The sequence below is a fragment of the Paenibacillus sp. B2(2019) genome, from assembly GCF_008370385.1.
Lineage (GTDB): Bacteria > Bacillota > Bacilli > Paenibacillales > Paenibacillaceae > Paenibacillus_AQ.
In genome coordinates, this window is record NZ_VTZR01000021.1 from 173,014 (window position 1) to 288,356 (window position 115,343).

Below are 115,343 nucleotides of genomic sequence, written 5' to 3' on the forward strand. Positions count from 1 at the left end.
AGGATTGGAGTTCACTACTTCTAGTTCTGTAGCAGGTAAATATGAAGCATTATCCCTACAGTGGAAGTATAAAAAACCAACCGTAGAGCGTGTTCGTGAACTTCCCGTGAAGGTACTCGAGCTGGAGTACGCGCATCATACGCGCATTCTGAGCGATACTTGCTGCTTTTATGTTGAGAAGCATCTGGAATTGTTGAAGACGGCTGAAACGGTTGAAGAAGCAGAGGCACTACGAAGTAAAGGCCAGCATAGTGAAGCTCACGAAATGCTTAATCGACATGCGGATAAGATGTTGCTACTCGCAGTACGCTCTGGAGATCCTTTGCTGCTTAAAGAGGCTGAAATGTTGTATAAACAGATCGGGTTCGAGCATCAGCAACGAAGTAAAGCCGTTGGTGGAATTTAATATAGGACTCACTGCACGAGGATGCACATAAGCGAAAAAAGACCTATACATAAATTGGATTTTTCAGCGGATTCGGCGGAAAATTATAAGAAGAATTGTAATATAAAATGTGGTAACATAGTAAAAAAGTTCTATCACAATTTTACTTTTTTTCATAAAATAATGGGTCTATTTAACCATAAATCAAGGGGAACTGAATATGACAGACCGATTAATCCGACTGATGCGCATTATTACACTTGTTCAAGCCAAGCCTGGGATATTAGCCCGTGAATTGGCGGAACGCTGCGGCAACAGCGAGAGAACGATTTACCGGGATATGGACGCGCTTAGCGCCATGCATATTCCCATAACCCACCTGGGGCATGGAAAAGGTTATGCTTTTATTGGGAATTTTGCACTCTATCCCTTGGATTGGTCGGAAGAAGAAGCAAACGCATTTTCGCAATTACGCTATATTATGGAAGATATAAAACCAGCATTACCCATAGATTTTGAAAGCGCGTATGAAAAAATAGTCGCAGCTGAATATAAACGAAAGGCGGAGAGAGAAGAAACAATAGAACGTGCAAGAAGAGAAGTAGGGGTGGGGTGGGCAGAAAGAAACAGTTCGCATATGGAACAACACTCATTTCTTACTCCGATCCTGGAGGCTTTATTAAAACAAAAGAGTATTCAAGCGAATTATAGTGAGAATGCATTAGAAGAGAAAGGGATCACCATTGATCCTTATTGTCTGGTCCCGCTGGAAAGTCGTTTTCATCTCATTGGATTTTGTCATCGACAGGGTGTTATTCGTACATATCATATCAACGATTTTTCTAATGTGAAGCCATTAAATCGTTTTTTTTCGAAGGAAGCGTTTGATGTGCAAGCCTTTATGAAGCAGAAATGGTCACTCGATAGGGATAGTTTACAGGTAGAATTCAAAGTGAAATTCTCGGAACGGGTAATGGAAGGAATTAAGAAGGACGAATTGCCTTTTAAGCCAAGTAAAGTGGATCGTCAATCTAGATGTTTTCACTTTAAGGTTGCCGTGGAACAAGATATAGGATTTGTCCGCTGGATTAAGAGATTCGAAGAGGAAGCGGAAATCATTGAACCGTACTATTATCGTGAAGTAATCAGGCAGCAGTTGGAAAAATGGAGTTCGCACTATAAATAGTGATACGCTCATTTGACCTTCGTTCAATTCGAAAGATGGGGTGCTTGAGCAACCATTTAAATGGTTGCCGGAGGCATCCTTTTTTTGCGAGTAAGTCCAAGATACTCATTTCTAACTATCTAATTATAACAATATATAACTAAACATATCCAAACACAACTCAATCTATAGAAAATCGAAAAAACGTATGCTAGAATAGCATCTACATATATACATGTGAAAATGGGAGGAATGGAAATGTTTAAGAAATGGTCAGTCAGGATCTTTGGTGTATTAGCAATTTTTTTGGTTGTGAATTTATCTGCGGGCGCAGGGGTAGAGGTAGAGGCAGCCGCCAAAAAGACAGAGATTATAGTATCCGCTGCAGCCAGCTTGCAAGATAGCTTAGATAAAATGGCGCTTCTCTATGAGAAGAAGCATCCCGATATTGATTTGGTCTTTAATTATGCTGCATCTGGCACATTACAGAAGCAGATTGAGCAGGGTGCTCCGGCGGATCTGTTCTTCTCTGCAGGGGATAAACAGATGAATGCGTTAGTGGATGCTGGACTGATCTCTGACCATAAGGTTCTGCTTAAGAATCAGTTGGTTCTAGTCGTACCTTCGAATTCAAAAGCTTCATTAAATACAATCACTCAACTTACGGATAAATCCTTTAAGAAGGTAGCGGTAGGGCAGCCTGAATCTGTGCCCGCTGGCCAATATGCTCAGCAATCATTATCTGCGAAGAAGGTATGGGATACGCTGCAAAACAAACTTGTATTTGCGAAGGATGTACGTCAGGTTCTGTCTTACGTCGAAACGGGGAATGTCGATGCAGGCTTTGTATATAAGACAGATGCATTGACTTCAAAAAAGACGAAGATCGCCCTTACTGTAGGCCCGCATGTTCACAAAGCCATAAATTATCCGGCGGGTATCGTGAAGGATTCGAAGAATCAGAAGGAAGCTAAAGAATTTTACAATTATCTTCAAAGCAAAGAGGCTAGTGATATTTTTGCAAGCTATGGCTTCTTGCTTCCTTAAATAAGAAATCATGAGTAGAAGCGGGGTGAATAAGGATGGAAATAAATTGGACTGATTTCTTCGCCCCGGTATGGCTTTCCGTTAAAATTTCTGTAATTACCAGCATCATTGTATTTATTCTTGCAACGGCCGCGGCCAAGGCTATGGCGGGTCGGAAATTTCCTGGTTATAGCTTGGTTGAGACTGTAATGCTTCTTCCTCTCGTATTGCCGCCGACAGTTGTCGGATTTGTATTATTGGTCGTCTTAGGTCGTCGCAGCTGGATTGGCAGATGGTATGAACAAATGACGGAGCATACGATTCTTTTTACATGGGGGGCTGCGGTTATCGCCGCGGTTGTCGTAGCTTTTCCTCTCGTTTACCGTACGGTGAAGGCGGGCTTTGAAGGCGTGGAAGCGGATCTTGAAGATGCGGCGCGTGCGCAGGGAGCGAGCGAACTGCAGGTACTGCGTTATGTCACATTGCCCCTTGCAGGTCGGTCACTCGCTGCTGGGTATGTTCTAGGTTTTGCCCGCGGTTTAGGAGAATTTGGCGCAACGATCATGGTAGCTGGAAATATTCCTGGCCGCACGCAGACTGTACCTACAGCGATCTATGTCGCGGTGGATGGCGGCAACATGACCCTTGCTTGGATGTGGGTGTGCTCCATTATTGTTATGTCTGCTGTGATGTTGATGTTTGTGAACCGACGTACTTAATTATGCTCGAGTGAGATCGCTCCGCTGACTTCAGTGGGAATGTCGATTGGAAATCTTGATAAATTAAAAAGCCTAGCCCATCCAGAAGTAACCTGGGATGGACTAGGTTTTTTTTTAGAAACGCACCGTTAAAACAAAACCTCTTTAATAAGAAGCAAGCAAGCCTGTGACTATCAGGTTTCGTAAATAATCGTCCCGGTTTCCGTGAGATCATATCCGTGAATGGACCCAAGCTCACTTTGAAAGGCTGGCGAGCGTAAAATATCAATCACGGTGGCGATCCATTGCTCATGCTCCGGTTTCTTAAGCATCACTAGATCGTAAGACTCCTGAATCAAGGGAATGAAATCAATGCCATCGACAATCTTAGCAGCTTTCTCGGTACCGATGGCCACATCAGCTTCCCCTCGTGCCACTTTACCGGCGACCGCTAAATGGCTATTCTCCTCCTGCTCATATCCAGATAGGCTTGTAGCAGGAATGCCGTGCAATCGGAGTTGTTCATCCAATAACACACGTGCACCAGCGCCTCGTTCTCTATTGATCAGTTTAAGTCCATCCTGTTGTAAATGAGACCATTCATAGAGACCTCTAGGATTTCCCTTTTGAACATATAATCCTGCACTTCGGGTCAACAGACGGACTACAACATAAGAGAAGCCCACAAGTATTTTACGAATATAGGGAAGGTTATATTCTCCAGTATCCCCATCGAGCAGATGCGTACTGACGATGTCCGATTCGCCCTGATACATGGCAATCAGACTATCTAGACTGCCAGCGTAAGAACGAAGAGGGCGCTCAGTGGGCAGGCAACGCTCCAAATAGGTGGCTAGAATATCGAGTGACATATCCTGACCCGTAATCACGAGGCTGTGCCCTGTAGCTTTACTATTAAATTGGCCAGAATGTGTGGCAACTTGTGTTAGATTTGCTCCAGCAAAAGTCAGCGGCGATGTCGATAGGGTCATGCCACTTCGAGCATTCTGTTTGTAGGCTTCTAAATCGGATTGATCCACACGCATCTGTTTTCCTACACGGTAGGAGGGAAGCTCCCCTTTTTTAATCAGATCATATACTTTTAATTTCGAGATCTTCAGTAAACGGGCAATTTCCTCAGTCGTATAGGATATGTTATCAGACATGACAAAAGCCTCCAGAACTTCATAATAGGACAAGACTACCTTATTTTGAAGTCCTGTGCAATTAGGCTATTGTGCTTTACCTGCCTGCTGTGTATTGGATAATTTGATTAATTCTGAAACGGTGACAAATCGAAAACCTTGCTTTTCTAATTCCGGCAAAATAATTTTGAGCGCTTCTCTGGTTTGAGATTGTCCATGCACATGATCATGAAAAAGGACGATATCACCATTATGTGCATTTCGAATAACCTTGTTCGCGATACTCTGCACGCCAGGGCGATTCCAGTCACGTGTATCTTGATGCCAGGACCATAAAATAGGCTTTAGGCCCATATTGTTTGAAGTATCAACTAGTGTCTCGTCATACATGCCACCCGGGGGTCTGAACAAAGCACTATGCTTTCCAGAAACCTTTATGATTTCTTCTTCGGTTAAATTAAGCTCCCGCTCAAACTGGGCTTTATTAATAGGTTTTCTAAAATAGACGTGATTGTAGGTATGGTTAGCTAATTCATGTCCTTCGGAAATGACTCGTTTCGCCACATCTGGATATGCTGCAATTCTTTTTCCTATGGCAAAGAAGGTGCATTTCGCATGATATTGACTCAATACCTTTAATATTTGATCGGTTTCAGAAGGGTCAGGACCGTCATCAAACGTTAATGCAATCACTTTTTGGTTAGTATGTACTTCCCAAATCATGTCTCCTCTTTTTTCGTAGTAGTCGCGGTTCTTGCTCGGGCTACCTAGAGCGGAGTTCGTGAAGCATAACAAGAGAGAGAGGGTAGTCATCATAATTTTGCTGCTAGTTTTCATGAATTCACCTGTTTTTTTTATTTTAGAATGCTCCTTTGGAGGGTCGAAATATTCATAGTTTCAGTTTTGTAAAGACAATCAGCCTTTTTTCATGTTCTTTCTTCTTTCTGCTATATCTCCCTGTACAAGTAATAAGATTCATTCTGGCTTCAGTAGACTTTCCAAAGATTCGTTCCAAAGGTGCTTCAGCGGTGGCGAAGATTTCTACAGACTCTACAATATAAGTTAGTTTTCGCCCGTCCGCATTGGATACCGTTATTTCATCACCCTGCTTAAGCTTTTTGAGGTTGAAAAAAATAGCTGGACCTATATAACTATCCACATGCCCGTCTAAAATCACATTTCCTTTAGCACCTGGTAATATTCCTGGGTACAGAATTCCTGCAATATTGCTGTCCTTAGGGACGTCCATTTGTCCATCTGGAAGCAACGTAACGGTCTCTATTTTGGCGCTTACTTTAATAGCTGGAATGCTAAGCTGAGTAGGCAGGATAGTTTTGGGTAATGATGGTTTAATATCGATCTTTTGAATAGCTTTAGTAGGAGTTAGCGTTTCTTGCTGCTGTGTTTGTAGTGACCTCGTTTCTGGTCTGCTTTCCTGCGAATGTGAGTCAGTACAACTGGCAGTGGTTAAAGTGATGAAGGTTAATATAAATAAAGATATCCATTTTTTCATATTTAAGAAAAGAAAGAGGGGATTCCCCCCTCTTTCATCCTCCCTATTCAGTTTGTTCGCTAGCACCGCCATGGCCTGTTTTTGGCATTTTTGTTGCTTTCATGTGAATGCTCTTAGTGTTAATGCTTTTAGCCTTCATGCTCTTTGCATGAATTCCTTTAGTGGAGTGGCTCTTCATATGCATTTTCTTTTCATGCATTTTATGTTCTTTTTCTTTCTTCATTTTCTCAGCATGTACTTTTTTCTCATGTTTCGTTTCGGTTGGTGCAGCAGAAGCAGAAGCCGCAGAAGCAACGGATAGCATCAAGCAAGTGGATAAAAGAGCTACGGACAATTTCTTCATAATCATTTAGTGGATTCCTCCTAGATGTTTTTTGCCTACGAAGATTAATATCTCCATTTCAATTGCTTTTAGATTGGTGGATTGCTTCCATTGCAGTTTGGGATTGGTATAACGTTTGTATTTTGAAGTGAAAATTGTTATGAAAATGCCTTATAATGAAGTTCAATATATAGACATTTGGTTAGGGGTGGGAATATGACACTTATTGAAAAAAGAGAACACCGGCAATATCCGGAAATTACCCGCCTAGAAACGTCGAGAGCTGCTTATGAGCGTGATTATTCACGCTTGATTCATTCGCCTACTTTTCGTAGGCTGCAAGGCAAATCTCAAGTGTTCGGGGCTGGCACGGGTGATTATTACCGGACGCGTCTAACTCATTCACTTGAAGTCGCTCAGATTGCTCGTGAGGCAGCGAAAAGTCTGCTTAGATCTTATCCAGAGGTGGAGACAAGTAAAGCTGAGAACCCAGGACTTGTAATAGATCCAGAGGTTGTAGAATGCGCGGCCATTGCTCATGATTTTGGTCATCCTCCTTTCGGGCATAAAGGGGAAGAGGTACTGGATAACATTCTGGACCAGCTTATTGAAAAGAAGACGAATGAGGCTACCCTGCAATCTGGAGCAACGGGTGCAGATAGGCTGCTCATTCATGAACAGATGAAGCAGCGCTATGAGCACTTTGAAGGCAATGCTCATAATTATCGGCTGATTATGTTTCTGGAGAAGCGTGAGAACATTGATGGATTAAATCTGTCGGATGCAGTGCTTCTCGGAATTAATAAATATCCGTTTCCTGGCACCTCACTGAAGAAGGGGATGTACCTTCACGAATGGGCATATATTTCGGAGATTCGCAAAGAGTGGGGAATTCCAGCAGGTAAGAAAACGTTGGAAGCTCAGCTGATGGACCTTTGCGACGATATTGCTTATTCTGCACATGATTTGGAGGATGGAATTAAGGCTGGAAAGATTGAAGTGCATGAACACTTTATGCATGATTCCTATATTCAGCGGCTGATCGTAGAAAAAATTACAACGTTAGAGGATTTCTTCTGGAAGGGTTGGGAGGAGGAAGGTATCCGCGCTAAGGTCGAAGAGGTGCTTAGTTCATTTCTTCGAGTATGGATGGAAAAGATGCCAACCTGCGAGAACGACTATTCCAGAACTCGGCGTGAAGTTAAGGCTTATTGGGTTAGCACCTTTGTCGCAAGTCTTGGGGTGATTCCTGATGGAGACTGGAAGAAGGTCACCTTTATAAAGGAAGGAAAAGAAGATGAGGATATGCTACGGACCGTAAGTGTGCTGAAAAGCTTCGCTTGGGTCACGATGATTCGTGATTTACGAGTACAGCGGCTTCAGAAACGTAGTGAATGGATTCTGCGCCGTCTATGGGGAGCTTTTCTTGATCCGCAGACATCCAAAGCCATTATTCCATCGGACTGGCTGCAACGCTTTGAGAAGGATCAGAAACAAGCGAATCCTATTTGGACGTGGGAACATATGGTGATTGATTATATCGCAGGGATGACGGATGCCTTTGCTGAGAAAATATACAATGAGCTATACGGATTGAAAGTCGGATCGATTTATGACTTGGATTAGATAAAAGAGAAGATTAAGTTAAGGCCAGCCTCCAATTCATTGGAGACTGGCCTTTTGTTTGTTTTTTATAGAACGCGGAATATTTTGTTAGTTTTTTTTGTTATTATTTATTCGACTATATTTATGTTTGTTAACACTGATATTCAGTGTTTTTTATAACAAAATAGCTATTTATAAAAATAAGTTATTGTTTGTATGCTACTTTAGTGCTAATATAATAACTAAAATGTTATTGGTAATAAATGGGGAGGTTGATAAAGAAGCCAAATCTTCTGTTTGAGTAATAATGAAAACCTTTACAAAACGGGAGGGTAAAACGAATGAAGAGGTTCAAAAAAAGCTTTGCTCTATTTCTTACAGCAGTAATGCTCGTTACAATGGCTGTGCCTGCGCTAGCTAACGGAAAAACAAATGAAAACCTCAAGGCGCACTGGGCTGGAGAAAGTGTAGAGAAGTGGCAGGGTAATGGTGTTATTCAAGGTTATCCGGACGGCTCTTTTAAGCCGGATCATAAAGTAACGCGTGCTGAGCTTGTAAGTATTATTAATAAGCTATTTGGATTTAGCACTCTTTCGGAAATGTCATTCTCGGATGTACCTGCTAAAGCTTGGTTTGCAAGCGCTTTATCTATAGCGAAGCAAGCTGGCTATTACAAAGGTTTTCCTGATAATAAAGCGAAAGCGGATACTGAAGTAACTCGTCAAGATGCTGCAACATTAATTGCTTCTGTTTTTTCACTGGAGCCAGGCACTAAAGCGAGTGCCTTTACAGACCAAGCATCCATCAGCGCCTACGCTAAAGAGGCTATCGGGGCATTGAGTGGAATTCTATCCGGATATCCAGATGGTACATTTCGTCCGAACGATCCAATTACAAGGGCGGAGGTAGTCACTATCGTTGACAGACTGATTAGCGGCTACTACAACACAGCCGGTACATTCACTGGGGGAGATATCCATGGGAATATTGTCATTAACCAAAGTGGGGTTGAACTAAAGAATGTAGCTGCATCAGGCAACCTTTATTTTACCTCCGGTATTGGTGATGGTGAGGGTGTCTTGGAGAATGTAACAGTACAAGGTAATGTACTTATATCTGGTGGTGGCGAGCATTCGATTCATTTAAAAAATTCTAAATTGGCTGCTGTAAAAGTGAATCGTCCTGAAGGAAAAGTTCGGGTCGTTATAGAGGATCGTACGGTCATCACTCAACTGACTATTGATAGTGCTTCTATTATAGAAGTAGGCTCAGGTTCTACAATCGATCAGCTTGTGATTGGTAACGGTGCAACGGGAACGTTGATTACAACAAAAGGTACCATTAGCAAGCTTGTAGTAAGTGCTTCCTCTGTAGTCTTAAATGGAGTGACTATAGTAGAAGGAACATACACTGTGAAGGATGGAGTTCTTGTAGGACAGGGAACAAGTGCACCGGCGCCTGGGGGCTCAGGTGGTACTAGTGTAGAGCCTACAGCAACGCCAGTACCGACGGCTACTCCGGAACCTACAGCAACGGCTGCTCCAACGGCAACACCGGAAGCTGGGGTTCATATCGTTGACGTAGATGCATCGGCTGCTACCAAATCGTTATTTGTTTATCTGGATAGCATGAGCGGTAAACAAGTTATGTTCGGTCATCAGCATGATACTACCGTCTCTTTTGCCGGAAAAGATAAGAACGGAAATGTTATTTCTGACGTATACAGCTCCACTGGTGATTATCCTGGGGTTTTTGGTTGGGACACCCTTAGTTTAGATGGATATGAGAATCCTCCTGGAGTTAGCGGAGATTATGAAGCGAGTAGATTAGGATTATCTGCTGCCATGAAGCAGGCTCATGATTTGGGTGGTATTGTAACGCTAAGTACACATCCGTACAATTTTGTTACGGGTGGAAGCTTTAACGATACAGGGAATTCCAAAGGAGCAACGCGCTCGGTAGTATCACGTATTTTGCCAGGCGGAGATAAGAATGGAGAGTTTAATAAATATCTGGATCGCATCTCTGATTTTGCGAACAATCTTAAGGATGACGATGGCAACCTGATTCCAGTTCTGTTCCGTCCTTTCCACGAACAAAATGGAGGTTGGTTCTGGTGGGGTGCGGCTACAACGACAAAGAGTGAATACGCGGAACTGTACAGATATACAGTTGAATACCTACGTGATGTTAAAGGCGTTCATAACTTCCTTTATGTATTCTCACCAAACGGATCTTTTAATGGAAATGAAAGTGAATATTTAACGACTTATCCAGGTGATCAATTTGTTGATATTCTTGGAATGGATCAGTATGACAACAAGGAGAATGCCGGTTCGGAGGCTTTCCTCAATGGTCTTGTTAAAGACCTTAAGATGATTTCTCAGCTTGCTCAAGACAAAGGTAAGATTGTTACCCTATCTGAGTATGGTTATAGTGCTGCTGGTATGAAAACAACAGGCAATAATGAGCTGGAATGGTTCACTAAAGTATTGAATGCGATCAAGGCTGACCCTGATGCGGCAAAAATATCTTATATGCTGACTTGGGCGAACTTTGGTGAAGGTAATAATCTGTATGTTCCTTATAAGAATGTTCCTAACAAAGCAGATCATGAGTTGCTTCCTGATTTTGTGAATTTCTATAAAGATGATTTCACGGCTTTTGCGAGCGATGTGAAAGATGATAATAAGTACAATCTCGAGGTTGAAGTGGCAGGAAAGAAACCTTTCCTCCACATTGTAACTCCGAATAATATCAGTACAGTAACAGATGCCGTAACCGTCATTCGGGCCAAGGTATTAAATGCAGTGCCTAGCAAAGTGACTTATACTGTGGGTGATTCTGGAGTAGAGGTGGAAATGACGCTCGGTGCGGACGGTTACTATAGCGCTTCATGGCAGCCAGACGCTAGTCTGAATGGCAGTTCAGCAGAGATTACAGTGAGGGCATATGGAACTGGAGATGCTACACTTACACAGACTAATTCTGTATTCTTAAAAATCAATGAAGCGCCAATAAAGGTACTTACTTTTGATACTGACAAGGATTTGGAGCAAATCCAAAACAATGGTACTTGGTCAGGGCTCGCCAATAACGCAGAGACGATCAAGACGGTCTTGCAGCATGCGTCACTAGATGCTGACGGTAAGCTTGTTATTAACATTACAGAAGGGCTGTCTGCTGAGGATACTTGGCAGGAACTGAAGCTGCAATTGAATGATCTTGCACTGGATGGAGTGGACCTGTCTCAAGTTACACGTGTGAAGTTCTCCGTGTTAATTCCGGAGGCTGCTCAGAATGAGGCAAACAATGCTGCGGTACGCAGTGTGATTCAGTTGCCACCAGATTGGGATACAAAGTATGGCATGGACTCATCCTATAAATCTTTGTCCGATCTTGAGAAAGTTAACGTGGGTGGATCACAGTATTATAAATTTGATGTTTCGATTGATCTGGATAATGCCGCTAAATCAACCGAAGCCACTGGTCTAGCGATATCTCTGGTTGGCAGTGGTTTGGAAGTGAAAGGTGAATTGCCAATCTATGTAGATAATATCGGTCTTTATAATACGTATACTGCACCTGTTGCTGACAAAGCACTGGTAGATAATTTTGAATCTTATGGCTCAAGTGATGAAGCACTGGTAGCCAAATATCCTAAGGCTGGCGGAGATGATGTGAGCGTATCTTTAAGCTCCGAGCATAAGGCATCCGGGGATTACGGAATGAAACTGCACTATACGATTAATAATGCAGGTTATACCGGAGTAGGTAAAAGTCTGGGTTCGCTGGACTGGTCCGACTATAATGCACTCAGTATGTGGGTAGCTTCCGATGGAGACAACGCTTATGCTGAGAAAGGTGAGCCGCTTAAGCTAGTGGTGCAGCTTGTCATTGATGGCGGATATTTCGAGGCCTATCCGGTCATTAATCCAGACAAGAACGGTAAAATAGTATTAAGTTTGAAGAATTTGACGGAGATGAGCTGGGGAAAAGCCGGAGAGCTTACACAGGAAAGATTGAAGCAAGTTCAGAGCTTTAATTTGTATGTGAATGCGATGGACGGACAGAGCCACGAAGGTTCGCTCTACTTTGACGATATTCAAGCAGTCTATGACGGGACACTTCCGGATATGTCGGAAGAAGGAAATGGAGGTTCCCAAGGACATGAGCCTGGCGTGTTGTACGCCTTCGCTACAGAAGCTGATATTGCAGGATGGGCTATAACAAATGGTTCGTCTGCCAACGCTCAACCTCCAATATTTGATGCCAATGAAGAAGCGGCAAGTGTACAATTTGATTTGATTAATACTGGCAATGATACAAATGGCAGCTCCAAAGAATCCTTTGAACTTGCTATTAATCCTGAGAAGCTGAATATTATAGGGCTGGATACGATCAGCGCTAAGGTTAAGCTCTCGAGTGGTGCAGCTAAAGCGCGTCTATTCATCAAGACAGGTGCGGACTGGAAATGGAGCGACAGCGGTGATCCTGTGCCTGTAGATTCTAAGGGTTATACGACCTTATCTATTTCACTGCCAACTGCAGCAGCAGGGGTGGGCGTAGATTTGGCTGCTGTAAAGACGATTGGGATTAAAATTGAGGATGTTTCCAATGATGGAGGAACTGCGAAGCTTTATTTGAAGGAAGTATCCCTGGAGAAAGCTGTCCCGGATGTTCACTATGGCTTCGAGACGGGGAATGACGGTTGGGCTATCAATTCTGGTACAGCCACAGTATCTTCCGATGTATATGCTGAAGGTAATCAATCTTTGAAGCTTGATTTCGCATGGAATGGAGAGGATAAAGATCCTTTTATAGCAGCATCAAAAGTAGCTGCACTTGATCTGAGCTCATTCTCCAAGCTTACTGCTAAAGTTAGAATCGTCTCTGACCAGCCTGATGTTCAAGCGAAGCTGTTTCTTCAATTAGGTGGCTATGCAGTATGGGTAGATTCGGGTGCGAAGATAGCTGCTCAGGATGGATTCACGGAGTTCACGATTGATCTCAGCAACAATTCCAATCTATCGCCTGAGAATTTGAAGAAAGTGGATGCCATTGGCATTCAGTTTGTTACACCTTCTACTGCTGGAACCGCTACAGCTTATATTGACGAGATCATAGCTTCTAATTAAGCGCGCTGCGATCCAGGTGTGAAATAAGGGTCCCTGCATGTCCATTAGGATTGCCTAATAGACATGCAGGGACTATTTTGTCTGATCAGTTTATAGTTAATGATTTGAATAGCATTCAAGCGCTGTTCTTTCTAGTTCGGTGACAAATGCTTCTTTCCCATCCATATAAGCTTCAATGTCCTTCGGAAATTGATTCGCAAGATCCTCTTTTAGATTACCGTATTGTTCTGCTGCCTCTGGATGTGATCTAAGGTAGTCCCTTACTGCCAAATGACGATCGATGTCTATCTTGTTATCGATTTGAAAGACATGAATGTGATGAGTTCTATTCGTAACAGAAGTGCTGCCAATATGGTGAATATCAATAAGTGCATCAGCGAAGATCTCTTTAATCTTACGAGATTCTTCTTGGAAGATAAGATTCCATTCCTCATTGTATTGTGTGACAGTAACATCCATTTCGCTAGCCTTTCTTTATGTTTGATTCCTGGATTTTTTTATTATAGAACAAGTGTTCTTAATAATCAAATACTAAATTTAATATTGGCGGGCATAATCAACGAGATTTAGGGATGGAGTGCCAGTAGATAAATAGGAATTTATATTTTCGGTAAAAATATTTACGATTCGATTAGCGTATTGATCGGTTATGCCAGCAGAATGAGGAGTGATGACTACCTGCTCCATAGTCCAAAGTGGATGATCCTGCGGGAGAGGTTCGGTTTCGAATACATCCAATCCCGCACCACGAAGCTGATCGCGATTCAGTGCGTGGATTAGAGCCTCAGTATCAGTAGTCGCTCCACGTCCAACGTTAATGTAATAGGAGCCTTGTTTAAAGGCAGAGAAGATCGCAGTATTAAATAATTGCTTAGTTTCATCGGTGATAGGGAGTATATTGATGATGAAGTCGCCTTGGCTCACAGCTTCTGGCAGATGGTCAGTGGTATATACTTGATCAAAATCAGCGAGTGGCTTGCCTGAGCGGCTTACTCCGATCGTCTTCATCCGGAAAGCTTTAGCGATTCTGGCAGTTTCACTGCCGATGGCTCCAGTTCCAACAATAACGGCTGTCTTTCCGAACAATTCACTCTCACTTCCGTCAGAATTCCAGTAGCGGTTCATCTGATTGCGAACGGCTGTATGTAAATTACGTGTGAAGAGAAGCATGAAGCCAAAGATTACCGCAGAAATAGGCTCGGCATGCACTCCGCTCCCACTAGTCAATAGGATTCCACGTTCCTTAAAACGCTCTAACGGGAGCTTCTCAATTCCAGCAGACCAGGATTGGACCCAGCGAAGGGGCGAATCTGGACGAAGAAGCGTATCGGCGATACCTTTAGCCCAGCCAATTACGATTTCAGCATCAGCTAGCAGCTGTAAATCCGGATTTTTGCCGTCACCTTGTATGAATGTATAACCGGGGGCTGCTGCTTTGATCCTTTCTTGTTGCTCGGCTGTAAGTGGTTGTAGACATACTATGGACTTAGTCATGATGTATTCCTCCTGCTCTAAGGTTTGATGAAAATGGATAATGTTATAGGATAAGGATACCAAATCTATAGGAGAAGGTGAAATTGATATGGATGCTAAAGTGTCGGATAAAGATTCAGAACGATTATTTATTGCTGTGAAATTACCCTCAGAACTTCAACAAGTCGTGGCGGAAGAGTGCTCTAACCTATCTCAAAAGTTTCATTTTGCAAAATGGACTCATCCAGAGGATTATCATATTACCCTGCAATTTTTAGGAGACACCCCAAAGACGAAAATCCCGGATTTAATCATGTCGTTGAAGCAGATGTCAGAGCAATGCAGCCCCTTCAAACTATCCTTAGACAAATGGAATACATTTGGTCTGCCAAAGGCTCCAAAAGTTTTATGGGTAGGGGTTTCTGGCGAACTAGAAGAGCTGAATTTACTGGCTGCGAGAGTACACACTGCTACACTTCCTTTAGGTTTTTCGGCCGAATCCAGGGAGTACAAACCACATCTCACAGTGGCTCGAAAGTACCTTGGAAAAATTTCATTTGATGATAAATTGCTGGAAAATTTACTGAAATTGGATGATGAAAAAAGATCAAAAATCTTTCATAGAGACTGGACGATTGATAGTTTTGTGTTGTATGCTACCAGAATGTATGCCATTCCTATGTATGAAATGATTGAAAATATTACATTTTAAAATCGGTATTTAAGTTTTCAAAGCTTCCGTTTTCGGTTACATACAATAGGAATGTGCCGTGAAATAGGAGGAATATCATGTTAATCTTTAAACAAAACCGCTGTATCGCGTTGCTTGTTGGCGTTATACTAGTGTGTTTCTCTGCCATAAGCTTAATGCAGCCTAATCAGGTTGCCGAGGGGAAAATAGATAATCTGCAGATGGATAAGCTGCAATCCACCAGCCGAGCATCGGTAATTAATTATTTGCAAGAAGAATCAAAATCTAGTAAGACGAGGGGCACTACAAAAGTTTCACAAACGAATAAGCTTTACAGCACAGTTAACCTGTTCAGTTCCACTTGGAAACCAGAGCAGAGTGTAGAATGGCTTAGTAAGAATAAAATAAAGCCACAAAATACATCGCAGGCTTCCATAGTTCGGGTAAAGGCTGATGTAGCACAATCTAATTCAGCTGCGCAGAAAGCGACAGCGAAAAAGAGCGCTCAGACTGTAGTTAAGACAGTCTCGGCATCTCAGAAAAATCCCCTCACAACATTATACTTCTCTCGGACCGAGCTATTAAGCCAGGAGCAGCAAAGTAAAGCAACCCGGCGCTACGCAGTATCCGAAGAAGAACTGCTTCTGCTACAAAAAATTGTAATGGCAGAGGCGGAAGGTGAACCGTACCAGGGCAAGGTGGCAGTTGCCAACGTTGTTCTGAATAGGCTACGGTCAGCCAATTTCCCCGACACGATATATAAGGTCATTTATCAAAAGCATCAATTCAGTCCTGTAGCTAACGGGCGTCTTAAACGTGTCAAGCCTAATGATGATAGTATTAAAGCGGTGAACGCGGCGCTCTCTGGGGTGAAGGAAGTTCCCGATAGTACTTATTTTTTCCTATCGCTTAAGCTTGCGCAGGATCTTACCGTACATCATTCGCAGGAGTATGTGAAGACCATTGGTAATCATACGTTTTATAAATAATTGACCTTATCTGTGAACCTCAGCTATTTATAGGGTAAACTAGACTATATAACCCTGGAGGTGGAAGAATTGTCATGAAGATCACTTATTACGGACACTCAGCGCTGCTGGTAGAAACAGAGCAAGCGAAAGTTATTATTGACCCTTTTTTGTCAGGAAATCCGAACTCCGGTATTTCACCTGATGACATTACTGTAGATGCTGTCCTGCTGACTCACGGTCACTCGGATCATTTAGGTGATGCTGTGCAAATTGCCAAACAGAATGATTGTCCGATCTTTGCTGTTTTTGAGCTTGCAGAATACTGCCGAATGAAGGGTGCCAAGGTAAAACATATGAATATAGGCGGCAGTCATATTTATGATGCCATTAACGTTAAATATACTCAGGCGTTTCATTCCTCATCGATTCAGGAAGGCGACGTTTGGATTTATGCTGGACAGCCCGCAGGTATTTTATTGACGATTGAGGGGAAGACGTTATTCCATGCAGGTGATACCGCACTATTCAGCGATCTGCGTCTGATTGGTGAAAGAACTGCGATTGATTTGGCGGCTCTGCCAATTGGCGATATGCTGACCATGGGACCGGATGATGCGCTCCTTGCTGCGCGCTGGCTTCAAGCGGACAAGGTCATACCACTTCATTACAATACATTTCCGGATATTGCTCAGGATGCTATGGATTTCTGTAATCGTCTGCGACAAGAGGGGATAGAGGGATTCCCGCTTAAAGCTGGTGAAAGTATAGAAATTTAATAAATCCTAATTACATGTTTACACAAAAAAGCAGGTAGCCGGGGATTTCCCTGGCTACCTGCTTTTCTTTATGGTGTAATGCACACAGGCTCTTCGCCTCGGGCTTGAGATCTTGCTCCTCTGATATCAGCTGTTTTGTCTGCGGGGTTGCCTAACATCTGCAGAACGGTAGTCGCGCAACTTTGCGGTTGATGTTTATCAGGGGCTAGACGGCGTTTACGCTGTTCTTCGAGAACAGAATACTCACGAAGCATCATAGAGAACCATTTGTTCACTACCTCACAGTCAAGTACCTCTGCTAGTCCTAGCTCTACGAAATATTGGCAGTTTTTCTCTTCCTGACCTGGAATAGCTTTATAGAAGAGCATTGGAATTCCCTTAGCCTGACCTTCGGTACAGGTCATACCGCCAGGCTTTGTGATTAGAAGGTCGGAAGCATCCATAAGTTTATTGATTTCACTGGTGTATCCAAGAATCTTGACGTTAGGATGATTAAGCCTTGGATTGGACTTCATTTTAGCTATAAGCTTCTCGTTACTGCCCATACAGAAGATAAGTTGGATGTTATCCATTCTGGCTGTGAGTGAATTCATAATCTCTTTGCCGAACATCAGTCCCCAGCCTCCACCCATTATGAGAACAGTAGGGATATCGGCTAGACCTAGTTCCTTGCGGAGCAGCGTCTTGTTGGATCGTTCCCAGAACTTCGGATGCACAGGAATGCCCGTGACCGTTACAAGCTCAGGAGCAATCCCTCGGCCTGTTAGAATTGATTTGACGCGTGGGGTAGAGACGAGATATCGATTGACCTCGGAATTTACCCAGCTACCATGTGCATCATAATCTGTAATTAACGTATACAGCGGAACCTCCAATCCACGACGCTTTAGTCTGGAAATGACAGCGGCCGGAATGGGGTGTGTGCAAATAATCAAATCAGGCTTTAGCTGTTCGATCACTTGAGAGGCATGTGTATAAAAAATCCGATGAAGTGCCATCTTAGTCAACGGGTTCAATGATTTATGATATTGTGTCTTATACATCATGCCGACCAGCTTAGGCTGGCTGCTAACTGTTTTTCGGTAAGCGGAAAGAATCCATGGGGCGACCATCGGGTTAAGAAATTTACCTAGCTCGATGACTCGGCACTGGACATCCGGATTCAGCAGCTTTATTCCTTCGGCCAGAGCATAGGCTGCTCCTGTGTGGCCCGTACCGAAGCCTTCCGAAAACAGCAGTACTCTTTTCTTTCGCATAAGTTCACCTGCTACTTTCCTTTTCAATAGAAATGCGGAATTTCTTCTTAAATAGATGAGGGAAAACTGTTCTCTACTCACATTATACAAATAAGACGTAAATAGAAAGTTAAAACCCTGCAATAAATAAAAAAATAAAAGATTTTCTAAAGTATTGCAAACTGCAAAGCTACATGTTAAAGTAATGAATGACCAATTGACCGGATTAGTAAAGTGGTCAGATAGTCAGCGGTAATGATATTTTCTGGAGAAAGGAAGTGGGCACAGGTGGCAGTGGTGGATCGAAGACAGCAGGTGCTTCAGGCCGCAGCAAAATCATTTTCATTATTCGGCTATAAGGCGACTACCATGGATCAGGTTGCTAAGATCGCAAATGTCGGGAAAGGAACCATCTACACCTTTTTTACAAACAAAGAGCAATTGTTTGATGAGATCCTGCGCGATATGATGGTAGAAATGAAGATGATTGCTGATCGCGAGATCAGGCGAGACAGACCTTTCTTTGATAACCTGCATCGTGTGCTGGATGCCCTGCTGGAATTTCGAAGTGAGCAGGAGCTATTCATCAAGCTTTCCCAGGAGAGTCGCGAATTCGGAACGCCGCAGGCAGGAGAAGGGCTCGAGAAGATCGAGAACTTAGTTTTAGAATATTTAGAACGGGAGGTGCAACAAGCCCTTGAAAAGGGAGAAATCAAACCTTGCGATCCTAAAATCGTATCTGTAGTCATGTTCAGGCTATATATTGTATTGACTGCTGAACTGAATAAAACACATACTCCCTTGGACAAGGAACAGATCAAGATGTACTTTCATTTGTTTCTCGCCGAAGGATTGGCACAGTAAGCGTTGATTCAGGATAGGGATGGCGTGATCAGATTGCTTTCCCTTAACAACTTCCAAACTGTTTTAGGCATTGAAGAAGAGCCGAAAGGCGTTTTTTTATCCCCTGAATTGACCAGATGGGGAAAATGGTCACCTAGTGTTACGTAATATTTCGCAAACAAAGCATTTTAAAGAGAGCATAAGCTCATAAGGAGAGAACCAGAATGAAATCATTATCCGTATTTACCAAGGATCTTGGCGCAGCACTGAGAAATCCAAAGGTGCTGATTCCGATGATTGCCATCCTATTTATTCCGGTGATGTATAGCGGATTCTTCCTAAAGGCATTCTGGGATCCGTATGGCAAGATGAATGAGTTACCGGTTGCTGTGGTCAACCAAGACGTCGGTGCTAATTATGAAGGAAAACAACTTCAGGCCGGAGATGATCTGGTTGAGGAGCTTAAGGTAACCGATGGCTTTCAATGGAACTTTGTTTCACTAGAAGAAGCGCAAGCAGGAATGAAGGACAATACCTATTATATGGCGATTATTGTTCCAGAAGACTTCTCTGCTAAAGCAACAACGCTTTTGGATGATGAACCACAACCGGCAAAAATTATTTATGAGCCAAATGAAGGCTACAACTTCCTGGCCGGTCAAATCGGTGGGACGGCTGTAGCAGAAATTAAAAATAAAGTATCTGCTAAAGTAACAGAAGCTTATGTGGAGTCTGTATTCAATCAGATTACAGAAGTATCTGATGGATTGGGCGAAGCAGGAGATGGAGCTTCCAAGATCGCAGATGGCGCTGGTAAGCTAGATGACGGAGCCTTGAAGCTGAAAGATAATCTTCTTGTACTGACAGATGGTACAGGTAAACTTCAAAATGGTGTAGAACCCCTTACACAAGGTGTGACTGATTTGAATGCAGGTGCTACGGCGCTTAAAACAGGATCAACCACGTTGGCAAGCGGATTGCAACAACTGTCTACTGCACATACGCAGCTTCAAGACGGAGTTGCTCAAAGCGCTGCCGGCAGTAAACAGCTTAGTGATGGCTTGAAGCAAGCTGTAACAGGTGCCACACAGCTTCAAGCAGGAACGAAGTCTGCTGTGGATGGTACTACTAAACTACAAGCAGGAACACAATCTTTAGTTGACGGCAGCGCGAAGCTGGAAGCAGGTTTAACCTCTTCCGTTGATGGCAGCGCGAAGCTAGAAGCAGGCTTGCAGGCTTCCGCAGAAGGTAGCACAAAGGTTACTGAGGGCGCTAAAGCGGTCGCTCAAGGGTTGCAGCAATTGGCACAGGCTAGTCCTGAGCTGGCACAGAATCCAGCCGTACAGAAGCTCCTAGCAGCTAGTGCAGCTGTTGCACAAGGTAGTGAGCAACTGCAACAAAGCCAAGAGCAACTGGCACAGGGTGCTACTGCACTCCACAGTGGGCAAGAGCAACTGGCACAAGGTGCAACTCAACTGCATTCGGGTTCACAGCAGGTAGCTGATGGTGTAACTCAGTTGCATGATGGAGCACAGCAATTAAATGCTGGTAGCACACAGCTTTTGACAGGACAACAAAAACTGGCACAAGGCGCATCTGCACTTGTAACGGGTGGCGATAAGCTGAATGCAGGGATGCAACAATTTGGTGCGAAGCTTAAAGAAGCTGCAGCTGGAGGCAGCAAGCTGGCTGAAGGCGGTAAAGCACTTGGCGATGGTACCTCAAAACTGCTAAGCGGTGTAGGCGAACTAGGTTCCGGTATCAGTGCTGTAGCAGATGGTTCGAAAAAACTGGCTGACGGTGCAGGCGAGCTGAAAGATGGTATGGATGATCTGAAATCTGGATCAACAGAACTGGCAACTAAGCTTGGAGATGCTGCTGAGAAAACAGGCAGTGTGAATAAGTCAGATAAAATGATGGAAATGTTCGCACAACCGGTTGTGGTTGAGGATCAAGTTGTAAATCATGTACCAAACTACGGAACAGGATTTGCTCCTTACTTCTTATCTCTTGGGTTGTTTGTAGGTGCTCTGATTTCTACGATTGTTATTCCAATGCGTGAATCAGCTGTAATAGGCGCAAGCCGTATGAATCGTTTTATCAGCCGTACGCTTACGTTCTCAATCATGAGCTTTATCCAGTCTATGCTGGCTGCTGTGGTTGTATTGTACGGACTTGGACTAGAAGTACAAAGTGTACCGCTATTCTTCCTATTTACATTCTTGACTAGTCTAGTTTACACATGGGTAATTCAATCCATTGTTACTTGGCTGGATCAACCGGGACGTTTTGTTGTTATCGTTATTCTTATTTTCCAATTAACAACTAGTGCCGGAACATTCCCACTTGAATTGATCCCGAACTGGATGAAATTCTTTAACCCACTGCTTCCTATGACTTACACAGTTAGTGGTCTTAAATCAGTAATTTCTACAGGGGACTTCAGTGCAATGTGGAGTGACGTAGGTGTGCTTGCAATCTTCGGTCTTGGGTTCCTTGCTCTTACTTTCGCTTACTTCATGACCCGCAGTCGGGACAATGAAGCTGGAATGAATAGTGAACAAGCTATGACTGTATAATTTTAAAAAAAGTAATTAAAAAGCGTCTCCTCCGGGGGGCGCTTTTTTTGAGTTTAAATCATAGCACCCTTTTTCTTGCAAACATTCAAGGGTAATGAAAATTCTTGAAACGCTTTCATTGCATAAGTTCTTATGCGTCATTTATGCATAATTATACATAGATGAGTTTTTTTAAACTTTTGTCCACTAAAGCTGTGTCGCAAAAAGAAATGTTAATCAGCATCATAAAAAAGTTTAAATTGCGCTGTTGTCACCTCGGTGATAAAATAATAGCACTAATCTGGCTTGAATAATTATTAAAATTTTAATCTGAAAAATTTTCCAAAGATTACGCCATACTTTATAATAGAAAGGTTGCGTTCGATGAGACACACTGAACTGCCCGGAAAACAGGGCCTGTATGATCCCCAGTTCGAAAAAGATGCTTGCGGCATGGGATTTGTAGCCCATATTAAAGGCAAACCGTCCCATGATATTGTTAGTAACGCTTTAACAATGCTCTTTAATATGGAGCATCGTGGCGGACAAGGTAGCGAACCCAACTCTGGTGACGGAGCAGGTATCATGCTTCAAATTCCGCACCGTTTCTTTGCTAGTGAAGCCCAAAATCTTGGCTTTGCTTTGCCGGAACAAGGCCATTATGGCGTAGGTATGATTTTTCTATCTCATAACGAGAAAGTTCGGGCTCAACATGAGGCACTCTTAAGCAAAATTATTGCTGAAGAAGGTCAGGAAGTACTCGGCTATCGTGATGTACCTACCTATGATGAAATGCTTGGCAAAACCGCGAAGGCTGCAAAACCTTTTGTGCGCCAAGTGTTTATCGGTCGCTCGGCCTCGGTTACGAACGAATTGTCTTTTGAACGTAAGCTTTATGTCATCCGCAAACGTGCAGAGCTTGCGATTCGCTACGGTGGTGTAGAAGAGGCTGAAGCCTTCTATATCCCAAGCTTGTCATGTCGTAAGATCGTGTACAAAGGCATGCTGACTACAGAACAAGTCGGACAATTCTACCTGGATTTGCAGAACGAAGAGCTGGAATCAGCAATCGCGTTAGTTCACTCCCGTTTCAGTACGAATACCTTCCCAAGCTGGGAACGTGCGCATCCCTACCGCTTTATGATCCACAATGGTGAGATCAATACCTTGCGCGGAAATGTGAACTGGATGCATGCCCGCCAGTCGCTGTTCAAGAGTGAAGTGTTCGGCGAAGATCTGAGCAAGATCAAACCTGTTATAAACCCGGATGGATCGGACACTGCAATGTTCGATAATACCTTTGAGTTTCTTTATTTGAGCGGACGCTCCTTGACACAAGTAGCCATGATGATGGTTCCTGAACCATGGAGCAATCATGACAGTATGGACGCCGACAAGAAAGCTTTTTACGAATACCACAGCACTTTGATGGAGCCATGGGACGGACCTGCTGCAATGGGCTTTACAGATGGTGTGCAAATCGGCGCTATTCTCGACCGTAACGGCTTGCGACCTGCTCGTTATTATGTAACAAAGGACGACATGATTATTCTATCCTCCGAAGCGGGTGTACTGGACATTCCAGCAGAGGACATCTTATATAAAGACCGCCTGAAGCCTGGACGCATGCTGCTCGTGGATACGAAGGAAGGCCGTATTATCTCCGATGAGGAAGTCAAATCGGCTATCGCCACTGAGAAGCCTTACCGCCAGTGGCTGGATGAGCATTTGATTAGTCTCGAAGAGCTTCCAGATGCGCCTGAGCTACCAAATCCTAAGCATGACAATGTTCAGCAGCTGCAGCAAGCGTTCGGCTATACTTTTGAGGACTTGCGCAAGGTGCTTGAACCAATGGCATCTACTGGCGCTGAAGCTGTAGGTTCCATGGGTTATGATGCGCCGCTCGCTGTGCTTTCAGACCGTCCGCAACGTCTATATAACTATTTCAAACAAATGTTTGCTCAGGTAACGAATCCACCAATCGATGCTATTCGCGAAGAGCTGGTTACCTCTACTACGACTACGATTGGACCAGAGCGTAACTTGCTTAAACCAGAACCAGAAAGCTGTCGCCAAATCTCGCTGCACACACCGATTCTTTCGAATGAAGATTTTGCTAAAATTCGTCATGTTCGTCGTGCAGGCTTCAAGTCGATGTCTATTCCGATTCTTTTCCCAGCTGAGCTCGGAGCAGAAGGAATGCGTATCGCGCTTGAGCGTATGAATGAGGCTGCTGATCGCGTTATGGCTAAAGGTCATAACATTCTGATTCTGACGGACCGCGGTGTGGACCGTGAGAATGCTGCAATTCCAGCTCTACTTGCGGTATCAAGTCTACATCACCATCTGATCCGTCAAGGAACACGGACAAAAGTTAGTATTTTACTCGAATCCGGTGAACCTCGTGAAGTCCATCATTATGCACTTCTGCTTGGTTATGGTGTGAGTGCAGTCAATCCGTATCTGGCCTTTGAAAGCTTGGATGATATGATCGGCCAAGGTTTACTGCGGGGAATCTCGCATGAGAAGGCTGTGAAGAACTATATTAAAGCTGCGACTAAGAGCGTAGTTAAGATTCTTTCCAAAATGGGGATTTCGACTATTCAATCCTACCGGGGCGCGCAGATCTTTGAAGCTGTGGGTCTGAACTCGGAATTCGTGGATCGTTACTTTACTTGGACACCTTCCCGCATTGGCGGTATTGGTCTGGAGGAAGTAGCAACTGAGGCACTTATCCATCATAACCGTGCTTTCACGGAAAAAGACGGAAATGATAAAGTGCTTGATTCCGGTGGTGATTATCAATGGCGAAACGATGGGGAAGATCATTTGTTCAACCCACAGACCATACATCTGCTTCAGCACTCCGTGCGTAGTGGGGATTATAAGTTGTATAAGAAATATGCTGCACTTGTTCAAGGTGAAAGTGAGAAGCATCTGACAATTCGTTCCTTGTTGCAGTTCAAGTCAGCTTATGAACCTATTCCATTAGAAGAAGTAGAACCAGTAGAGTCCATTATGAAACGGTTTAAGACGGGTGCGATGTCCTTTGGTTCCATTAGTAAGGAAGCACATGAGACCCTCGCTATTGCGATGAACCGGATCGGTGGTAAGAGCAATACTGGTGAGGGCGGAGAAGATCCAGCCCGCTATATCCCGGACAGCAACGGCGATTCCCGCCGCAGTGCGATTAAACAAGTAGCCTCCGGACGTTTTGGAGTTACATCTAACTATCTTGTTAACGCTGATGAGATCCAGATTAAGATGGCTCAGGGTGCTAAACCAGGGGAAGGCGGACAGCTTCCAGGACGTAAAGTTTATCCATGGGTGGCTGAAGTGCGCGGTTCAACAGCTGGTGTGGGCTTGATTTCACCTCCGCCGCATCATGATATTTATTCGATTGAGGATTTGGCAGAGCTGATCTACGATCTGAAGAATGCCAATCCACGTGCAAATATTAATGTTAAGCTCGTCTCTGAGGTCGGAGTAGGTACGATTGCTGCTGGCGTAGCCAAAGGGCGCGCTGATATTATCCTGGTAAGTGGCTATGACGGGGGGACAGGTGCATCTCCGATGAACTCCATTCGTCATGCAGGTCTGCCATGGGAACTTGGCTTGGCCGAAACGCATCAGACGTTGATGCTGAACAATCTGCGTGACCGCGTTGTACTGGAAACAGACGGAAAAATGCTTAGCGGACGCGATCTAGCCGTAGCTGTATTACTGGGTGCTGAAGAGTATGGCTTCGCTACTGCTCCGTTAGTAGCTGTGGGTTGTATCATGATGCGTGTCTGCCAAATGGATACTTGTCCGGTTGGTGTAGCGACACAAAATCCAGATCTTCGTAAGAACTTTACGGGTGATCCACAGCATGTAGTTAACTTTATGACCTTTGTGGCACAGGATTTACGCGAAATTATGGCGAGTCTTGGCTTCCGTACGATTGAAGAGATGGTTGGCCGTACAGATTGCTTAGACGCTGCTCAAGCTTCGCAGCATTGGAAGAAGAAGGGCGTAGATTTGAGTAGTCTGCTGCATGTGCCGGAAATGCCAGAGGGAAGCACACGCTTCTGCAGTAAACGTCAGAATCATGGTCTGGAAGAGACGCTTGATGTCTCTAAACTGCTGGATCTGGCTGCACCTGCACTGGAATCTGGAACGGCTGTAGAAGCATCGTTACCGATTACGAACGTTAATCGTGCCGTTGGAACCATCCTCGGTAGCGAGCTGACACGTAAATACGGGGCAGCTGGTTTGCCTGATGATACGATTCGTCTTCATTTCACCGGTTCTGCTGGTCAAAGCTTAGGTGCATTCGTGCCTAAGGGGATCACACTTACGGTGGAAGGCGATTCCAATGACTACGTTGGTAAGGGACTGTCGGGTGGTAAGATTATTATCAAACCATCTCCAAAAGCTACCTTTGCAGCTGAGGACAATATCATTATCGGAAATACTGCATTCTACGGAGCAACAGCTGGAGAAGCTTATATCAACGGTATCGCCGGTGAACGCTTTGCCGTTCGTAATTCTGGAGCGAAGGTTGTTGTAGAAGGTGTGGGTGACCACGGTTGTGAATACATGACTGGAGGCCGTGTGGTTGTTCTTGGTGAAACAGGCCGTAACTTTGCGGCAGGGATGTCAGGTGGTATCGCTTATGTTTACGACCCAGAGAGATCCTTCATCGGCCGTTGCAATCTCGAGATGGTACTTCTCGAGAGAGTGGAAGAGCCAGAAGAGATCGAAGAGCTGCGCGAGCTGATTAGCCGTCATGTAGAGCTTACAGGCAGTAAGGCGGGAGCGCGGGTATTGGATCAGTGGGCAGATAGCTTGCCGAAGTTTGTTCGTGTCATTCCGAAGGATTACAAACGGATGATGGAGCAGATTCGCAAAGTGGAGCAAACCGGATTGACCGGCGAGGCTGCTTTGATGGCTGCATTTGAAGCGAATATGCGCGAGCTTGCACGTGTAGGTGGCTAAATACCTGCATTCTGAAAACAGGTAATATTGTATGAAGTGATATAAGGGACTTGGACTCTTTCGTTTGCGGGAGGCCAGGTCCTTTTTTGTTCAAATCGAATCGAATCCTTGGTCTAAAGAACGTTAGACTGTTTCTTTTTTGTAATTTTCTGAAAAAAACGGTATGGTAAACTTGTTTGTAAATGAAAGGGAGTGATACTGTGTCAAATACAGAAATACTGTCTGAACCTGTTGCCCGTCTGAAGGGAGTTACCAAGAAAATAGGCTCTAAGACGCTGGTGAGCGATTTAACGCTGGATATCCCACCGGGTCAAATATTCGGGTTTTTGGGACCAAACGGAGCAGGGAAGACGACAACAATACGAATGATGGTGGGATTAATTTCCATTAGCAGTGGGGACGTCCTGATTAGTGGTCATAGTATTAAAAATAATTATAAAGAGGCTATTGCAAGTGTTGGGGCTATTGTTGAGAATCCTGAAATGTACAAGTTTCTGTCCGGGTATCAGAATCTTAGACAATTTGCACGGATGGTACCGGGAGTCAGTAAGCAACGGATTGATGAGGTTGTGGAGCTGGTCGGGCTTGGTCAAAGAATTCATGACAAAGTGAAGACTTATTCCCTAGGTATGCGTCAGAGACTTGGAGTAGCTCAGGCGCTACTAAACCGACCAAAGCTACTGGTTCTAGATGAGCCAACCAATGGGCTTGATCCACAAGGTATACGTGAGCTTCGTGACTATCTGCGCCTACTCTGTCGTGAAGAAGGAACAACCGTATTTGTCTCCAGCCATTTACTTTCCGAAATGGAGCTCATGTGTGACAGTGTAGCTATTATTCAGAATGGGCAACTGCTTGAGGTAAAACAGCTAAAAGAGGTAGGCAATGTTACAATGCCTATCGGAGAAACCTTGTTTGAGGTTGACGATGCCGAAGCTGCACTTGCTCTCATTGGACAAGGAACATTAAAGAGCGGTGGGCTTGTAGTTGAGGCCGCACGTGAAGAAATTGCTGAGTTTAATGCCAGACTAGTGGCTGGTGGGATTAAAGTGTACAGTATCAAATCACTTGCCCGTACGCTAGAGGATCAATTCTTAGAGGTTACAGGAGGTGAAGGAATTGAGTAATTTTACAGCGTTGATACATAATGAGAACATCAAGATATATAGTCGTGCTCGCACATGGATTATGCTGATTATTCTAGCAGTGTTTAGTGCGTTTCTTCCGGCTCTTATGTATTTCACAACGGATAACCCTGCATCGCGCTTAGGCGTTTGGGACAGCTTCCAAATGATAGTGAGTGTTGTATTCTTCCTGAATACGATCTTCGTTGTTGTTATAGCCGCTGACTCCGTAGCGGGCGAATTTACCTGGGGAACCATCAAAATGCTGCTGATTCGCCCGTGGAGCCGTTCCCAGATCTTGCTCTCGAAATACATTAGCATTGTGTTGTTTAGCTTGCTTTGTACTGCAGTATTGATTGTTTTTGGTTTAGCTTCATCGTTTATTTTCGCCTCACCAACTGGAGACACACTGTCTTCGATTACAGCTTGGAGTCCTGCTGAGTATTCCTTTATAGATCTCCTATGCCGCTATGTCACTCTTTTCTTGACAGTTACGCTTGCTTTTATGATCTCCTCTGTATTCCGTGCAAGTGGATTGGCGATAGGGTTATCTATGTTTATCATGTTTGCCCAAGGTATTTTCGCTGCTTTGCTTAATCCGGATGTGTTCGAATGGGCCAGATATTTAATTTTCACTCATATGGATCTAAGGGTCTACATGGGATCTGATGTTGGTCCAGGTGGTGCTACATTAGGCTTCTCCATTGCTGTGCTGGCAGTGTATTATGTTATATTCTTAGCAGTTTCCTGGTTTGTCTTCCGTAAACGGGACGTTGCTGGATAAAAATAGGATTAACCGGCTTCAAGCGTTTCTTCTGCTTTGGAGGAACGTTTTGCTGTCTTGTCCTTTTTCTTATTACTTTTGAGCTCACCTGCTTGTTCAGAGGTGGGCTGTTCTTGCATGGCGATGGACCCATTAAGCAGGCTGCCCTCCATAATACTTAGTGCTCCTGCAGAAATATTACCGTGCAGCTCGCCAGTACCAGTCATAATGAGCCTACGGTCTGCGGTAACATCTCCATATACTTTACCGGCGATAACGATCTCTTCTGCCCTAATACTGGAGCGCACCGTGCCTTCCTCACCTACAGTGACTATACCACTGCATATAATTTCTCCGCTAAAGGTACCTTCAATCCTCAGGTTCGTATCACAATGTACTTTACCCTCGAGCGTACCTCCATGCCCAATCAGAGAGTCAGTAGACTTGATAGAGGCACGCTGCTGCCGCTTATTCCACATGTATAAATTCCTCCTATTTCATATATTTTGACATTAACGTTTAGGGTTTAACATAATCCAATGGATCCACAGTTTTATTCTGCTTCACTACCTGGAAATGAAGATGAGGTCCTGTGCTTCGACCAGTGTTTCCAAGCAAGCCGATCTTCTGCCCCTTATTAACCTTGTCTCCCGCAGATACATTCATTGCCTGCAGATGCATATACCAGGTTTCAAGCCCGTTCGAATGCTTGATCACGACATACTTGCCTCTCGCACCCATCTGCTCGGAGGTAACGACCTCCCCGTCTAAGGCGGCATATACAGGATCGCCTAAGTTCCCGGCAATATCGACACCTGAATGGAAAGCGGATAAGCCTTTGAAAGGATCTGTTCGGTAGCCGAAGCTTGAGGAGATGACCCTAGAATCGGTAGGCCAGAGTACCGCTGCATTTTGTCTGGCTTTTTCGGCTTGAGCTTTTTTTGCCTGTTGATTTGCTTGAACGTTATTCGCATGCTCCGCCAGAGTGATAGTTTGAGTAATACTTTCCACCATTTCATCGAGCATACCGTGGATCTCTTCGAAATCGTCTTTTGTTTCCTCCACTAGATTCAGCGATTCGTTCTGATAAGACGCGATATATTCTCCGCCTACCTGTGATGTGATTGTAGCTTTAAAAGATGTCTCATTTGGGATTGGCACAGCGTTACGGCTCGATAAGCCTAAGGTTGAGTTTGAAGCGGTTGATCCCGTTTTTGATTCTTTTGTTTCAGCGGCGGAGCCTTTGCTTTTGTTAATCAAAGACTGCAACTCCTGTTCCAGCGCATTTACACTCTTCAGCTTATCTTTAATATGATCTGCCTCTTCTGATAGCTCGCTGACTTGAGTACGAAGCTGCATAAGATCCTTATCCTTGTCAGCGACCTTCATTTCCATGCGGAGATTGGTTAGTGATAGTGCGGCTGCCTCAGCTTCCAGTTGTGAGATCGACTGCGAGGCATGGAAATGCATAGAGGTGACCAGACTGGAGAGGGACAGGGCTGCTGCTGCCGGTAGGGCGAACGCAAGTGGCTTGGAGATCTGAAGTTGTTTGACTGGGCGTCCGGCATCCCTTACGACGAGCAGCGTAATCCGGTTATGATCTGGCTGACTCTTCATGGCTTCTCCTTTCTGCGGCATATGGCAGCCGCCTTACGATACACGAAGCTAACGACCTTACTTCCAATAGGCTCATCCCGAATTGTCTTACTACTCTATGTATTCCATATCTTTCAGGAACATGACAACGGTTTGTTTGAATAAAGAAAGAGAGTTACGGCAAAACCAGTAATAGAATCGTCGCAGCGAGTCTATTGGTAACTGTTTTATTAATGAAGGGGGTAGTGAATTGAAGATCTTTGCGATAATTCTAAGTCTTTTTGTTATTCAGGTCGCAGTAATTGTATTTATGGAGTTTCGTCGCCCGCAAAGAGCATTGGCGTGGTTGTTCATTTCATTCTGTTGTCCGCCGCTGGGTCTGGCATTCTATTATTTTCTGGGCCGTGATTATAGACAGAATCGAAAATTAAACAAAAGATGTACTACACTATTTCGTGAAATTCGTTCGCATGTCTCTGGCAATATTAAGGTAGTAAAGGATGTTACTGAGAGTGGGAACGATCAGCTTGAGAATAATAAGGGTCTAATGGGTTTGCTTTCTAAGATCGCAGAAGGACCAATTACTGGTCATAACAAGAGCAGGGTATTATCATCTGCGAGAGAAGCGTATGATGCTATGCTGGAAGCTATGGAAGAAGCGAAAGAACATATACATATGGAATTTTATATTTATCGTGATGATGAGATCGGTGAGCAATTTCAAGATGTTATGATTCGGAAGGCGCGTCAAGGCGTTAAGGTACGCTTGCTTTGTGATGGTCTGGGCAGTCATAAATTAAGTCGTAGGTTTATTCACACGATGAGAAATGCTGGGGTGGAGTTCCACTTTTTTTTACCTCTGATTAGTTCTCTAGTGGACCGTCGTTTTAATTTCCGCAATCATCGGAAGATCCTGGTGGTCGATGGGCTCGTTGGCTTCACAGGTGGCATGAATATAGGGGATGATTATTTGGGAAAGGATCCTAAAATGGGATATTGGCGTGATACCCATCTGCGTCTCGAAGGAGACTCGGTATATTATATTCAGTATGTCTTCTTAAAGGATTGGAGACTGGCCTCTGGCGAAAGTATGAGCCATCCGCGTCTGTTCCCAAAACATAATTGTGAGTCACAAGAAGCCGTGAAGATTGTTGGGAGTGGTCCGGATGCTGCAATAGACGCCTCTCAAGAGATGTATTTTGCCGCCTTATGTGCAGCTAATCAGCGGATTTGGATTACTTCACCGTATTTTATTCCTGATCCTGCCATCTGCCGGGCCTTGAAAAGTGCAGTACTTCGTGGAGTGGATGTAAGAATTATCATTCCGGCGAAGCCTGACAATGTGCTTGTCTATCATGCTTCTTTGTCTTATTTAGAAAATTTACAAGACGCTGGAGTGAAATTCTACCGCTATACTAAAGGATTTATGCATGCCAAAATCATGATTATCGATAATCTGCTCGCTACAGTGGGGAGTGCAAATCTGGATATGCGCAGCTTTTATTCTAACTTTGAATTGACTGCTGTGCTGCTACATCCTGATGCTATATCCCCACTAGTCACAGGGTTTGAGAAGGATCAAAAGCACAGTGAATTTATTGATCCTGTAAAGTTTAAGGAGAGAGGGCGAATTGTCAAACTCGGTGAAGGGCTGTGTCAGTTGTTATCTCCGCTATTATGAGCGGAAAGAGGACTAAATCTGAATTTTTCGAAGGATATAACGTGTTCCAATCATTATTAGGGCTTATTTTGTGATATAATAATTGTATAAGAAGAAATGTAAGAAAGTATAGATTATAATTATACTTCCGAATGTTTCAACACTATACTGTTAAATTGTAGGGGGAGTTCTATGAATGTGAGTCCACAAATGATTGCCAAAGAGGAAAAGAACAAGCTGCAGAAGACCGGAACACATAAAATGGCTAAGTTCGCGCAGCGAATGATCATGTTATCCATTGGGGCAGCAATGATGGCTGTTGCACTTGAGATATTCCTCGTACCGAATCAAATGATTGATGGTGGGATTACCGGTATCTCCATTATTTTATCACATCTATTCGACATTCCTCTGGGGATTTTATTGACGCTGTTAAACCTTCCGTTCTTGTTAATCGGTTATAAGCAAATCGGTAAGACCTTTGCCTTATCTACCTTATATGCAATTGTGCTTATGTCTATTGGTACTTCAATGTTGCATCATGTGAATGCTTTTACGGTTGAGCCAATGCTTGCTGCCGTTTTTGGGGGGATCATTCTTGGTGTAGGTGTGGGGCTAGTTGTACGTTTTGGCGGATCTCTAGATGGTACAGAAATTGTTGCGATTCTAGTAGCCAAGAAGCTTCCCTTCTCTGTAGGTGAAGTTGTTATGTTCTTCAACCTGTTCATCTTATCCGGAGCTGGATTTGTGTTCGGTTGGAATAATGCGATGTTCTCACTAATTGCTTATTACATTGCATTCAAGGTAATTGACATTACACTTGAGGGTCTGGATCAGTCGAAATCGGTATGGATTATTAGTGATAAATTCCGTGATATCGGTGAAGCCTTGACGGAACGTCTTGGACGTGGTGTTACTTATTTAGATGGAGAAGGCGGATTTTCCGGGGAGAATAAGAAAGTGATCTTCGTGGTTATCACCCGTTTGGAAGAAGCCAAGCTTAAATCCATTGTTGAGGATTGGGATACTGGTGCATTCATCGCAATAGGTAACATTCATGATGTTAAAGGTGGCCGTTTCAAGAAGAAAGCAATTCATTAGCTTACCATCCTAAAAGGACGCCGCAGGCGTTTTAGCTGGGCACTTTAGTACTATTAACTGAAAGAAGGTATTTTTACGAATAATGGAGCAATAAATACGGTGAACAAGACTCGATATGCCGTATTCTTATACAATATACCTTCTGTCCTTGAGTGGGACGCCTGATAAGCCCGTAGCATGAAATGATGCTGCGGGCTTATTGCTGTTTTTGGGCGCATTATTCGTGGCATTCCATCCCTATGGAAGCTTAGCAATGAGTTGTTTGACGGGCTGCGGTGGCACTTTTTCCAAAAGATCTCCCATCTGTTGCAGGCGTTCCTCAATATTGAGCAGATGAAAATCAGTAGGAGATACGTTTTGCTGAACCTCTTTCCAGAGTAATGGTGTGGATACTGTAGCAAGCGGCCTGGCACGTGGTGTGTAAGGTGCAGCTAATGTTTTGCCACTGTAATGCTGGAGGTAGTCAAAATAGATTTTATCTCCCCGATTCTTCTTCAGACGCTCCAAGGTGAATAAATCGGGGTGCTTTTCAGTGACATAACGACCCACAAAGTGTCCGATTTTTCGCAATCCATCAAAAGTAACGCCAGTCTCGATAGGAACGATGATCTGCACCCCGGTAGCGCCAGAGGTTTTGGGCACAGAGGATAAACCAAGGGAGGTTAGGACCGTGCCTACGATTGCAGTTGCTTCCATGATACGGGGCTCGACCTCACGTGACGGGTCTAGATCAATCATCCATTCACAAGGCAGCTCGCTACCTACATAATGCAAAGAAGGATGAAACTCCAAAGCAGCCAGATTACCCAGCCAGATCAGCTCAGGTAAACCTTGCAGCTTGATATAGTTAATATTCTCGTGAACAGCGGTCTGGACAAAGGCTGGAAGAGGATCAGGTGCATTTTTCTGATAAAAGGACATTCCAGAGATACCATGCGGATAACGTATTACGGTTAGCAGCCGATCTCGACAATAACGCAGCAGGTAGGGAGAGAGGGCGGCGAGCTTTTCCAGATAGATCCGCTTCGTAATCCCGCAATCCGGCCATAGCAGCTTCTCTGGGTTGGTGATGGTTATCTCTTGGCCGTCTACAGTAATTGTGCCTTTGATGGCTGCTGGCATCCTGAACCTCCTCTCTGTTATAGGAATGAGGGTATTATGTGCCAGTCTGTTCCTTTTCATGAAAAAAATATTTCCAAAGTGTCCCTTTTGGATAATCATAAGAGTTATAAGGTTATACGGTTATGTGAAAGGGGAGTTTGCTGATTTTGGACGGGATCGAACACACCGTCGTTCGGGTACAGGCAGGCGAGGTAGAGTCCTATGCCCTTATCGTCGAAGCTTTTCAAAAGCCGATTTACCGCTATTGCTGCCGGCTGCTTGGGAGTCGAACAGAAGCGGAGGATGCGGTACAGGATATTCTAGTGAAGGCATATCAGCATATAGGCACATATCGCCCTATCGCGAGCTTTTCTTCCTGGCTATATAAAATTGCCTATCATCATTGCCTCAGTCTGATCCGCAAACGCCAAAGACATTTGAAGATTATGGCGCTTTTTCAACCGGATCCTCCTGCAGAAAGCCCGGAACAGTTGATGGACCGTTACATATTTAACGAACATCTCACCTTTGCCCTCTTGAAATTGAAATTAGATGAACGAAATCTGTTAGTTCTGCGAATCTTTGAGGAACAGAGCTTCCTGGAGATTGCGGAGATCCTCGATAAGAATACTGATGCTGTGAAGAAGAAATACAGGCGTACGATTACGAAGCTTGGCAAAATGATGGATGCTCAAAAAGGGGGGACGGAATGGTGGGGCAACGAAGCTGTGTTGAAGAGAAAATGATAAAGAAAATGGACGCATTGGGGAACTGCGACGAACTAGATGTAAAAGCAGCAGTTATGAATCGGGTAAGGGCAATTCATGATCAACAAAAAACGATGGACGGAGAAATGACGAACCTCAGAGACGAGCTGGAGTCATTCGGAGAACCGGGAGCTCCCGTTATGCAGACGCAAGAGAAGACTATCCCGCTTCCATCTAAATTTAGGAAAAGACTTCTCTCAGGAGTCTCCGCAGCTATATTGCTGGGGATGATCGGGTTTGGTGCCTTTCAGCTGTCTGGCCTTGGAAGTTTAACGGAACGTGATAGCCAGTCTGCAATTGATATCACCAAGCCTTCGGATGGAGCTATTACACTAGTGAACAGCGGAGGGAAGGCTGTTGTGAAGACGGTGCACTATAATACCCCTGTTCCTTCGACCTCTCCTGCGATAGAGAAGTATCTGAGTTTATTAGCGACTTATAAAGAGCAGGTGCTTGCTCACTTGAATGCTGGAGAAATGGCTGCTTATTATGTGAATGATACTGAGTTTACTAAGTTGGCCAAAGGTTTAGGCTATGGAAATCAATTGCAGTTCGCTTTCAGTTCTCCGGTGTATTCTAAATATCAAGATTTCGTAAAAGAATTAAAAGGGACTGGCGATTTCTGGCCCGAGCTGCCTTCCATACTCGCTAATGGTTATGAATTTGAGTACGCCACTTTTAAAGCCGCTCCTCCTTACTGGCCGATAGACAAGGAATATAAAGAAATGCTTGAACAATTTCAAAAAAAAGCAAAGGTCGATAAAACAGGCCAAAAGCTGTTTATGGAGAAGATCGCTGTGAATGCCATAGAGAGTGCTGAGGTTTCCTACCATAAGGAGGATCAAACAATTGAACTATCCTTAAGTCAGAGCGCCTATATGGGTGGTATAACGCAAGTGTCTATCTTGGAAGGTCAGACTGCCGAAAAATGGTCTGTGACAGGCACGGGGAAAGAGGCAGTATTTATCGCGGCGGGTACTGAAAAAGGGTCGAAAGGTTGGTCTTCCCAGAATCGTTTGTATTGGTATGATGAAGCCAGCCAGACGATTCGTAGTCTAAATGATGGATTGAATAACAGTTTAACTCGTGAACAATGGCAAGTGATTGCCAATAGTTTTATTCGCTAGCTACTGTTGTTCTATCCGTACAATATGAGAAGCTGTCTCAAAAGTTGTGAAATCTACTTGGGAGGCAGCTTTTTTTATGGAATAGGAAAAGTAATGGATGATTTTACTGTGCCATGTGACGATATGCCACGCGTAGTGTTCTATGCTTCTGGTTGGGGCGGTGGGCGATGTGCTATGTGTGATTTACATGCTTTAAACTAATTAGGGAAAAACTCCCTAAAAATAACCGATATTCGCTCTAAATGAACGAAATCAGGGAATTCCTCCCTAATAATCATAGGAATTTCTTTATTCGTTGCCGAATATGCCAAATTTCAGGGAAGTTTTCCCTAATTATAAGTCCGATGAACAGAAATCTCTGAATTTTAGGGAGAAATTCCCCAATTACTCTATAGGTGCTTCACATATTGCATCACTTGGCGCGTCATTTGTAATGTTAAGAACAAAAAAAGAGGCTGTCCCAAAAGCCATGATGGTTGCTTGGGGCGGCCTCTTTTTTTGTGAGAAAAAGTCCCTTTTTCTCATGCTGGAGTGTTATAGAAGTGTAGTTGAAAACAGGGTGAGCTTACATTCACCCTTTTAGAAGGAGAGGATGTTAGAAATTGAAGCTAAATGATGAACTCAAAAAAACACTGATCGCGCTCTCGGCAGCAACCTTGTTAGGAACAGGAGTAGTTGTAAGTGGGGTTGCGCCTGGCTTGTTTCTTTCGGTCGCAGCTGCCTCTGGGCAGCAGACTGCAGTACCAACCGATCAGAAGCACCAGAAGGAACTGCAGGCCCTGGTAGCGGGATTGAAGGAAGGTACGTACTTGGCCTACTACGTACGTGACAAAGTCTCTAACCCTCAGGATACGATCAGCTTCTCTGGCAAAGGATTTGTTTTTAAAGACTACAAATCCTTTGCTGCTAAATTCAAAGCGTTGAAGGGTCCAGCTACTCCACAGCCTGGAAATCTTCCTAAGGGCTTCGCTCTGGCGACAGCCATCATTTATCCACCGTCTGTAGCAAACGATTCAGAGCTGTATTTACAATTAGAGCAGGAACTAAAGGCAGCAGCGGCGGCAGGTGATCCCAACAAACAGTTGTTTAGCAAGATCATCAGCTGGAGCCAAACGAACTTGTCTATGCAGCTGTACGCCAAAGGAAAAGCCAATTTTAGCATTGTAACTGGAGTGCCGCCCGCCAAACTTCCCGAAGGAGCTGTACCTTTTGTACGAGCTTCGGAAACTAAGAAAGAACTGACGGTCAACGGTAGGAAAGTAATTCTTACAACTGATTCGGCTAAAGAAGCAAGTTTCAACACTAAGCTAGTGTGGCTGGATAAATCAGGCGCGATACAATATACCCTTTCAGACAATCGGGTCAGTAAACTGACGACAAATGAAATGTTGGCTGTAGCTAAAAGCATGATCAAATAACCAAGGGTTAAGGGAGGATATTATAATGATGATTAAAAAAAATGCGGCCATCACGGCTTTGAGCCTGATAGTGTTAATGAGTGCGGTAAGTGGAACAGCAGGCGCAGTGCCTGCGGGGAGCAATAATAAAAGCAAAGGTACGGTTCCGGTTGAGCAGAAATCACCACCGGTATCGCCAACGATTAAGGATTTGATTGCCAAAGAATATGCTGTTCCCCTACAAGCGGGAGAAATTAAGGCTCTCTATGTTAATGACAAAAAATCTAATCCAGAGGAAGATTTGAGTGTAAGCTATATGCCATACAGATTCAGCTCTATAAACGAAGCAGCACATAAGCTATCTTCATTAACTGGGAATTCACTCCTGATACCCGCTGCTCTACCAGACGAATATAAGTTGCAGGATGTCGTTTTAAATCCAGTGCTTCCGAAGTTTTTCAGTACAGAGTATAAGACCCTCAGAGATCAGGTAAAAGCTAAAGCACAAGCTGCTGGTAAAAAAGTGATTTCACAAAGCTTAAAATGGAGCGATACAGAAACCTCTATCACTTATCAGCGAAATGGGGAGAGATTGAATCTAAAATCAGCTCCAGCATATACGCTTCCGGAAGGGGTTACTTTAGCGCAGCTGCCTGGTGACCAGGATGAAAATTTAACCATCAACGGGGTTGAAGCGGTCTACACGCTGTTTGGTCCTCACCATGGAGATCTAAAAGTCCAGCTTGTATGGTCCAGTGCGGATGGAAGTATTGATTATACGCTGACGAATACGAAAAATACTGCGCAGACAAAAGCAGAGCTGGAGGCTATTGTAACGAGCCTTACAGCGCAATAAGAAACGTCCTCTCGATAAATTCGGGAGGACGTTTTTTTTTGGAAAGAGTTTATCCTTTTTGCTCCATAGTGCATGATTCCGGGGGAAGATCTACCCTAGCTTGAGTAACAGGCTGGCGCAGAGTGCCTGAGGTATTCCATTCCAGAAAATGAACTTTGAAGACAAGCTTCGGTTTTATCCAAAAAGCACCCTTCCCTCGCTGGGGATCAGCTGTAAAGGGCATTTGATCTATTTTTAAATGCTGTACCTCTGCAGTTAAGTCGCGTTTATCCTGTACAGTCAATTTTCCTGGTCCGGCATGTCCGATATAATGCAAATTTCCTTTATCATCATACAGCCCAAGAAGTAGCGCATTGACGATGCCGTCTCGGAACGTTACACCCCCGGCTACTACCGTAAGATCAGAAATGATTTTGCGTTTCTGCCAGCGTTTATCTTTTCCACCGGGAGCATAAGTACTGTTGATATCCTTACAGACGATTCCCTCTAAGCTCTGACTCTGAGCAGCGGCGAATAATTCTGTGGGATCGGTATAACTGGGTACAGCCTGAACATGGGGATGCGGCAGCAGAATATCGTTTAGCAGCTGCTGCCGTGAGAATAAAGGCTGATCCATCGTCGATTGGCCATTATAAAACAGAATATCAAAAATCATATAAATGACAGGAACCTGATACCTAACGACGGAAATGGTGGAGCCATTCTTTAAGCTATCCCTCCGCATAACTTCGTGAAATGAGGGCTTGCCGTCCTTGAGTGCAATGATCTCACCATCAAGAATAACGGAGTCAGCTTTACAGTAAGCAGATACATCAGTAAGTTCTGGATATTGCGCTGTACGATAATTACCACGTCTGTTAATAAGCTGAGTAGTGCTTCCGTCGTAATAGGACAACATGCGAACGCCATCCCATTTAATCTGTGCGATCCACTGGTTGCCTGCTGGAAGCTGCCCAGCCAGTATGGGTTCAAAAGGAATAATAGGCTGAAGCTTCATCAGCAGAGCCTCCTAAGATACGGTTGTTTTACTTTTTGCGCTGCGGCGTTTCGGTTTTGGTGCGATGACTGGAATAGTTCCAGAAGCCTCGTTTTGCTGATCGGCAGGCTCAGCTGCTGCTTTAGACTTGGCTGTTTTTCTTTTGGCAGCCGGAGCTGCTTTAGTTTTTGTTTTCTTAGTATCTGTTAATGAAGGACCCGGATCTGTAGGGATATGCTGTACAGCCTGAATACTGGCCTGCAATGCTGCCATTAGATCAATTACATTGCTTTCCTGTTTGGCAGGAGCGATATGAAATTCCTCGCCTGCAATTTTATGTGAGATTAGATCAAGCATACGCTGGCGATAATCATCGGTATATTTTGCCGGATCAAAAGGCGTGGATAGCTGTGAAATGAGCAGCTTGGCCATATCCAGCTCTTTATCATTCACCGTCCCTGCTTCGGGCAGGCCAGGCACTTGCGAGACCGGTCGCACTTCATCAGGATAAAAAATAGTCTCGATGGCGAGGCAATCCTCCAGCACACGAATAGCAGCCAGACTGCTTTTGGAACGAATCGATATTTTGGCGATGCCAATTTTACCAGTTTGACGCATGGCCTCCATAAGAAGCCGATATGCATTTGTGCCAGCCTGATCCGGAGATAAGTAATAGGTTTTTTGAAAATAAATTGGATCGATCTCCGTCAGATCAACAAAGTCGAGTATGGTAATGCTTTTGCTGCTTTCGTCGGTCAATTGATCCAGTTCCTCTTTGTCGAATAGAACAAACTTCCCTTTTTCATATTCATAACCCTTGCCGATTTCTTCCCAAGCCACCTCTTTGTCACACACCGGACATTTACGTACATACGACAGTGGGCTGCCGCATTCCTTATGGATATAACGCAGAGAAATGTCCTTGTCTTCCGTAGCGGAGAACATTTTAACCGGAACATGCACTAGCCCGAAGCTGATGGCTCCTTTCCAAACGGTATGCATGAGAAACGCCTCCTGATCTAAGTTATTTGCTTTGGGTTAGTATGAGGCAGGAAAGGCTTTTCTAGCCGGGTGCATTTTTTGTGAAGCATGGGAAAATATAAAATCAGGCTAATAAAGCTGAGGAGGAGAATACTAAGTCATGGAACCGCGTGGAAACGAGTGGATCGATGCGCTGAGCGAGCAGGATATCCCAGCGACAGTTGTGGATTGGGACAGCATTATAGCTCCACCGGAAGCAAGTCAGGTCTCGGACTCGGAGAAGCTTGATGCGGAATCAACCCTCGAAGAAACTTCGCCATTAGAATCGTGAGATTTAGGTAAAATAAAGGAGGAGAACAGTGGTGGACGTCAAACGAGCACAGGATATTTATGCTTCTAAAGAGACGGTAAGTGTACATTTGGATGGAGAACCTGTATGGATTGAGCATGTGGATGCACAGAACGGAATGGCTACGGTTCAAGTGGGCTCTCGACCAACGAATACGCATACGGTAGGCGTTGAACGGTTAGAGGAGCAAGATCATTAACAAGGTTTGTTCAAAGAGCTGAGATAAGCTAAATTACACTTTTATAAAAGAGACTCTTTATGCTTATTTTTGCGTAGAGGTCTCTTTTTCTATTGTTGGCATACTGGCATGGGAGATTGAATTGGGACAGTTGTTGCGATGGATGGAGCATACCGATATAATTAATAGTAATGGTTTTTGGCAGGTATATTTTAAAAGGTGGTAGTTGTAGTTGGACAATACAGACGAAACGGTGTTCACTTACCGTTCTTACAGCCTCCAGGATACGGAGTTGCTTGCAGCTGCTCTAGCTACTGCTTCAACGCCAGGGATGATTATCGGCTTGGACGGCGATCTGGGCGCAGGAAAAACAGCATTCTCGCAAGGGTACGCTCGGCATCTCGGCGTAAAGGGGATCGTAAACAGTCCTACTTTTACAATTATTAAAGAGTACGAGGGCCGTTTGCCCCTATATCATATGGATGTATATCGGATTTCGCTTCAGGAAGCGGACGAGCTTGGACTTGATGAGTATTTCTACGGGCAAGGGGTCTGCTTGGTGGAATGGAGCAGTATTATTACGGATTTAATGCCGCCGCGGCATATGCATATATACATGGAAACAGTGGGGCCAGATGAAAGAATGATTACGGTGACCGGAATCGGGGAGCCGTATGGTGAGCTTTGCCGGCAGCTGATCCAGAAGTGGGGTTAAGGATTATGACGAATCAGAATACAGAGCCGCGCAAGCGGCTTTTAGCGCTGGATACATCAACTGCAGTATTAGGCGTGGCAGTTACAGAGAATGGGGAACTACTGCATGAAATAAATGCTTCCGGAGAACGGAATCATTCGGTGCATTTACTCCCGATCATAGAGCAGGCGCTGCAAGCAACAGGAACTACTGCTGCAATGCTGGGCGGGATTTCTGTTGGTGTGGGTCCTGGATCGTATACGGGGACGCGTATCGCAGTTACCGCTGCCAAAACGCTGGCATGGGCATGGGATGTCCCAGTTGTCGGTATTTCGAGTCTACATGCAGTAGCTTGGGGCGGATATCAAACAGTCCTCAAGAATAACGTGATGACCAAAGCGTCGGAACAAACTACCGAGAATAACAGCTACGGGCCTGATTGGATCATTCCACTAATGGATGCGCGCCGAGGACAGGTGTATACAGGATTATTCGCAGCTGAGGGAAATAATGCTCCTAGCCGTCTTGAGCCTGATGCCATCCGCCTGATGGCAGATTGGGTGGAGTACTTAGCTGAACGTTTAGGACAGGCTTCAGTCGAAGGCAATAAGCCCGCTGTTCTTTGGTTTGTTGGGGAGACTGCAGTTCATGGCAGTGAGGAATCGCTTCGTCCATTGAAGGATCTTGGTGTTTCTATTGCAGTTCCTTATGAAATGGAAGGCCGCTGGACAGGATTTCTTGGAGAAGCGCGGCTTCAGGTAGAGAAAGATGATATCCATAGCTTGATCCCTAACTATACTCAGATCTCAGAAGCGGAGGCCAATCTGCGGTTAAGCAGAGAAGGGGGCTTAAAGAAACCATGACGGAAGCGGAATCAATGATAGCTCAAGAGGCTGAACTTGTTTTTCGTTTGATGAAGCTTACCGATATTCCTGACATTCTTATCATTGAACGGGAAGCCTTCACGATGCCTTGGACAGAGGAAGCTTTTCGCAACGAGCTGACGCATAATCATTTTGCAAAATATATGGTTATGGAGCTGGCTGGTCATATTATCGGTTATGCCGGTATGTGGGCCATCGTGGATGAGGCGCATGTGACGAATATAGCCCTGCTTGAAGCCTATCGTGGACGTAAATGGGGCGAGCGTTTGCTCGAAGAGCTGATGAAGACGGCGTCTTATGTAGGTATGAAGTCTATTACACTTGAGGTACGGGTATCGAACGAGGTAGCACAGAATTTATATCGTAAAAAAGGCTTTCGATCTGCTGGCACACGCAAAGGATATTATTCCGATAATCGCGAGGATGCGCTCATTATGTGGGCGGATCTGCCAGAGTACGAGGAGCATGGGAATATGGAAGGAAGCGTGGACTTGAAATGAAGACAGAAACGGGCGCAGCTCAGCCTGTACTAATACTTGCTATTGAGACGAGTTGTGATGAAACGTCGGTCGCTGTAGTCAAAAATGGCTCTGAAGTGTTATCCAATATCATCTCGAGTCAGATTGAGACACATCGCGCCTTCGGCGGCGTAGTACCAGAAGTAGCTTCCCGTAAGCATGTGGAAGTAATTACACTGGTGATAGAAGAAGCACTCGCTACAGCAGGGGTTACACCAGATCAGTTGTCGGCGGTGGCGGTTACACAAGGCCCAGGTTTGGTGGGGGCTTTACTTGTCGGGGTAGTAGCTGCCAAGAGCCTTGCCCTCGCATGGGGTAAGCCGCTAATTGGTACACATCATATTGCAGGACATATTTATGCTAACCGTTTAGTGGCAGAGTTACAGTACCCATGCATGACACTAGTGGTGTCCGGCGGACATACTGAACTGGTTCATATGGAGCGGGAGGGTGAGTTTCGAATTATCGGGCGCACCCGTGATGATGCCGTAGGCGAAGCATATGATAAAGTAGCACGGGCACTAGGGTTCCCTTATCCCGGCGGACCTCATGTGGATCGTCTGGCCCGCGAGGCGACTGAGGTTGTACCGTTACCAAGAGTATGGCTGGAGCCGGGTTCTTATGATTTCAGCTTCAGTGGCTTAAAGTCGGCTGTGCTGAACGTTGTGAATCAGAGCAAGATGAAGGGTCTCACGCCAGATGTCGCAGGCATTGCCCGCGGGTTCCAAGAATCTGTGGTTGAGGTGCTGGTGGAAAAAGCGGTACGCGCTGTTAAAGCTACTAGCTCCAAGCAGTTATTGCTGTGTGGAGGTGTTGCTGCTAATGCTGGCCTGCGCACGGCTTTGATCTCACGCTGTGAAGCGGAGAGCATTGAGCTTATTATTCCACCTCCGGTATACTGCACGGATAATGCAGCTATGATTGGAGCTGCTGCATACGTGAAGTGGCAGCATGATGGCGGTACTCCGCTGGATATGGTTGCAGACCCTGGATTCTCATTGGAACAATGGTCTGTATCCGCCTATTGACATCATTTGGAGCTAACGAGTATAATCAGTTCAATTATACAAGGAAACGCGATGAGCGGAAGTAGTAAGGATACTCTGGGATAAGAGAGCTGCGGGTAGGTGCGACGCAGTCGAAGGGGACCTGAACTCGTCTGGGAGCGGAACGGTGGAAGCATTACCGGCAAATGTCGCCGGAACGTTCGTACACCGTCTACGGGTAACCTCCGTGAAAGGGTGGTCGAGTATCTAACATACTGGACCGTAGAGTGGATGTTCAATTGGAATCGGCAGTAACTTAACCGGTACAGAGCATCAACAAGAGTGGTACCGCGAAGGTTAACAGCCTGTCGTCTCTTGAATGAGATGGCAGGCTTTTTTGTATGGATTTTGAGTAGTGAGAATGTATATAATACACGCTAAGAACGGGAGTAGTAGGGAATGACGGTGAACAGAGAGCTGCGGGGTGGTGCGACGCAGTCACCGAAAGTCTTGAATCTCGCCCGGGAGCGGAGCGGCGGAAATAAGAGTATGCTGCCTACGGCTGTCCCCGTTATCGGACCTTTCCAGATATCCTGACATTCTCAGGATGGACCGGGAAGAAGAGCTGGACGCAGCTTAATGGCTTGATTATATGAATAGCCTATGCGTCAAAAAGAGTGGTACCGCGGAGGGGTAACCCGCCGTCTCTTTATTAGAGACGGCGGGTTTTTGCGTACTTATTGAAGCGACTCGGGTTATGGACTCAGGCGCTATATAAGACGCCAAGAGTGAACCTTCTGCACATTCCAAATTGTGCAGAGGATTCATTCGTATCAGCTGCCGGCAGCAGTGGGTGGGGAATTTAGCAGGACCACAAGTCGACGTGTGGATCTGCGCTGAAGCATAGGTTAGGGTAAGGAATCTAATAAGAGGAAAACAGGAGGAATTCAGATGATTATTCCAGTAAAGAAACGTATACAAATTTTCGATACGACTCTGCGAGATGGTGAACAGGCTCCGGGTGCAAGTCTAACCCCAGAGCAAAAAATACTGCTGGCCTATAAGCTTGCGGATCTGGGTGTTGATGTGATGGAGCCTGGATTTCCGATATCGAGCCCTGGTGATTTTGCAGCAGTACAGACGATTTCTCGTAAGGTGCGAAATGTGGAAATTTGCGGTTTTGCACGGGCGGTTAAAGGGGATATAGACGCGGCAGTCCGGGCAACCCAAGATGCTGAACGCCGGCGGATTCACCTGTTCATCTCCTCTTCTGATATTCATTTGCAGCATCAATTGCGTATGAGCAGAGCTGAAGTCGTAGCCAAAGCCCGCGAGATGACGGCTTATGCGCGTCAATTCTCTGATGTCGTTGAATTCACGGCGATGGATGCTGCGCGAACAGGAATCGATGATCTGATTGAAATGATTGAAGCTGTTATTGAGGAAGGTGCTTCTATTATCAATCTGCCCGATACGGTCGGTTACGCATTGCCACATGAATATGGGGAAATGTTCCGACGTGTGCGGCTAGGAGCAAGAGGTGGAGAAACGGTAAGCTACAGTGCCCACTGTCACAATGATTTGGGGCTGGCTGTAGCGAACAGTCTGGCAGCAATTGATGGAGGTGCGACGCAGATCGAAGTCACTGTGAACGGAGTCGGCGAGCGTACCGGGAACTGCGCACTGGAAGAGCTTGTGATGGCGCTCGAAACCCGCGGGGATGCGATTGGAGCAGAAACAGGCATTGTGCTTGATAAGCTGTATGATACTTCGCGGCTGATCAGCGGAGCGATGCATTTTCCAATCGCCTATAACAAACCAGTCGTCGGAAGAAATGCCTTCCAGCATGAGTCAGGGATTCATCAGGATGGTTTGCTGAAGGATCGTAGCACCTATGAGATTATGGACCCAGAGCGGCTGGGTATCCCGCGTAGCATGATCATTCTGGGCAAGCATTCTGGCAGACATGCGCTGAAGGACCGGGCGGCGAAGTATGGTATTACGCTGGAGCCTGCGGAGCTGGATGCACTTTATGAATCGTTTAAAGAGACCGCTGACCGCCAAAAGGTAGTCAGTGATGACCAGTTGCTGCAAATGGTGAGCAGTACAACTGGACAGCAAGCTCAGGTCTATGAACTGGGTGAGGTTCAGGTATTGGCAGGCAGTGCCCAGCGCCGGGTAGCCGCGGTTACGGTTCGCCATTTGAAGTCTGGACAGGAAACTTCTCATACTAGTACTGGAGATGGTCCGCTTGAAGCCATTATCGCTGCTATTGGGCAAGGCATCTCAGAGGACATCGATTTTGCGGGACTTGAGCTGCATTCACTTGGAAGTGGAGAGAACGCCCAGGCAGAGGCGGCTGTGATGGTAGAGTGGGAAGGTCTTAAATTTAGAGGCACAGCTACGCATCAAGATATTATCATGGCAGCAGGGATTGCCTATATTGCAGCCTGTAACGCTGCCCTGCTCTCTACACAAATCGTTTAATATACATCGACCCGCTGTCTGATTTAGAGATAGCGGGTTCTTTTTTAGCTTATGATGACAAGTTTTAGGTGGGGTTATGTCTTTTGTCAAGTTGTGGACAACGTTATCCACATATTCTCTACGAATTGTGTAAAAAGTGCGTAAAATCAGCAATGTCAGCTCTTTTTAAAATGCCCTTATAACCATTTTTATTCGCAATGAAACCTTGTGGGAATTGTGGATAATGTGGATAATTCGGTGGATAATAATTCCTGTAATTCGAAAATACTGATTTAACGCATAAAAAAAGCCCCTAAGGGGCTTTTTTAGTAGGGAGTTATACACGAAACCTGTGTATAGAGCTGTGGATAACTGTTTATGAACAAAATAAGAAATATGAAAAAAATTTATGAAGTGGCTTTTACATTATTCGTCAGCAAGGATTTCCCATTCGTTAAATAAATCGGTAAGCTGAGTTTTTTTGTTCTTCAGATCCTCTTCATGACCTTGAAGTGCTAAATAATCCTGATAAACTTCAGGTTTAGTCATTTCATTCTCTATAAAAGTGATCGACTCTTCTAGTGAAGCAATGCCTTCCTCTAGCTCAGCAATGCGCCGCTTCCGGTTACGCTCTTCACGCTTGGCTTGCTTGTCCGCTTCGAAGGAGGAAACAGCATTTTTTTCAGGAACTGCAGCATCCTTGTTGACGTTTTTGGCGGCTAATTCGGCGGCATCTTTCGCAATCTCTTCTAATTCTCGTTTTTTCTCGATATAGTCATCGTAGTTGCCAAGGTATTGATCGATCCCCTCGGGATGAAGCTCAAGCACCCGTTCAGCCATTTTATTGAGGAAATAACGGTCATGAGAAATGAAGAGTAATGTGCCCTCGAAATCAATTAAAGCTGATTCTAAGACCTCACGACTGACTAAATCCAAATGGTTGGTTGGCTCATCTAGGATGAGCATATTTGCGCCGCGCAACATGAGCTTTGATAATGCAACGCGTGCTTTTTCGCCGCCGCTCAGCGCGGATATCTTCTTAAGAACATCTTCACCGCTGAAGAGGAAGTTGCCAAGGATCGTACGGATTCTGGCTTCCTCAATCATTGGATATTCACTCCATAGCTCTTCCATTACTGTGTTCTTTGGATTGAGGCGAGTCTGTTCCTGATCATAATAAGCGACCTTTACCTTAGTCCCCCAATTCACAGTTCCAGTTGAAGGCTCGCGGGTTCCGGTCATACACTGCAGCAGTGTAGATTTGCCAATACCATTGGGACCGATGAGTGCAGCAGTTTCTCCCCGGCGCAGTTCGAAAGAAGCGTCCTTGAACAAAGGTGGACCATCATTAAAGGCAACCGCAACATTACGGACTTGCAGCACTTCTTTACCAGACATGAAGTCAGGCTCGAAGGAGAAGCTGGCTTTCTTCAGATCGCCCATCGGTCGATCAATACGGTCCATCTTCTCAAGCGCTTTGCGTCTGCTCTGCGCACGTTTCGTGGTAGATGCTCGCACAATATTTTTCTGAACGAAATCTTCCATTCTTGAGATTTCATCTTGCTGTTTCTCATACTGCTTCATCCGTGTTTCATATTCGGCAGCCTTCAAATCTACATATCGGCTGTAATTGCCTGTATAACGCCGAGATTGATGACGCTCGATCTCTACAATAGTAGTTACAAGCCGATCAAGGAAATAACGGTCATGAGATACGACCAGAATTCCGCCAGCATAACTGCGAAGATAATCCTCAAGCCATGTTAATGTTTCGATATCCAGATGGTTCGTCGGCTCATCCAGCATTAGAAGATCGGGAGCCTGAAGCAAAATGCGGGCTAATGCGAGTCTAGTCTTCTGGCCACCACTAAGTGTGGAGATAGGTGTATCCGGTGGGAACTCGCCGAAGCCCATGCCGTGCAGGACACTGCGGATTCGTGTATTCATTTCATAACCGCCGTGATCCTTGAACCAATCTGATCGGCGGGCATATCTTTCGAGCAGTTCTTCGTACCGTTTGGGGTCCTCTGCCAGCTTAGGATCGGCAATGCTTACTTCCATCTCTCTTAGCTCAGCCTCGGCTTCGATCAGCGGTGCGAAAACTGCCATCATTTCTTCATGAATGGTTTTGTCAGATTGAAGTCCGCTATTTTGGGCTAAATACCCGATAGTAGTTTCTTTTGATTTATGAATTTGACCGCTGTCATAGGACATTTCACCAGCCAGAATTTGCAGAAAAGTTGATTTGCCGGCACCATTAACACCCACGAGTCCGACACGTTCCTTTTCATTTACCTGAAGGCTTATGCCGTCTAGTACGTTCTGTATACCATATGATTTTGTAATTCCTGTCGCTTGAAGAAGCATAACGATGAAACCTCCACCCTTGCATATTTCGCCTTGGCATTTATACCTCAGCCGTATGAACAACTTATTCTATAGTTTACATGAAAAGCGTTTCCCAAGCGAGAGCTCGATATATCGGAAGCAGAGAATAACGACCTGGCCCAGAAACACAGTCCTATCCACCTTGGCGAACCGGGGAGAAGAGTGGTAAACTGGATTTACAAACAAGGATAAGCTTGGGATAAATATATGGGGGTGGCCGACGATGTCAAGCAAGGAGTCGGTGATCTCCAAAGTAAAGCAACAACTAAGAACTGAGAAGACCATCGCCCGAAACGAGCTCTCCTCGGACCAGAGAAGGGAATTGTCTTTTCTGGTCTGCAAGCATGCATCAGAGTGGCTGAAGACGAAAGACATAGCCTCACTGATGGCCTATGTATCTTTCCGTTCTGAACTCGATACCAACGCGCTTCTTACACAGGCGTGGAAGGACCAGCGTAGGGTACTGCTGCCGCGTGTCATTCCGGCAAGTGGTGCAATGAGTGTCCATATGGTAAACGCTTGGAGTGAGCTTGAGCCGGGGGCGTATGGTATCCATGAACCTATTGTATCCGGCAAAGATTCACAAGAGATTGAAGTTGTTACACTACCGGATGTTGTGTTTGTTCCGGGGCTGGCTTTTGATCTTCAGGGAGGCAGGCTTGGTTACGGCCGAGGATACTATGATCGATTGCGTGCGTCATGGGAGACGGAAGAGTATGCCGCTGCGAAGCCCCCTGTCTGGATCGGGCTAGCCTTTGGTATGCAACTGGTTCCGAAAGTGCCCATGGATGAGCATGATGCCTTTATGGACATGCTGATTACTGAAAATGGCATAGTGCACTGCCGAAAAGGAGAGTGAGCCGTGGAATTGACCCATTTTAACGAGCAGGGAAGAGCTCGTATGGTGGATGTGAGCGAAAAGGAGATTACGAAGCGGACAGCTGTCGCGCGGAGTAAGATCAAGATGGCAACTGAGACGCTTAGTGCCATCAAGGAAGGCAAGATCAGTAAAGGAGACGTACTTGCCGTTGCGCAGATCGCTGGAATTATGGCGGCCAAGAAGACGTCTGACTGGATTCCGATGTGCCATCCGCTCCCACTTACCGGTATTGACATCCGCTTCTCCGATAACAGCGAAGATGAACTTTATATAGAAGCAACAGTCCATACTACCGGAAAGACCGGAGTTGAAATGGAGGCATTGACCGCTGTATCTGCCTCAGCACTAACGGTGTACGACATGTGCAAGGCTCTTCAGAAGGACATGATTATCGGACCAACGCTCTTAGTGTCTAAAAGTGGGGGCAAGAATGGAGATTACGCGCTTGAACCATGATCAGAGCTGACGTTCGATGCGCTGAAGCAAGTGGGCTGCACTGTACAGCCAATTATACATAGAGAGGGAGGACAAACCTATGGCGTGGAAAACAGCAATCCTAACGGCCAGCGATAAAGGGGCCAGGGGCGAACGGGAAGACACGAGCGCCCAGGTTATTCGGGAGCTGGTGGAAGAGGAACTTGGAGGCGAGATCGTTGAATATCGGATCGTGCCCGATGAACAGGATGAGATTATCGCAGCTTTGATAGAACTCACAGATTATTTTCAAGCAGATCTGGTATTGACTACCGGAGGTACGGATTTAGCGATACGTGATGTGACTCCAGAGGCAACCCGGCGTGTAATCGAACGGGAAGTGCCTGGACTTTCTGAGGCGATGCGAAGTACGGTGATGCAAAAAAACCGTGCGGTGATGCTGTTCCGCGGGATATGCGGCATTCGTGGACGCACGTTGATTGTTAACTTACCGGGCACACCGAAGGGTGTTCATGAGAATTTAGCAGCTATTATGGATCAACTTCCTGAAGCGTTACTCATGGTAACTGGCCAATACCGTCAATAACATTGTCATATTCTTGTCACGTCACAAGGATAAACTATTTATAGAAGATAGTGGATGTAACTGTGACATAAGTTATGGTATTATTAGATTATCGTAATCGATACCATGATCGGATAGACGGACAAGGAGGAATAATAATGTTTAGTGGAATTGGTACTCCGGGTATTATCTTGTTGGTTATACTGGCACTGCTCCTCTTTGGACCGAATAAACTGCCAGAGTTAGGCCGCGCAGTTGGACGAACCTTCCGTGAATTTAAAGAAGGCGCACGTGAAATCATTGGTGATGGTGATCCGGTGAAGAAGAGCGAAGCTCCTGTGCCGACGGCCCCGCAGACGGTCGCTGCAGATATTCCTCAGGACAAACGCCTGCCGGAATAATAAAAGATTTAACAATGGGGCAATCTCTCAAGTCTAAAAGACTTAGGAGATGTCCCTTTTTCAATTTGGTTGCTGCTTTCTGCAGAAACGGGCACAGCTATACATAAAGTCGGTGTGGCGTTTCTATTCTTGTCATGGGATGGTGTCAGGATGTCTCTCGAATCGGAAGAAATGTCGGTGGTGGATCATCTCACCGAGCTGCGTAAACGGATTATTTATGTGCTGATTGTATTTGTTTTGGGATTGGTAGGAGGGCTGTTCTGTGCCAAGCCAATCTACGATTATTTAATTAGTACAGATCTAGCGCAAGGGTTTGTTCTGCATGCGTTCTCATTCTGGGATGGTATCGGAATGTATATGAAGATCGCAATGGCGGTTTCATTAGTCATTTCAGTTCCTTTTATTGCTTACCAGCTGTGGGCGTTTATTAGTCCGGGCTTACGACCGGAAGAGCGTAGTGCAACACTACGTTATGTACCCTATGTTTTTGTTCTTTTTCTAATCGGTCTTTCTTTTGCTTATTATGTTGTATTTCCAATGGCGCTTTCGTTCACAATCTCTATCACCCGGAGTATGGGACTGGAAGAGACCTACGGAATTGCGCAATATTTCAACTTCATGTTCAGTCTGGTGCTACCTTTAGCGCTGTTGTTTGAGCTACCGCTGCTGGTGATGTTTCTGACCAAACTGAGGGTTCTTAACCCGATACGCTTGCGTAAAATGCGTCGATACGCTTATTTCACGCTTGTCTTTATTGCTGTAGTCATCACTCCTCCGGACTTCATCTCAGACTTTCTGGTGACGATCCCACTGCTTGTGTTGTATGAGTTTAGCGTATTCCTGTCCGCCTTCGTCTATCGCAAACAGCTTGCTGCGGATGCGGCAAGGGAAGCTCAGTACACCAAGAGTGAGGAATGATGATAAGAGGGCTGTCACTAAGTAGATTTTTCTACGAAAGAGACAGTTCTTTTGTTTTAAACCCCCGTTTTTTGAAATGTTCGGGCGTAGGTGGTACAGTTGATACTACTGAAATCATACGCATATTTTCACACCCTGTGGATAGAATGTATAGAGTGTGTGCCTAGGACAACCAGTGAAACGTTATTTTTTACGAAAACAAATGCGAATTTGTGTAAAAGGACTTGAAATCCGGGCTCAAGTTGAGTATCATAAAAATTGTTGTTAGCACTACAAGCTGTCGAGTGCTAATGCTTATGGAAAATATGAGATGGACCAGATATTCATAGCGTCCAATTGATATTTTTCATAAACACCAGAGATTTTGAAGTAAGACAGGTAAGTTCTAAACTATGTTTTGAAGCAAAATAACATAATTTTAAAGGAGGCTATTTTTTCATGATCAAACCTTTAGGTGAACGCGTATTGGTGCTACCGAGCGAGCAGGAGGAAACCACTTCATTCGGGATTGTGCTTCCGGACTCCTCGAAAGAAAAGCCACAAGAAGGAACTATTATTGCAGTAGGTAGCGGAGCTTTGAAAGATGGAGTACGTGTAGCGCTCGAAGTAAAAGAAGGCGACCGTGTTCTTTTCTCTAAATATGCAGGAACAGAAATCAAATACGAAGGTAAAGAATATTTGATTATGAAAGAAAGCGACATTCACGCGATTCTTGACTAAGCGAGAGTCGATTATAAGCTAAATCTAAACTACTTAAAGTAACGTGATATACAAAAAATTCTAGGAGGTAATTACACAATGGCTAAAGAAATTAAATTTAGTGAAGAAGCACGCCGCTCTATGTTGCGCGGTGTAGATGCTTTGGCAAATGCGGTAAAAGTTACACTTGGACCAAAAGGTCGCAACGTGGTACTTGAGAAGAAATTTGGTAGCCCGCTTATCACTAACGATGGTGTAACTATCGCTAAAGAAATCGAACTTGAAGATGCATTCGAGAACATGGGTGCTCAACTGGTTAAAGAAGTTGCTACTAAGACTAACGATGTAGCCGGTGACGGTACTACAACTGCAACGGTTCTGGCACAAGCTATGATCCGTGAAGGTCTGAAGAACGTAACTGCAGGCGCTAACCCAATGGTTATTCGCAAAGGGATCGACAAAGCAGTTCGTGCAGCAGTTGAAGAATTGCAAAAAATCGCTAAGCCAATCGAAGATTCCCAAGCTATCGCTCAAGTAGCTGCTATCTCTGCTGCTGACGAAGAAGTGGGCCAATTGATTGCTGAAGCTATGGAAAAAGTAGGTAAAGATGGTGTTATCACTGTTGAAGAATCCCGTGGATTCGCTACTGAACTTGAAGTCGTAGAAGGTATGCAGTTCGACCGCGGTTACATTTCCCCGTACATGATTACTGATACGGACAAAATGGAAGCTGTTCTGGAGAACCCATACATCTTGATCACTGATAAAAAAATCAGCAGCACTCAAGAAATCCTTCCATTGCTTGAAAAAATCGTTCAACAAGCTAGACCGCTTGTTATTATCGCTGAAGATATCGAAGGCGAAGCACAAGCAATGTTGATCGTGAACAAACTGCGTGGAACATTCAACGCTGTTGCTGTTAAAGCTCCTGGCTTTGGCGACCGTCGCGAAGCTATGCTGCAAGATATCGCTGCCCTGACTGGTGGTCAAGTGATCACTGAGAAGCTCGGTCTTGATCTGAAGAGCACTTCCATTGAACAACTGGGTAACGCACGTCAAGTACGCGTAACTAAAGAAAACACAACAATCGTAGACGGAAGCGGCGACAAAGCGGACATCAATGCTCGTGTAAGCCAAATTCGTGCTCAACTGGAAGAAACAACTTCCGAGTTCGACAAAGAAAAATTGCAAGAGCGTTTGGCTAAATTGGCTGGCGGCGTAGCCGTTGTCAAAGTTGGCGCTGCAACTGAAACTGAATTGAAAGAGCGTAAACTTCGCATCGAAGACGCCCTGAACGCAACTCGCGCTGCGGTTGAAGAAGGTATCGTTTCTGGTGGTGGTACAGCTCTTGTGAACGTATATAATGCTGTTGCTGCTGTAGATGTAACTGGCGACGAGAAAACAGGCGTTAACATCGTGCTTCGCGCGCTCGAAGAACCAGTTCGTACCATTGCAGCTAACGCTGGTCAAGAAGGTTCCGTTATCGTGGATCGCTTGAAAAAAGAAGCTATCGGCATCGGCTACAACGCTGCTACTGGCGAGTGGGTGAACATGTTCGAAGCAGGTATCGTTGACCCTGCTAAAGTAACTCGTTCCGCGCTTCAAAATGCTGCATCCGTAGCTGCTATGTTCTTGACTACTGAAGCAGTAATTGCTGACAAGCCAGAACCAGAAAAACCAGGTATGCCTGATATGGGCGGCATGGGTGGAATGGGCGGCATGATGTAATAAGGCTGATTAAGCCTTGAAATAGGATTGATTAGAAGCCTCTCGTGAGTTCATTGAACTCATGAGAGGCTTCTTTTTGTGGCGTAACCAAATGCATGCCTAGTTGGTGATATTAAGATAGAGAATAGATAAATTTAAGGAGGTTAAATAAATACACTTGAACGTTCACTACAGTGAATATATAATAAATTCAAGAGGTCAGTGCTGACCTGATTTTTTTGATTAATTATTTAACTTCATTTATTAATTATATTAATAATATAACGAGGAGGACATATGAAATCATTTTTGCCCAATGATATTAAAGATGAGAATAGAAAAATAGTCTTCGATATTTTGCTTCAATATCCTGAACTGGCGAAAGTCGAGATCACAGAAAAAACGGCAATGAGCTTTGTTACTGTAAGCAAGATTGTTACCTTTTTTGAACAGATTGGTTTATTGACCGTCACTGGTGAAAGTCGAGAAGGATCTGGCGGCTTGGGAAGAAAGCGTACGGTTTACAGATTTAATGAAAACAGCTATACGACAATCGGGATACAGATTATTGGCAACACGATTACAGCGGTACTTATTAATCTGCACGGCAAGGTCATAGATTCGTATTCGATTGAAACAGATATTCCGTTCTATAGCCAGCAGTTCACTTCGATATTTATAGAGATTGTGGAACATTTGAAGAGTAAAGCGAAGGAAACGGATAGTGTTGTCTTGGGGATTGGTATTGGCGTTGATGGTGCGATCAATACAAGAAAGAAAACGATCCGGATGAGAACGCATCACAATAAAGAAAACGACTTTAAGTATGAAACGATTATTGAAACTCTCAAGAGCGAAGTGAACTTGCCCATTCTTCTGGAGAATGATGTGAACGCAGCGACTGTGGCGGAATTTCGGAATCTTGAAAACTCAGATCAAGCACTGACGAGTCTCGTTCATGTTGCTGCAGGTGATGGGGTCGGAGGCGGCTTGATTATTAACAAAGAGCTTCACCGCGGCGTTAATGCAAGTGCGGGTGAGCTGGAGTATATGTGCTTTGATACAGAATATAAACGGACTCCATCTTCAGTCGGTTGGCTGGAAAGCAAATTAGCTATTAAGTATTTGTTAAGCACATATGATTTGAATTCAACGAATGACGTAGAAGCTTGCATTGATTATGTTTCGAAGAATCTGGCATTAACAATTACCAATATGATCAGCATCTTGGATATCGACCAGGTCATTATTAGCGGTAAAACGGTAGCGCTGTTTCCGGAACGTATATTGGACCGCACCAAAAGCTATGTCGAGCAATATACGGAGTGGACTCCTCAAATTTCGGTGAGTAAGTTACATCAATCGACAGCAATCGGAGCAGCTATACTTATTCTCCAGCAAGAGATGATTAATATTATTTCGGAGTAAACAAGAAGGAAGTGAACAACATGATCAAAATCTTTGAGAATGAAGAGGAAGTAGCAAACGAAATTGCCAGAGAGATGAAAGCTCATTTATTTACCGATCAGCATCCCGTGTTCTGCCTGGCTTCAGGGAGTACTCCACAAAAAAGCTATCAGAAATTTTCCAATGATGCGGACCTCCAATTGAAAATCAAGAGACTTAACATCGTTAGCTTGGATGAGTGGGTTGGCATTGACAAAAGTTCTGAAGGAAGCTGCTATCAGATGTTGAATCAAGATCTGTTCTCGCAGATTTCACTGGATAGTAGACAGATTGTGTTTTTTGATGGAACATCGCCGGATATGAAGCAGGAATGCTTACGAATTGATCACTTTATCGAACAACACCCAATTACATTCAGCTTGATGGGCGTAGGTATGAATGGGCATATCGGATTAAATGAACCGGGTAGCCCAGTGTTAAATTACAGCAGTGTTGTGGAGCTGTCGGAAACAACAAAGACTGTCGCTCAAAAATATTTTCATGAGCAGACTGAATTAAAGCAAGGCATTACATTAGGTTTGGGACAGATTGCAAGTAGTAAAAGAGTTGTTGTCGTCATAACTGGAGAACGCAAAGCTGATATCGTGAAGGAGATTTTCACAAACTCTGACGCACGGCTGCCTGCTCAGCAATTGCTCGGCTATGATCATATAGATTTCTTTTTAGATGCTGCAGCCGCCAAATATATGGATCAGTCATCATAGTTGAGGAGCGTAATATGGGTAACTTCGTTATTGGTGTTGATATTGGAGGTACAAATATAAGGGTTGGATTAGTGAATGAGCACCTTGAACTTGTTCGGAAGGAGTCAGCATTAACAAGAGATTTCCAAAATGCTGACGAAATTTTCAAAACCGTCAAGGAAATGATAGCGAAAGTCGATCATGAACAGCTAGCAAGCAAGATAGGTATTGTATTGCCGATTCCTTGGAATGATCAAACACAGTTTATTCGAGATATAACCAATATCCCTTGCCTAGAGAATGTTAGTATCGAAACTATCAGGGCGTTCTTTCCGAATTATGAAGTGTTTTTTGAGAATGATGTAAACGTGATCACAGTGCTTGAATCGGATCATGGAGCTGCCAAGCCGTATAATCAATCCATTTATATAACGGTTAGTTCAGGAATTGGATGCGGTATCATACTTGATAAGAAAATTATTCAAGGGGCTCATGGATATGCGGGCGAGATCGGAAGCATGATTATTTCCGACAGCAAAAGAAACCACTCAACGTTGTATAACGGCACTTTGGAATCCCTATGCAGCGGCATTGCTCTTGAAGCGGAAAGTAAGTTTTTATATGGCATTGATGCCACGTCGGGTTTGTTGTTTGAAAGATATCATATGGGAGATCGGCAAGCGATTGAAGTGATCGACAGGTGGGTTGAGTACTTTTCCAACGCAATTGTTTCTTTGATGCAAACAATTGATCCGAATATTTTTGTTATCGGAGGAGCGGTCATTCATCACAACCAGTGGCTGATTGATAGAGTAATAGAAAGCGCTAAAAAGAAAGTCCTTCCACATTTAAAAGAGAACATTAAAATCGTGTTAACTGAATTTGGCCCTGATGCTGGAATTATTGGTGCTGGATATAACATATACAAAAAGACAAAAGGAGCTTGAAGATCATGAAAAAGTTGAAGGTTGCGTTAATCGGAGCAGGAAGTGTTTCCTTTGGACTAGGAGCACTTCAAGATCTCGTGTTATCAGAACGTTTGAGAAATCAAGTAGAGCTCGAAATTGCGCTTATGGACATTGTAGAAGAAAACGTGAATAGAACATACAAGTATGCAACCGAAATGTTTACGGCATTTTCTCATCCTGCGAAGATTTGGCAAACGACGAATTTGGAAGATGCCTTAAAAGATGCTGATTTCTCTATCGTTGCGATTGAGGTAGAGAGATATCACTACTGGTCACAAGACTTTCACATTCCACGGCGTTATGGTAGCAAACAGCTATATGGTGAGAACGGCGGTCCAGGATCTATGTTCCATACATTGAGAAATCTAGGTCCAATGCTGGAAATTGCAAAGACGATGGAAAAGGTCTGTTCAAATGCCTGGCTAATTAACTATACTAATCCGGAAGCAAAGCTAGTGGAAGCCATTTCCAAATTAACTTCAATCAAAGTGGTGGGCTTGTGCCATGGTTTAGACATGGGTATTCATCAGCTAGCTGAATTTCTGGAGATGGATAGTAAAGATATTGCGATTGAAGGCGGCGGATTGAACCACTTTGGCTTCTTCACGAAGATATGGAACAAGAACACGGGAGAAGATTTATATCCTCTATTCCACGAGAAAGAAAAGCTAGCTAACCGTTTGGCACATTTCGATCATATTGGATTATCCAGAACGTTGTACCATACGTACGGATACTATCCTTACCCAGGTACTAACCATTGCGGTGAGTATATCTCATGGGCTGAAGATTTCTATGCTGGACTACCCTTGCAGTTCCGTTACGACCCAATGAGTGAGCAGCTGTGGAAGAAGGACTCCAGAACACCTGAATTTGTATACTGTGCAAGTGGCAGTACTTTGGATAAAGGCTTATTTGAGAATACGCTGAATCAAGAGCAGTGGTCTGAGCAGGCTTATCTATTTGATAAAGATAAGGTTCAAATTAGTAATGAATATGCAGTGCCAATTATTGAAGCGATCTTCTTCGAAGATGAAATCGAGTTGAATGCTGTTAATATGCAAAACAATGGCGCTATTAAAGGACTTCCAGATGATATGGTCGTTGAAACACAAGCGATCGTTAACAAAAATGGTATCGAATTTAAGCCAATGACGGTTGAACTGCCAACTGCCATTATCGGAACGATCCATATCCAAGGTACAATCCATAAGCTGTTACTTGAGGCGTTTGTTGAAGAGTCGAGAACCAAATTGCTGCAAGCGATTCTGCTTGATCCGCAAGCTCCAACATATTATCAAGCTTGTGCGATGATCGATGAAATGTGTGAACTGCAAAAAGAAATGCTGCCAAAACTGGAGTGGAAGTAAGAAGTTAGATAAACGGCCTCAATCTGATGGAATTCAGGATTGAGGCCGTTAAACTTTTTATATTTGAGATGTCTTACTTAATTTCTATATCCAAAAAAAGGTTGCACCAATCGCCGCACCTCATCGGTTGAATTCGTCTCCATCAATTGATTTTTTAGTTCGTCGGCACCATCAAATCCACGAATATAGATTTTGAAGAAGCTCCGAAGTGGATTAAATAGACGTGGTTCATGTTCTTTTGAATATTTATCGTGAAGATCTAAATGAAAAAGTAGTAAATGAAGAAGTTCCTCCACACTATGTTCTTTAGATTCTAGTTCAAAAGCGTATGGATTCTTGAAAATACCTCGGCCAATCATGACACCATCCACGCCGTATTGTTCGACTAATTTTAAGCCTGTTGCACGGTCAGGAATATCCCCATTAATGGTTAGCAACGTATTTGGCGCGATCTCATCGCGTAATTTTTTGATTTCGGGGATGAGCTCCCAGTGTGCATCTACTTTGCTCATCTCTTTTTTTGTACGGAGGTGAATGGAGAGATTTGCAATATCTTGTTTGAATATATGTGTTAGCCACTCGCGCCACTCATCAATTTCACTATAACCCAATCTTGTTTTGACACTAACTGGTAAGCCACCTGCTTTAGTCGCTTTAATAATTTCTGCTGCCACTTCAGGATGTCGAATTAATCCAGCACCTTTTCCATTGGTTGCGACGTTTTTTACTGGGCATCCCATGTTTATATCGATACCACGAAAACCAAGTTTTTTCATATCCATGCTCATTCGTTCAAAATACTCCGGGTTATTGCCCCAAATATGAGCGACCATCGGTTGTTCATCTTCTGTGAACTTTAATCGACTAAGTACACTTTCTTTTACTTTTACTTTAGGGTGACAGTAATATTCTGTATTTGCGAATTCCGTGAAAAACACATCCGGTTTTGCAGCTGCACTAACCACGTGACGAAATACAACATCTGTGACATCTTCCATAGGTGCCAATATAAAAAACGGCTTTGGTAAATCAAGCCAAAAATTTTGTTCGTTACGCATTAAGTTCTCCTTCTTTTACAACATTTTGCCCATCATACATAGTATCATTTTTTTTCGCTTGCTGCACAAAATTGTAGAGGGTCTCTTTTTTTTCTATAATCGCTCGGGGTTATACCAGTACTGTTCTTAAATAAACGATAAAAATACGAACTACTAGTAAATCCAGTTTTTTCTGCGATATCAACAATGGTACATTCAGAGGTCTTCAACAGCTCTTTGGCTTTATTCAACCGCATTTCACTAATTATATCGGGTAGTGCTTTTGTAGTTAATTGTTTATATAACCGGCTCAAATAGATTGGAGACATCGAGAGCTCGTCTGCAATTGAATTTATGCACAGGTTGGAATTGCTATAATCGCGCTCAATAATTTGATGTACTTTTCTAATGAGTTCTTCTTGTTTTGTATTTCTTTTCTCTTCGATTTTTTCACTTATTTCTTCAAATATCTTGAAATATGGAGTGTTGATTTCTTCTATGGTTTCCACATGATTTGGTAGTAAGAACGTTGTATCGAATTCGGGTAATGTTAAAATCGCATTGTTCTTTTTTAATGTTCGCAAGACGTTATTAACAGTAAGTGCTAAATGTGATACGACAAGTTGAACAACGGTAAAAGAATATTCTGATATTTCTCCTACGATATCAATATAGATGCTCCGTGCCTTTTCCGCATTTCCTGACATCAAGGATTCAATGAACTGTTTTTCTTTGTGAACTGGAAACATATATTCTTTGGTTTTTAAGTTCATAATGTCAACCGAAAAGAGGATGCTGCCGTATCCTTTGAATAATCGATGGTAAGAAGCCTCAAGTACTTGCTTGTAGACTAAGATGCATTGCTCAATGGATTCCTTCACAGGACTAAAGGTAATCGTGATGGATAATTTTAAATGTTTGGTGATTGACAACTGCATAAGCTCTGCCATTTCAATCAGCGAATCCCGTTCCGTTATATAAAGCGGATCATGAAAGTTTAGCAAAAGTAAAAGACTATCATCCCCCATATCAATGGCTTCGACTTGAAAGATCGGTGAGGAAATTTCTGTACAAATGTTCATTATGGCATATTTAAGCAATTTTATATCTTCTTTGTATTTCTCGAGGACTGTGGGGAATTGATCGATCCTTATCAAAACAATCAGTGATTTATTATTAACCATAAGCTCTGAATTGAAGTAATGTAATTTCTGTTGTAACACCTCAGCATTATTCGTTTCTCTACCTAAAATCGTATTTCTAAGGAAATCCTGCTTAAGAATATGTTGATGGTTACGTCTTTCTGTTTCCAGGGTTTTGAACTTGCGTATGACTTTGTCAAACGGGCGATATACGCTATGGGATAAAGTTAATGAAATCAACAATCCTAAGAGAAGAATGCCAATACAGATAAATAATATTCGATACCTCAATTCATTTATTTCCTGAGTGATATTGCTATAAGGGGTAATCCGAACATATTTCCAGCCTAATGAATCGGGTGTAGTAAACGTTATTAAAGATTTAACTCCATCCACAGTGTCTACAAAATATGTAGATTCTGAAGTATCATGAATAATTTTCTGTATATAGGTTTTATCAGATATATCAGTTAGCATCTCTTGCTTATCACTACTGGAATATAATATTCCATCCTGATTAATGATAAACGTGTTATTCTCCGAGATCTCTTTCCCCGACTGATCCATTCGCAGGCCTAACCATGATGCCGAGATATTAACAACAACAGCTGTATTTAAATCCTTATTATCATCAATGACGCTATAACATAAGTAAGTGTAGCTTGATACTGGAGTGGTCTGAACCGAACCGATGTTATAGGTTCTGGGAATCGGTTGAAAGGGGCGATGTTCTTTGAATTTCATAAAAAGGTCTAGAATTCCATCATCATCCAGTTCGGACTTCGGTTGAATTCCGCTTCGTGAATTATTGGAACTAATATAGAACTGATTGGATTTCGCATTATATACATAAATGGATTCAATGAATGGTAAGGATGCGCGATAGTTATCAAGTTGTTGCTGTGCAAAAATGACATCATAGATATTCAAGTCCGCATAATACAACAACTTAGATACCGCAGAATCATAGTAAATCTGGGAGGACAGTGAGGTAACAGTCTCAGTCATAGTAGATAATTGTGTTTTAATTTGATTTAGACTATTTGAATCGGAACGATAAACTTGTTTAAGTGCGATGCTTGTAAAGTTCATATAAAGAATAGTTGAAGTTATCAAAAGGGTAATAACAACACATCCAATAGAGCCAAGGAGTATTCGGCTGTAAACTTTTTTATGCTCTTTAGACCAATGTTTTATCATTTGTTGAAACCCCTTTCATCGCTGGTCTGAGTATAAATCATCAGTCTGGTGCTTTCAATCAAATTTATAAATCCAGCAGCCGAAATTAGGTTAAATGTAGTGAATATTCACAAAAGTACAGAAATTTCATACTTCACAAATACCGAGATTACAGCAATGTGTGTCATTGTACAGTATATTATCGAATCCGCTTCTTCTATGATTTGGAAGTAAGATTCACGAGCAATTCTATTCAGGAGGAGGTCAGTCATGTTTAAGAAGAAGGGTTTTTTTTATGAATTAAATAAGAATAAAATCATGTTTTTGATGATAGCACCGACACTGCTTTTTTTCTTAATAAATTCTTATGCTCCAATGGTCGGCATCTATTATGCATTCACAAGTTATGATTTTGCAGGTGGTTTATTTGGAAGTCCGTTTGTAGGATTAGACAATTTTAAATTTTTAACGCAATCTGGAATTCTGTTGAAGTTGACAATCAATACGCTTGGATACAACGTGGTTTTTATCATATTAGGTAACGTGGTATCTATAGGGGCAGCAATCCTATTAAGTGAAGTCCGAGGGAAGCTATTTAAAAAGTTATCACAATCCATTATGTTTCTACCCTACTTCGTTTCGTTTGTTCTGATTAGTGTTTTAGCGTTTAACATGTTTAATGCTGATTCCGGTTTTGTTAATCAGTTACTCAAATCGTTCGGATTGGATCCAGTAGACATATACAATACACCATGGCTCTGGCCATTTCTGATTACAGCATTTTATTTATGGAAGAACCTAGGTTATTCCATGGTCATTTATCTTGCATCCATCATGGGAATTAGCGATGAGTATTACGAAGCTGCCAAAATTGATGGTGCAAATATTTTTCAGCGAATCTGGTATATTACCATACCTATGCTGAAGTCAACATTTATCATTCTGCTCTTATTTGCACTCGGAAGCATTATGAAAGGTCAATTCGATCTGTTCTATCAGCTTGTCGGGAACAACGGAGTGCTCTTCAACGTTACGGATATTGTCGATACTTACGTTTATCGATCTTTGAAAGTTAATTTTGATATTGGTATGGCAACTGCTGCTGGTTTGTATCAGTCTATCTTCGGATTTGTAATGATTATGACAGTGAATTATATCATCAAGAAAATTAATGATGATTATGCATTGTTCTAAAATAGGGAGGAGGGATTACATTGGATGACAATATTCTAAGTTCTAGAGTTTTCCGCATGATAGCTTATCTGATCATTACGATTTTCTCTTTGCTCTGTCTCTTTCCTTTCCTTCTGATCATTTCAGGCTCATTGACAGCCAATGAATCCATTATTCGCGACGGTTTTCACTTGATTCCTAAAGTGTTCTCGCTGGAAGGTTATGAAATGGTGTTTATCTTTCCAGCTCAGCTAATCAAGGCTTATAGTGTTACGATTTTTGTAACTGTGGTTGGAACGCTGGTGGGATTGTTTCTTATTACAATGGCAGGTTATGTGCTGCAGAGGAAAGATTTCAAGTATCGCAATCATTTGTCCTTCTTCATTTATTTCACAACGCTGTTTGGAGGGGGGCTTGTGCCCTGGTACATCATGCTGACTACATACTTTGGGCTGGCAGACACCTATGCCGTACTGATATTACCTGGTCTTATGACACCTTTTCTTATTATTTTAATGAAAAACTTTATCAAATCTGCGATTCCGGAAGAATTATTCGAATCGGCCAAAATCGATGGCGCGAACGACTTTAGGATCTACTACAGTATCGTGCTGAAGCTTGCTATGCCTGGCATAGCGACTGTCGGTCTGTTCCTTGCTCTGACGTACTGGAACGACTGGTTCATGTCTTCTTTGTTCATTAATGACGTTAGCATGTATCAGCTTCAATACTACTTGTATAACACGATCAATACCATGATGTTCGTTTCTCAAATGGCCACTGGAACCGGTGTAACCCTAGGGCGTGACATTCCGACAGAGTCGACCAAGATGGCAATGGCGATCGTCGTTACTGGACCCATTATTTTCTTATATCCGTTTGTGCAGCGATATTTTGTGAAGGGATTAACGATTGGTGCAGTGAAGGGTTAGTACCGAAAGCAAACGAAAGGAACTCGTATGCGATCGGCTGACATAGATCATTTAATTAAGGGGAGGGTTAGTATGAGAAAAGGAAAAAAGAAATTGTTAACGATCGGCACTTCTTTATTCTTAACTGCAAGTTTGTTTGCTGGTTGCAGTGGTAATGCCAAAACTGGGGAGACTACGTCAAATACCAGCACGGAGGCTCCAACTGTAAAAGAAGAGGCTGTAAAAGAAGAGACTGTAAAAGAAGCGACTGGAATCGACACATCGAAGAAAGTGGAGCTTCAGTTCTATATGCTGGGTGATGCCCCAAAGGATTTAAAGCTCATTCAGGATGAAGTTAACAAAATGGCATTAGAAGATTTGAATGCAACCGTCAAATTCAACTTCACAACCTGGACAGACTGGGATCAGAAGTATAAGCTTCTGTTGTCCTCAGGGCAGCCGATTGACCTGATCTTTACGGCAGAATGGACAAATTACCAGTCATATGCGATGAAAGGGGCTTTCCTTCCGCTAGATGATCTCATACCGAAGGCTGCACCTAAGCTACAAGCATATGTACCACAGGATTTCTGGGAAGCAGTCAAGGTTGACAAGAAAATTTACACCGTTCCAGCGATCTGGAAGGAGTATGTAAATGATGGTATTGCCTATCGGGAAGATTTGCGTAAAAAATATAATTTGCCAAAGCCGGAATCACTCGAAACGCTAGAGCAGTATTTGGATGGCATACGCAAGAATGAACCGGATATGCTACCTCTGGCGGATACTGAGGTTAGTCATGTAGATTCCATCCGTCAAATGACTACTAAAACTGTGAATACCAACGATAAAGTTCCATATGGACTTAGTATCATGTATGACACTCCAAGAGACGTAACCAGCTATTGGGGCTCTCCGCAGCATTTGGAAGATTTAAAAATGTTCAGGAGTTGGCAAGAAAAAGGGTACTTTATGAAGAATATGCTGAACATTAAAGATAGTGGTAGTGATATATTTGCTGCCGGTAAAGCCGCAGCAATTTTGGGAAGTGAGAATCCTAACCGCTTTGGTGATGCTGTTGTCAAAGTGAAATCACTGCATCCGGATTGGGAGCTAGGCTATTCCCCGTATCCGAACATGAAAGGATTCTCTTCACCCGTTCACCCGATTCATAATGGCTTTGCAGTTCCACGCAGTAGCAAAAATCCAGAGAGAGCTCTTGCTTTCTATGAGAAATTGGTGACTGATAAACGCTACAATTGGCTGACACAATACGGTATTGAAGGCAAGAATTTCGAAATTGAAGATGGGAAATATTATAAAATGCTTGGTGATGCCCAATCAAACGGATTCACAAGAGAAGGTATGAATGGATGGGCATGGAGAAATCCGGAGTTCATGTTGTTTGATAAGAGCTATCAAGCTGTGCTAGACATGTTCGATGAAATGGATAAGATAGCAAAACCGAATATTTTCCAAGGTTTTGGAGAGGATTGGACGTCTTATCAAGCAGAGAAGGCGGCCCTTCTACAAGTTGAAAAGCAATACTTATATCCTTTGAACGATGGTATGGTTAAGGATGTTGAAGCCGGCTTGAAGTTATTTATGGAGAAGGCCAAAAAAGCTGGTCTCGATAAAATTCAAGCGGAATACACGAAGCAATGGTTGCAGTATTTGGATGATGCAAATATTAAGTGATTGAGCCAGTTTAGAGTGTTACTCGGAGAGAACAACAGGATTAATCTCCTGTTGTTCTCTACTACAAGGGTGGAGTATTTATGAAGGTTCTTTTTCATGGAACGGCTGCATTTGAAGGAATTCCCTCGCTATTCTGTCATTGCGAGACTTGCAAGCATGCCAAAGTACGTGGTGGAAAAAATATTCGTACACGCACTTCGGTCTTGATTGATGAAATACTTAAGATTGATTTTCCAGCGGACACCTTACATCATTCCATTCGTGATTCTGTAGATATGGATAAGGTTCGCGATTTATTGTTTACACATTCACATTCCGATCATTTGTATCCTGAAGATTTACTGATTCGTGCGCTTGGTTATGCTCAATTTAATGAAGAGGAAGAACTTCATCTATACGGTCATGATTTGCCTATTAAGCACTGTAGCCAATTGCTTGCCACAGAAAGCCATCGCTTCCAATTTCACAACTTGAAGCCCTTTGAAACCGTACAAACACAAACAGCTACGATTACGCCATTGCTTGCCAATCATGATTCTAAAGAAACTTGTTTATTGTATTACATAGAAAAGGATGAAAAAGCCATTTTCTATGGTCACGATAGCGGTTGGTTTCCCAAACAGACTTGGGACTGGTTGAAAGGAAAAAAACTGGATCTTGCTATTCTAGAATGTACGACTGGGAATGCCCCAAATTGTGAAGTTCACATGAATGTTGAGGATACTCTAAAAACACGGGAATGGTTAATCGAGAATTTTGTTATGAAAGCAGAAGGGCGAATCGTAGTCACTCATTTCTCTCATAATGCTCATCTGTTGCATGAAGATTTGGTTCATATTTTTGAGCCGAATGGGATAACAGTAGCATTTGATGGGATGCAACTGGACATATGAGTTAGCGCATAAGTGAAATGAGGATATTCCTATGATTTCAATGGCAGTCTTTTTAGTTTTATTTTCAGGTATTACCCATGCGGTATGGAACCTATTTACAAAGAGAAGTCTGAATAAATACGTATTTCTCTGGTCGATTCATATTGTTGGTACACTTGCTCTATTCCCTTATTTTATTATTGAGCTGCTCCAAGTTGAGCTTCATGCGGAGACACTTGGCTATATGGCGATATCTGCTTTATTTCAAGGGTCGTACTTCATTTTCCTCTCTAAATCGTATTCCTATGGTGATTTATCGCAGACCTATCCAATCATGCGAGGTACTGGTGTTATGCTAGTGACCTTGTTAAGTGTTGTGTTATTCGGGGATTCCTTAACTCTAGCAGGCTGGATAGGCTTTTGTTGTATCATAGTAGGGCTCTTTATTATTAGTGGAATCGTTAATCGTCATGCAAATCAAGAGAAACCGACCCATTCTATATCCATTCTTTATGCAATTGTAGTAGGGATGTGTGTAGCGGGCTATACATTAATGGACAAACTAATTGTCCAGCAATTATCTCCGCTATCAACGCTTGAATTATCCAATATTAATTATGTAATCGTCGCTTTTTTCATGGTTATAAGAGCCGGTCGTGCACAAATTATAAGGGAATGGCAACAAAACTGGAAAATGATCTTGATTGGTTGTATTTGCTCGCCAGCTTCTTATTTTATGTTTTTGATGGCGATGAAGCTTGCTCCACTAGCTTCAATTGCGCCAATACGAGAAATTGGAACGGTTGTAGGTACGATTCTTGGCATACTTGTACTAAAAGAGAAGCAAGGAGTGCGAAGAATTATCATGTCGGCTGTGATTACCTGTGGGATCATCTCCATTGCCATATGGGGATAAGTTGATTTTACTAGAATTGAGGACTACGTTCTGACCATATAGGGTAAGAATGAAAGGCCTCTCGTAGGAATACGAGAGGCCTTTCATTCTGTTAAGCATTAGATAGTTTTATACTGTCTAATTGACGGGGCAATTCACAGGTGAATATGCCTCATTCTAATTCTTGCTCTAAAACAGTTTTTACTAAACGACGTACTTCATCTGTTGATCTTGTATCCATTAACTGGTTTCTTAATTCGCCTGCGCCTCTAAATCCACGAACATAGATTTTGAAAAAGCGAAGAAGTGGTTTAAATAAACGTGGCTCGAGTTCATTTGAATATTTATCATGAAGATCCAACTGTAAAAGAAGTAAATGGAGAAAATCCTTCGCGCTATGTTCTTTAGGTTCTTTTTCAAAAGCAAATGGATTGGTGAAAATGCCGCGGCCAATCATGACGCCATCAACGCCATATTGTTCTACTAATTTTAATCCTGTTGCACGGTCAGGAATATCTCCATTAATAGTTAACAACGTATTTGGAGCAATTTCATCGCGTAATTTTTTTATTTCAGGGATTAGTTCCCAGTGTGCATCTACTTTACTCATCTCTTCTTTTGTCCGAAGGTGAATGGAAAGGTTCGCAATATCTTGTTTCAATATATGTCCTAGCCAATCGCGCCATTCGTCAATATCAGAGTAACCCAATCTTGTTTTAACGCTAACCGGCAATCCACCGGCTTTTGCTGCTTGAATAATTTCTGCTGCAACCTCAGGATGTTTTATTAATCCAGCACCTTTTCCATTGGATGCGACGTTTTGTGCTGGGCATCCCATGTTTAAATCGATACCGCGAAAACCAAGCTTTTTCATATCAATACTCATCTGTTCAAAAAATACAGGTTTATCACCCCAAATATGAGCGACAATCGGTTGCTCATCTTCTGTGAACGTTAATCGACCACGAACACTGTCTTTTCCTACAGGGTGACAATAGCTTTCTGTATTAGTGAATTCTGTGAAAAACACGTCGGGTTTGGCAGCTTCACTAATGACGTGACGAAATACAACATCTGTGACATCTTCCATTGGTGCTAATATAAAAAACGGCTTCGGTAAATCAAGCCAAAAGTTTTGTTCGTTACTCATATTATCTCCTCTTGTTGTAATATATAAAAACGATATAGGCTATAGTAAAAGTCTTTTATCCATCATACATAGTATCATTTTTTTTCGTTTGATGCACTTAAAACCCTTGTAAACACTGCACATGGAGGTTCGACTCCCCTTGCCTCCATGTGCAAAACCGTCAATCAAGGTTTCTGCGGATTGTAACAGATCACATCCTAGGTTAATATGTTCCCGCATACGAAACATATGATTGGATAATTCCATTAGCACATTTTGACCACGAACACTACTAACACATCAATTTGACTTGAAAATATAGGACTGAATTTTAAGGGGATTCGGATAGAAAACCTATAATAAGATCTGAAAAACACATACAACTCATCTAATATCATAGGCGGCATGATATAATAAGGTTTCCCGTAAGGGATACCCCAGTGGACCACATTGTGTTATTTATGTCCTAATAATTTAAGACGACACCGCGTTAACGTTGTGTGTATGTATATATGTGCAGTTCCCATACCCTTCCCTATTTCCTTTGAAGCACCGTTTATTTTCATATAAGGATTATCAACTTGTAGGAACTTTTTCATCTTCAAGCAGGGCTCTGAGTGTAACAGGTTGAGTGGCAGCAGTTAGCTGAATTGATGCTTTTAAAACCGGAGTATTCGGTAGTAATTGTTGTTGTACCACTGCTTCTTGTTGGCGTGTTATTGAGATATCAAATTCATTTTTTTTCGATCAGCTTAGAGCTTATAAGAGCATCCCCAAATTAATGTTCTGCTCGTGTACAACTTTCAATGCCGGAATAGCGAGAAGGTCTTTTTTTTGCTCCGTAAATTTTCCATACCCCAATCTGTGGATTGTCCTGTTCACTCGGCACTCCATATTTGTTACATTAATAGGATCAATAAAGAATGCGCTTACTTTTCGCGCGGCAAGGGGGCGGCATGTTCGGTTCGTTGAGATATCAGACCAAGATTTTTTTGATGCTGTCCGTCTTCTTGTTCGCTGTACTTACTATTATTAACGTCATTTATTATTTCCGTAATGAATCGTTGATCGAAAATGATTTGGCGCAAAACAAGCAGCAGACGACGATCAAGCTTCAGGAGCAAGTTGACGACATGCTGGAGGAAATGGACAAACTTTCAATCTCCGTTAATGCATCCAACTCGATTATGGGCGTGTTGAAGGGGATTGCGTCCAATTCCGAAGTGAACTACTTCACCGCACACCCGGAAATAAACGCGGAGGTGCGTAATACGCTGTTGTCTTTCACGTCGCTGCAGCCGCTTAAAGGGAGAATCAGCATCGTTAGCCGCTTCGGCGATTATATGGGATTAAGTAACAAGATGGATAACGTGAAATCCAACAAATTCCAAGTGCGCGCCAAGCCGACGTTCCGGGATTACTTGGCCATGGACGATTATAAACGGTTTTTGCCACCCCATCCCGACCCATGGTCCGAATCGGGAGATCGAGTTGTTTCGATCGTACGGCCGCTCAGGGATAACTACAACGTGTACGGATATGTGGAGATCAGCTATTCGGTCATGGAGCTGGAGAACCTCTTTTTTTTCCGTAACGACCTGTCCTTCGGCAACGTGCTTATTCTAGGTCCCGATCGCGGCGTATTGTTCAGCAGCTTAAGTCCGGTCATTGCCGGTAATGTCGAGGAGAACGACCGCTTGAATATGCCGCTGGATGAAGAATTCGGGCATTTCCGAATGCAGTTTTCCGGGACCGACGAGATGGTGTTTTATTCGAAGCTGACGGCGGCGGATTGGACGGTGCTGCTGATCGAGGACGTATCCGTTTACCGCAGGCCTATCGAGTATTTGCGCTATAGCTCCGTTACAATTTTTTTGTCGGTGATGGTCGTGTTGCTGCTGACTCTCTATCTCTATACCAGCCGTGTGACAAGACCGCTAAGGAGACTGAAGGATTCACTAGCCAACGTCGACCTTGCGAAGCTGGAGCTTCTGCCCTCGAAGCTGAGAACCTCCAACGAAATTACGCTGCTTGGTGTAGCTTTTCAAGGTTTGCTCGACGAGCTGAAGCGGACGATGCGCCAAGAGGAGATGGCCAAGCAACGAGAGATGGTCGCGCAGATGAACGCGCTACAAGCGCAGGTCAATCCTCACTTCCTCCATAATACGCTGACAGTCATCGCGGCCTACGGAAAAAGCTCAGGCAATCCGAAGGTTGTGGAAATGTGCATCGCGTTGTCTGATATGCTCCGATACACCATGAAGTTCGAAAGGAAGGATTCTACCGTCGGGGCGGAGATGGAACATGTGGAGCAATACTTGACATTGATGCGGAGCAAGTACGAAGGATTCTTGGAAATTGAAATGAACATTGATCCGGATATAGGACCCGTTCCAATTCCGCGATTGTCACTGCAACCTCTCGTTGAGAACGCATTTCAGCACGGGTTCGCGGGAATCGATCCGCCGTGGAAGCTTGCCGTGTCGGGGATGGTCAGCGACGTCACGTGGACTGTCTCAATAGTCGATAATGGAATCGGCTTATCGTTTGAGCTACTGGAGAAGGTTCGGCAGCAAATTGGGCGATTGAGAGACGACCCCGGATCGGAGACGGACTGTCTGGCAGAAGAGAAAGGAGCGGCGGGAGGTTTACCGATACGAGAGGGCAATGGCATCGGCCTTGCGAATGTGGTTGCCCGGCTATACTTATTTTACGGTGAGGCCGTCGAGGTTCGGGTGGACCAAGCTCCGGCAGGCGGCGCGGTATTTACGATAACGGGGAGGCGATAAGGGATGAACCGAATGATGCTGATCGAAGACGAACCGCCCATCCTTCATATGATTAAGGGAATGATCGAGTCTTCTTCCCAAGGTTTTGTCGTGTCGCATACGGCGTTCAACGGGGCGAAGGCGCTGAAGATGCTAGAGGACGGAGCAAAGCCGGACTTGATCGTGACAGATATCCGGATGCCGGTTATGGACGGACTTCAATTCATGAGGGAGCTGTCCGAGAGAGGGTACGAGATCCCATGCATCATCATGTCCGGCTACAGCGACTTTAACTATGCCCGGGAAGCCCTACAGCAGAACGCATGGGATTATTTGCTCAAGCCGCTGAAGGAAGACCACCTGGAGCAAGCGCTGGCCAAAGCATCCGTTATGCTTCGCAAGCGCAAATCTAAAGCGGAACGAGCCTATATGAAGCGGGCATTGCAGCTGGCCGACGACTTCGGAGAGGAACAACCCGCGAATCCGGGATATCTACATTATCAGTTGCTGCTCATAAGGAGAGGATCCTACCGGACGGGCGCATGGGAAGATCGGCTATCTTCGCTCGGCGATCTCTATCGCCGATGGGATGATGATGCCATGGAGGCGGCGATTAGCCCCGAATGGAAGGCGGATCCCGTATGGTGGATAAGCGGATGGGCGTCGAATGAGAGAATCGTGGTTCGCGCCTTGATGGATCCGCAATCGGGAGCCGTTCACCGGGAGGTTGCGGAATCCATGCTGGCAACATGGGCGTCCCATGCGGAAACGGATGAAGGGGCCGTTAATATGGCCGTCTCCGTGTCCGTTACCGTGGAGAGGCTCGCGGTTACGCTTCGTACTCTCAGGGAAGCATTGGCCCGCGAGACGAGGTTCGGTGAATCGCGCGTATGGATGCAAGGTGATATGCGGCGTCCTGGCTTCGTCTTGTCGTCTGAGCTGGATCAGGCCTGCCGTAGTTTGGCCCATTCGGCCAACTATGAAACGTTCGAGAAGGCTATGCAAGGATGGGTAAGAGAGTGGCGTAAAGAAGGCTACGGGCAGCTCGAGGTGGAGAGCTTATTCGCAGCGATCGTCCGTTCCTTCCAAACGTATTGGCCAAAGGAAATCGCTTCGACAATTGCCGCTTTCGATGCGAACGAGCTTGTATCCGGTTGCCGAACGCTGGATGAAGCGGTAAAGCAGTTCTGCGGATATATGAAGGAAGGATATGCGTCTTTGGTCAAGAACCGTCCGGATCGTTCGGCGAAAGATTTGATGGAGGACGTACGACGTTACTTGGATGAACACTTGATGGAGCCGATCGGCAGCGACGAGCTTCAGCTAGTGTTCGGCTATAACAAGACGTATATCTCCAACGTGTTCAGCGAAGTCTTCGGCATGCCACCTGGAAAATATTTATCGAAGCTTCGCATCGACAAAGCAATCGTGCTCATCTTTGAACGACCGGAACTGTCGCTCCGCCAGATCGCGGAGCTTGTCGGCTACGAAGACAGTCTGTATTTCAGCAAGGTATTCAAAAACGCGACAGGGCTCAGCCCGAGGGAATACAAGGAGAGGCGGGAGAAGGATGGGCATAGCGGGGGTATATAATGTGTGGTTCTTCCGTGTTTTCGTAGGGTTACTGCTCGTCTTTACTGCGCTCTTCCTCTTCGGCTGCAGCGCAGATAGAAATGAGCCGGAGGGCGTAATGGGTAAGACGCGGCCGGTTACGCTTACGCTGATGGCCAACCAGGATTGGACGGTCAAGCCGATTATGAAGCGGGCCATTGCGCTCTATGAGAAGCAGACCGGCAACCGGATTGAGCTGCAGGCTCTTCCGATCGACACAGTCGATACATTAATCAGCAAGAGAGTCGCGATTGGCGAAATTACGGACCTGGTTATGCACTTCGGGGGAGCTGCACTCAGCGACTTGCATCCTGAGCGTAACTTCGTCGATATGAGCAGTGAGGACTGGGTGGCGGACCTGACCGACGAGGTGAAGCCGCGCCTGTCCAAGGACGGCAGGTTATACGGCTTGCCCTTATGGGAGGCTTCCACCAGCGGGACTTTGTATAATAAACGCATATTTGAAAATCTGGGCTTGCGGGTTCCTGAGACGCAGGAGGAATTTTTTTCCCTGTGCGAGAGGCTGTTAGAGGCAGGCATCGTTCCGGTCTATTTGGCTAGCAAAGACGTATGGCCGCTAATGCCTCAATTCGGCATGGATTACTCAGCCGAACGGACGCCGGGATTGGTGGAAGCACTTAATGCGAACAAAGTGAATTTGGCCGACGTGCCGGCTGTCCAGGAAGTTGTCGATTGGTACAGGACGATGTATGTCCGCGGGTATTTCGGCAGCGATTCTTCGAACAACAACTGGGACGGCTTGCCGGCCGCGCTTCATAGCGGTGATTACGCCATGGTCATGTCATGGGACGTATATTTGTATTCCGATCTGGAGATAAAGTATCCCGGATTGGCAGGCGATTTCGGGTTAATGCCACTCTTTGTAGGCGGTAAGGACGCCAAGCTGTACGAAGGACCGAATGCAGCCATGATTATGGTGAACAAAAACGGAAGCCATGCCAAGGAAGCGATGCAGTTCACCCGTTTCCTTGCACAGCCAGCCGTCTTGAATAATATTTACCGTAATCTGAAGACGGGAACGTATTTCGGCAGCGTGACGACAAATCAACCAACGCCTCAATATGTGGAGAATAAGGAGCAGATCGTTCGTCTCAGTTCTCCCTCCATCACTCCGTTTATCGTAGGTTACAGCCAATACGAGATGGCCAAGTGGGTCCAGCAAGCGATGACGGGCACCATTACGACACGGGAGGCGCTCTCTGGCATGGACAATTACCGCAAGCAGGCTGCGATCGACCGCGGCATCCCCGAGTTCCAATATCCCCGCTAAAACGATGTAAGATTTCCATATCAACTCATGTGGAATGTCCATGGGCGCCCCCTTCGGTGCATGTTACGATTGCTTTGCAAGCGCTTCATACATGCTAGAAGGGGGATTATCCATGAAGAAACCAGTCAACAAAACTTATTCTCTGCTAAGTACGCTCCTCGTATTTGCCATGACGCTGGTCGCATGCGGCACATCGAACGGGGGCGATAAGCCCGAAGCCAGTGCGTCAGCAGAAAGCGACAAGCCGTCCGCGACGGCGAGCAGCGAGGAAACCGTCACATTGAAGTTTTGGACGTGGCATCCGTCCGCGGATCTCTACAAGCCAGTTATCGAGAAATTCGAGGAAACGCATCCGGGCATTAAAGTCGAGCTTACGGTCATGGAGAGCAAAGACTTCCAGACGAAGATGCCGCTGGCGCTCAGCACGCAGGAAAACCTAGATGTCGTAGGCGTTCAAACCGGGGCGATGCCGAAGCAAATTCAGGCGGATCTGCTGCCGCTAGAGGAGCTACTATCCGAAGCGCGGCCGGATTGGCAATCGGTCATTAGCGAGAACAGCGTTGCGCAGGCGAAGTCCCAGGCAGACAACCTGAAGTTCTTGCCGATGGCTTCCGTCGGCTCGATGGTTATGTATTACAACAAAGACATTTTGGATGAGCTTGGTCTGCCGGCACCGCAAACCTACGTGGAGTGGAAGGCCGTATCTGATAAGCTTCACAAGACGAAGAGCGACAAGTTGTCTGTAGCCGTCGGTGGCAAGGACGCATGGATTATGGATGAGCTCGTCTGGACGATCGCCGGTCAACAATCCGACCTGTTCAACCAGTGGCGATACAACGGCAAGAAGCTGGACGGACCTGAGTTTACGCAGGCAGTTGCTGGCTTCCAGAAAATTTTCGATGATGGCATCATAAGCAAAGACGACGTGCTCGATATGGACTATACGTCTTCCCGTACCGCCTTTACGTCCGGCCAAGCGGCATTTTTTATCCAAGGAACTTGGGAGGCGAACCTGCTGCTGGAGAGCTTCCGCAAGTCCAACCAAGTGGATGTGGGCGACGTAGGCGTTCTGCCGATCCCGGCTATCGAGGCAAACGGGAAACCGTCGATCCGATCCTTCATTGATCTCGGTATCGCCATTCCGGCGCACTCCACACATCCGAAGGAAGCAATGCAGCTGATTGACTTCCTCGTATTCGGCGAAGGCAACGACATGCTCGCCTCAACGTTCGCCTTCTCGACCAACAAGACGAGCTTTGCACCGGATGCTTCTCTGCTGACGACGCCGACGGCGCAACAATCCTATAAGATAGTATCTGATTTGCTCAGCTTCCCGACGGCCGACCGGAACAACAATTCTCCGTTCTCTGATGTCGCGGGACAACAACTTCAGAAGCTGCTCATAAGCAGCCAGACGCCTGAAGAGACAGCCAAGGCCATTGAACAAGAATTCCAGACGGGCAAATACCCGAACGAATGATAGCAATGCCGGAGCTGCAGGTCACCTGCAGCTCCAGGCTTGCTAACCAGGGAGAGTGCATCTTATGAAAATCTCAGGCAGAGAACATGTTGTCGGGTTTATGTTTATCGCGCCGCTGCTGATTTTGTTTGCTGTGTTTTTGGTCTATGGATTTTATTTTATCGTGAATGCCAGCTTCTACGACCAGACGCTATCGTTCAGGGATGCGACGTTCGTAGGTTGGGACAACTATGTCACCGCATTGTCGGATAACAGATTTTTGCGTTCAATTGTCAATAATTTGATTTATTCGGCGGCAGCTATTCTTATCAGCTTGTCGGTCGGATTTTTGATATCTGTCATATTGAACATGGGAATTAGAGGCTCCAAGCTGCTTGGCTCGCTGTTTTTTATTCCGTCTTTCATGCCGCTAGCCCTGATCGCGATGGTATTCTCCATCATGCTGGAGTTTCGCTTTGGCACGCTGAATCAGCTGCTACACGGTATCGGTCTTGATTTCCTTGCCCAGAGGTGGTTAAGCGATCCTTCGCTCGCTTACATGTCCGTCATCTCCATCTCCGTGTTTCTAATCGGGCTGTCTATGATGTACTATAATGCGGATATGACTACGATTAATACTGGCATACTCGAAGCAGCCGTCATCGATGGGGCTGGATTTGGGCGCATGTTATGGAACGTCTTGTTTCCGCTCCTCAAGAACGCCCACAAGACGATAATACTGTCCACGTTGCTCGGGAGCTTCCGAGAATTCGAGAGGGTGTTCTTGCTTACACAAGGCGGCCCGGCGGGTACAACGGAAAATTCGAGTGTTTATATCTATTCCTTTGCCCGGTCTGCTGGCGCGAATATCGGTTATGTCTGCGCGGCGTCCGTCATCGTGCTCCTTATCGCTCTGGGGATATCCGTCATCCAGCTTATCGCTTATCGTCCTCGGACGGGAAAGGGGGCAAGGGCATGAATTTTTCTCTCGCAAACCGCAAGCAGAAAAGAATCATTAGCATATTTTTGTATGCTTTCGCTCTTGTTTGGGTGTTTCCGTTTTATACCGCTATCCGCAATTCGCTAAAAGTGAACGGGTTTCAGAATTACGTAGATTTGTTCACTAGTGATTTGAACGGCATTTCGCTTATAGGTACTTTCCGGAACTCGGCGCTTATTGCGATCGGCTCGACGTTTCTGCTGCTGTCGATAGGTGCGCTGTCTGCCTTCGCTTTCTCCAAGCTTCGCTTTTTCGCGAAGGAAGCTATTTACATAGCGGTTCTACTATGTCTGGCAGTACCTGGTGTTGTCATCTTGATTCCATTTTATTACATTCTAAAAAATTTGGATCTCTACAATACACTTTGGTCTGTCATCTTTTCGGAAGCGGTTCTTACATTGCCGTTCGCTGTCCTGATGCTGCGGAATTACTACGACAATTTGCCACCTGAGCTGATGGAGTCGTCTTCAATTGACGGGGCTTCCAAGATGCAGGCCTTCATACACATTTATTTGCCGCTATCCATTCCTGCGTTAATTAATCTCGGAGTGCTTTCGATCATGTGGTCGTTCCAAGATTTTCTGCTCCCGCTTATGTTCCTGACGGATAAGTCCATGCTGACCGCTACGGTTGCCGTCAATACGCTAAAGGGCTTATTCGGCTTCTCTCCCGCCGACCTGGGGAAATTCAACGCGGCGCTAGTTGTACTGGGGATGCCGGGTGTCGTCATCTTTACGTTTGCGCGGAAGTTCATAACAAGTGGAATTACTTCTGGAGCAGTAAAAGATTAGGTAAATGCTTGTGTAGCCAACACGTTTAGGAGGATGGAACGATGCGACACGAAGAACAGACGCAGGTCAATTATTACCTTAGTCCGTATGGGGACGACTGCGCTCCGGGAACAGAGAGCGAGCCGTTCGCCACCTTGGATCGGGCAAGAAGGGAACTTAGAATTACGGGAACTGCGGGAGTGTGCTCGGTAACGGTTTGGCTTCGGGAGGGCACGTATTACGTGGGCGAACCGTTCGTGCTGACGGCGGAGGATTCCGGGACGGAAGAAGCCCCGATTCGCTACCGGGCCTACCCAGGCGAGCGTCCCGTCGTTAGCGGAGGCATGCGGCTGCGCGGGAAATGGGAGCCGTACCGGGATGGCATTTGGGTATGCGAAATCCCGGAGTGGCGAGGCGTCTCGAAGGAGAGCTTGTTCACCGAGCTGTACGTTAATGGCGCGAGGCAGACACGGGCCCGCTATCCGAATACCTTAAATGGCGAACCTACTTATTTGCGTCCTCTTCGTGAACCGGCTACGTGGCCTCATGCTGAATTCGCCTTCGATCCCGTCACATTTACCGGCAAGGAATGGGCGCATCCGGAAGATGCGGTCGTGCACATCTTCGGTAAAAATCGATGGGGCAACCTGCAATGGCGCGTGAAAAAAGTCGACCGCGAAGCGGGCTTCATCCGTCTCGGCGACGGCGGTTATCAGATTAACGACATTATGCAAGGAGCCGATGCCACCGGCATTGACCAGCATTCCGATTATTACATTGAGAATGTGTTCGAGGAGCTAGATGCGCCGGGCGAATGGTATGCGGACCGGGAATGCGGCCTTCTCTACTATTATCCGCATGATGGCATCGATCTCAGTACTTCCATTGTGGAAGTGCCAGTCTTGGAGAGCATCGTCTTATGCAGAGGAACGCAGCGGAATCCCGTCCAGCATGTAATATTTAACGGACTAACCTTTAGGCATACGGCACCGACTTACCTTCAAGCGTACGAGGCGCCCTCGCTAGGAGACTGGACTATCCACAGGGGAGGAGCCGTCTTTCTGGAAGGGGCGGAGCATTGCGAGATTGCATATTGCCGTTTCGACGCGGTGGGGGGAAATGCCGTGTTCATGAACCTTTACAACCGGGGGAACCGGGTACATGGCTGTTGGATGCATGACATCGGAGAAAGCGGCATTTGTCTGGTCGGCTCTAAGCCGCTCACGCTTGGTAGCCAACATGCTTACCCTGCCGAAATTACGGTCAGCAACAACAAAATTCACGATATCGGCGTATACGGGAAGCAGACGGCCGGCGTGTTCATCTCGGTCAGTAGAGACAATGTCATCAGCCATAACGAAATATTCCGACTGCCGCGAGCAGCTATCTGCATAAACGACGGCACTTGGGGCGGGCACATCATTGAGTTTAATGATATCTACGACACGGTTAGAGAGACCGGCGATCACGGCCCCTTCAATTCATGGGGACGAGACCGATTCTGGTGCCTGTCCCAATCCCACGGACCCGCGTCGCATGGCGCAGGAGATGTCTGTCTAGATGCCCAGAATCCGGTCGTCATTCAGAGCAATCGGTTCCGTGACCGAAAAGGATGGGGCATCGATCTGGATGACGGCTCCTCCAATTACGTCGTGCGGGAAAACTTGTGCATCGGGGTATCGATTAAACTTCGGGAAGGCGATCACCGAACGGTCGAAAACAATATTTTCGTGAATGGTGCTAATCCTCCCGGCATCCATATCGGATACGAGGGGAACAGCGACCGATTCATCCGGAACATCGTTGTCGCGAACAGTGAATGGGATAACCCAGAGGTCGACATCGATTTCCAGAAAGGTGCTTCCAAAGGCGTATTGTATGAGTTCATCGGCCCTCCCGCTCATGGCGGATGGGTGCGGGAGCTGGATGGCAATGTGTTCTACAACGATGTGGGACGGTTTCTTGCTACCGTTCATTACCGTCCACTAGGGAGCCGGACCGAAACGTACGAATGGTCCGAGTGGCAGGCGCTGGGTTGGGATGTCCATTCTGTATTCGGTGCCCCGTTGTTCATCGATCCCGAGGGAGGAGATTATCGCGTTAGACCGGAATCCCCCGCACTGGCGCTTGGATTCCGAAACTTCCCGATGGATCGTTTCGGCTTGGAAGATGATTTCCCTGACTTCGGCTGACTTCGGAGAGGAAGACGTGGACATTCATTCCGCTAACGAGGGTATTTCGTAAGATCGAACCCGTATTTCGTTGGAATAACAGAATGGATGGACCGCTGTCTCTTCCAAATCGCCTATCACTCGATCCTCCCCCTTATGAACAAACCTCCGTAGTCTCATAATCTGCAAGTCTGTTAATTGTTGTCCACTTTTATTCTAGCAGCACGAAGCCAATCGTTGAGACGTTCTCACTATATCCTTGCTTAATGCCGCTAATGGAAAGCACTTTCAATTAACTGAAGGGAGGTGCAACTGTTATGTCATAAAGGATTAGCTTCTATCATGAATGAAAATAAGAAGGAGGCGAATGGAAAATGAGAGCAAAAAAGTGGTTGGCAATGGTATTGACGTTAGTTTTGGTACTTCCTTTCCTGCCGGCGGCGAATGTGTCGGCACAAGCCCAGCAAGGCGGACCGTTTGTGCTTAACCCTGCAAGAACGATCGATAATTTGGAGATGTTGCCGGCTGCTGCTGCGGAACGGGACGATGCGATCACCATATTTAACGCCGGGGTGCCAAAATATTTTTGGATCAACAATTTTGGTGCAAGAAGCAGCGATAGTTTGAAATGGACTGTGCGTTCGGATTTGAACGAAACGACCGATTATTTTGCTTGGCTGCATTTAAAAGCATCGGCAGGCACGCAGTTCAAACTGACCGTTACGCAATCTCAATCCTCTACAGAAACGAACTTTACTAAATCCCATAATGGTTGGGAAGTAGCGGAAGTCGGCGCACTGAAAATCCCGCCAGGGGAAAGTACGATCACGCTTACGAAGGTGACAAGTGCTAATCAGAATATCTCCATTAAAGGGCTCGATATGATTCGCCTTTCCGACAAGGCGGCATACTTGGACAGGGTGGCCTCTTATAAAGCCGATGTTAGCGAGCAACGGGCCGAATTCGCCAATTCCGGCTACGGTTTGTTTTTCCAGTACGGCACATGGGGGTACCCTCAATTCGGATCGAAAAAGAACGCGGAAGATTCCACGAATGATTTTGATGTCGAAGCGTTTGTAGACATGTTGGAAGATACGGGCGCAAACTTCGTCATCTGGTCGATCACATGGTGGCAATACAGAATGCAAATGCCTGTACAGGCGGTTGACGGCATCATGGGCAATTCTTCGCTGACGACGGAACGCAATTTAGTGGGTGAAATCGCCGCGGCTGCCAAGGCCAGAGGCATCGACTTTTACTTGTATTACCACCAAGGCATTCAGCAGGAGCCAGATTGGAAGGCGAAACAAAATTGGCCAAACGATTTTACAAAATACGGAGTCGGGGATCGCAGTACATTTATTAATAACTGGGAGCAAGTCGTTACGGAGATAGGCACAACTCTTGGAACGAATTTAGACGGCTGGTTTTTTGACGATGGCTGCGTCTATTATCCTGCGCCGTTCGAGAGAATGGCCAGCGCGACGAAGGCGGGCAACCCGAATCGGATTGTATCTTATAATTCCTGGGAAGGGACGAAGATCACCGAGTTCCAAGATATGATTTTTGGCGAAGGCACTTGGGGAGACATCACGGAGCCTACGACAGACGGTATATTCCAGGTGGGCAGAGAAGCAGGCCTGCAGCAAGTGGGGATGCCGATGTTGAATAACGATAACTGGGGCATTACGAGCCAGAACGAAACGATTGATCTGACGGTTAATACGAATACGTTGATTGCCAAAGTGAAAAGCGCGTCAGAGAGAAAGGTGCCCGTTGCCCTTAACATCAAAATGTGGGAGGGCGGCACGATCGGTGATTCCACCATTCAAGCTCTCTTTGCGTTGAAGAAAGCGATCCATCAAGCAGAGCTCGAGCCGGAAGTGTTGGTGAACGATAACGACACCCGGATCAAGTACTCGGAGGATACCGGCTGGACCTATGGCCCGGACATCTACAGCGGTTACTATAACAATGATACCCATTATTCCAAGAATACGGCGGCATCACCATCCGTCGAATTTGAGTTTACGGGTACCGGCATTGGTGTTATCGGCAAAAAAGCGCCATGGTCGGTGAATATGGACGTCTATATGGATGGAGATATCGTGACGGGCACAATTACGGGCAGCGGGGCCTTTAACGGTACACCTGAACAAAACCAATTCGAAGCTTACAAAAAGACGGATCTGTCATACGGGACCCATCAAATCAAAGTGGTGTATAAGTCCGGAGCCCAAGAGGCGCAATTGGATGCATTTAAGGTTTATAACAATAGCGGTGAGCCGCCTGAAGACATATATTCGGTAAAAAAAGTGCTGATTTCTAGCGAAAGCGATGACATAGGATTATCATCGTCTATGCAGATGATAGCTTCCGTCATTCCGCAATACGCAAGCGACAAATCGGTCGAATGGTCTGTCACAACCGTTGACGGCAGCGCCACAACTCTCGCCGCGATCGACATTAATGGATTGTTGACATCCAATCAGACTGCAGGAATGGTTAAGGTTGTCGCCAGAGCCAAATCAAATGCGGCTATCGTTGCGGAGAGGCTCATAACGATCAAAGTGCTGCCGAAAGTGACAACGGTCTACGGAAACGACCCGGCTATCGTGAAGACTGGCACGTGGACGACTAGAGATTCCAATAAATCGATCGATTCAACAGTGGCGGGAGCAACGGCTAGTCACAGCTTTACAGGCAATTTCATCGAATGGTATGGCGTTATCGGCGACGATCACGGCATTGCCGATGTCTATATCGACGGCCAATACGTGAGGAACGTAGATCTGTATTCGACGAGCCGAGAAACAGGAGCTTTGTTGTTCCGTTCGGAAGATTTGGGAGGCGGTCAGCACACGATCAAAATTGAGGTGCAGGACAGCAAAAACCAAGCGTCGTCGAATCGCTATGTAGAGGTGTATTCTTTCCGAATTGAAGAGTCTGTTAATAGTGCATCTACGGACAAAAGGGAGATTAAGGATTTAATCGATTATGTTGAAGAACAGAAATTAACGCTGGAATATCCCTATCTCGTACCAGTGGTCAAGGAAGCTATCGAAAAAGCGCTGGAAGAAGCATATGTAATCTATATGAAGGATGATGCATCCGAAGTAGAAATCACGGCTGCCTATGAAAACCTTCTTGGGAAAGTGCATTTATTGAGTTTTACAGGCAACAAGACGGAATTGAACCACTTGTATAACTTATATGAGGACTTCGCGCAAGGCGATGTGCCCGACGAAGTATGGGGAGTATTTCAGGAGGCATTGGCGGTAGCGAAGGAAACGTTAGCTGAAGTGAATGTATTACAGGCTGAAATCGATCTGGCAAAAATCGAACTACAAAGTGCAATCGATCGTTTGGGCACGACATCGCCAACTACCTATACCGTAACATTCAACAGCAATGGTGGCAGCGATGTTTCTACCCTGACAAATGTTACTAGCGGCAGCGCGATCACGACACCCATTCCTGCCAGAACAGGATATGTCTTTAACGGTTGGTATAAAGAATCGACATTTAAAAACGCATGGAATCTTTCAACGGACAAAGTAACGGGAAACATTACTCTGTATGCGAGATGGGTAGAGAATACACCGATAGGACCAACAGAACCAACACAACCAACACAACCGACACAACCGACACAACCCACACAACCCACACAACCCACACAACCCACACAGCCAACACAGCCAACACAGCCAACACCATCAACACCAGAAATATCGAAAGGCGGAATTGTTGTTGAAAATCTAAAACCGAACAAAGCCGGAAATGCAATTCTAGAGATCGGTGAGCGGGATATGGATGCGGCTATAAAAGCTGCTGAGGTCAAAAAAGATGGAAGTAAGCAAATAACTGTAAGTCTTAATAGCAAGGCAGATATACAACAATATACGATAACCATACCTTTAGATTCGGCAGCAAAGGAAAAGGCTGATATTGTGCTGGAAACAGCAATTGGGAGCGTTACATTACTGAATCATGTCATAAAAGAGCTGGCAACTGATAGAAACAGCAAGATTGATTTGATCATAAGTATTGCTGATAAAAATCTTTTGAATAAGGAGATACAGCAACTTGTCGGAGACAGACCGATTGTGGATGTGAAACTTTTGCAAAATCATAAAAAAACAAATGCAACCGCAAAAGTGTCTATAAATTATGATCCAAATGAACAGGAATGGGCTGATTCTGAACATATTGTAGTTTATGAAGTAGCGAATGACGGTTCAATTGTGATAAAAGCGAATGGCAAATATGATGCAGCAACCGGAACAGTTACAGTATCAGGACAAGCAAATGGAACCTATGCGATAGGTTTTGTTAAGAAGACATTTGACGATACATTAAACGTTAAATGGGCTGAAAAACAGATATCGGTACTTGCATCCAAAGGCATAATAAATGGAACAAGTGAAACTAGCTATTCACCTGAAAAGAATATAACTAGAGGGGATTTCTTGAAGCTGCTAGTAGATATCTTGGAGCTTAGCGCTGATGCCAACAATAACTTTCATGATGTGGCAGAGGATGCCCACTATTTTAGGCAGATTGCAATAGCCAAGGCATTGGGCCTGGCAACCGGTGCAGGAAACAATCATTTTTATCCGGAATCCGAGATTAGCAGACAGGATATGATCGTACTGATAGATAGAGCGTTGAAGATTGCAGGGAAAGCGCCTAGCCAAGGGGATAAGTCTGACTTGGATTCATTTGCCGATGTGGAGAAAATTTCTGGTTATGCATTAGAGAGCATAGCGTCATTGGTAAGAGAAGGAATTATATCGGGCACCGGCAGTGGAATTGATCCGAAAGGAACGACAACCAGAGCGCAGGCAGCTGTAGTGCTTTATAACTTTTATAAAAGATGACCGCCAACGTCCGGAATACATTTACGGGGAGTGAATGCAGTGAAAATAAAAATGATTAGCACGATACTATCTGGGGTTATTTTGATGGCAGCGATTTTCCCGAGTTTTTCTTCTGTACATGCGATGAATCCAGATAACGGCATCCAGGAGGACTTGGGCTTATTATATCTTTCTGAAGAGCTAATCCTAAATGGAAATGATGCAACGAATGTTGTATCTAGTTGGTTGGACCTACCCAAAACGATTGGAACAACGACGACTGTCGAATGCACATCAAGCTTGCCTGATGTGATTAATGCAGATGGCTTTGCTATAGGGTCTAATGCATTTACATTTGAACCTGTACAGGCACAAAAAGTACGACAGTTTGTTGCAATGGCTGAAGGAGATATTCCAAGCATTTGCGAATTCGAGGTTTATAATACGAAAGAAGCTCAACCGGTTAAATATACGATTAGCTTTAACTCAAACGGTGGCAGTGTAGTTGATTCGATTACAGCGATACCTAAGAATACGAGCATTACTCTGCCGTCGCCAACCAGAGATGGATATGTTTTTTTAGGCTGGTACAAGGACAACAATACTTTTGCTCATGAATTTACTAACCGAACACGAATAAACGCAAATACAATTCTTTACGCTAAATGGATTGATTCAGCTTCAGTAAGACATACTGTAACTTTCGAAGTCAATGAAGGTAGTGCGGTCAACCCGATTACGGGAATTTTGCATGGTGAAACAATACCTATGCTTCCAACATTAACATTATTGGGCGGCTTTGTATTTGAAGGTTGGTTTTTGGACGACAATACATTTGAACATGAATTTACAACCGAAACAGCTGTTACCGCAAATTCTACCGTATACGCTAAATTTGCTTTGCGAAGTACTCCTGAGGTGAATAAAGCTTTGCTTGATGCCAATATTGAATTTGCCCAAAAACTGAATGTTGATCAATATCTAGAAACAGGAAAAGCAGAGTTCTTAGATGCTCTTGCAAACGCTGAAGAAGTATCCGAAAACCCAAGCGCACTTCAAGAGGAAATTGATCTAGCAAATCATAATCTTAAATACGCGCTTTTTAGAATGAGAATGATACCAAATAAGGACAAAATAAAAGAGTTAATTAGCAATTAAAGTAATCAGTAGCCGGCGATATGGTGGTTAGCAGCGGAAACTAAAATGAAATGCAAGCAAACGGGCGGGACATGATCCATTCATGTCCGCCCGTTTCCGCTGATGCGTTTTTTCTTTTTACTTCTGCGTATCAGTTAGTTCTCTTGCGGATAAGTCCGAATAACGTACTGTAACCAGCAATATCATTCGTACAAAAATGACCCTAAAGATACGAACCAAATGGCGCAAGTATTTGCCGCTTACCCTCATGACCCTACCCGTTTATTGTATTTTTGCTCGTTAACAATGGATACTCGTGGCGACGACCACGTACCACTTATTCAGCAAGTTATGAATCGTGGTCTGCATGTCGGCGGCATGATGTAATACAGCAAAAAAACCTTGCTGTAACAAGGGTTTAGCTGTAAGGGGAGCGATTTCCCTACATTTTCCTACATAAGGTAAAATGAATAGAAGCTTCTCATAAGTTCATTGAACTTGTGGGAAGCTTCTATTTTATGCGCAATGGGTGGTGCGTCATTGTGGTACAAAAAATAGGATTGCTCAATATAGTCTGAATGAGTATTATGAGTAGGTATGTTCTTATAAAAATAGAGATAAACAGGATGGAGAGCACCATGACAACATCACGACATAACGCATTGATTTTCTCGTTTACTTTTATGGCTTTTATTCTGGGTACGACGGAGTATATTATCGTTGGTTTACTCTCGGAAATATCCTCGAGCCTCGGAGTAACGCTAGCGACAGCCGGGGGCTTGGTATCTGGTTTCGCGATCGCTTATGCCATTGGCACACCCATTATGATGTCTTTGTTCAGCCGTATCCCGAAACGGATTACGATTCTTGTATCGCTTGTTTTGATTCTGCTGCTGAATTTGTGGAGTGCTATAACTGGAACCTACAGTATGCTGCTAGTGACTAGAATAGTTACTGCCGTACTATGTGGTTTTGTTCTTTCTGTAGCCATTACGGTAGCGAATGAAGCGGTGGACCCGGAGAAAAGAGGCAAGGCGATCGCTACAATTTTGAGCGGTTTCGCTGTTGCTAATGTATTTGGTGTACCGATCGGCACTTTTGTGGGGCAGTATTTCAACTGGCCTGCAGCATTTGTTCTAAATGGGGTATTAGCCGGAATTGCCATAGCGCTAAATTATGCCTATATTCCACGCAAACTACCGAAGCCTGTGCCTAGCTCACTCAAAGATCAGATTGAACTGCTCACGAATGGACGCATTATTCTTGCATTTCTCATTCCGGTTACGGCAGTGGGAGCGGTGTTTGTGATGTACACGTACATCACACCATTACTGGAGCAAGTGATGAATATTCCTAAGGGCTCGGTTAGTGGCGTACTGTTTGTATACGGGATTGCCACGATTGTCAGCAATTGGATTGGAGGCAAGGTTGCAACCGGAAATGCGGTAAGTAAGCTTAGATTCGTATTTCTTATCCAAGCTGTGGTCTATATCATCTTTAGTTTGACCGCATCGATCTCGATTCTAGGAATGATCGTACTAATGATGCTAGCCGTAATGTCGAGTATTGTTAGCGCACCAGCCCAGCTCTATTTGATAGATTTGGCCAAGCAGTATTCACCAAGATCGAAGGACCTTGCTGCATCGTTGAATCCAGTAGCGTCTAACCTGGGAATCGCAGGAGGATCCGCAATTGGTGGAGTGGTTGCCCAGCATGGAGGATTAATCTCCCTTCCTATAGCTGCTTCCATCCTGGCGATATCAGCATGCGTGATTGCTTTGATATGTTATAAGTTGGATCAGCAAACTCAAGAAGGGGTTATTGCTCAGCATCATAACTTAACCTGAAGAGAAGTTATAGAGGTCGTCGGAAATAATCCGGCGGCCTTTTCGTATATCAACAAGTAATCTAGTAAAACAACACAAAAAATCCGTCGGAAGGAAAAATTCCATAGACGGATCGTGAGTTATTATATGCAAATCCAACCAAGGCGGGGATTTTTTTCCAAGTGCAGTTACCAGGGCCACTACCGGAACCACTACCAGGTCCCCCGCCAGATCCACTACCAGGAGTAGCTGGCATTGTGGGAAACGGCCCTTCAGCCATGGCTATCATTTTTACGTCAATGACAGCACTTTTGCCATCTGCAAATAGCACACTAATTGAATCAGCATTAACTGTATTGACATAGGCTACAACCTTTTGACCACTACTTAAGGTGAAAATCCCCCATTTTCCGAGGAAAGGTTGAATATCAGTGATGGTTAGATATGCAAATACTGGGCCACCACTAGAATGCGTCTGCATTCCTGGTTGTTGGGTGCCGCTTCCAGGATATATGGGCATGGGTCCGCCTGATTGCATGCCACCTGGAGTCATTGGTTGGAATGGGGGGGAACTACGACATGGGCACATATAGTACGGATTTCTGAAGTAAAAATATCCCACTTATTAACCTCCTTAGATACCTCTAATTAACAGATACCTAAAGTCTATGCTCCTGCCTATGTATTGGTGTATGACGCGAATAAGGGCTTCAACTTTACTATAATTGACTATATTTATAATTGTGTTATAATTCAAACATATGTTATTAATATAACAATATATATTGGTAATATAACAAATGAAATATCCTAGAGTTATTAGAAGGAGGAGTGTGATTCAGAATAAGTAATAGTTCCTGTGAGTTATTGGGGAAAAACCTGATTTGTAGCGGAAACAGAGGAATTGCAACTTATACCGATACATATTAGGAGCACTAATTAGTTGCAGTTGCACGCACTCAGAGGTCGGTTATTCATCCATCAATGGCTATGGAAAAACTAGTTTTTTTGTAGTGCAATAACAATTGTTAGAATATTAACATTTTAAATGTTTTATAATTAATTATTAAGGGAGAAGTGAACAGAATGGATGTTAAAGATATATTAGGAAAAGTAGATCATACCCTCCTTGATGTTACTGCTACATGGGATGATATAAAGAATTTATGTGACGATGCGATGAAATACCAGACGGCCAGTGTTTGTATCCCAAGTGCTTATGTTAGAGAAGCTTCAAATTATGTTGAAGGCAAAATAGCAATATGTACAGTTATCGGATTTCCGAATGGTTATAGTACACAAGCTGTTAAAGTATTTGAAGCAACGGACGCAATTACAAATGGAGCATCGGAAATTGATATGGTGATCAATGTGGGCTTCTTAAAAAGTGGACGTTATGAGGAAGTTTGCGACGAAATACGTGCCATTAAAAATGCATGTGGAAGTAGAGTATTAAAGGTTATTGTTGAAACCTGTTTGCTCACCCAAGAGGAAAAAGTGAAAGTATGTGAGCTTGTTACAAAAGCTGGTGCTGATTATATCAAAACATCCACTGGATTTTCAAAAGCTGGAGCAACTAAAGAGGATGTCAGCCTGTTTGCACAGAACATAGGTCAGAATGTGAAGATTAAAGCAGCTGGAGGCATTCGCTCTTTGGATGATGCTAAAGCATTTATCGATTTGGGCGCAGACCGTTTAGGAACTAGTGCCATCGTTAAAATTGTAAAAGGGCAGGAAGTATTGGGGTATTAGATATGGTATTCTGATAATTATACTTTATTATTAGTAGTTAGGATGAACCGGTATGGATAAGCAAGAGAGAGTAAATACAATTGTATCAATCCTAAAAAATAAAAGTGGCGCATCCATCAAAGAACTTTCACATCAACTTGATGTCACAGAAATGACTGTTCGCCGAGATATTAAATATCTAAAAGAAAATAAAATCGTTCAAGTTGTTTCAGGTGCGGTTATTTATAATGGTTCTGACCCTAATGAGAATAAACAAGATGAATATGATTTGACAACTCAAAAAAATAATCGAGCATCAGAAAAATATAATATAGGTAAGTTAGCAGCTTCACTAATCGAGCCTAACGATATTATTTTTATTGATATTGGTACAACAACCGCTCAAATCATCGAACATATTCCGTCAAATCATTCTGTGGAAATTGTTTGCTGTACTATGAACGCATTAATTGAGATTCATAAAAAAGGATTTAAGGATTTTATTCTTATTGGTGGTCATTACCGTCCAGAACTTCAAATGTTTGAAAGCAGAGAAGGGTTGGATTTAATAAGTAGAACACGAACAACAAAAGCATTTATTTCTGCTGCTGGAGTTAATGCTAAATTAGGCATTACTTGCACGAACAGTTGTGAAGTGGACACAAAGAATGCGGCAATTAATTGTGCTCTTGAGAAAATTTTAGTGATTGATTCCTCTAAGTTTGATATGGTTAAATCCACTTACTTTGCTTCGTTAAATGATTTTGATGCGATTGTAACCGATAGAGGTTTATCAGAAGAGTGGATTGAGAAAATCAAACAATTAAATATTTCTCTTTATCTAGCTTAGAAATTCAGCGCGTGCCGATACTCAATCGGTGCGCGCTGTTTGTTTTTATACTTTTAAACTACTTTCTTATATGTTATAACTAATGCTACATTCTGAAGATCATTTGGCATTTGATTAGTTGAGGGGAGATTTAGTTTTTGCATTCACCACAGACACAAGACAACAAGAATTCGTTATATATCATTTTACTCATTTCGGGGATTGTTCTGGTAGCCTTTAATTTACGCCCTGCGATTACATCGGTAGGTCCATTAGTGGGCATTATTCAAGAAGATGTGGGGCTTGCACACTGGAGTGCAGGTTTATTAATGAGTATACCTTTGATATCCTTCGCTGTTATGTCGTCTCTCGTTCCTAGAATCGCTGCTCGTTTATCCAACGAGAAGACGCTATTGTTAGGTTTGGTTATTCTTTTGGTCGGAATTTGCATTCGTTCCATTTCAATGACACTCTTTATTTTCGTTGGTACGCTATTGATTGGAGTAGGTATAGCCATCGGAAATGTTCTATTGCCGGTAGTTGTGAAGGAGAAATTCCCACAAAAGTTCGGTCTAATGACAAGTATCTATTCCACTTCAATGGGATTGTTCGCATCGTTAGCATCAGGTATTAGTATTCCTCTAGCCCATGGTCTAAAGCTTGGGTGGGACGGAGCCTTAATCGTATGGGGAATTCCGACAATCATAGCGATCGTGGTATGGATCCTTCTAATTAGATTAAATCCAGCCAAAGATAACGCAGTGAAAAGTGTAAGGATCAGTGCTAAGCAAATCTGGCGTTCACCACTCGCTTGGAAAATAGCGCTATTCATGGGATTTCAGTCTTCATTATTTTATATAACGATGTCTTGGTTACCTGAAATCTTATATAACTATGGCATAAGTAGGGGTACAGCAGGCTGGTTATTATCCTTCACACAAATTGTTGGCGTACCTGTTAGTTTTCTTGTTCCTATTCTTGCAGGACGACTACGCTCTCAAGTATGGATTGCATTCGCATTAGGCATGTGCTCCATTGTTGGTTATGGTGGCCTATGGATGGGCTCATCTTACCCCATAATGATCCTAAGTATTATCTTAATTGGTATCGCTTTGGGAGGGAATTTCCCATTGGCGCTAAGTTATATCGGAATTCGTGCCCGAAACGGAAATCAAGCTGCAGAATTATCTGGAATGGCTCAATCCACGGGATATATGCTTGCAGCCATAGGGCCTATATTGATTGGTTATTTATACGATATGACCCAAGTGTGGACGATTCCACTGATCACACTGATCGTTATCTCTGGAGTAGTTACGATGTTTGGAATGTTGTCTGGCCGAGATAAGTATGTATAAAAAAGACTCCCCATGTAGTAGACAGGTGTAATAATGAACCCTGCTGCTGTATGGGGAGTTTTTTTAAATCGTTTTATTTAAAATACTAAATATCTTTAGCGCTATTTGAATTCGTAGTAATTCTTCTGAATGCTTTAAGTCCAGATTTAGGATTTCCTTTATTTTCTCAATGCGATAGATAAGTGTGTTTCTGTGTAAAAACATAGCCTTTGAAGTTTCGGTGACATTCAGATTGTTAATAAAGTAATTTTCTAAAGTTAACATGTAGCTTGTACCATGTAATTGATCATGATCATACACTTTACCTAGACACTTCCGAAAAAATTCTTCTAAGGCAACGACTTTGATATTAGCTTCCAACAGATGGTAAACCGAATAATCTTCGAAATGTGAGACCTTGTTTTGAAGGTTTTTTTGTTGCATCAATTTAATCATTTCGTTCGCCTCAGAAAAGCTATTATGCAGCGAGCTGATTGTACTGTATTGCTGACCAATGCCTATTAGGAGTGTTTCCTTCGTTCTTTCAATAAGTACCTCAAGCAGTTCATTTGCATATAACTTGGCATCACTAATCGCAACAGGAGGTCTTTCTTCATTTTGCCCTACTAGAATGATGACTCTATTATTTCTATAAAAGCACTTTATTTCTCCAATCGCTTTATGCGACAAGTCATAAATGATGTCTACACATTTTTTTGCAATGGACTCCATTTTGTACTTTCCAATAATCATATCTTCAAACTTGTCTGCTTCATTCATTTCAATATTTATCACCATACTGTAATACATATAGCTCGGATTTAATCCATGTAAATAACATAAGGTTTGCAGCGCTTCATGGGATGATATTTTCCCCGAAAGTAAATCATCAATGGAGTCCTGCTTAATTCTTATTTCAAGTTCGCTAATTTCCTTTGCTTTGATCAGCTCGAGTGCCATTATGGTGGAGGCTTGCTGCAAAATAATGTAATCAAATTCTGATAGCTCTTGCACTGTCTGCCAAATCACAATATAGCCATAAATATAGTTAGAAGCAGCGACAGGAATCACTCGACATTTTATTTCTGCACCTTCTGAATGATAGGTCCTCTTAATAGACTTTTTCATTTCATTTAGATTGGTAGGAATAGTATCGATGAACGCTTTATTAAAAACAGGCTGTCGATTTGAAAAATCAAGATAATACTCAAGAGGACTGTTGTTCTTCGCATGTTCAGTGTGATGCAATAATCGCCAATCCTTGTCTACGACAATAATAGGATTACTAATCGTTTCGGATAACATGGAAGTTATTTTGGCAATACCACCGCCTTCGAGGGTGATTTTGAAGAACAAGTTATGTATATCTAAAGTCTTTCTATTGAGCAAATCATATCTTCCGGAAACCTTCTCATTAATGATCGAGATCATGTTAGAGAGTGTGTATTCAAAGGGCAGTTCTAAAAGGGGTAACCCATACTTATTGGCTTCATCAATCATGTTCTGAGGAAGCTTGTCAAAGTACCGTTTCATTTTTACAACCAATCCTGAACAGTTCAGCTCCGCAAGTTCCTTAATAATTCGATTTTGTAGTTCTGCATTATTTTTAAAGATGTAGCCTGTTGATAAGAGTAGTTCGTTCGGTGAAAGCCAGTCAAAGGCGTCAGGATTCTCAATAATGTTAACGATGGATATGGATTTATCAATACCTTGTTCTCCAGCAACAATTTTTATTCCCTCTATAGCCTTGATCTTCATTAAGTCTTTAACGGTTAGCAATTTTTGGCACGCTCCTCAGACACACTTTTAACACATTCACTTGTATAACATGCACAAATAGGATGCACTCTTTTTGGTTCGCTTAAACGATGACGATCCCTACCAGTATATTATATATTAAGTGCGTAAGGTAGTTACGCTCGTCGTTACCTTTGTACGATGTAACCAAATCATATTATTCAATGCATTCATCCATCTGTTGAAGTGAAAAGGAGGTCAATCACCTTTTTGAAAATATAAGGAATTAAAACAGAGGTGACTCTAGTGAGGTTTGCGAAATCCGGTGATGGCGATTTTATTCAACGAATCATTCATCATAAGTTTCATGGTTTTGTTCATAGCACGTTTAATCGCACAATTAATATTCAATGTTTGGATTGTGGAGATTTGTATACTATTGCGTGTAAGGGAATCGATAATGCTCCTAATACACTTATTATTGACTTAGAACACTTTGAAGAAGTAGATATCAGGGTGAATGACATTGTAAGTTCAGATCATTCCGTTTTATCAATTGCTAATAAGATGTCTATCACAATGAATGGTGTTAAGAAATGGAATTGTAAACTGCCTAAATATCCTTCAGAAGCTGATGTCTTAATAATGAATGTATCCACCATGAAGCAATATATCAAACTTCACGTAAATAACAGCAGAATTGAAAGGGCTTTCAATAGTGGCAATGCTTTTGATGATGAAATGTCTAGAATGCTTCATAAACGGACGCAGTTACTTGTATCGGAATTGCAAAACAAGCGAATCTCTACTGCAATCACACATGCAACTTCGCTCATAGGCCTTGGACCAGGCTTAACGCCAGCCGGTGATGATTTCTTGGTGGGATTGTTTACCGTCATGGGCATCGAGAATCATCAATACTTTTCACACCAATCGTTTTGTGAAGAAGTCGTCTTACATGCGAAGGCTTTAACCAATGATATCAGCTATATGGCATTAGCTAAAGCAGCAGGTGGCCAGGTAAGAGAGTCTATAAGTGACTTAATGGAAGCATTATTTAGAGGTAGCGAAGAGGAATTGCTATTGGCTTTAGATAGGGTACTGGCTATAGGATCCACTTCGGGTACTGATATAGCTCTAGGAATTGTTGCAGGGATGGAAATGAACATGTAAATGGGAGGTAAAAGTATGACTGTTCAAGTTTTAGTAAAACCAAACACGTATATCGATTCCGTATCTTTGATGTCACTCTCAACAAAAGCGAATCAGATCGAAATCGTAGAACAAGCCATTATTGCAATGGGTACTGAAATGAATAAAGAGGTCATTAGAAATGTGGGCTTGATGACACCTGAAGTAGAAAGTGCCAAAACAAGTGATTTAGTGATTATTGTGAAGGCTGCCTCTGAAGAACTATGTGAGGGTGCTTTCGAAAGCATCAATGATTTGTTAACGAAAAAGAAAGATTCCTCTAAAGGAAAGAGTGAGGTTAAATACTCAACAATTACCTCAGCTGTAAACGGTACTCCTGAAGCTAACTTAGCGATTATTGCCGTAAATGGGAGCTACGCTCCTAGAGAAGCAAGAAAAGCTCTTGAAAATAATCTTCACGTCATGCTGTTTAGCGACAATGTAAGTATTGAAGATGAAATTGAATTAAAGACTTTAGCCCAAGAAAAAGGCTTGCTAATGATGGGGCCAGACTGTGGAACTGCGATTATTGGTAATGTCGCTTTGTGCTTTGCGAATGCCGTGAGAAAAGGCAATATAGGGATCGTTGGCGCATCAGGAACAGGTAGCCAAGAGGTAACGGTTCGTATTCATGAATTTGGCGGTGGAATCACACAGTTGATAGGTACAGGCGGTAGAGATCTAAGTGAAGAGGTTGGCGGCATTATGATGCTGGCCGGAATTAAAGCGTTAGAAGAGGACGATGCAACAAAGGTTATTGTTCTCGTATCTAAACCACCAGCACCAAGTGTAGAAGAGAAAGTACTTGCACAAATTAAACAATGTAAGAAACCAGTCGTGGTTTGGTTTGTGGGTGGGAATGAAGAAAAGGTCACCCAAGCTGGCGGTCATTTTGCAAAAATGTCAAAAGAAGCGGCACTTAAAGCGGTACTTTTAGCTGGAGCAGACGAATCGAAGCTTAACAAACGTGCGTTAAATCTTCCGCTTATTGAAGAAGTGCGTGCGAAGTTAAATCCTCAGCAAAAATATATCCGTGGACTATTCAGTGGCGGTACGCTCTGTGATGAAGCGATGCACATTGCTATGGAGAAATTCGATAATGTCTACAGTAACATTCAGAGAGATCCTGAATATCGCTTAAAAGATGTTAGAGTAAGCCAAGATCATACCTTTATTGACTTCGGAGACGACCAATTTACACAAGGCAAACCACATCCAATGATAGATCCATCCACTCGGATTGAAAGATTTATTCAAGAAGCAAAAGATCCTTCTGTCGGTGTTATTGTGATGGACTTTGTTCTAGGCTTCGGAGCGCACGAAGATCCTGTAGGCGCAATGCTTCCAGCGATTATCGAAGCGAAGCAAGCCGCTGAAGATGAAGGAAGACATCTAGAGATTATTGGATACATTCTTGGAACAGAGCTAGATAGTCAAAATATTGAAGGTCAAATAAATAAATTGTTAGCTTCTGGTGCTACACATGCTAGCAGCAGTCAGAACGCAGGTCTACTAGCAAGAGAATTCGTTGTGAAAGGAGAATAGTCATGAGTAAAATCAATGAACTTTTTACGAATAAACTAAATGTCATAAATGTAGGCATTGCGAACTTTAGAGATGATTTGTTAAAACAAAACGCGAATGTAACTCACTTGGAGTGGACGCCGCCAGGCAGAGGGAATCCAGAATTAATTGCTGCGCTGGATAAGCTTGAAGACCCAAGTGTTACAGATAAGATTGAAGCTGCTAACAAAGAGGCTGTTGAGCGAATTATTAACTCGCAACCGGTACTGATTGGCTTTGACCAAGCGATCAATGTGGTTCCTGGTATGACGAAAAATACGATTTTACATGCTGGCCCGCCAATCACTTGGGAACGAATGAATGGTCCGATGAAAGGTGCGGTAACAGGGGCTATTGTATTTGAAGGACTTGCCCCCAATATTGACGAAGCAGCTGTACTAGCCGCGTCAGGAGAGATTATTTTCTCGCCATGTCATGAACATAACTGTGTTGGTTCCATGGCTGGTGTAACATCGGCTTCCATGTTTATGCATATTGTTGAGAATAAAACTTATGGAAATATTGCCTATACAAATTTAAGTGAACAAATGTCCAAAATCCTTCGCATGGGTGCCAATGACGAGAGTGTTATCCAGCGTTTGATTTGGATGCGAGATGTATTGGGTCCTATTTTAAGAGATGCGATGAAACTTAATCCAAATGGGATTGACTTGCGCCTAATGCTCTCACAAGCCCTTCATATGGGGGACGAGTGTCATAACCGAAATGTAGCTGGAACAACCCTGCTCATTCAAGCACTAACGCCTTATATTATCCAAACCGATTTCACGGTTGAACAGAAAAAAGAAGTGTTTGAATTCGTTAGCAGCAGCGACTATTTCTCGGGTCCGACATGGATGGCGCTTTGTAAATGTGCCCTTGATGCTGCGCATGATATTGAGAATAGTACCATTGTTACCACAATGGCTCGTAACGGAGTGGAATTCGGTATCCGCGTGAGTGGAATCGCTGGAAATGTGTGGTTTACAGGTCCTGCACAACAAGTAATTGGTCCTATGTTCGCTGGTTACAAACCTGAGGATTCTGGTCTTGATATTGGTGACAGTGCGATTACGGAGACCTATGGAATTGGCGGATTTGCTATGGCAACTGCACCGGCTATTGTTTCGCTTGTGGGGGGTACCGTTGATGATGCAATCAGCTACACCACAAAAATGGCGGAAATCACAACCACTGAAAATCCTAACGTGACGATTCCAATGCTTGACTTTATAGGGATTCCAACAGGTATTGATATTCAAAAAGTCATCCAAACAGGAATTATGCCGATTATTAATACAGCCATTGCACATAAAGATGCGGGGATTGGAATGATTGGTGCGGGTATCGTTAACCCTCCAATCGAAGCATTTGAACAAGCATTACTTGCATTAAGTGAAAATATTAAATAAGAAGAGGGCTAACTTGCTTAGCCCACCATTCTTATTTCGAACTAGACGAACATCTTCGTGCTAGGCTGTGAAGGAGTGAACAATTTTGGATAGTCTATCCTTGAATACAAAACTTATTGAGGCGAGTGAACAGGGAAAACTGGCTTCTGTTGAGAAACTATTAGGCGAAGGTGCCAGTGTTGATTATAAAGATGTTGCAGGGCGAACAGCGTTAATGGCGGCAACTCAAAACAATCAAATCGCGATTGCTAAAAGGTTAATAGAAGCAGGAAGTGACGTGAACACTAGAGATATTACACAACTCTCACCGTTTATTTGCTCAGCAGCAAATGGCTTTTATGAAATCCTGCGTCTCATGATTGCTGGTGGAGCTGATTTGAAGAGCGTGAATCGATTTGGAGGAACAGCGCTGTTACCATCGAGCGAAAAGGGCTATTTAAAAACAGTAGAAGTGTGTATTGATGCTGGGGTTCCAGTGAATCATGTCAACGACTTAGGCTGGTCAGCCCTACTTGAAGCAGTCATATTGGGGAATGGCGGACGACTATATTCTGACATTATTGAAGCGCTTGTTCATGCAGGGGCAGATGTGCATTTGCCTGATCGAGATGGGCTCTCATCCCTACAACGTGCCGAAGAGAACGGTCAGCATAAAGTCTTGAAGATTCTAGAACAAAGCTTCCAAGAAAATAACGAATATGTGAAGCAGGCAAAGGCTCTCGCTAACAACGATCAATATGAAGAAGCTATATCTGTCATGGGCAGGGCGCTGGAAGTGGATGCTGACAACCTGGATTTCATCTATTATAAAGGGTATTTCTTGCAGGAATTAAAGAGATACGAAGAGGCACTTCGATGCTATGAAAGCGCTATCTCTATTGATTCAGCTAATTTAGAATTTTATTTCTACACAGCGAACTGTTTAAGACTATGGAAAAAACCGGAGGAAGCTCTTCAGGAATATGATAAAGCCTGTGAGCTGGCACCTAATGAAACGTTCTATCGCTACCACAAATCCAATTATTTAAGAGAACTTGGGCGACACCAAGAAGCAGTTATCGAGATGGATAAGCTGCTAGCGCTTCAGCCGAATAGATATGACTTCTCCTTCCATAAGGCGAACAGTCTAAGATCGCTCGGTAAGCATAAAGAGGCCATTGAGGCTATCGAGAACGCAATTAAGAATGATCCAACGAATCCGTTATACCACTCACACAAAAAGCAATCTCTTGAGTTACTCGGTTAGCGCATAAAAATTGCAACATAGGAGGCATCAGATGAAAGAGACTGTAATCGTTGCTATTGGCGGGAACTCATTGGTCAAGGAAAATGGGCTGGATTCGATTCATGACCAATCTGAAGCAGTAAAAGAAGTTGTCGTCAATATTGTTGATATGGTGCAAGAAGGCTACAATGTCGTCGTTACTCATGGTAACGGACCACAGGTAGGGTTTGGACTAAGAAGATCTGAGATTGCACATGAAATTGCCGGCATGTCTCCTGTTCCACTAGTGAATTGTGGAGCCGATACACAAGGTGGAATCGGTTATTTAATTCAACAAGCTTTAATTAATGAATTTGCAGTTAGAGGGATCCACAAGAATGTGGCTACGGTGATTACGCAAGTCGAAGTAAGCTCAGAAGACCCTAATTTCAAGAATCCAACGAAACCAGTAGGATCCTTCTTTTCCAAAGAGCAAGCGGAAGAAATGAAAAAAGAACATCCGGAATGGAGCTTTGTAGAAGACTCTGGCAGAGGATACCGTAGAGTAGTTCCATCCCCAAGACCTATAGATATTGTGGAGAAAGACGCGATTAAGTCATTAATCGACGGGGGCTTTGTCGTTGTCGCTGCAGGCGGTGGAGGTATCGCAGTCGTGAAGTCTGATGATAACACGTACAAAGGTGTTGATGCAGTCATCGATAAGGATTTTGCAACGAGTCTTTTAGCAGAACAAATTCATGCGGAGACCTTAATTATTACAACAGGAGTGTCTAGAGTATGCATCAACTATGGTAAGCCGAATCAGAAAGAGCTTTCCAAAATGACGGTTGATGAGACTAAACAATATGTGCTAGAAAATCACTTCCCAGCAGGAAGTATGCTGCCTAAAATCGAGGCAAGTTTAAGCTTCTTAGAGAACAGCGGAACGCGAGTTATTATTACGAATCCGGAAAGCTTGAAAGATGCGATCAATGAACAAGCAGGCACTCATATCGTGAAGTAATTTAAGCGAGGGGAAGTGTAGATATGGATCAAGCAAAGTTGGAACAAAATTATGATAGGTACAAATCATACGGTTACGGTGAGGAATTACTGCCCAAAAAGCCTGAGCAAAGAGACTGGGGAATGTCCAACTATATAACACTCTGGATGGGCGCTGTTCATAATATTATGTCGTATATGACAGTAGCAGGTTTCTTTGTCCTAGGGTTGGATACAACACAGGTGCTCTTTGCTGTTATGCTTTCAGCCATTATTGTCTCCGCATTTTATGCTTTAAACGGATATTCTGCCTCCAAATATGGGCTGCCATTCGCGATGTTGCTTCGTGATTCATTTGGGGTAAAAGGAGCAATTATACCGGCATTGATACGAGGACTTGTTGCCGGATTAGTATTCTTTGGAACCACTACCGTTGTTGGTGCAGAATCATTAAATGTTATATTTGCTAGATTTATTCCGAATTATATGGATATAGGCGGTGGCTTCACACTATTCGGGTTAGCATTCCCGACAATGATCTCCTATGCAATTCTTTGGACAGCAACGGTTCTGTTGTTCTTAGGTGGAATGAAAACATTAGGTAAGTTCGGTAACTGGTCTTCCCCAGTAGTGTATGTGTTTATTATTGGTGCTGCTGTTTGGGCGATCAAGATTGCCGGAGGGTTTGGCCCGATTTTAGAGTATGTACCAGCGAACCCAAGCTCAAGTCCATTAGTCTTTATTGCTTGCGTGAGTGCATTGGTATCTAACTGGGCGGGTCCTGTTGTGAATATGTCGGACTTCACACATCGTGCGAAATCACCAAAAGCGGCTATGATTGGATTGCCAGTAGGGTTTATCTTGTCTTATATTCTTTTTGCTATCACTTGTGTGGCCTTAATCGCGGGTACAGAAATTGCGTTTGGTGAACCGATTTTCAATATCGTTCATGCCATTGATAAAATTGAAAACACTTTCGCTGTTGTTGTATTGATTCTAGCGCTAAACGTAGGAGCAATCGCCTTCGTAGTGTTTGCAAACCTATTGCCAGCTGGCTTGCAAATGTCATCTCTTTTCCCGAAAAAATTCACTGTAAAGACTGCAGGTGTCTTAACAGCCGTTGTTGGAACTTTGATTTTGCCATGGAAGCTTGTAGAAAGTACAACGACCTTATTCTACTTCTATAGCTTTATTGGGTCCATCTTTGGTCCAATTGCGGGCATTATGCTTTCAAGCTTCTTTATTCATCGGAAAAGAGTATTAAATCTTGATAATATCTATGTCCCAGCAGGCAGTAATGGTGAATATAAGAATGGTTACAATCCTGTTGCGATGGCTGTTCTAGCAGTCAGCTTCATCCTTCCTATGTCAGGTGCATTTCTTAAGGGTATCCCCTTCCTAGTTAGGATGAATGATTTTGCTTTCTTTAGTGGCTTAATTGTTTCTTTTGTTCTATACACCATCTTTAGCAAAACACTAAAATCATCCCAATTAAACTAGAGGAGGAATTTTGAAATGGATTACATGAAATTGGCCGTAGATGCAACGATCGAGGGTATGAACAAGAAATTTGGAGGCCCGTTTGGTGCAACGATTGTCCGAGGCGATGAGGTGATTGCAGCGGTTAGCAATACAATGATGAGAGACACGGATCCTTCTGCACATGCAGAAATGGTAGCTATCCGAGAAGCTTGCAAAAAGCTAGACACGATGGACTTATCGGATTGCGTAATTTATGCCACCTGTGAGCCGTGTCCAATGTGTATGGGTGCTATCATTTGGTCAGGGGTTAAGGAAGTTCATTATTGCAGCACAAGAGATGATGCGAAAGAGCATGGCTTCTCTGACATTCACCTTCGCGAATATTTTGTGGGTCATGATGAGAGTGTTGTTAATATGATTAAAGTGGAAGCTAGAGAAGATTGCGATCATTTATGGACGCATTTCCACGAATTAAACAAGAAATAATTCATGCGGTCTCCTATATTTTCCGGCACTATTTTAGTGCCGGATTTTCCTGTTCTTCTACAGACCTACTCAGCAAGATGAAGCTGAAGGAAATCAATCACTTGATGAAGAGCTTTTTGCACAACAGGGTTATCGAAATCTTTTTCAAATACATGCTCTCCGTTTGGAATAGTAATAAGCTTTGCCGGTACTCCTTCTTTCACTAGCGCAGCTCTCATGAATACCGATTGTTCATACGGCACATCTACATCGTTCGTTCCGTGCAGTAACAATGTAGGGGGGAATTCCTTAGTTACATGATGAATAGGACAGAATTTGAGGAGCTCTTCCTTATGTAGAGAAGGATTCAAGCCTATCACTTCTTCGATCCAACGACCGGATTGTCTTGCATATAAATAGAGAAGAAAACGCTCGTCAACGCTTGCGCTCGTAATGATTTGATCGGACACTGTACCTTTTGCAATCTCCATGGAGACGATATCCTTTTCACAATAGAATTTACTTGGTTCGAGTGCCCATGGAGCGCTAATATCGCCATATCCATAGAAGGAGACAATCGCACGTGGCTTATGGGTAAACATTCCTGTGCTTAGTGCAAGGAAACCACCTGCTGAGCTTCCCACTACAGCGATCCTCGAGGGGTCAATGGAGAATTGTTTTGGTCCTTCCTTTTCTAACCAAAGAAGGCTATCTTGGACATCTTCAAGGATGTCAGATAGGGTTGACCTAGGGGCTAATCTATAGTCAATCGAAAATAGCGCAAAGCCATTATTAGTGTAAAGTTGTATCATTTCCTCGGATAGATCTTCTCGATCACCCCAAAGCAGGCCGCCTCCGTGAATGTACACAATAGCAGGGGCTTGGGGACGGTTTGTTTCATAAAAATCAGCTTTAATTGTAAATGAGTCATTTTCTTTAAAAATAATGGTCTTCTTCATAGCTATCCATTACACCTCATCAAGTAAGTGATTTTTAAAGACTAGCACTACCTCTATTGTATATCATTCACGAATTTTGATGAAACCATAATCATGAATACCCAGGATTGGAGATATTAGCATGGATAGAAAGAGAAGATATCAGGCTTTATTTGATAATATTAATCAATATAACTCGGGTGAGAAGGGCATCACTAGAATTGCCTATACAAATGAAGAGCAGACATGTACGAGTGCTTTTATGCGGATGTGCAAGGCTGAAAATTTAGATATTCGGATGGATCATTGCGGAAATGTGATTGCTAGAAGAAATGGAAAGATAGAAGGGCTCCCACCCGTTGTAATGGGCTCTCACTTGGATACGGTATACCAAGGTGGGAAGTACGATGGGGTAGTAGGTGTAACGGCTGCTTTGGAAGTGATCAAACGTCTAAACGAAAAAGGGATTGAAACGGATCATCCGATCGAAATTATCTCATTTGCCTGTGAAGAATCCTCGCGTTTTGGTATTTCAACAGTAGGCAGCAAAATAATGTCAGGGTTATTTCAGAAGGAGAAATATAGATCTTTGAAGGACAAAGACGGTATTACAATGGAAAAGGCATTTTCGCTATGTGCACTGGATTATAACAGTATTGATCAGGCGAGTAGAGAGAATGAAGAATTAAAAGCGTTTTTTGAATTACATATTGAGCAAGGTCCTGTCTTAATAAACAATAATAAAAGAATTGGAATTGTGACTGGAATTGCTGCACCCGTGAGGCTTCATATTCAAATATCAGGGAAGGCATCCCACTCTGGAACGACACCTATGAATATGAGAAAAGATGCTTTTCTGGGTGCCTCAGAAATAGCACTTGAGCTTGAGAAGGCAGCCAAACTCGAACAAGAATTTGGAACGGTTGCGACGCTAGGGGTGATAGATATCTTGAATGGCGCTATGAACGTGGTTCCGGGAGAAGTGGAAATTAAAATTGATATCAGATCTACTTCAGTGGCATCCAGGCAACGTGTGTTAGATCATTTATATCAGACGATAGCCTCAGTACAAGAGAGCAGACAACTTGAAATTGCGAGTACGGAAATCATCTCCGAGGAACCAGTCCTATTATCGGATGAGATCACTCATGTTCTAGAATCCATTTGTGAAGAGAAGGGGATATCGAGTCAACGGATGATCAGTGGTGCAGGGCATGATGCTATGAACATGAACAAACTCTGTCCAGTAGGGCTTATCTTTGTTCCTTCTGTAGATGGACTTAGTCATCATCCTAATGAATATACAGACTTGGATGATATCATTATGGGGATTGATATTCTAGAAGAAGCTGTTCTTCGTTATGCGTTTGTAAGACAAACTTAGATCGTGCCACCTAGATGAGTGGACTAAGCATTTTGAAGACTTTAGGTTTCATATCGTTCATTGAACTTGAAGTGCACCCCATAGAATAGATATCGGATAACCCCCTTGTTTATCCGATGAAATTCTAAGGGGTGTATTTTTGTGGCGGTCAAAGGTCAGAAGTTTAAAACATATTCGAATTTGGTCAGAAAAAGAGGAGGTAGGTTTTCATGTTGATAGAAGATGGGACGAACCAATCGGAAAACTTGCTCAGGATCATGCAGGAGTGAATTGTTGTTTAACCTAACTCTTGGTATTATTCATATGACGGTTGTCCACATCATAGATTGAAATAGCAATGGAGGTATCTCTGATGAAAGTTATCATAGCTGATGATGAGCGATTAATTAGATTGGCGCTTCGTAGTATGATTGAGGAAACTTCCTTAAACATTCAGATTGTTGAAGCAAAGAACGGAATTGAGTTAGTAAGATTAGTGGATGAGTATCATCCTGAGCTCGTCTTTGTGGATATTCGAATGCCTGGATTGAACGGACTAGAAGCGATGGATCAAGGAAGCCGATTATCGCCTCATACACAGTGGGTTGTCCTTACAGGTTTCTCGGATTTCGAATATGCTCGGGAGGCTTTACGACTTCGAGTAGTAGACTATTTATTGAAACCGCTTGGACCAGATGATTTAAAGCATATTATGGACAAGGTTACTAGGGAGCATGAAGCAAAAGCCAAGCAAATATCTAATCTTTTTGAAACCGCTATCAATTCATTGTTGCATCAAACCCGAACCATAGAAGAGATCAGTCTGAAATCCCCAATACAAGATTATCTGTTTTCTATAACTTTGTTTTCAATAGACAGTCCTATCTCTGAACAAGAAAAGGCAAAGCTTCGCTTACAATGGATTCGAACGCTCAAAGAAACGTTTGCCAGACAAGTACCGTTCTCTAAGTTAGAACATGTAATTTCCTTCTTTACGTTTCCAAACGGGAGTATAGCTCAGATTATAGGATGGCATAAAGATGTAGAACAGCGAATGAAAGATTATTCGCCACAGCTGAATGTCGTGCTGAATCAATTAATGAAGGACTTTGAGACAAACCTTTGTATAATATCGGGAATCCAGTCTGAGAGCTTTATGGAGTTATTTGATCTTGAACATAGATTGCTGGTACTTCAGGGGCTGCAACCATTACTCCGTGTCTTACCTTCCAGAAGACTACGGTTGGAAGAGGAAGTACGGATAATTACGGATAAACCTTACTATAGAGATCTTAGTACGCGAGTTGATAGACTGTGTAAGCTTGCGAGCATGAAGGACTTTTTTCAATATACGAATGAATTGAAGCATTTAGAGCCGTTGATGAAATCTCTAGCTCATGAGGATCCTAAGGCTTTGGAGCATCTCCTTGAATCATTGAACATTTCTTTAGGAAGCAAACTGGAATTTACGATGCCAATAGATCAATGTATGAAGGTACTCCAAAGTGTTCAAGAGAATCGTTTGGCTGAAGAATCGCAAGTTGAATTAACGCAGGGGGATCTTGTTCAAAGAGTATTACATTATGTGAATTTGAATTATATGAAAGATATTGGAATTGGGCAAATTGCTATGGATATGGATGTCACTCCGAATTACTTAAGCTCATTATTTCATAAAAAAATGGGTGAAACCTTTACAAAGTATCTCACGCATATTCGAATGGTCAAAGCGAAGGAACTGCTGTTGAGAAACCCTGGTCTAAAAGTGCAAGAAGTAGCCGAGCAAGTCGGCTACTATAGCACACGTCATTTTACTAAGTTGTTTCTGGATCACTTTGATTGTTATCCGTCTGAAATGCATCAGAGGTCGGCATTAAGGAAATTGTAATCGTAGATGTTGTCCCTACACCGACAGTACTTTGAATATCAAAACGTGCGTTATCTTTGCCATAGGCAAGAAGCAAGCGTTCACGTACATTCTGTAAACCTACACCGTTCGTTATAGAAGGTGACTGCTTATCGGATATAAACCCAATACCATTATCCGAGATGCTGATCTGTATGCAAGCTATTCCATTCTCATGGGTTGTAGAAGCAGAGATGATGACAGTACATTCATGATTTGCTGGTTCACACCCGTGAATAATGGTGTTTTCTAATAATGGTTGAAGCAGAAGCTTCGGAAGTCGGAATGATCTCAACTCAGGATCGTAAGACATTTGGATGCTTAAACGATCATCGAATCGTAATTGCTGAAGTTCACCATATCGTTGTAGGAACAGAAATTCCTCTTCAATACTGGACCAATCATTATACTCAAGGGAATACCGAAGCATGCCGCTTAAGGCGAGTATGGCTTTTTCTAGCACGGCGCGTTCACCTGCACGATTCAGTCCAATCCATCCATTTAAAATATTATAGAGGAAATGAGGTTGAATCTGCGATTGTAGTGCGCGATACTCAGCATTTCGTTTCGCTAAATCGGTGCGGAATTCCCGGTTGATCATTTCATTTAATTGTATAATCATCTGATTCAACGCTTCGCCGAGGAGAGCTATCTCATCTCGGCCTTTTGTGTTGAATCTAGCTTCTAAGTTTCCCTGCCGTACTTTTCGCATGACTAGAATCATTTGTTTAAACGGATTTACGATATTACGTGACAGATATAGGAACAATACAAAGGTGACGAGAAGCCCTATCCCTAAGAATAGAAAGGCTACTGTATACAACCATCTTACTTTGGAGGCGGTTTCTTCCGCCGAGAGAAGTACTGTTATTTTCCATTCGGCTTGAGCGATGCTCTCAGTAACTTTGGCATAGTCTTTCCCTTTGACATCTACAAACTCTTGAGAATCTCCAATACCATTTAGTGCAGCTGTTGAGATGGGTTCACTGGAATAGAGCAACTGACTATTATTATCTTGAATAACAACGATTGAACTAACATCAAAAGAGATATCGCTTACGATCGTGTTCAATATATTTGTATCTGCATCTGCCATAATTACAGCTAGGGCACGCTTGGAATCCGGATCTTTAATGAGTCTAGCAACGGAGAATACTTGCTTTTCTTCAGCAAACATTAAATAATCACGTTTGTGTGCACTTATGAATGCTACATTCCCATCCGCAGCAAAAGCTTGTTTATACCAGTCTTGTTGCTGATAAGAAAAATCAGAAATGGGTCTCGCAAATTCTTTTGTATCGTTAACATATACTGTCCCGTCAGTTGGGATGAGTAGGGTGCCTAATATGTCTTTTCTCGTATTTTGTAGCATTAGAGGAAGCGTTTCATTTAGTGCGCGATCGGTAAGAAGCTTTATATAGTCGTTTGCCGTATCATATTGCTTGGTAGCTTTAAACTTCAATGCGTTCATAACATCTTCATTCCAGAAGGGCATCAAGGTTATTCGTTCCAAATCATCCAAATAAGTTTCAATATTACGAGCCATTGCTTTCAGGGTTCCTTCTGTTAGAACTTGTTTTTCCTCCGTTATCATGGTCTGGTAGTAATAGGGGATGACAAAACCAATGAGTAGAACGGGAATCATAATAGTTATGGCAAAAAGAATCATTAACTTAAACCTCAAAGTATATAAATGTTGCTTCAAGATATAAGAGCCACCTTTACTGTGTAGTGAAGTTTATGCATTGAAATGTCATCATAACGTAGTATTTCTCATTCGGATAGGGTGTGTAGATATCGTCGGAGCGATCGTAGTTTTAGTACATATGTAAGCGGCTACACCAATGATACATTTAGTATATAAAATAATTCTTATTAACCATAGGGGGAACGAAAAGATGAGAAAAAAATGGTTGTCAATGTCATGTCTTGTACTGGCATTAGCTACATCGCTAACGGCTTGTGGATCCAAGGATGCAGGAGACAGTTCTTCAAATTCATCAGAGGGTAAATCGGAGAAAAAAGTCACCCTAACGGTTTCGACAAATGTCGTGGGTGAGCAAGCAACGGTGCTTCAAACGATTGCAGAGCAATTTATGAAAGACAATCCTAATATTAAAGTGGATTTTAGTGCACCGGGGAAAGATTACGAGAACATGATGAAGGTTAAAATGGCTTCCAAGGATATGCCAGATGTATTCGCTACGCATGGATGGTCGAAGAATCGCTATGGTGAATATTTGGCTGACCTTTCGGGAGAAACATGGGCAGCGGATTTGGATGCATCTATTAAACCAAGCGTAACGGACGATTCAGGTAAACTTTATGTGCTTCCGATGGATCAGGATAAATCGGGTCCGGTGTATAACATTGATCTCTTGAAAGAATATGGATTAGAAGTTCCTAAGACTTATGATGAGTTTTTGGCGGCAGCGGAAGTTATAAAGACAAAGAGTAACGGGGAAGTAGCTGCAATTCACATTGGCGGCGCAGATGCATGGCCTATCGGACAGTGGTTTGATTTTATGGCAACACCACTGTTGATTAGTGCAGAACAGAATTCAGGACAAGCTCTGCTCGATGGTACATTTGATTGGATGAATTTCGATCAGCTACCGCAAATGTTCAAAGATATGCAAGATAAAGGATATTTAAACAAAGACGTATTAACTGCTAAATACAGTGATTCTGCTAAGGCATTCGCGGAAGGAAAGGCGGTATTTGGCTTCTATGGACCTTATTTTATTGAAGAGGCAAAGAAAATTAACGCCAACCTAAATGCAGGTCTTATGCCAATTCCTTCAATCCAAGCTGGGGATGTCCCAACGTTTGCTGGGGGAGAGAAGACAACTTGGGGCGTATGGAAAGATTCCAAAAATATCGAAGCTGCAAAGAAATTCGTTGCTTACTATGCACAAGCTGAGAATATTTCAGCTGTTGCAAAGTCAAACCAACTACCACCTGGATTAGGGAATGTGAAAATCGATGCAGGTGATCTAACAGCTTATTATGAACAATACGCAGAAACCCCAGTGTTACCTTTCTTTGATCGTGTCTATTTACCAAACGGTATGTGGGATGTGCTCTGTAAGAACGGGCAGGATATCCTTGCAGGTGGTATTAATGCAAGAGAATACTCCGAGAACATGAAGAAAGAATTCGATCGTCTCAGTGCAACCAAATAAAGAGAAAAAGTAAATTTGAAGACACCCAGGAGAGCTGGAATAAGGTCCTGGGTGTTTATTTTAAAGTTCGAGGAGAGAGGGATGGTGTAAGTGAAACGGAAAGTGTGGGGTTCCTCGACAATACTAAATGTCATGTACATCCCAGCGTTACTGTTTTTTGCCGTATTTATTTTTTATCCATTCATTGAAGGGATTCGTATTTCCTTTACAAATTGGGATGGCTACTCCCAGCAGTACAGCTATGTAGGTTTTGAGAAATACATCTATATGTTAACAGATAAGAATACATGGACAACGATGATTAATACGGTAGTCTATGGATTTGGTAGTACTATATTTCAGAATATCCTGGGTCTTGCTTATGCCTTATTTTTAGATCAGCAATTACGAGCAAAAGGACTCATAAGAACCATCGTTTATTTACCGGTTATTATCAGTTCGTTAATTATGGGTTACATCTGGTATTTCTTCTTCCAATTTGATGGGGGAGCCGTCAATGATCTCTTAGCAATATTTGGTGCACAGCCAGTCGACTGGCTAGCAAACGGACCACGGGCAGTTGGGATAATTACCTTTGTAAACACATTCCAGTTCATGGGTGTTGCCATGACTATCTTCGTGGCTGGATTACAGTCTATTCCGAAAGATTACTATGAGGCCGCTTCTATTGACGGGGCAAACTGGTGGTCGCAATTCAAAAACGTCACACTTCCGCTGTTAATGCCAGCGATAACGATTAACGTTGTCTTGAACATCATTGGTGGTTTGAAGCTGTTTGATGTAATCGTAGCGATGACAAACGGGGGACCAGGGTATGCTTCTTCTTCCTTGTCCACGATGATGTATAATTTATACTTTGCCAGACAAGATGCAGGTTATGCAGCGGCTTTAGGTAATGTTATGTTCTTATTTATTGCGGCTGTCAGTATTACCTCATTGATCCTCTTGAAGCGAAAAGAGGTGAAGTTATAACATGCGAACTTTAAAATATAGTGTTCTAACTTTAATAGGAGTCATTCACTTAATTCCGTTCTACATCTTACTGGGGATGGCACTCAAGCCAACAGAGGATACAAGCTCAAAGTGGATATTTCCAACGGATATGACCATGGAGAATTTTATGAAGGCTTGGGATCAGGCTCATTTGAGTCAGGCGCTTATGAATAACGTCATTATTACAGGATGCTCAGTGGTCTTAATTGTAATGGTTGGTGCATTTGCTTCCTATCCATTATCACGTTTTCAAACGAAGTGGAATCAGTTCATTTATTTACTATGTATCTCTTGTATGATCGTTCCTGCATTGACGATTCTCGTCCCTCTGTATTCGATGATCGTTGAATTGGGCGGAATTAATACTTACTGGGCTATAATTCTGACGCAAGTGACATTTCAGCTACCATTGACGATTTTCTTATTTACTGGATTTATTAGTTCGGTTCCGAGAGAATTGGATGAGGCGGGTTCCATTGATGGTTGTAGCAAATTTATGATTTTCTTTCGCATTATTCTACCGCTTCTGAAACCAATAACAGCAACGGTTATTATTCTTACGGGACTTAATGTGTGGAATGACTATCAATTCTCTATCTTCTTTTTGCAAAAAGTTTCAGTACAGACGATACCAGTTGCACTATCTCAGTTTATCTCACAGTTCCAGAACCAAATTAGCTGGGTAGCTGCGGGATGTGTAATCGGGATGTTACCTGTTACAATTCTTTATTTATTCTTACAAAAATACTTCATCCGTGGTCTAGCGGATGGTGCTGTTAAAGGTTAGGTGAAATCGTATGAGCATTGTGTATGACGAAAATAAACGTATTTTTCATCTGCGATCCAAAAAGACTAGTTATATATTTCAAGCTGATTCACGTGGCTATTTAATTCACTTGTATTGGGGACAAAGTGTATCGGACGGAGATCTAACACAGTTCCTACCCATTGTAGAAAGACCTTTCTCCCCGATGACGGATAAAGAAGAGCCCTATTTCTCGCTTGATGTGGTTGCACAAGAATATCCAGGCTACGGTACATCGGACTATCGGCAACCGGCGTACCAGATGTCCTTCATGGACGGATCAACCGCAGCGGAGCTACTCTATCAATCTCATCGTATCGTTTCTGGAAAGCCGAGGTTAGAAGGACTCCCAGCAACTTACGTTGAGTCTGATGAGGAAGCAACTACGCTGGAAATCATGCTTCTTGATCCGGTTTCTCAGATGGAAGTATGTTTGAGCTATACCATTTATGAGAGTTTCGGAGCCATCATAAGATCAGTTCGTTATGTGAATCGTGGTGAACAGGAGATTAAATTACTCCGTGCTTTGAGTGCGAGTGTGGATTTTCATTATCAATCCTTAGAATGGATTCAGTTGTCAGGAGCATGGGCGAAGGAACGCTGGTTATATCGTAATTCACTTGCACCGGGTATTCAATCCGTTGAAAGCCGTCGTGGATCAAGCAGTCATCAGCACAACCCGTTTATAGCTTTGGTTCAGCCAAGCACGACAGAAGACCATGGAGATGCTTACGGGTTTAGCTTCGTTTACAGCGGGAACTTTTTAGCTTCCGTAGAAGTGGATCAGCATCAGACGACTAGAGTTAGTATGGGCATCAATCCATTTGATTTTAATTGGCTTCTTGAACCGGGTGAGTCATTTCAAACACCGGAAGTGGTGATGGTCTATTCGAGTCAAGGATTAGGCGGGATGTCACGACAGTATCATAAGCTGTATCGTACGCGGTTGAGTCGTGGGTTATATCGCGATCAAGCTCGCCCTATTCTTGTGAACAACTGGGAAGCGACCTATTTTGATTTCAATGAAAAGAAGATTATAAGCCTGGCAGATGAAGCCCAGAACATGGGAATTGAATTGTTTGTACTGGATGATGGTTGGTTTGGAGGACGAGATAATGACCGCACTTCCCTTGGGGATTGGTTCGAGAATCGCCGTAAATTACCGAATGGACTCGCTGGATTAGCAAAGGAGCTTAATGATCGAAAGTTGAAATTCGGACTTTGGCTGGAGCCAGAAATGGTCTCTGCTCAAAGTGAGTTGTATCAAGCTCATCCCGATTGGTGTCTACATATTCCTAATCGTCGTAGAACTGAGGGCAGGTTCCAGCTTATGTTGGATCTATCTCGACAAGAGGTGTGTAATGCCTTGATAAACAATTTAAGTGAGGTGTTATCTTCTGCACCTATTAGCTATGTGAAGTGGGATATGAATCGAAATATGACAGAGATTGGCTCGCTCTCTCTATCCCCAGAGCGCCAGCGGGAGACCGCTCATCGATATATGTTGGGTTTGTATCATGTTTTGGAGACGATCACAGAACGCTTTCCGCATATTCTTTTCGAGAGCTGCTCAGGCGGTGGAGGACGATTTGATCCAGGCATGCTGTATTACATGCCGCAAACGTGGACGAGTGATAACTCAGATGCAATTGAACGTTTAAAGATCCAATATGGCACTAGCATAGTCTACCCTATAAGCTCGATGGGAGCCCATGTCACTGCTGTACCCAATCATCAGGTACATCGAAATACGCCGCTGAGTACACGTGGAGATGTCGCGTTGTCTGGTAATTTTGGTTATGAGCTGGATTTGGAGAAGATGACAGAAGTGGAGAAGAGGCTTGTTCAGGAGCAGATTAAGCAATGTAAGGATGTCAGATATTTAACGTTTAACGGGGATTTTTATCGCTTAAGCAGTCCATTTGAAGGCAATGAGACAGCTTGGATGTTTGTGTCTGAAGGTCAAGAGGAAGCATTAGTCTTCTGGATTAAGGTCTTGGCTGAGCCAGCGGAACCGCTACGTCGTCTGAAACTGAGAGGCTTAAATCCGACGGATGTATATGTGGAACAAACGACAGGTATGGAATTACATGGAGACACATTAATGCATGCAGGTGTACAAATCCCAATCACGTTAGGTGATTTTCAAAGTGTGAGCTGGCATTTCCGGCGTGTAACGAACGCATAGAATATAGAATAGGGCTATCTTCTCTCATGGCGAAACGTTGTGAGCTAAAGATAGCTCTATTTTTTGTCTGGGTGGAGAGGTAGACAGGAGAAATGAACGCTTCGACAGTAGAACTGATACATATAAATCAAATTATGACCATGATAATATTTCGTTGTAAGCGTTATCAAATATATAAAAGGAGAAATTACATGTCTAAAATGAATAAAAGGATGGTAAGTGTGATTTTGTTGTTCTGCATGATCGGATCGTTGTTTCCTGCAGGATTTTGGCCTGTCACAAAGGCCCATGCGCAATCCAGGAATTTGATCGTAAACCCGAGCACGGTAGCTGAAACGGTCTATGAAGATGTGATAGACCATCCAAATACTGTAGCTAAAGCCGTGTATACCCTATCAGACGAGGTCAAGCCCATAACGCTGCAATCTTCAAATAGGCTGTTGGAGGATACCTTCACATGGGCAGTTGGCCAGGCGCTTGGGTTTGTACAAACGGGTAAATCCGGACCGAATAACGTGAATAATGGTGGCGGTCAAGCCGGCCCTTTTACCTATATCCCATCTTATTGGGCGGGATATAAGCATCGTACTGCGTTTTATAGTAGAGACTTTGTTCACCAGTCTGCAGGGGCGCATATGATTGGACTTGATCAAGAGAACTTTAGTATGTTTCATACATTTGCCAAAGGGATGACCGAGGCCAGAAAGTGGTACACCCTTTGGGCGTTTAACTTTGATGGCTCTAATTATACGATTGACTGGAAGAACGATAACAACTTCGTACGGGAGGTACCGGCCCAGTTTGAGTTAGTCGAAAAAGCATACAAGCAATACCTTTGGACAGGAAATGACGAGTATATTAATGATCCATATATGTGGGATTTCTATACGAAGGTTATGACTGATTTTATTAAGGCACATGATTCAAACGGCAATGGCGTTGCTGAAGGTACTGGCGGAGGTATTTTCTCAGGAGCAGTAAGCTATAACGAAAGAAGTGACGAACCTATTATCGAAGCTGGGGATGCAATAGGATCGCAATATCAAGCAACACTAGCGTATGCAAATATGTTACTGGCAAAAGGTTTGAATGCTGAAGCTACTACTTTCTTTAGCAAAGCGAAAGAATTGAAAGATTATTTTAACAAGGAATGGAGCGTCAAGGACGGTGACACAATAGGAAACTATGTTAGAGCGTTGAATATTGACGGGGTAACAAAATACAACGATTTCGGCAAAGAGAACAGCTGGTTCATGCCCATGAAACTTATCACCGACCCAGGCCAAAGAAATAGTCAATACCTGGATTATATTTCGAGTGAAATTGGTGATGGATTGATTTATGTAGATAAGAACTCCAAAGCCAAGCTGGACAAGCCAAATTCGCCTGCGAATATTGAAGCATATTCCTATTTGCCAGATACGTTCTATCCATATAATAGAGTGGATGAAGGTTGGAAATGGCTAAAATTCCTCATGGAAACGAGGGAGAATAGACATGAGTTATATAACTCGGGTACGTTGACAAATGGAGAATATCCGGAGATTTCTTACACGATTATCGGCAACATCATTGAAGGGCTGATGGGGGTTGAACCTAACGCGCCGCAGCATGTTATTGTGACTGCTCCAAGGTTGTCCAGAGAAGTTCCAGACGTAAAGGTGAATGCCCTCAAGCTTGGAGACAACGAAATTAGTGTAGCTCATGCTGGCAATACCAAAACGGAGCTCCAGAATACTTCAGGAGAACTCCCCATCACATGGGAAGCGCGTTTTTATGGCGAATATCCAACGATTAATCTTGATGGAGTTGACCAGAAGGCTCTGCATAAAACAGTAAATGGCGTTAAAGTAAGCTATGTTACGACAACGGTTGAAGTAGGCTCAACAGTGATTGCAGAGGCAGTTGCATCCGGCACAGTGGATGAGAAGACAGTAGCCCCTTCTAGTGATAAACAAACAGGTACTTATCATACAACAATTACCGTTGCTTTAGAGACTGCTACAACTGATGCGAAAATCTATTACACATTGGATGGAACAAGACCGACAAGAGACTCAAACCTCTATACGGGTCCGTTTATCATTCAAAAAACTACTGAATTAAAGTTGTTTGCAGCTAGCGAAACGATTTTGGACAGCGATGTGATTTCTTATAACTATACTATTGATGCAATGACTGTTGAAAAGCCAACTTCTAATGTGGAGCCTGGCACGTATAGTGCACCATTTTCGCTCGAGTTAAGCACAACCACTGCAGATTCAGACATCTATTACACGACTGATGGTAAGACTCCGACCAAAAGCAGCTTGAAATATAATGGGCCTATTAAGATTTTAGAAACAACTACAATAAAAACGATAGCTTATAAGAAGGACTGGGTAGATAGTCCGGTAGAGACTTTTAACTATGCAATTGTTTTGCCAAAGACTACTATCCCTACAGCAAGCAAGGCATCAGGACGTTACGATAAGGGTATCCAGGTTAGCCTTGAATCTGGAACGGAAGGCGCTTCAATATACTATACAACAAACGGCGATATGCCTACGAAG

91 protein-coding genes and 1 other annotated feature (2 of these 92 only partly in view) are annotated in these 115,343 nt (G+C 43.7%); of the genes, 71 read left to right on the forward strand and 20 right to left on the reverse strand.

Annotated features, from left to right (window positions below; genetic code table 11):
• The 4 genes from PAENI_RS19930 to modB form a co-directional block, all read left to right on the forward strand.
• Nucleotides 1–406, forward strand: the 3' portion of a protein-coding gene (locus tag PAENI_RS19930; RefSeq protein ID WP_076299145.1) for a hypothetical protein. 281 nt of this gene lie to the left of the window's left edge; 406 of the gene's 687 nt are visible here — the last part of the coding sequence; the start codon falls outside the window, past its left edge; it ends in the stop codon at nucleotides 404–406.
• Between the two features lie 199 nt (nucleotides 407–605).
• The gene (locus PAENI_RS19935) at nucleotides 606–1,571 is read left to right on the forward strand and encodes a helix-turn-helix transcriptional regulator (protein WP_076283907.1); all 966 of its coding nucleotides are present in this window, start codon (nucleotides 606–608) and stop codon (nucleotides 1,569–1,571) included.
• 231 nt (nucleotides 1,572–1,802) lie between these two features.
• Nucleotides 1,803–2,597, forward strand: coding sequence for a molybdate ABC transporter substrate-binding protein (gene modA, locus PAENI_RS19940; protein WP_410477480.1), 795 nt, complete (start codon nucleotides 1,803–1,805; stop codon nucleotides 2,595–2,597).
• Between the two features lie 35 nt (nucleotides 2,598–2,632).
• On the forward strand, nucleotides 2,633–3,295 hold the full coding sequence (modB, locus tag PAENI_RS19945; RefSeq protein ID WP_042185211.1) for a molybdate ABC transporter permease subunit: 663 nt from the start codon (nucleotides 2,633–2,635) through the stop codon (nucleotides 3,293–3,295).
• A gap of 173 nt (nucleotides 3,296–3,468) precedes the next feature.
• Here the strand turns inward: modB and PAENI_RS19950 are convergent, their stop codons facing one another.
• The 4 genes from PAENI_RS19950 to PAENI_RS19965 form a co-directional block, all read right to left on the reverse strand.
• Nucleotides 3,469–4,440: a substrate-binding domain-containing protein gene (locus tag PAENI_RS19950; protein WP_149646474.1), complete on the reverse strand. Its 972-nt coding sequence runs from the start codon at nucleotides 4,438–4,440 to the stop codon at nucleotides 3,469–3,471.
• A gap of 66 nt (nucleotides 4,441–4,506) precedes the next feature.
• Nucleotides 4,507–5,256 (reverse strand): polysaccharide deacetylase family protein, encoded by a 750-nt coding sequence (locus PAENI_RS19955; RefSeq protein ID WP_052404165.1) that lies wholly within the window; start codon nucleotides 5,254–5,256, stop codon nucleotides 4,507–4,509.
• Between the two features lie 52 nt (nucleotides 5,257–5,308).
• Complete coding sequence (locus PAENI_RS19960) at nucleotides 5,309–5,932, reverse strand: class F sortase (protein ID WP_223178979.1); 624 nt, start codon at nucleotides 5,930–5,932, stop codon at nucleotides 5,309–5,311.
• Between the two features lie 43 nt (nucleotides 5,933–5,975).
• Complete coding sequence (locus PAENI_RS19965) at nucleotides 5,976–6,281, reverse strand: hypothetical protein (RefSeq protein WP_052404166.1); 306 nt, start codon at nucleotides 6,279–6,281, stop codon at nucleotides 5,976–5,978.
• A gap of 189 nt (nucleotides 6,282–6,470) precedes the next feature.
• Here PAENI_RS19965 and PAENI_RS19970 point away from each other — a divergent pair, with 189 nt between their 5' ends.
• Complete coding sequence (locus PAENI_RS19970) at nucleotides 6,471–7,880, forward strand: deoxyguanosinetriphosphate triphosphohydrolase family protein (protein ID WP_149646476.1); 1,410 nt, start codon at nucleotides 6,471–6,473, stop codon at nucleotides 7,878–7,880.
• Nucleotides 7,881–8,200: 320 nt separating this feature from the next.
• The gene (locus PAENI_RS19975; RefSeq protein WP_149646477.1) at nucleotides 8,201–12,997 is read left to right on the forward strand and encodes a glycosyl hydrolase; all 4,797 of its coding nucleotides are present in this window, start codon (nucleotides 8,201–8,203) and stop codon (nucleotides 12,995–12,997) included.
• Between the two features lie 96 nt (nucleotides 12,998–13,093).
• Here the strand turns inward: PAENI_RS19975 and PAENI_RS19980 are convergent, their stop codons facing one another.
• Together PAENI_RS19980 and PAENI_RS19985 are read right to left on the reverse strand one after the other, a co-directional pair.
• Nucleotides 13,094–13,456 (reverse strand): GrpB family protein, encoded by a 363-nt coding sequence (locus PAENI_RS19980; protein ID WP_149646478.1) that lies wholly within the window; start codon nucleotides 13,454–13,456, stop codon nucleotides 13,094–13,096.
• A 78-nt stretch (nucleotides 13,457–13,534) separates the two neighbouring features.
• Nucleotides 13,535–14,491, reverse strand: a complete 957-nt coding sequence (locus PAENI_RS19985) for a D-2-hydroxyacid dehydrogenase (RefSeq protein WP_149646479.1) — start codon at nucleotides 14,489–14,491, stop codon at nucleotides 13,535–13,537.
• Between the two features lie 88 nt (nucleotides 14,492–14,579).
• Between PAENI_RS19985 and thpR the strand changes: the two genes are divergently transcribed.
• From thpR to PAENI_RS20000, 3 genes are all read left to right on the forward strand, one after another.
• Nucleotides 14,580–15,182 carry an RNA 2',3'-cyclic phosphodiesterase gene (thpR, locus tag PAENI_RS19990; RefSeq protein ID WP_149646480.1) on the forward strand — a complete coding sequence of 201 codons (603 nt, stop codon included), beginning with the start codon at nucleotides 14,580–14,582 and terminating at the stop codon, nucleotides 15,180–15,182.
• A gap of 77 nt (nucleotides 15,183–15,259) precedes the next feature.
• On the forward strand, nucleotides 15,260–16,150 hold the full coding sequence (locus tag PAENI_RS19995) for a cell wall hydrolase (RefSeq protein WP_076283914.1): 891 nt from the start codon (nucleotides 15,260–15,262) through the stop codon (nucleotides 16,148–16,150).
• 74 nt (nucleotides 16,151–16,224) lie between these two features.
• A complete protein-coding gene (locus tag PAENI_RS20000) occupies nucleotides 16,225–16,908 on the forward strand; it encodes a metal-dependent hydrolase (RefSeq protein ID WP_149646481.1) in 684 nt (227 codons plus the stop codon).
• 68 nt (nucleotides 16,909–16,976) lie between these two features.
• On the opposite strand, the gene PAENI_RS20005 is transcribed toward PAENI_RS20000, so the two are convergent.
• On the reverse strand, nucleotides 16,977–18,164 hold the full coding sequence (locus PAENI_RS20005) for an MGDG synthase family glycosyltransferase (protein ID WP_149646482.1): 1,188 nt from the start codon (nucleotides 18,162–18,164) through the stop codon (nucleotides 16,977–16,979).
• 267 nt (nucleotides 18,165–18,431) lie between these two features.
• On the opposite strand from PAENI_RS20005, the gene PAENI_RS20010 reads away from it, so the two are divergent.
• The 5 genes from PAENI_RS20010 (at nucleotide 18,432) to PAENI_RS20030 (ending at nucleotide 28,432) form a co-directional block, all read left to right on the forward strand.
• Entirely contained in the window at nucleotides 18,432–19,007 is a 576-nt protein-coding gene (locus tag PAENI_RS20010) for a TetR/AcrR family transcriptional regulator (RefSeq protein ID WP_179085738.1), read from the forward strand.
• Nucleotides 19,008–19,210: 203 nt separating this feature from the next.
• Nucleotides 19,211–21,565, forward strand: coding sequence for a YhgE/Pip domain-containing protein (locus PAENI_RS20015; RefSeq protein ID WP_149646483.1), 2,355 nt, complete (start codon nucleotides 19,211–19,213; stop codon nucleotides 21,563–21,565).
• A gap of 363 nt (nucleotides 21,566–21,928) precedes the next feature.
• Complete coding sequence (gene gltB, locus PAENI_RS20020) at nucleotides 21,929–26,524, forward strand: glutamate synthase large subunit (RefSeq protein WP_149646484.1); 4,596 nt, start codon at nucleotides 21,929–21,931, stop codon at nucleotides 26,522–26,524.
• Between the two features lie 215 nt (nucleotides 26,525–26,739).
• The gene (locus tag PAENI_RS20025; RefSeq protein WP_262495673.1) at nucleotides 26,740–27,651 is read left to right on the forward strand and encodes an ABC transporter ATP-binding protein; all 912 of its coding nucleotides are present in this window, start codon (nucleotides 26,740–26,742) and stop codon (nucleotides 27,649–27,651) included.
• Nucleotides 27,644–28,432, forward strand: a complete 789-nt coding sequence (locus PAENI_RS20030; protein WP_149646486.1) for an ABC transporter permease — start codon at nucleotides 27,644–27,646, stop codon at nucleotides 28,430–28,432. Before PAENI_RS20025 ends, PAENI_RS20030 begins: the two co-directional genes overlap by 8 nt.
• An 8-nt stretch (nucleotides 28,433–28,440) precedes the next feature.
• On the opposite strand, the gene PAENI_RS20035 is transcribed toward PAENI_RS20030, so the two are convergent.
• Entirely contained in the window at nucleotides 28,441–28,890 is a 450-nt protein-coding gene (locus PAENI_RS20035) for a bactofilin family protein (protein ID WP_149646487.1), read from the reverse strand.
• Between the two features lie 40 nt (nucleotides 28,891–28,930).
• Nucleotides 28,931–30,049: a M23 family metallopeptidase gene (locus PAENI_RS20040; protein WP_262495663.1), complete on the reverse strand. Its 1,119-nt coding sequence runs from the start codon at nucleotides 30,047–30,049 to the stop codon at nucleotides 28,931–28,933.
• A gap of 208 nt (nucleotides 30,050–30,257) precedes the next feature.
• Between PAENI_RS20040 and cls the strand changes: the two genes are divergently transcribed.
• Together cls and PAENI_RS20050 are read left to right on the forward strand one after the other, a co-directional pair.
• Nucleotides 30,258–31,688: a cardiolipin synthase gene (gene cls, locus PAENI_RS20045; RefSeq protein WP_149646488.1), complete on the forward strand. Its 1,431-nt coding sequence runs from the start codon at nucleotides 30,258–30,260 to the stop codon at nucleotides 31,686–31,688.
• A 240-nt stretch (nucleotides 31,689–31,928) separates the two neighbouring features.
• Complete coding sequence (locus PAENI_RS20050) at nucleotides 31,929–32,768, forward strand: YitT family protein (RefSeq protein WP_231573468.1); 840 nt, start codon at nucleotides 31,929–31,931, stop codon at nucleotides 32,766–32,768.
• Nucleotides 32,769–33,005: 237 nt separating this feature from the next.
• On the opposite strand, the gene ligD is transcribed toward PAENI_RS20050, so the two are convergent.
• A complete protein-coding gene (ligD, locus tag PAENI_RS20055) occupies nucleotides 33,006–33,890 on the reverse strand; it encodes a non-homologous end-joining DNA ligase (protein ID WP_149646489.1) in 885 nt (294 codons plus the stop codon).
• Between the two features lie 146 nt (nucleotides 33,891–34,036).
• Here ligD and PAENI_RS20060 point away from each other — a divergent pair, with 146 nt between their 5' ends.
• The 4 genes from PAENI_RS20060 to PAENI_RS20075 all read left to right on the forward strand — a co-directional run bounded on the left by PAENI_RS20060 (nucleotide 34,037) and on the right by PAENI_RS20075 (nucleotide 38,016).
• Nucleotides 34,037–34,615 (forward strand): RNA polymerase sigma factor, encoded by a 579-nt coding sequence (locus PAENI_RS20060; protein WP_410477481.1) that lies wholly within the window; start codon nucleotides 34,037–34,039, stop codon nucleotides 34,613–34,615.
• The gene (locus PAENI_RS20065) at nucleotides 34,579–35,763 is read left to right on the forward strand and encodes a hypothetical protein (protein ID WP_149646490.1); all 1,185 of its coding nucleotides are present in this window, start codon (nucleotides 34,579–34,581) and stop codon (nucleotides 35,761–35,763) included. The genes PAENI_RS20060 and PAENI_RS20065 overlap by 37 nt, the downstream gene beginning before the upstream one ends.
• A gap of 602 nt (nucleotides 35,764–36,365) precedes the next feature.
• Nucleotides 36,366–37,181 (forward strand): hypothetical protein, encoded by an 816-nt coding sequence (locus PAENI_RS20070; protein WP_149646491.1) that lies wholly within the window; start codon nucleotides 36,366–36,368, stop codon nucleotides 37,179–37,181.
• 25 nt (nucleotides 37,182–37,206) lie between these two features.
• Complete coding sequence (locus PAENI_RS20075) at nucleotides 37,207–38,016, forward strand: hypothetical protein (protein WP_149646492.1); 810 nt, start codon at nucleotides 37,207–37,209, stop codon at nucleotides 38,014–38,016.
• A gap of 49 nt (nucleotides 38,017–38,065) precedes the next feature.
• On the opposite strand, the gene PAENI_RS20080 is transcribed toward PAENI_RS20075, so the two are convergent.
• Both PAENI_RS20080 and ku read right to left on the reverse strand, forming a co-directional pair.
• A complete protein-coding gene (locus tag PAENI_RS20080) occupies nucleotides 38,066–39,013 on the reverse strand; it encodes an ATP-dependent DNA ligase (RefSeq protein WP_149646493.1) in 948 nt (315 codons plus the stop codon).
• Nucleotides 39,014–39,025: 12 nt separating this feature from the next.
• On the reverse strand, nucleotides 39,026–39,994 hold the full coding sequence (gene ku / locus PAENI_RS20085; protein WP_149646494.1) for a non-homologous end joining protein Ku: 969 nt from the start codon (nucleotides 39,992–39,994) through the stop codon (nucleotides 39,026–39,028).
• Nucleotides 39,995–40,133: 139 nt separating this feature from the next.
• On the opposite strand from ku, the gene PAENI_RS31915 reads away from it, so the two are divergent.
• The 7 genes from PAENI_RS31915 (at nucleotide 40,134) to PAENI_RS20115 (ending at nucleotide 46,069) form a co-directional block, all read left to right on the forward strand.
• Nucleotides 40,134–40,304 (forward strand): hypothetical protein, encoded by a 171-nt coding sequence (locus PAENI_RS31915; RefSeq protein ID WP_156113056.1) that lies wholly within the window; start codon nucleotides 40,134–40,136, stop codon nucleotides 40,302–40,304.
• A 31-nt stretch (nucleotides 40,305–40,335) separates the two neighbouring features.
• The gene (locus tag PAENI_RS20090; RefSeq protein WP_042193364.1) at nucleotides 40,336–40,521 is read left to right on the forward strand and encodes an H-type small acid-soluble spore protein; all 186 of its coding nucleotides are present in this window, start codon (nucleotides 40,336–40,338) and stop codon (nucleotides 40,519–40,521) included.
• Between the two features lie 211 nt (nucleotides 40,522–40,732).
• Nucleotides 40,733–41,215, forward strand: a complete 483-nt coding sequence (gene tsaE, locus PAENI_RS20095) for a tRNA (adenosine(37)-N6)-threonylcarbamoyltransferase complex ATPase subunit type 1 TsaE (protein ID WP_042185258.1) — start codon at nucleotides 40,733–40,735, stop codon at nucleotides 41,213–41,215.
• A gap of 5 nt (nucleotides 41,216–41,220) precedes the next feature.
• Nucleotides 41,221–42,057, forward strand: coding sequence for a tRNA (adenosine(37)-N6)-threonylcarbamoyltransferase complex dimerization subunit type 1 TsaB (gene tsaB / locus PAENI_RS20100; RefSeq protein ID WP_149646495.1), 837 nt, complete (start codon nucleotides 41,221–41,223; stop codon nucleotides 42,055–42,057).
• The gene (gene rimI, locus PAENI_RS20105) at nucleotides 42,054–42,578 is read left to right on the forward strand and encodes a ribosomal protein S18-alanine N-acetyltransferase (RefSeq protein ID WP_042185263.1); all 525 of its coding nucleotides are present in this window, start codon (nucleotides 42,054–42,056) and stop codon (nucleotides 42,576–42,578) included. The genes tsaB and rimI overlap by 4 nt, the downstream gene beginning before the upstream one ends.
• Nucleotides 42,575–43,624, forward strand: a complete 1,050-nt coding sequence (gene tsaD, locus PAENI_RS20110; protein ID WP_149646496.1) for a tRNA (adenosine(37)-N6)-threonylcarbamoyltransferase complex transferase subunit TsaD — start codon at nucleotides 42,575–42,577, stop codon at nucleotides 43,622–43,624. The genes rimI and tsaD overlap by 4 nt, the downstream gene beginning before the upstream one ends.
• Nucleotides 43,625–44,012: 388 nt before the next feature.
• Nucleotides 44,013–44,294, forward strand: a binding site (T-box leader).
• A gap of 239 nt (nucleotides 44,295–44,533) precedes the next feature.
• Nucleotides 44,534–46,069 (forward strand): 2-isopropylmalate synthase, encoded by a 1,536-nt coding sequence (locus PAENI_RS20115; protein WP_042185267.1) that lies wholly within the window; start codon nucleotides 44,534–44,536, stop codon nucleotides 46,067–46,069.
• A gap of 405 nt (nucleotides 46,070–46,474) precedes the next feature.
• Here the strand turns inward: PAENI_RS20115 and PAENI_RS20120 are convergent, their stop codons facing one another.
• On the reverse strand, nucleotides 46,475–48,415 hold the full coding sequence (locus PAENI_RS20120; RefSeq protein WP_149646497.1) for an ABC-F family ATP-binding cassette domain-containing protein: 1,941 nt from the start codon (nucleotides 48,413–48,415) through the stop codon (nucleotides 46,475–46,477).
• 244 nt (nucleotides 48,416–48,659) lie between these two features.
• Here PAENI_RS20120 and PAENI_RS20125 point away from each other — a divergent pair, with 244 nt between their 5' ends.
• The 11 genes from PAENI_RS20125 (at nucleotide 48,660) to PAENI_RS20175 (ending at nucleotide 58,529) form a co-directional block, all read left to right on the forward strand.
• Nucleotides 48,660–49,295, forward strand: coding sequence for a 5-formyltetrahydrofolate cyclo-ligase (locus tag PAENI_RS20125; RefSeq protein WP_149646498.1), 636 nt, complete (start codon nucleotides 48,660–48,662; stop codon nucleotides 49,293–49,295).
• 3 nt (nucleotides 49,296–49,298) lie between these two features.
• The gene (gene moaC, locus PAENI_RS20130) at nucleotides 49,299–49,772 is read left to right on the forward strand and encodes a cyclic pyranopterin monophosphate synthase MoaC (protein WP_042185273.1); all 474 of its coding nucleotides are present in this window, start codon (nucleotides 49,299–49,301) and stop codon (nucleotides 49,770–49,772) included.
• A 79-nt stretch (nucleotides 49,773–49,851) separates the two neighbouring features.
• Entirely contained in the window at nucleotides 49,852–50,337 is a 486-nt protein-coding gene (locus PAENI_RS20135; protein WP_020429419.1) for a MogA/MoaB family molybdenum cofactor biosynthesis protein, read from the forward strand.
• Between the two features lie 137 nt (nucleotides 50,338–50,474).
• Nucleotides 50,475–50,717 carry a twin-arginine translocase TatA/TatE family subunit gene (locus PAENI_RS20140; RefSeq protein WP_042185275.1) on the forward strand — a complete coding sequence of 81 codons (243 nt, stop codon included), beginning with the start codon at nucleotides 50,475–50,477 and terminating at the stop codon, nucleotides 50,715–50,717.
• A 150-nt stretch (nucleotides 50,718–50,867) separates the two neighbouring features.
• Nucleotides 50,868–51,635 (forward strand): twin-arginine translocase subunit TatC, encoded by a 768-nt coding sequence (gene tatC / locus PAENI_RS20145; protein WP_042193366.1) that lies wholly within the window; start codon nucleotides 50,868–50,870, stop codon nucleotides 51,633–51,635.
• Nucleotides 51,636–52,073: 438 nt separating this feature from the next.
• Nucleotides 52,074–52,355: a co-chaperone GroES gene (gene groES / locus PAENI_RS20150; protein ID WP_036676506.1), complete on the forward strand. Its 282-nt coding sequence runs from the start codon at nucleotides 52,074–52,076 to the stop codon at nucleotides 52,353–52,355.
• Nucleotides 52,356–52,433: 78 nt separating this feature from the next.
• The gene (groL, locus tag PAENI_RS20155; protein ID WP_042185277.1) at nucleotides 52,434–54,062 is read left to right on the forward strand and encodes a chaperonin GroEL; all 1,629 of its coding nucleotides are present in this window, start codon (nucleotides 52,434–52,436) and stop codon (nucleotides 54,060–54,062) included.
• 276 nt (nucleotides 54,063–54,338) lie between these two features.
• Complete coding sequence (locus tag PAENI_RS20160; RefSeq protein ID WP_149646499.1) at nucleotides 54,339–55,469, forward strand: ROK family protein; 1,131 nt, start codon at nucleotides 54,339–54,341, stop codon at nucleotides 55,467–55,469.
• 20 nt (nucleotides 55,470–55,489) lie between these two features.
• Nucleotides 55,490–56,212 (forward strand): 6-phosphogluconolactonase, encoded by a 723-nt coding sequence (locus PAENI_RS20165; protein ID WP_149646500.1) that lies wholly within the window; start codon nucleotides 55,490–55,492, stop codon nucleotides 56,210–56,212.
• A gap of 14 nt (nucleotides 56,213–56,226) precedes the next feature.
• Nucleotides 56,227–57,138 carry an ROK family protein gene (locus PAENI_RS20170; protein ID WP_149646501.1) on the forward strand — a complete coding sequence of 304 codons (912 nt, stop codon included), beginning with the start codon at nucleotides 56,227–56,229 and terminating at the stop codon, nucleotides 57,136–57,138.
• A gap of 5 nt (nucleotides 57,139–57,143) precedes the next feature.
• Nucleotides 57,144–58,529 carry a family 4 glycosyl hydrolase gene (locus PAENI_RS20175; RefSeq protein WP_149646502.1) on the forward strand — a complete coding sequence of 462 codons (1,386 nt, stop codon included), beginning with the start codon at nucleotides 57,144–57,146 and terminating at the stop codon, nucleotides 58,527–58,529.
• A 77-nt stretch (nucleotides 58,530–58,606) separates the two neighbouring features.
• Here the strand turns inward: PAENI_RS20175 and PAENI_RS20180 are convergent, their stop codons facing one another.
• The gene (locus tag PAENI_RS20180) at nucleotides 58,607–59,587 is read right to left on the reverse strand and encodes a tRNA dihydrouridine synthase (protein ID WP_149646503.1); all 981 of its coding nucleotides are present in this window, start codon (nucleotides 59,585–59,587) and stop codon (nucleotides 58,607–58,609) included.
• A gap of 44 nt (nucleotides 59,588–59,631) precedes the next feature.
• The gene (locus tag PAENI_RS20185) at nucleotides 59,632–61,908 is read right to left on the reverse strand and encodes an AraC family transcriptional regulator (RefSeq protein ID WP_149646504.1); all 2,277 of its coding nucleotides are present in this window, start codon (nucleotides 61,906–61,908) and stop codon (nucleotides 59,632–59,634) included.
• Nucleotides 61,909–62,157: 249 nt separating this feature from the next.
• Between PAENI_RS20185 and PAENI_RS20190 the strand changes: the two genes are divergently transcribed.
• The 5 genes from PAENI_RS20190 (at nucleotide 62,158) to PAENI_RS20210 (ending at nucleotide 67,457) form a co-directional block, all read left to right on the forward strand.
• Nucleotides 62,158–63,081 (forward strand): ABC transporter permease, encoded by a 924-nt coding sequence (locus PAENI_RS20190; RefSeq protein WP_081382824.1) that lies wholly within the window; start codon nucleotides 62,158–62,160, stop codon nucleotides 63,079–63,081.
• A 56-nt stretch (nucleotides 63,082–63,137) separates the two neighbouring features.
• On the forward strand, nucleotides 63,138–63,992 hold the full coding sequence (locus PAENI_RS20195) for a carbohydrate ABC transporter permease (protein ID WP_410477483.1): 855 nt from the start codon (nucleotides 63,138–63,140) through the stop codon (nucleotides 63,990–63,992).
• A 72-nt stretch (nucleotides 63,993–64,064) separates the two neighbouring features.
• On the forward strand, nucleotides 64,065–65,669 hold the full coding sequence (locus PAENI_RS20200; RefSeq protein WP_149646506.1) for an extracellular solute-binding protein: 1,605 nt from the start codon (nucleotides 64,065–64,067) through the stop codon (nucleotides 65,667–65,669).
• Between the two features lie 80 nt (nucleotides 65,670–65,749).
• Nucleotides 65,750–66,562 carry an MBL fold metallo-hydrolase gene (locus PAENI_RS20205; protein WP_149646507.1) on the forward strand — a complete coding sequence of 271 codons (813 nt, stop codon included), beginning with the start codon at nucleotides 65,750–65,752 and terminating at the stop codon, nucleotides 66,560–66,562.
• Between the two features lie 31 nt (nucleotides 66,563–66,593).
• Nucleotides 66,594–67,457: a DMT family transporter gene (locus PAENI_RS20210; protein WP_149646508.1), complete on the forward strand. Its 864-nt coding sequence runs from the start codon at nucleotides 66,594–66,596 to the stop codon at nucleotides 67,455–67,457.
• 151 nt (nucleotides 67,458–67,608) lie between these two features.
• Here the strand turns inward: PAENI_RS20210 and PAENI_RS20215 are convergent, their stop codons facing one another.
• Complete coding sequence (locus PAENI_RS20215) at nucleotides 67,609–68,586, reverse strand: tRNA dihydrouridine synthase (protein WP_149646509.1); 978 nt, start codon at nucleotides 68,584–68,586, stop codon at nucleotides 67,609–67,611.
• Between the two features lie 935 nt (nucleotides 68,587–69,521).
• On the opposite strand from PAENI_RS20215, the gene PAENI_RS20220 reads away from it, so the two are divergent.
• The 11 genes from PAENI_RS20220 to PAENI_RS20265 all read left to right on the forward strand — a co-directional run bounded on the left by PAENI_RS20220 (nucleotide 69,522) and on the right by PAENI_RS20265 (nucleotide 87,481).
• Complete coding sequence (locus PAENI_RS20220; protein ID WP_188114626.1) at nucleotides 69,522–71,354, forward strand: cache domain-containing sensor histidine kinase; 1,833 nt, start codon at nucleotides 69,522–69,524, stop codon at nucleotides 71,352–71,354.
• Nucleotides 71,355–71,357: 3 nt separating this feature from the next.
• Nucleotides 71,358–72,926 (forward strand): response regulator, encoded by a 1,569-nt coding sequence (locus tag PAENI_RS20225; protein ID WP_149646511.1) that lies wholly within the window; start codon nucleotides 71,358–71,360, stop codon nucleotides 72,924–72,926.
• Between the two features lie 163 nt (nucleotides 72,927–73,089).
• The gene (locus PAENI_RS20230) at nucleotides 73,090–74,235 is read left to right on the forward strand and encodes an ABC transporter substrate-binding protein (protein WP_262495674.1); all 1,146 of its coding nucleotides are present in this window, start codon (nucleotides 73,090–73,092) and stop codon (nucleotides 74,233–74,235) included.
• A 112-nt stretch (nucleotides 74,236–74,347) separates the two neighbouring features.
• Entirely contained in the window at nucleotides 74,348–75,715 is a 1,368-nt protein-coding gene (locus tag PAENI_RS20235; RefSeq protein WP_188114627.1) for an ABC transporter substrate-binding protein, read from the forward strand.
• Nucleotides 75,716–75,779: 64 nt separating this feature from the next.
• Complete coding sequence (locus PAENI_RS20240) at nucleotides 75,780–76,673, forward strand: carbohydrate ABC transporter permease (protein ID WP_262495675.1); 894 nt, start codon at nucleotides 75,780–75,782, stop codon at nucleotides 76,671–76,673.
• On the forward strand, nucleotides 76,670–77,485 hold the full coding sequence (locus PAENI_RS20245; RefSeq protein ID WP_149646515.1) for a carbohydrate ABC transporter permease: 816 nt from the start codon (nucleotides 76,670–76,672) through the stop codon (nucleotides 77,483–77,485). The genes PAENI_RS20240 and PAENI_RS20245 overlap by 4 nt, the downstream gene beginning before the upstream one ends.
• Nucleotides 77,486–77,518: 33 nt before the next feature.
• Entirely contained in the window at nucleotides 77,519–77,677 is a 159-nt protein-coding gene (locus tag PAENI_RS33070; RefSeq protein ID WP_188114628.1) for a hypothetical protein, read from the forward strand.
• Between the two features lie 959 nt (nucleotides 77,678–78,636).
• A complete protein-coding gene (locus PAENI_RS33075) occupies nucleotides 78,637–79,656 on the forward strand; it encodes a right-handed parallel beta-helix repeat-containing protein (RefSeq protein WP_486187765.1) in 1,020 nt (339 codons plus the stop codon).
• Nucleotides 79,657–80,009: 353 nt separating this feature from the next.
• Entirely contained in the window at nucleotides 80,010–84,518 is a 4,509-nt protein-coding gene (locus PAENI_RS20255) for an S-layer homology domain-containing protein (protein ID WP_149646517.1), read from the forward strand.
• A gap of 39 nt (nucleotides 84,519–84,557) precedes the next feature.
• Nucleotides 84,558–85,655, forward strand: a complete 1,098-nt coding sequence (locus tag PAENI_RS20260; protein WP_149646518.1) for an InlB B-repeat-containing protein — start codon at nucleotides 84,558–84,560, stop codon at nucleotides 85,653–85,655.
• 617 nt (nucleotides 85,656–86,272) lie between these two features.
• Nucleotides 86,273–87,481 (forward strand): MFS transporter, encoded by a 1,209-nt coding sequence (locus tag PAENI_RS20265; RefSeq protein WP_188114630.1) that lies wholly within the window; start codon nucleotides 86,273–86,275, stop codon nucleotides 87,479–87,481.
• 61 nt (nucleotides 87,482–87,542) lie between these two features.
• Here the strand turns inward: PAENI_RS20265 and PAENI_RS20270 are convergent, their stop codons facing one another.
• Nucleotides 87,543–87,980 (reverse strand): hypothetical protein, encoded by a 438-nt coding sequence (locus PAENI_RS20270; protein ID WP_149646520.1) that lies wholly within the window; start codon nucleotides 87,978–87,980, stop codon nucleotides 87,543–87,545.
• Between the two features lie 566 nt (nucleotides 87,981–88,546).
• Between PAENI_RS20270 and deoC the strand changes: the two genes are divergently transcribed.
• From deoC to PAENI_RS20285, 3 genes are all read left to right on the forward strand, one after another.
• The gene (deoC, locus tag PAENI_RS20275) at nucleotides 88,547–89,212 is read left to right on the forward strand and encodes a deoxyribose-phosphate aldolase (protein ID WP_149646521.1); all 666 of its coding nucleotides are present in this window, start codon (nucleotides 88,547–88,549) and stop codon (nucleotides 89,210–89,212) included.
• A gap of 52 nt (nucleotides 89,213–89,264) precedes the next feature.
• Nucleotides 89,265–90,041, forward strand: coding sequence for a DeoR/GlpR family DNA-binding transcription regulator (locus PAENI_RS20280; RefSeq protein ID WP_042185310.1), 777 nt, complete (start codon nucleotides 89,265–89,267; stop codon nucleotides 90,039–90,041).
• A gap of 137 nt (nucleotides 90,042–90,178) precedes the next feature.
• Nucleotides 90,179–91,378 (forward strand): CynX/NimT family MFS transporter, encoded by a 1,200-nt coding sequence (locus PAENI_RS20285; protein WP_149646522.1) that lies wholly within the window; start codon nucleotides 90,179–90,181, stop codon nucleotides 91,376–91,378.
• Between the two features lie 63 nt (nucleotides 91,379–91,441).
• Here the strand turns inward: PAENI_RS20285 and PAENI_RS20290 are convergent, their stop codons facing one another.
• The gene (locus tag PAENI_RS20290) at nucleotides 91,442–93,115 is read right to left on the reverse strand and encodes a PucR family transcriptional regulator (RefSeq protein ID WP_262495664.1); all 1,674 of its coding nucleotides are present in this window, start codon (nucleotides 93,113–93,115) and stop codon (nucleotides 91,442–91,444) included.
• A 285-nt stretch (nucleotides 93,116–93,400) separates the two neighbouring features.
• On the opposite strand from PAENI_RS20290, the gene PAENI_RS20295 reads away from it, so the two are divergent.
• From PAENI_RS20295 to PAENI_RS20325, 7 genes are all read left to right on the forward strand, one after another.
• Nucleotides 93,401–94,267: an oxamate carbamoyltransferase subunit AllH family protein gene (locus tag PAENI_RS20295; protein WP_149646523.1), complete on the forward strand. Its 867-nt coding sequence runs from the start codon at nucleotides 93,401–93,403 to the stop codon at nucleotides 94,265–94,267.
• Nucleotides 94,268–94,282: 15 nt separating this feature from the next.
• A complete protein-coding gene (gene fdrA, locus PAENI_RS20300; RefSeq protein WP_076283956.1) occupies nucleotides 94,283–95,830 on the forward strand; it encodes an acyl-CoA synthetase FdrA in 1,548 nt (515 codons plus the stop codon).
• A 2-nt stretch (nucleotides 95,831–95,832) separates the two neighbouring features.
• Nucleotides 95,833–97,260 (forward strand): YlbE family protein, encoded by a 1,428-nt coding sequence (locus tag PAENI_RS20305; protein WP_149646524.1) that lies wholly within the window; start codon nucleotides 95,833–95,835, stop codon nucleotides 97,258–97,260.
• 100 nt (nucleotides 97,261–97,360) lie between these two features.
• On the forward strand, nucleotides 97,361–98,506 hold the full coding sequence (locus PAENI_RS20310; protein ID WP_223178980.1) for an ankyrin repeat domain-containing protein: 1,146 nt from the start codon (nucleotides 97,361–97,363) through the stop codon (nucleotides 98,504–98,506).
• A 31-nt stretch (nucleotides 98,507–98,537) separates the two neighbouring features.
• Nucleotides 98,538–99,488: a carbamate kinase gene (arcC, locus tag PAENI_RS20315; RefSeq protein WP_149646526.1), complete on the forward strand. Its 951-nt coding sequence runs from the start codon at nucleotides 98,538–98,540 to the stop codon at nucleotides 99,486–99,488.
• Between the two features lie 23 nt (nucleotides 99,489–99,511).
• Nucleotides 99,512–100,966: a cytosine permease gene (locus PAENI_RS20320; RefSeq protein WP_149646527.1), complete on the forward strand. Its 1,455-nt coding sequence runs from the start codon at nucleotides 99,512–99,514 to the stop codon at nucleotides 100,964–100,966.
• Nucleotides 100,967–100,981: 15 nt separating this feature from the next.
• Entirely contained in the window at nucleotides 100,982–101,434 is a 453-nt protein-coding gene (locus PAENI_RS20325) for a nucleoside deaminase (protein ID WP_042124600.1), read from the forward strand.
• A gap of 65 nt (nucleotides 101,435–101,499) precedes the next feature.
• On the opposite strand, the gene PAENI_RS20330 is transcribed toward PAENI_RS20325, so the two are convergent.
• Entirely contained in the window at nucleotides 101,500–102,372 is an 873-nt protein-coding gene (locus PAENI_RS20330; RefSeq protein ID WP_149646528.1) for an alpha/beta hydrolase, read from the reverse strand.
• 121 nt (nucleotides 102,373–102,493) lie between these two features.
• Between PAENI_RS20330 and PAENI_RS20335 the strand changes: the two genes are divergently transcribed.
• Together PAENI_RS20335 and PAENI_RS20340 are read left to right on the forward strand one after the other, a co-directional pair.
• Entirely contained in the window at nucleotides 102,494–103,735 is a 1,242-nt protein-coding gene (locus tag PAENI_RS20335; RefSeq protein WP_149646529.1) for a Zn-dependent hydrolase, read from the forward strand.
• Nucleotides 103,736–104,087: 352 nt separating this feature from the next.
• On the forward strand, nucleotides 104,088–105,602 hold the full coding sequence (locus tag PAENI_RS20340; RefSeq protein ID WP_188114631.1) for a response regulator: 1,515 nt from the start codon (nucleotides 104,088–104,090) through the stop codon (nucleotides 105,600–105,602).
• Here the strand turns inward: PAENI_RS20340 and PAENI_RS20345 are convergent.
• Entirely contained in the window at nucleotides 105,529–107,325 is a 1,797-nt protein-coding gene (locus PAENI_RS20345) for a cache domain-containing sensor histidine kinase (protein ID WP_149646531.1), read from the reverse strand. The genes PAENI_RS20340 and PAENI_RS20345 overlap by 74 nt on opposite strands.
• Nucleotides 107,326–107,518: 193 nt before the next feature.
• Here PAENI_RS20345 and PAENI_RS20350 point away from each other — a divergent pair, with 193 nt between their 5' ends.
• From PAENI_RS20350 to PAENI_RS20370, 5 genes are all read left to right on the forward strand, one after another.
• A complete protein-coding gene (locus PAENI_RS20350; RefSeq protein ID WP_188114632.1) occupies nucleotides 107,519–108,805 on the forward strand; it encodes an ABC transporter substrate-binding protein in 1,287 nt (428 codons plus the stop codon).
• A gap of 132 nt (nucleotides 108,806–108,937) precedes the next feature.
• Nucleotides 108,938–109,777, forward strand: coding sequence for a carbohydrate ABC transporter permease (locus tag PAENI_RS20355; RefSeq protein WP_149646616.1), 840 nt, complete (start codon nucleotides 108,938–108,940; stop codon nucleotides 109,775–109,777).
• 1 nt (nucleotide 109,778) lies between these two features.
• The gene (locus PAENI_RS20360) at nucleotides 109,779–110,585 is read left to right on the forward strand and encodes a carbohydrate ABC transporter permease (RefSeq protein ID WP_149646533.1); all 807 of its coding nucleotides are present in this window, start codon (nucleotides 109,779–109,781) and stop codon (nucleotides 110,583–110,585) included.
• 10 nt (nucleotides 110,586–110,595) lie between these two features.
• The gene (locus PAENI_RS20365; protein WP_149646534.1) at nucleotides 110,596–112,791 is read left to right on the forward strand and encodes an alpha-galactosidase; all 2,196 of its coding nucleotides are present in this window, start codon (nucleotides 110,596–110,598) and stop codon (nucleotides 112,789–112,791) included.
• A 191-nt stretch (nucleotides 112,792–112,982) separates the two neighbouring features.
• Nucleotides 112,983–115,343, forward strand: partial view of a chitobiase/beta-hexosaminidase C-terminal domain-containing protein gene (locus tag PAENI_RS20370; RefSeq protein ID WP_188114633.1) — the 5' portion only. 2,037 nt of this gene lie beyond the right edge of the window; only the first 2,361 of its 4,398 coding nucleotides appear in the window; the start codon lies at nucleotides 112,983–112,985; its stop codon lies beyond the right edge, outside the window.

Coding starts and splice junctions, on each gene's coding strand:
- PAENI_RS20005 (WP_149646482.1), bottom strand. CDS start 18,164: ATGCGAAAGAAAAGAGTACTGCTGTTTTCGGAAGGCTTCGGTACGGGC.
- PAENI_RS20350 (WP_188114632.1), top strand. CDS start 107,519: ATGAGAAAAAAATGGTTGTCAATGTCATGTCTTGTACTGGCATTAGCT.
- PAENI_RS20270 (WP_149646520.1), bottom strand. CDS start 87,980: ATGCCCATATATCCTGGAAGCGGCACCCAACAACCAGGAATGCAGACG.
- PAENI_RS19955 (WP_052404165.1), bottom strand. CDS start 5,256: ATGAAAACTAGCAGCAAAATTATGATGACTACCCTCTCTCTCTTGTTA.
- PAENI_RS20255 (WP_149646517.1), top strand. CDS start 80,010: ATGAGAGCAAAAAAGTGGTTGGCAATGGTATTGACGTTAGTTTTGGTA.
- PAENI_RS20325 (WP_042124600.1), top strand. CDS start 100,982: ATGGATTACATGAAATTGGCCGTAGATGCAACGATCGAGGGTATGAAC.
- PAENI_RS20035 (WP_149646487.1), bottom strand. CDS start 28,890: ATGTGGAATAAGCGGCAGCAGCGTGCCTCTATCAAGTCTACTGACTCT.
- PAENI_RS20320 (WP_149646527.1), top strand. CDS start 99,512: ATGGATCAAGCAAAGTTGGAACAAAATTATGATAGGTACAAATCATAC.
- PAENI_RS20195 (WP_410477483.1), top strand. CDS start 63,138: ATGATAGCTTATCTGATCATTACGATTTTCTCTTTGCTCTGTCTCTTT.
- PAENI_RS20075 (WP_149646492.1), top strand. CDS start 37,207: ATGATGATTAAAAAAAATGCGGCCATCACGGCTTTGAGCCTGATAGTG.
- gltB (WP_149646484.1), top strand. CDS start 21,929: ATGAGACACACTGAACTGCCCGGAAAACAGGGCCTGTATGATCCCCAG.
- PAENI_RS20040 (WP_262495663.1), bottom strand. CDS start 30,049: ATGCCGCAGAAAGGAGAAGCCATGAAGAGTCAGCCAGATCATAACCGG.
- tatC (WP_042193366.1), top strand. CDS start 50,868: ATGTCTCTCGAATCGGAAGAAATGTCGGTGGTGGATCATCTCACCGAG.
- PAENI_RS33070 (WP_188114628.1), top strand. CDS start 77,519: ATGGAACGATGCGACACGAAGAACAGACGCAGGTCAATTATTACCTTA.
- PAENI_RS20215 (WP_149646509.1), bottom strand. CDS start 68,586: ATGAGTAACGAACAAAACTTTTGGCTTGATTTACCGAAGCCGTTTTTT.
- ligD (WP_149646489.1), bottom strand. CDS start 33,890: ATGCCAGCAGCCATCAAAGGCACAATTACTGTAGACGGCCAAGAGATA.
- PAENI_RS20080 (WP_149646493.1), bottom strand. CDS start 39,013: ATGAAGCTTCAGCCTATTATTCCTTTTGAACCCATACTGGCTGGGCAG.
- PAENI_RS20220 (WP_188114626.1), top strand. CDS start 69,522: ATGTTCGGTTCGTTGAGATATCAGACCAAGATTTTTTTGATGCTGTCC.
- PAENI_RS20015 (WP_149646483.1), top strand. CDS start 19,211: ATGAAATCATTATCCGTATTTACCAAGGATCTTGGCGCAGCACTGAGA.
- tsaB (WP_149646495.1), top strand. CDS start 41,221: ATGACGAATCAGAATACAGAGCCGCGCAAGCGGCTTTTAGCGCTGGAT.
- PAENI_RS20265 (WP_188114630.1), top strand. CDS start 86,273: ATGACAACATCACGACATAACGCATTGATTTTCTCGTTTACTTTTATG.
- PAENI_RS20280 (WP_042185310.1), top strand. CDS start 89,265: ATGGATAAGCAAGAGAGAGTAAATACAATTGTATCAATCCTAAAAAAT.
- PAENI_RS20175 (WP_149646502.1), top strand. CDS start 57,144: ATGAAAAAGTTGAAGGTTGCGTTAATCGGAGCAGGAAGTGTTTCCTTT.
- PAENI_RS33075 (WP_486187765.1), top strand. CDS start 78,637: ATGCATGACATCGGAGAAAGCGGCATTTGTCTGGTCGGCTCTAAGCCG.
- PAENI_RS20180 (WP_149646503.1), bottom strand. CDS start 59,587: ATGCGTAACGAACAAAATTTTTGGCTTGATTTACCAAAGCCGTTTTTT.
- arcC (WP_149646526.1), top strand. CDS start 98,538: ATGAAAGAGACTGTAATCGTTGCTATTGGCGGGAACTCATTGGTCAAG.
- modA (WP_410477480.1), top strand. CDS start 1,803: ATGGAAATGTTTAAGAAATGGTCAGTCAGGATCTTTGGTGTATTAGCA.
- PAENI_RS31915 (WP_156113056.1), top strand. CDS start 40,134: ATGGAACCGCGTGGAAACGAGTGGATCGATGCGCTGAGCGAGCAGGAT.
- PAENI_RS20165 (WP_149646500.1), top strand. CDS start 55,490: ATGATCAAAATCTTTGAGAATGAAGAGGAAGTAGCAAACGAAATTGCC.
- groES (WP_036676506.1), top strand. CDS start 52,074: ATGATCAAACCTTTAGGTGAACGCGTATTGGTGCTACCGAGCGAGCAG.
- PAENI_RS19970 (WP_149646476.1), top strand. CDS start 6,471: ATGACACTTATTGAAAAAAGAGAACACCGGCAATATCCGGAAATTACC.
- PAENI_RS20360 (WP_149646533.1), top strand. CDS start 109,779: ATGCGAACTTTAAAATATAGTGTTCTAACTTTAATAGGAGTCATTCAC.
- PAENI_RS20200 (WP_149646506.1), top strand. CDS start 64,065: ATGAGAAAAGGAAAAAAGAAATTGTTAACGATCGGCACTTCTTTATTC.
- PAENI_RS20305 (WP_149646524.1), top strand. CDS start 95,833: ATGAGTAAAATCAATGAACTTTTTACGAATAAACTAAATGTCATAAAT.
- PAENI_RS20135 (WP_020429419.1), top strand. CDS start 49,852: ATGGCGTGGAAAACAGCAATCCTAACGGCCAGCGATAAAGGGGCCAGG.
- PAENI_RS20185 (WP_149646504.1), bottom strand. CDS start 61,908: ATGATAAAACATTGGTCTAAAGAGCATAAAAAAGTTTACAGCCGAATA.
- PAENI_RS19960 (WP_223178979.1), bottom strand. CDS start 5,932: ATGAAAAAATGGATATCTTTATTTATATTAACCTTCATCACTTTAACC.
- PAENI_RS20120 (WP_149646497.1), bottom strand. CDS start 48,415: ATGCTTCTTCAAGCGACAGGAATTACAAAATCATATGGTATACAGAAC.
- PAENI_RS20000 (WP_149646481.1), top strand. CDS start 16,225: ATGAAGATCACTTATTACGGACACTCAGCGCTGCTGGTAGAAACAGAG.
- PAENI_RS20225 (WP_149646511.1), top strand. CDS start 71,358: ATGAACCGAATGATGCTGATCGAAGACGAACCGCCCATCCTTCATATG.
- PAENI_RS20365 (WP_149646534.1), top strand. CDS start 110,596: ATGAGCATTGTGTATGACGAAAATAAACGTATTTTTCATCTGCGATCC.
- PAENI_RS20245 (WP_149646515.1), top strand. CDS start 76,670: ATGAATTTTTCTCTCGCAAACCGCAAGCAGAAAAGAATCATTAGCATA.
- rimI (WP_042185263.1), top strand. CDS start 42,054: ATGACGGAAGCGGAATCAATGATAGCTCAAGAGGCTGAACTTGTTTTT.
- PAENI_RS20210 (WP_149646508.1), top strand. CDS start 66,594: ATGATTTCAATGGCAGTCTTTTTAGTTTTATTTTCAGGTATTACCCAT.
- PAENI_RS20240 (WP_262495675.1), top strand. CDS start 75,780: ATGAAAATCTCAGGCAGAGAACATGTTGTCGGGTTTATGTTTATCGCG.
- PAENI_RS20190 (WP_081382824.1), top strand. CDS start 62,158: ATGTTTAAGAAGAAGGGTTTTTTTTATGAATTAAATAAGAATAAAATC.
- PAENI_RS20340 (WP_188114631.1), top strand. CDS start 104,088: ATGAAAGTTATCATAGCTGATGATGAGCGATTAATTAGATTGGCGCTT.
- PAENI_RS20355 (WP_149646616.1), top strand. CDS start 108,938: ATGTACATCCCAGCGTTACTGTTTTTTGCCGTATTTATTTTTTATCCA.
- deoC (WP_149646521.1), top strand. CDS start 88,547: ATGGATGTTAAAGATATATTAGGAAAAGTAGATCATACCCTCCTTGAT.
- PAENI_RS20125 (WP_149646498.1), top strand. CDS start 48,660: ATGTCAAGCAAGGAGTCGGTGATCTCCAAAGTAAAGCAACAACTAAGA.
- PAENI_RS20115 (WP_042185267.1), top strand. CDS start 44,534: ATGATTATTCCAGTAAAGAAACGTATACAAATTTTCGATACGACTCTG.
- PAENI_RS20160 (WP_149646499.1), top strand. CDS start 54,339: ATGAAATCATTTTTGCCCAATGATATTAAAGATGAGAATAGAAAAATA.
- fdrA (WP_076283956.1), top strand. CDS start 94,283: ATGACTGTTCAAGTTTTAGTAAAACCAAACACGTATATCGATTCCGTA.
- PAENI_RS19985 (WP_149646479.1), bottom strand. CDS start 14,491: ATGACTAAGTCCATAGTATGTCTACAACCACTTACAGCCGAGCAACAA.
- PAENI_RS19995 (WP_076283914.1), top strand. CDS start 15,260: ATGTTAATCTTTAAACAAAACCGCTGTATCGCGTTGCTTGTTGGCGTT.
- tsaD (WP_149646496.1), top strand. CDS start 42,575: ATGAAGACAGAAACGGGCGCAGCTCAGCCTGTACTAATACTTGCTATT.
- modB (WP_042185211.1), top strand. CDS start 2,633: ATGGAAATAAATTGGACTGATTTCTTCGCCCCGGTATGGCTTTCCGTT.
- PAENI_RS20230 (WP_262495674.1), top strand. CDS start 73,090: ATGAAGCGGGCCATTGCGCTCTATGAGAAGCAGACCGGCAACCGGATT.
- PAENI_RS20335 (WP_149646529.1), top strand. CDS start 102,494: ATGGATAGAAAGAGAAGATATCAGGCTTTATTTGATAATATTAATCAA.
- PAENI_RS20140 (WP_042185275.1), top strand. CDS start 50,475: ATGTTTAGTGGAATTGGTACTCCGGGTATTATCTTGTTGGTTATACTG.
- PAENI_RS19975 (WP_149646477.1), top strand. CDS start 8,201: ATGAAGAGGTTCAAAAAAAGCTTTGCTCTATTTCTTACAGCAGTAATG.
- PAENI_RS20290 (WP_262495664.1), bottom strand. CDS start 93,115: ATGAAGATCAAGGCTATAGAGGGAATAAAAATTGTTGCTGGAGAACAA.
- PAENI_RS19965 (WP_052404166.1), bottom strand. CDS start 6,281: ATGATTATGAAGAAATTGTCCGTAGCTCTTTTATCCACTTGCTTGATG.
- PAENI_RS20050 (WP_231573468.1), top strand. CDS start 31,929: ATGGCTAAGTTCGCGCAGCGAATGATCATGTTATCCATTGGGGCAGCA.
- PAENI_RS19935 (WP_076283907.1), top strand. CDS start 606: ATGACAGACCGATTAATCCGACTGATGCGCATTATTACACTTGTTCAA.
- groL (WP_042185277.1), top strand. CDS start 52,434: ATGGCTAAAGAAATTAAATTTAGTGAAGAAGCACGCCGCTCTATGTTG.
- PAENI_RS20170 (WP_149646501.1), top strand. CDS start 56,227: ATGGGTAACTTCGTTATTGGTGTTGATATTGGAGGTACAAATATAAGG.
- PAENI_RS20235 (WP_188114627.1), top strand. CDS start 74,348: ATGAAGAAACCAGTCAACAAAACTTATTCTCTGCTAAGTACGCTCCTC.
- PAENI_RS19980 (WP_149646478.1), bottom strand. CDS start 13,456: ATGGATGTTACTGTCACACAATACAATGAGGAATGGAATCTTATCTTC.
- PAENI_RS20330 (WP_149646528.1), bottom strand. CDS start 102,372: ATGAAGAAGACCATTATTTTTAAAGAAAATGACTCATTTACAATTAAA.
- PAENI_RS20205 (WP_149646507.1), top strand. CDS start 65,750: ATGAAGGTTCTTTTTCATGGAACGGCTGCATTTGAAGGAATTCCCTCG.
- PAENI_RS20065 (WP_149646490.1), top strand. CDS start 34,579: ATGGTGGGGCAACGAAGCTGTGTTGAAGAGAAAATGATAAAGAAAATG.
- PAENI_RS19950 (WP_149646474.1), bottom strand. CDS start 4,440: ATGTCTGATAACATATCCTATACGACTGAGGAAATTGCCCGTTTACTG.
- thpR (WP_149646480.1), top strand. CDS start 14,580: ATGGATGCTAAAGTGTCGGATAAAGATTCAGAACGATTATTTATTGCT.
- ku (WP_149646494.1), bottom strand. CDS start 39,994: ATGCATACCGTTTGGAAAGGAGCCATCAGCTTCGGGCTAGTGCATGTT.